The organism is Rhizobium sp. R339, assembly GCF_002211395.1.
Classification (GTDB): domain Bacteria; phylum Pseudomonadota; class Alphaproteobacteria; order Rhizobiales; family Rhizobiaceae; genus Rhizobium.
In genome coordinates this window covers 1-81386 of record NZ_LOKV01000011.1, presented here as the reverse complement: position 1 = coordinate 81386, position 81386 = coordinate 1, and the positions used below count along the sequence as shown (strand labels likewise).

The 81386-nt window shown below is 61.5% G+C and carries 76 protein-coding genes; 34 read left to right on the top strand and 42 right to left on the bottom strand.

Features of this window, described 5'->3' with window-relative positions:
- The coding region (locus tag ATY76_RS14295) for an acetyl-coenzyme A synthetase N-terminal domain-containing protein (RefSeq protein ID WP_141105017.1) at positions 1-388 on the bottom strand (388 nt) is incomplete at its 3' end.
- Between the two features lie 229 nt (positions 389-617).
- On the opposite strand from ATY76_RS14295, the gene ATY76_RS14290 reads away from it, so the two are divergent.
- The gene (locus tag ATY76_RS14290; protein WP_088675408.1) at positions 618-1319 is read left to right on the top strand and encodes a DUF1013 domain-containing protein; all 702 of its coding nucleotides are present in this window, start codon (positions 618-620) and stop codon (positions 1317-1319) included.
- An 82-nt stretch (positions 1320-1401) separates the two neighbouring features.
- On the opposite strand, the gene ATY76_RS14285 is transcribed toward ATY76_RS14290, so the two are convergent.
- The 3 genes from ATY76_RS14285 to ATY76_RS14275 form a co-directional block, all read right to left on the bottom strand.
- A complete protein-coding gene (locus ATY76_RS14285; RefSeq protein WP_088675407.1) occupies positions 1402-2337 on the bottom strand; it encodes a flagellin in 936 nt (311 codons plus the stop codon).
- Between the two features lie 154 nt (positions 2338-2491).
- Positions 2492-4402: a propionyl-CoA synthetase gene (locus tag ATY76_RS14280; RefSeq protein WP_088675406.1), complete on the bottom strand. Its 1911-nt coding sequence runs from the start codon at positions 4400-4402 to the stop codon at positions 2492-2494.
- Between the two features lie 196 nt (positions 4403-4598).
- Positions 4599-5258 carry a YggS family pyridoxal phosphate-dependent enzyme gene (locus ATY76_RS14275; protein WP_088675405.1) on the bottom strand — a complete coding sequence of 220 codons (660 nt, stop codon included), beginning with the start codon at positions 5256-5258 and terminating at the stop codon, positions 4599-4601.
- A gap of 201 nt (positions 5259-5459) precedes the next feature.
- On the opposite strand from ATY76_RS14275, the gene leuS reads away from it, so the two are divergent.
- Genes leuS through holA form a run of 3 tightly spaced genes read left to right on the top strand, consistent with a single transcriptional unit; the run spans position 5460 to position 9652 of the window.
- On the top strand, positions 5460-8090 hold the full coding sequence (gene leuS / locus ATY76_RS14270; protein ID WP_088675404.1) for a leucine--tRNA ligase: 2631 nt from the start codon (positions 5460-5462) through the stop codon (positions 8088-8090).
- Positions 8080-8601, top strand: coding sequence for an LPS assembly lipoprotein LptE (gene lptE, locus ATY76_RS14265; protein ID WP_088675403.1), 522 nt, complete (start codon positions 8080-8082; stop codon positions 8599-8601). Before leuS ends, lptE begins: the two co-directional genes overlap by 11 nt.
- Before the next feature lie 10 nt (positions 8602-8611).
- Positions 8612-9652: a DNA polymerase III subunit delta gene (gene holA, locus ATY76_RS14260; protein ID WP_088675402.1), complete on the top strand. Its 1041-nt coding sequence runs from the start codon at positions 8612-8614 to the stop codon at positions 9650-9652.
- Here holA and ATY76_RS14255 read toward each other — a convergent pair whose 3' ends face one another.
- The 8 genes from ATY76_RS14255 to hemE form a co-directional block, all read right to left on the bottom strand.
- Positions 9653-10534, bottom strand: coding sequence for a ParB/RepB/Spo0J family partition protein (locus ATY76_RS14255; RefSeq protein WP_088675401.1), 882 nt, complete (start codon positions 10532-10534; stop codon positions 9653-9655).
- A gap of 24 nt (positions 10535-10558) precedes the next feature.
- Positions 10559-11353, bottom strand: coding sequence for a ParA family protein (locus ATY76_RS14250; protein ID WP_088675400.1), 795 nt, complete (start codon positions 11351-11353; stop codon positions 10559-10561).
- A gap of 19 nt (positions 11354-11372) precedes the next feature.
- Positions 11373-11990, bottom strand: a complete 618-nt coding sequence (gene rsmG / locus ATY76_RS14245) for a 16S rRNA (guanine(527)-N(7))-methyltransferase RsmG (RefSeq protein ID WP_088675399.1) — start codon at positions 11988-11990, stop codon at positions 11373-11375.
- Positions 11991-12014: 24 nt separating this feature from the next.
- Positions 12015-13892 carry a tRNA uridine-5-carboxymethylaminomethyl(34) synthesis enzyme MnmG gene (mnmG, locus tag ATY76_RS14240; protein ID WP_088675398.1) on the bottom strand — a complete coding sequence of 626 codons (1878 nt, stop codon included), beginning with the start codon at positions 13890-13892 and terminating at the stop codon, positions 12015-12017.
- 72 nt (positions 13893-13964) lie between these two features.
- Entirely contained in the window at positions 13965-15284 is a 1320-nt protein-coding gene (mnmE, locus tag ATY76_RS14235; RefSeq protein WP_088675397.1) for a tRNA uridine-5-carboxymethylaminomethyl(34) synthesis GTPase MnmE, read from the bottom strand.
- Between the two features lie 103 nt (positions 15285-15387).
- A complete protein-coding gene (gene rho, locus ATY76_RS14230) occupies positions 15388-16653 on the bottom strand; it encodes a transcription termination factor Rho (protein ID WP_003571435.1) in 1266 nt (421 codons plus the stop codon).
- 199 nt (positions 16654-16852) lie between these two features.
- Positions 16853-17389: a protoporphyrinogen oxidase HemJ gene (gene hemJ / locus ATY76_RS14225; RefSeq protein ID WP_088675396.1), complete on the bottom strand. Its 537-nt coding sequence runs from the start codon at positions 17387-17389 to the stop codon at positions 16853-16855.
- A 2-nt stretch (positions 17390-17391) separates the two neighbouring features.
- Entirely contained in the window at positions 17392-18423 is a 1032-nt protein-coding gene (hemE, locus tag ATY76_RS14220; protein WP_088675395.1) for a uroporphyrinogen decarboxylase, read from the bottom strand.
- Positions 18424-18823: 400 nt separating this feature from the next.
- Here hemE and ATY76_RS14210 point away from each other — a divergent pair, with 400 nt between their 5' ends.
- From ATY76_RS14210 to dnaQ, 5 genes are read left to right on the top strand one after another with little or no spacing between them, the layout of a single operon-like run.
- Positions 18824-19645 (top strand): pyruvate, water dikinase regulatory protein, encoded by an 822-nt coding sequence (locus ATY76_RS14210; RefSeq protein WP_088675393.1) that lies wholly within the window; start codon positions 18824-18826, stop codon positions 19643-19645.
- A gap of 33 nt (positions 19646-19678) precedes the next feature.
- On the top strand, positions 19679-20278 hold the full coding sequence (locus ATY76_RS14205; protein WP_088675392.1) for a Maf-like protein: 600 nt from the start codon (positions 19679-19681) through the stop codon (positions 20276-20278).
- A complete protein-coding gene (locus ATY76_RS14200) occupies positions 20271-21128 on the top strand; it encodes a shikimate dehydrogenase (RefSeq protein ID WP_088675391.1) in 858 nt (285 codons plus the stop codon). Before ATY76_RS14205 ends, ATY76_RS14200 begins: the two co-directional genes overlap by 8 nt.
- On the top strand, positions 21128-21739 hold the full coding sequence (gene coaE / locus ATY76_RS14195) for a dephospho-CoA kinase (RefSeq protein WP_088675390.1): 612 nt from the start codon (positions 21128-21130) through the stop codon (positions 21737-21739). The genes ATY76_RS14200 and coaE overlap by 1 nt, the downstream gene beginning before the upstream one ends.
- Positions 21732-22457 (top strand): DNA polymerase III subunit epsilon, encoded by a 726-nt coding sequence (gene dnaQ, locus ATY76_RS14190; RefSeq protein WP_088675389.1) that lies wholly within the window; start codon positions 21732-21734, stop codon positions 22455-22457. The genes coaE and dnaQ overlap by 8 nt, the downstream gene beginning before the upstream one ends.
- 193 nt (positions 22458-22650) lie before the next feature.
- On the opposite strand, the gene secB is transcribed toward dnaQ, so the two are convergent.
- On the bottom strand, positions 22651-23130 hold the full coding sequence (gene secB, locus ATY76_RS14185) for a protein-export chaperone SecB (protein ID WP_008528719.1): 480 nt from the start codon (positions 23128-23130) through the stop codon (positions 22651-22653).
- Between the two features lie 99 nt (positions 23131-23229).
- On the bottom strand, positions 23230-23736 hold the full coding sequence (locus ATY76_RS14180) for an FxsA family protein (protein WP_088675411.1): 507 nt from the start codon (positions 23734-23736) through the stop codon (positions 23230-23232).
- Positions 23737-23868: 132 nt separating this feature from the next.
- Between ATY76_RS14180 and ATY76_RS14175 the strand changes: the two genes are divergently transcribed.
- From ATY76_RS14175 to gyrB, 5 genes are all read left to right on the top strand, one after another.
- Entirely contained in the window at positions 23869-24573 is a 705-nt protein-coding gene (locus tag ATY76_RS14175; protein WP_088675388.1) for a Tim44/TimA family putative adaptor protein, read from the top strand.
- Positions 24566-25684 (top strand): murein transglycosylase A, encoded by a 1119-nt coding sequence (locus ATY76_RS14170; protein WP_088675387.1) that lies wholly within the window; start codon positions 24566-24568, stop codon positions 25682-25684. Before ATY76_RS14175 ends, ATY76_RS14170 begins: the two co-directional genes overlap by 8 nt.
- Positions 25684-26253, top strand: coding sequence for a Smr/MutS family protein (locus tag ATY76_RS14165; protein ID WP_088675386.1), 570 nt, complete (start codon positions 25684-25686; stop codon positions 26251-26253). The genes ATY76_RS14170 and ATY76_RS14165 overlap by 1 nt, the downstream gene beginning before the upstream one ends.
- Positions 26250-26627 carry a helix-turn-helix transcriptional regulator gene (locus ATY76_RS14160; protein WP_088675385.1) on the top strand — a complete coding sequence of 126 codons (378 nt, stop codon included), beginning with the start codon at positions 26250-26252 and terminating at the stop codon, positions 26625-26627. The genes ATY76_RS14165 and ATY76_RS14160 overlap by 4 nt, the downstream gene beginning before the upstream one ends.
- Positions 26628-26763: 136 nt before the next feature.
- Positions 26764-29199 (top strand): DNA topoisomerase (ATP-hydrolyzing) subunit B, encoded by a 2436-nt coding sequence (gyrB, locus tag ATY76_RS14155; RefSeq protein WP_088675384.1) that lies wholly within the window; start codon positions 26764-26766, stop codon positions 29197-29199.
- A gap of 69 nt (positions 29200-29268) precedes the next feature.
- Here the strand turns inward: gyrB and ATY76_RS14150 are convergent, their stop codons facing one another.
- Positions 29269-29868: a nitroreductase family protein gene (locus ATY76_RS14150; protein WP_088675383.1), complete on the bottom strand. Its 600-nt coding sequence runs from the start codon at positions 29866-29868 to the stop codon at positions 29269-29271.
- A 148-nt stretch (positions 29869-30016) separates the two neighbouring features.
- Positions 30017-30301 carry a DUF2218 domain-containing protein gene (locus ATY76_RS14145; RefSeq protein WP_088675410.1) on the bottom strand — a complete coding sequence of 95 codons (285 nt, stop codon included), beginning with the start codon at positions 30299-30301 and terminating at the stop codon, positions 30017-30019.
- Between the two features lie 171 nt (positions 30302-30472).
- Between ATY76_RS14145 and ATY76_RS14140 the strand changes: the two genes are divergently transcribed.
- The 10 genes from ATY76_RS14140 to ATY76_RS14095 all read left to right on the top strand — a co-directional run bounded on the left by ATY76_RS14140 (position 30473) and on the right by ATY76_RS14095 (position 40428).
- Entirely contained in the window at positions 30473-31426 is a 954-nt protein-coding gene (locus tag ATY76_RS14140; RefSeq protein WP_088675382.1) for a glutathione S-transferase family protein, read from the top strand.
- A 95-nt stretch (positions 31427-31521) separates the two neighbouring features.
- Entirely contained in the window at positions 31522-32364 is an 843-nt protein-coding gene (locus tag ATY76_RS14135) for a fumarylacetoacetate hydrolase family protein (protein WP_088675381.1), read from the top strand.
- A 204-nt stretch (positions 32365-32568) separates the two neighbouring features.
- Positions 32569-33846, top strand: coding sequence for a polyhydroxyalkanoate depolymerase (phaZ, locus tag ATY76_RS14130; RefSeq protein ID WP_088675380.1), 1278 nt, complete (start codon positions 32569-32571; stop codon positions 33844-33846).
- A 143-nt stretch (positions 33847-33989) separates the two neighbouring features.
- Positions 33990-34427 carry a DUF2852 domain-containing protein gene (locus tag ATY76_RS14125; RefSeq protein WP_088675409.1) on the top strand — a complete coding sequence of 146 codons (438 nt, stop codon included), beginning with the start codon at positions 33990-33992 and terminating at the stop codon, positions 34425-34427.
- Between the two features lie 107 nt (positions 34428-34534).
- Positions 34535-35293: a SprT family zinc-dependent metalloprotease gene (locus ATY76_RS14120; RefSeq protein WP_088675379.1), complete on the top strand. Its 759-nt coding sequence runs from the start codon at positions 34535-34537 to the stop codon at positions 35291-35293.
- 75 nt (positions 35294-35368) lie between these two features.
- Positions 35369-36037: a phosphoribosylanthranilate isomerase gene (locus ATY76_RS14115; protein ID WP_088675378.1), complete on the top strand. Its 669-nt coding sequence runs from the start codon at positions 35369-35371 to the stop codon at positions 36035-36037.
- Positions 36038-36039: 2 nt separating this feature from the next.
- Positions 36040-37260 carry a tryptophan synthase subunit beta gene (gene trpB, locus ATY76_RS14110; RefSeq protein ID WP_088675377.1) on the top strand — a complete coding sequence of 407 codons (1221 nt, stop codon included), beginning with the start codon at positions 36040-36042 and terminating at the stop codon, positions 37258-37260.
- A gap of 3 nt (positions 37261-37263) precedes the next feature.
- Positions 37264-38103: a tryptophan synthase subunit alpha gene (trpA, locus tag ATY76_RS14105; protein ID WP_088675376.1), complete on the top strand. Its 840-nt coding sequence runs from the start codon at positions 37264-37266 to the stop codon at positions 38101-38103.
- 39 nt (positions 38104-38142) lie between these two features.
- Positions 38143-39048 (top strand): acetyl-CoA carboxylase, carboxyltransferase subunit beta, encoded by a 906-nt coding sequence (accD, locus tag ATY76_RS14100; RefSeq protein ID WP_088675375.1) that lies wholly within the window; start codon positions 38143-38145, stop codon positions 39046-39048.
- Positions 39049-39075: 27 nt separating this feature from the next.
- Entirely contained in the window at positions 39076-40428 is a 1353-nt protein-coding gene (locus tag ATY76_RS14095; protein ID WP_190233654.1) for a folylpolyglutamate synthase/dihydrofolate synthase family protein, read from the top strand.
- 75 nt (positions 40429-40503) lie between these two features.
- On the opposite strand, the gene trxA is transcribed toward ATY76_RS14095, so the two are convergent.
- The 12 genes from trxA to ATY76_RS14035 all read right to left on the bottom strand — a co-directional run bounded on the left by trxA (position 40504) and on the right by ATY76_RS14035 (position 58226).
- The gene (trxA, locus tag ATY76_RS14090) at positions 40504-40824 is read right to left on the bottom strand and encodes a thioredoxin (protein ID WP_004672616.1); all 321 of its coding nucleotides are present in this window, start codon (positions 40822-40824) and stop codon (positions 40504-40506) included.
- A 75-nt stretch (positions 40825-40899) separates the two neighbouring features.
- Positions 40900-44454 (bottom strand): double-strand break repair helicase AddA, encoded by a 3555-nt coding sequence (addA, locus tag ATY76_RS14085; protein WP_088675373.1) that lies wholly within the window; start codon positions 44452-44454, stop codon positions 40900-40902.
- Positions 44447-47641 (bottom strand): double-strand break repair protein AddB, encoded by a 3195-nt coding sequence (gene addB / locus ATY76_RS14080; RefSeq protein WP_088675372.1) that lies wholly within the window; start codon positions 47639-47641, stop codon positions 44447-44449. The genes addA and addB overlap by 8 nt, the downstream gene beginning before the upstream one ends.
- Positions 47642-47645: 4 nt before the next feature.
- A complete protein-coding gene (locus tag ATY76_RS14075; protein ID WP_088675371.1) occupies positions 47646-48377 on the bottom strand; it encodes a nucleotidyltransferase family protein in 732 nt (243 codons plus the stop codon).
- 13 nt (positions 48378-48390) lie between these two features.
- A complete protein-coding gene (gene tsaE / locus ATY76_RS14070; RefSeq protein WP_088675370.1) occupies positions 48391-49902 on the bottom strand; it encodes a tRNA (adenosine(37)-N6)-threonylcarbamoyltransferase complex ATPase subunit type 1 TsaE in 1512 nt (503 codons plus the stop codon).
- Complete coding sequence (locus ATY76_RS14065) at positions 49899-52484, bottom strand: PAS domain-containing sensor histidine kinase (RefSeq protein ID WP_088675369.1); 2586 nt, start codon at positions 52482-52484, stop codon at positions 49899-49901. The genes tsaE and ATY76_RS14065 overlap by 4 nt, the downstream gene beginning before the upstream one ends.
- A 203-nt stretch (positions 52485-52687) precedes the next feature.
- Entirely contained in the window at positions 52688-54088 is a 1401-nt protein-coding gene (gene ahcY, locus ATY76_RS14060; protein WP_088675368.1) for an adenosylhomocysteinase, read from the bottom strand.
- A gap of 247 nt (positions 54089-54335) precedes the next feature.
- On the bottom strand, positions 54336-54611 hold the full coding sequence (locus ATY76_RS14055) for an HPr family phosphocarrier protein (protein WP_088675367.1): 276 nt from the start codon (positions 54609-54611) through the stop codon (positions 54336-54338).
- A 9-nt stretch (positions 54612-54620) separates the two neighbouring features.
- A complete protein-coding gene (locus ATY76_RS14050; protein ID WP_088675366.1) occupies positions 54621-55022 on the bottom strand; it encodes a PTS sugar transporter subunit IIA in 402 nt (133 codons plus the stop codon).
- 150 nt (positions 55023-55172) lie between these two features.
- On the bottom strand, positions 55173-55622 hold the full coding sequence (locus ATY76_RS14045; RefSeq protein ID WP_088675365.1) for a serine/threonine protein kinase: 450 nt from the start codon (positions 55620-55622) through the stop codon (positions 55173-55175).
- On the bottom strand, positions 55619-57409 hold the full coding sequence (locus ATY76_RS14040) for a sensor histidine kinase (RefSeq protein WP_088675364.1): 1791 nt from the start codon (positions 57407-57409) through the stop codon (positions 55619-55621). The genes ATY76_RS14045 and ATY76_RS14040 overlap by 4 nt, the downstream gene beginning before the upstream one ends.
- A 79-nt stretch (positions 57410-57488) precedes the next feature.
- Entirely contained in the window at positions 57489-58226 is a 738-nt protein-coding gene (locus ATY76_RS14035) for a response regulator transcription factor (RefSeq protein ID WP_190233656.1), read from the bottom strand.
- Between the two features lie 339 nt (positions 58227-58565).
- On the opposite strand from ATY76_RS14035, the gene ATY76_RS14030 reads away from it, so the two are divergent.
- The 3 genes from ATY76_RS14030 to ATY76_RS14020 all read left to right on the top strand — a co-directional run bounded on the left by ATY76_RS14030 (position 58566) and on the right by ATY76_RS14020 (position 61333).
- On the top strand, positions 58566-60176 hold the full coding sequence (locus ATY76_RS14030; RefSeq protein WP_088675362.1) for a phosphoenolpyruvate carboxykinase: 1611 nt from the start codon (positions 58566-58568) through the stop codon (positions 60174-60176).
- A gap of 106 nt (positions 60177-60282) precedes the next feature.
- A complete protein-coding gene (gene arfB, locus ATY76_RS14025) occupies positions 60283-60720 on the top strand; it encodes an alternative ribosome rescue aminoacyl-tRNA hydrolase ArfB (RefSeq protein ID WP_088675361.1) in 438 nt (145 codons plus the stop codon).
- A 1-nt stretch (position 60721) separates the two neighbouring features.
- Positions 60722-61333 (top strand): alpha-ketoglutarate-dependent dioxygenase AlkB, encoded by a 612-nt coding sequence (locus ATY76_RS14020; RefSeq protein ID WP_088675360.1) that lies wholly within the window; start codon positions 60722-60724, stop codon positions 61331-61333.
- A 14-nt stretch (positions 61334-61347) separates the two neighbouring features.
- Here the strand turns inward: ATY76_RS14020 and coaA are convergent, their stop codons facing one another.
- Genes coaA through hisB form a run of 9 tightly spaced genes read right to left on the bottom strand, consistent with a single transcriptional unit; the run spans position 61348 to position 66780 of the window.
- Positions 61348-62343: a type I pantothenate kinase gene (gene coaA, locus ATY76_RS14015; protein ID WP_088675359.1), complete on the bottom strand. Its 996-nt coding sequence runs from the start codon at positions 62341-62343 to the stop codon at positions 61348-61350.
- Entirely contained in the window at positions 62340-62663 is a 324-nt protein-coding gene (locus ATY76_RS14010) for a phosphoribosyl-ATP diphosphatase (protein WP_088675358.1), read from the bottom strand. Before ATY76_RS14010 ends, coaA begins: the two co-directional genes overlap by 4 nt.
- A 17-nt stretch (positions 62664-62680) precedes the next feature.
- Entirely contained in the window at positions 62681-63469 is a 789-nt protein-coding gene (gene hisF, locus ATY76_RS14005) for an imidazole glycerol phosphate synthase subunit HisF (RefSeq protein ID WP_088675357.1), read from the bottom strand.
- Positions 63469-64215 (bottom strand): 1-(5-phosphoribosyl)-5-[(5-phosphoribosylamino)methylideneamino]imidazole-4-carboxamide isomerase, encoded by a 747-nt coding sequence (hisA, locus tag ATY76_RS14000; protein ID WP_088675356.1) that lies wholly within the window; start codon positions 64213-64215, stop codon positions 63469-63471. Before hisA ends, hisF begins: the two co-directional genes overlap by 1 nt.
- Before the next feature lie 6 nt (positions 64216-64221).
- Positions 64222-64779, bottom strand: a complete 558-nt coding sequence (locus tag ATY76_RS13995) for a hypothetical protein (RefSeq protein ID WP_088675355.1) — start codon at positions 64777-64779, stop codon at positions 64222-64224.
- Positions 64776-64958: a hypothetical protein gene (locus ATY76_RS13990; RefSeq protein ID WP_088675354.1), complete on the bottom strand. Its 183-nt coding sequence runs from the start codon at positions 64956-64958 to the stop codon at positions 64776-64778. Before ATY76_RS13990 ends, ATY76_RS13995 begins: the two co-directional genes overlap by 4 nt.
- A gap of 52 nt (positions 64959-65010) precedes the next feature.
- On the bottom strand, positions 65011-65661 hold the full coding sequence (hisH, locus tag ATY76_RS13985; RefSeq protein ID WP_088675353.1) for an imidazole glycerol phosphate synthase subunit HisH: 651 nt from the start codon (positions 65659-65661) through the stop codon (positions 65011-65013).
- Between the two features lie 2 nt (positions 65662-65663).
- The gene (locus tag ATY76_RS13980; protein ID WP_088675352.1) at positions 65664-66149 is read right to left on the bottom strand and encodes a DUF2628 domain-containing protein; all 486 of its coding nucleotides are present in this window, start codon (positions 66147-66149) and stop codon (positions 65664-65666) included.
- Between the two features lie 22 nt (positions 66150-66171).
- Complete coding sequence (hisB, locus tag ATY76_RS13975) at positions 66172-66780, bottom strand: imidazoleglycerol-phosphate dehydratase HisB (RefSeq protein ID WP_088675351.1); 609 nt, start codon at positions 66778-66780, stop codon at positions 66172-66174.
- A 176-nt stretch (positions 66781-66956) separates the two neighbouring features.
- Here hisB and hslV point away from each other — a divergent pair, with 176 nt between their 5' ends.
- From hslV to ATY76_RS13945, 6 genes are all read left to right on the top strand, one after another.
- Positions 66957-67484 carry an ATP-dependent protease subunit HslV gene (gene hslV, locus ATY76_RS13970; RefSeq protein ID WP_088675350.1) on the top strand — a complete coding sequence of 176 codons (528 nt, stop codon included), beginning with the start codon at positions 66957-66959 and terminating at the stop codon, positions 67482-67484.
- Positions 67471-67995: a GNAT family N-acetyltransferase gene (locus tag ATY76_RS13965; RefSeq protein WP_088675349.1), complete on the top strand. Its 525-nt coding sequence runs from the start codon at positions 67471-67473 to the stop codon at positions 67993-67995. The genes hslV and ATY76_RS13965 overlap by 14 nt, the downstream gene beginning before the upstream one ends.
- The gene (gene hslU, locus ATY76_RS13960; RefSeq protein WP_088675348.1) at positions 67992-69299 is read left to right on the top strand and encodes an ATP-dependent protease ATPase subunit HslU; all 1308 of its coding nucleotides are present in this window, start codon (positions 67992-67994) and stop codon (positions 69297-69299) included. Before ATY76_RS13965 ends, hslU begins: the two co-directional genes overlap by 4 nt.
- Positions 69300-69486: 187 nt before the next feature.
- The gene (locus ATY76_RS13955; protein WP_088675347.1) at positions 69487-70434 is read left to right on the top strand and encodes a DUF1402 family protein; all 948 of its coding nucleotides are present in this window, start codon (positions 69487-69489) and stop codon (positions 70432-70434) included.
- A 48-nt stretch (positions 70435-70482) separates the two neighbouring features.
- Positions 70483-71889: a cytochrome P450 gene (locus ATY76_RS13950; RefSeq protein WP_088675346.1), complete on the top strand. Its 1407-nt coding sequence runs from the start codon at positions 70483-70485 to the stop codon at positions 71887-71889.
- 91 nt (positions 71890-71980) lie between these two features.
- Positions 71981-74152 carry a malate synthase G gene (locus tag ATY76_RS13945; RefSeq protein WP_088675345.1) on the top strand — a complete coding sequence of 724 codons (2172 nt, stop codon included), beginning with the start codon at positions 71981-71983 and terminating at the stop codon, positions 74150-74152.
- Positions 74153-74229: 77 nt separating this feature from the next.
- On the opposite strand, the gene ATY76_RS13940 is transcribed toward ATY76_RS13945, so the two are convergent.
- Positions 74230-74913, bottom strand: coding sequence for a L,D-transpeptidase (locus tag ATY76_RS13940; protein WP_088675344.1), 684 nt, complete (start codon positions 74911-74913; stop codon positions 74230-74232).
- 179 nt (positions 74914-75092) lie between these two features.
- Here ATY76_RS13940 and ATY76_RS13935 point away from each other — a divergent pair, with 179 nt between their 5' ends.
- Entirely contained in the window at positions 75093-75587 is a 495-nt protein-coding gene (locus ATY76_RS13935) for an MmcB family DNA repair protein (RefSeq protein ID WP_088675343.1), read from the top strand.
- A gap of 12 nt (positions 75588-75599) precedes the next feature.
- On the opposite strand, the gene ATY76_RS13930 is transcribed toward ATY76_RS13935, so the two are convergent.
- The 4 genes from ATY76_RS13930 to ATY76_RS13915 form a co-directional block, all read right to left on the bottom strand.
- Positions 75600-76178 (bottom strand): ActR/PrrA/RegA family redox response regulator transcription factor, encoded by a 579-nt coding sequence (locus ATY76_RS13930; protein ID WP_088675342.1) that lies wholly within the window; start codon positions 76176-76178, stop codon positions 75600-75602.
- Between the two features lie 67 nt (positions 76179-76245).
- Positions 76246-77574 (bottom strand): ActS/PrrB/RegB family redox-sensitive histidine kinase, encoded by a 1329-nt coding sequence (locus ATY76_RS13925; RefSeq protein ID WP_088675341.1) that lies wholly within the window; start codon positions 77572-77574, stop codon positions 76246-76248.
- A gap of 21 nt (positions 77575-77595) precedes the next feature.
- Positions 77596-80061: an ATP-dependent helicase HrpB gene (gene hrpB / locus ATY76_RS13920; protein WP_088675340.1), complete on the bottom strand. Its 2466-nt coding sequence runs from the start codon at positions 80059-80061 to the stop codon at positions 77596-77598.
- The gene (locus tag ATY76_RS13915) at positions 80058-81005 is read right to left on the bottom strand and encodes an ornithine cyclodeaminase family protein (protein ID WP_088675339.1); all 948 of its coding nucleotides are present in this window, start codon (positions 81003-81005) and stop codon (positions 80058-80060) included. Before ATY76_RS13915 ends, hrpB begins: the two co-directional genes overlap by 4 nt.
- Positions 81006-81386: the final 381 nt, after the last annotated feature.

The window sequence follows — 81386 nt, the reverse complement described above, 5'->3', positions numbered from 1 at the left end:
CCTTCTTCACGCCGTGCTTCTTCAACACGTTCGCCATCCGGCAGACATGCTCGTAGAGCTCGTTATAGGTGATCTTCTTGTCGATGTAGGGATTGTCGCCTTCCCAGATGATCGCCACCTGGTCGCCATTCGTCTTCAGATGGCGGTCGATACAATTGTAGGAAACGTTGGTCTGGCCGTCCTCGAACCACTTGATCGAGACCCTGCCGGTAAAGGACGTGTTCTTGACTTTGGTATAGGGCTTGAACCAGTCGATCCGCTTGCCGTGTTTGCCCCAGAACTTGTCCGGATCCTCGACGCTCTCCTCGTACCATTTCAGGTACTTTTCCTTATCGATTAAGGCACGCGCCTTTACCGGCTTCGGCACCGGATGGATCTTCTCCGACATGGAACTCCTCCTCATGGGACATGCGACGGGCCAAGCGATTTATGAGCCCGGACTTCAAATCACGGCAATTCATAGCAGGTCGCATCGCCACGGCAATTAGACAAAGGTCATTTGATTTCGGAAGAATTGCAATTCTGCGACAGTACGGTTATATAGCGGCATATTTCCCGGACATTGTGGTGACAATCCACGGACCGCGACCGGCGCGGACGATAGAAGGACTATATCCATGGCTCAAACATTGCTCATGCCGAAGGCGACCGCCATCTGGCTTGTCGACAACACGGCGCTGTCTTTCGATCAGATCGCGCAGTTCTGCAAACTGCATCCGCTGGAAGTCAAGGCGATCGCCGACGGCGAAGCGGCGCAGGGCATCAAGGGCCTCGATCCGATCTCGACAGGACAGCTTTCCCGTGACGAAATCGCCCGCGCCGAAGCCAATCCGAACCACAAGCTGAAGCTTTCCGAACCGAAGGTGCGGGTGCCGGAATCCAAGCGCCGCGGCCCGCGTTATACGCCGGTTTCCAAGCGCCAGGATCGCCCGAACGCCATTCTCTGGCTCGTTCGTAACCATCCCGAGCTGAAGGACGCGCAGATTTCCCGCCTCGTCGGCACGACGAAATCGACCATCGAGCAGATCCGCGAGCGCACCCACTGGAATTCCGCAAACCTGGCGCCGATGGATCCCGTCACGCTCGGCCTCTGCAGCCAGATTGATCTCGACATGGAAGTGGAAAAGGCTTCCAAGGGCCGTCCGCTGCCGACCGCCGCCGAGCTTGGCGCAACGCTGCAATCGGCCCAGGAAACCGAGCGCCTGACCCCGAGCTATGAGCGCGAAGAGGAAAAGGAAATCGACGCCGATGCCGTCTTCCGCAAGCTGAGCTCGCTGCGCTCGGCCCCGAAGGACGAAGACGACGAAGATCAGTACTGAGATATCAGCTGCCCCATCAAAAACCCCGCCGGATGGAATGAACCGCCCGGCGGGTTTTTTATTGGGGATCGCCTGTCCCGGATCAGCTGCGGAACAGGGTGAGGATGTTCTGTGCCGAGCTATTGGCGATCGAAAGCGACTGGATGCCAAGCTGCTGCTGCGTCTGCAATGCAGAGAGCTTGCTCGATTCCTCTTCCATATCGGCATCGACCAGGCGGCCGATGCCCGAGTCGATGGAATCGTGAAGACCGCTGACGAAATTCTCCTGCAGCTGGATACGGGTCGAGATCGAACCCAGAGCCGAGCCGGCCGCGGTCATGGCGCCGAGCACCAGTTCGATGCCCGTCAGAGCCGAATCGAGCTGGCCCTGGGTGAAATTGGTGATGTCGAGCGCATAGATCGACGGCATGACGATGACCGTGCCGCCATAGGTCCCGTTGAAGGCGGTTCCGATGATGCCGCTGGTGGTCTCGATCGCACCGGTGGAGGTCATGCCGAAGAGCACGTTTCCGAGCGTGCCCGAGTTCAGCACGTAATCCGTCATTTTCACCGAAACCGCATTGCTGCCGTCGCGGACGAAGGAGGAGACGACGCTCTTCGTGCCGGAAGCACCGGCGACCCAGTTTTCGCCGGAGAAGGAAGCCGACTGAGCGATGCTCAGGAGCTGCTCCTGCAACTGGTCGAGCTCCTGCTGGATCTTGGTCTTGTCGACGCCTTTTTCCGTGGCGGCGACGATCTTCGCCTTGATTTCGCTGACGACATCGAGCGCACTGTCCATGGCGGCATAGGCGGTATCGACCTTGGCCGCGCCGAGACCGAGGGCATCGGAGACGGCCGAAAGCGCCTTGTTGTCCGAACGCATGGTTGTTGCGATCGACCAGTAGGCGGCATTATCGGCCGCCTTCTCCACACGATACCCCGAGGAAACGCGACCCTGGGTGTCCTTGAGGCTATCGTTTACACCACGCAAAGTCTGCAGCGCTGCCATGGCAGCGTTGTTCGTGAGGATGCTTGTCATGATCCGTTCCACAATCGTTGAGAAAGGGCATTCCGGACTGAGCCGGTAACGGCGACCGCGTCATGCAAAGCCTGCTGTGCAAGCCATTGCCGTTAACAAATCCTTGCGCAACATGGTTAATAATTTCTCAATTAGACTTTCGGAATGCTTAATTTCACATTGGCAGAGAGCCGAAACCGCGTTTGCGCAGCGCCTCGGCGATCTCCTCCAAAATCGCTGGATCATCAATTGTTGCAGGCATTTTCCAGGGTATGCCGTCGGCAATTTTCTGCATCGTGCCGCGCAGGATTTTGCCGGAGCGCGTCTTCGGCAATCGGTTAACGATAATGGCCGTCTTGAAGGCCGCGACAGGCCCGATTGATTCGCGAATCAGCGCCACCACTTCTGATTCGATTGCCGCGGTTTCACGGGAAACATCCCGTTTCAGCACCAGGAAACCGCAGGGCGCCTGGCCTTTCAGCACGTCGTTCACACCGATCACAGCGCATTCGGCGACATCGGGATGGCGAGCGCAGACCTCCTCCATCGCGCCGGTCGAAAGCCGATGACCGGCGCAATTGATGATGTCGTCGGTGCGCGACATGATGAAGAGATAGCCGTCCTCGTCGACGTAGCCGGCATCGGCCGTCTTGTAGGAACCCGGAAACTCGTCGAGATAGGCCGACCGGAAACGGTCGTCGGCCTTCCAGAGTGTCGGCAGGCAGCCCGGCGGCAAGGGAAGCTTTATGACGATATTGCCGAGCGTTCCCGCCTCGACCGGATAGCCGGCATCGTCGAGCACCGCGATGTCATAGCCGGGCATCGGCAGCGTCGGTGAGCCGTGTTTGACGGGGAGGGCACCGAGACCGAGCGGATTTGCGGCGATCGGCCAGCCGGTCTCCGTCTGCCACCAGTGATCGATCACGGGCACGCCGAGCATGCGCTCCGCCCATTTCAGCGTCTCCGGGTCCGCTCTTTCGCCAGCGAGAAACAGCGCCCGGAAATCCGGCATGAAATATTTCCGCAGCAGTTCGCCCGCGCCATCCTCCCGCCGGATGGCACGGAATGCGGTCGGCGCCGTAAAGAGAACGCGCACCTGATATTCCGAAACGATCCGCCAGAATGCGCCGGCATCCGGAGTCCCCACAGGCTTTCCCTCGAAGATCAGCGTCGTCACGCCCGCGATCAGTGGGGCATAGACGATGTAAGAGTGCCCGACGACCCAGCCGATATCGGAAGCCGTCCAGAAGACTTCGCCGGGCCTCAAGCCGTAGATATTCCGCATCGACCAGCTGAGTGCGACCATATGGCCGCCATTGTCGCGCACGACGCCCTTCGGCTGTCCCGTCGTGCCTGACGTGTAGAGAATGTAGAGCGGGTCGGTCGCCTTGACGGAAACGCAGGCAATCTCGGCGCCGCGGTGGCGCGCCACCGCCGCCTCGAAATCCTGATCGCGGCCGCTGACGAGATCTGCCCGAAGCTCGGGTCGCTGCAGCACCAGGCAGTGCCCGGGCTTCGCTTGCGCGATCTCGATCGCCTGATCGACCAGGGGCTTGTAGGCAACGATGCGGCCGGGCTCGAGCCCACAGCTCGCGGTGATCACCAGCTTGGCTCCGCTGTCGTCGATGCGCGCCGCAAGCTCGCTGGCGGCGAAGCCGCCGAAAACGACCGAATGAACAGCGCCGATGCGGGCGCAGGCGAGCATGGAAAACACCGCCTGCGGCACCATCGGCATATAGAGGATCACACGGTCGCCTTGGCCGATGCCGAGCTCGAGCAGCGTGGCTGCGATCGCCTTCACCTCGCCAAGCGCCTCGTCATAGGTGAAACGGCGTTTCTCGCCGGTCATCGCGCTGTCGAAGAGGATCGCCGTCTCGCCGCCGCGTCCGGCCGCCACATGCCGGTCCAGACAATTATTGCAGGTATTGGTTTCGGCCCCTGAAAACCAGCGGCCATAGACGCCGTCATCCGGCGAAAATATCCGCTCCGGCGGCTTGAACCAGTCGATATCGGCGGCGGCTTCCCGCCAGAAGGCTTCGGGATCGCGTTTCCAGGCCGCATAGACCTGATGATAGCCGTTCTGCATCTGCTCCTCCCCAGGACATGCAAAGCCTCGATATCAATCTAGAGCATGATGCCGAAAAGTGTGAGCGGTTTTCGGACGACATCATGCTCTAACTCTTTAATTTAGAACGGGATTCAGATTTTAGGCCGACTCGGCCTAAAATCATCCCGTTCTAGGCAGCGGCGAGGGGAACGGGAAGCCCGACCAAAGCAGAGTATCAGCGCGCGCCGAAAATCGCCGATCCGACGCGCACGCTGGTGGCGCCGAAGGCGATCGCCGTCTCGTAATCGCCGGACATGCCCATGGAAAGTTTTTCAACGCCGCATTTCAGGGCGAGCTTCGCCAGAAGCGCGAAATGCGGCCCCGGATTTTCCTCGGCCGGCGGAATGCACATCAACCCCTCGATGGACAGGCCGAGTTCATCGCGGCAGAGCGTGACGAAGGCCGGCGTCTCCTCCGGAGCGATGCCCGCCTTCTGCGGCTCGAGGCCGGTATTGACCTGGATGTAGAGCCGGCGCGTCTTGCCTTGCCGCTTCATTTCGTCCGCCAGCGCGCGGGCGATCTTTTCCCGGTCGACGGTCTCGATGACATCGAAGAGCGCCACGGCATCCGCCGCCTTGTTCGATTGCAGCGGCCCGATCAGATGCAGTTCGATATCGGGATGCTCGGCCTTCAGCGCCGGCCACTTGCCCTGGCTTTCCTGCACCCGGTTTTCGCCGAAGACCCGCTGCCCGGCATCGATCGCCGGGCGGATCGCCTCCGCCTCGAATGTCTTCGACACGGCCACGAGCTGAACGGAGCCAGCCGGACGGCCTGCCTGGCGTTCCCCGGCCGCGATCCGCGACCGCACCTCGTCCAAGCGCTCTTGAAGTTCCATCGTTCTGCCTCGACATTTCAGCGTGAAAAGAATGGCAATGAACTAGCCAGCCATTCTGTGCTTGCCAAGACCCGCTTTCGCGAAATCGCTTGCGCCTCATGAAGATCGGACGCTTGCAGCGCCTGCAAAACTTGACGCTACCGTGGTTTCATGGTGAAGGTCTCGACCAACCTCCCCTGATTTTCCGGAATTTCGAATACAATGGCCACCGAACGTTATAATCCGCGCGATGCCGAGCCCCGCTGGCAGCAGAAATGGAACGAAGACAAGGTCTTCGAAACCGACAATTCAGATCCGCGCGAAAAATATTACGTACTCGAAATGTTCCCCTATCCCTCGGGGCGCATTCACATGGGCCACGTCCGCAATTACGCCATGGGCGATGTCGTCGCCCGCTACAAGCGCGCCCGCGGCTATAACGTCCTGCATCCGATGGGCTGGGACGCCTTCGGCATGCCGGCCGAAAACGCCGCCATGGAACGCGGCGTCCATCCGGCCTCCTGGACCTACCAGAACATCGCCTCGATGAAGGCGCAGCTGAAGGCCATGGGACTTTCGCTGGACTGGAGCCGCGAATTCGCCACCTGCGACGTCGAATATTACCAGCACCAGCAGCATCTCTTCGGGGATTTCCTGGAGAAGGGTCTGGTCTACCGCAAGCAGTCGAAAGTGAACTGGGATCCGGTCGACAATACCGTGCTCGCCAACGAACAGGTGATCGACGGCCGCGGCTGGCGTTCCGGCGCGCTGGTCGAACAGCGCGAACTGACGCAGTGGTTCTTCAAGATCACCGATTTCAGCCAGGACCTGCTGGACGCGCTGGATACGCTCGACCAGTGGCCGGAAAAAGTCCGCCTGATGCAGAAGAACTGGATCGGCCGTTCGGAAGGCCTGACGATCCGCTGGGAGATCGTGCCGGAAACGGCGCCGGCCGGCGAGACGGAGATTACCGTCTATACGACCCGTCCGGACACGCTCTTCGGCGCTTCCTTCCTGGCGATCGCCGCCGATCACCCGCTGGCCAAGGACGCCGCCGCCAAGAACGCCGAAATCGAGGCTTTCTGCGAGGAATGCCGCCGCGCCGGCACCTCGCTCGCTGCGCTCGAGACCGCCGAAAAGAAGGGCCTCGACACCGGCATCCGCGTCCGCCATCCGCTCGATCCCTCTTGGGAGCTGCCCGTCTATATCGCCAATTTCGTGCTGATGGATTACGGCACGGGCGCGATCTTCGGCTGCCCGTCCGGCGATCAGCGCGACCTCGATTTCGCCCGGAAATACGGCCTGCCGGTCGTGCCCGTCGTCATGCCGAGCGATGGCGACGCCGCGAGCTTTTCCGTCGGCGATACCGCCTATGACGGCGACGGCGTGATGATCAATTCGCGCTTCCTCGACGGCAAGACGACGGAAGAAGCCTTCAATATCGTTGCCGACCGGCTGTCGGCCGCTTCCCTCGGCAACGCGCCGCAGGGCGAACGGAAGATCAATTTCCGCCTGCGCGACTGGGGCATTTCGCGTCAGCGCTATTGGGGCTGCCCGATCCCGGTCATCCATTGCGATGCCTGCGGCGTCGTGCCGGTGCCGAAGAAGGACCTGCCGGTGAAACTGCCGGAAGACGTCACCTTCGACCAGCCCGGCAATCCGCTCGACCGCCATCCGACGTGGCGCCACGTCGCCTGCCCGCATTGCGGCAAGGACGCGCGCCGCGAGACGGATACGATGGATACCTTCGTCGATTCGAGCTGGTATTTCACCCGCTTTACCGCGCCGTGGGAAGGCAAGCCCACAGATCCTGAGGCCGCTAATCGTTGGCTGCCGGTCGATCAGTATATCGGCGGCATCGAGCACGCGATCCTGCATCTGCTCTATTCCCGTTTCTTCACCCGCGCCATGCGCGAGACCGGCCATGTCGCGGCGAGCGAGCCTTTCAAAGGGCTCTTCACCCAGGGCATGGTCGTCCACGAGACCTACAGCCGTGGCGCCGGCGCCGGCCGCGAGTGGGTGGCCCCCGCCGATATCCGCATCGAGGAGCTCGACGGCAAACGCCGCGCCTTCCTGCTGACCTCAGGCGAGGAGATCGCCATCGGCTCGATCGAGAAAATGTCGAAGTCGAAGAAGAACGTTGTCGATCCAGACGATATCATCGCCTCTTACGGCGCTGACACCGCCCGTTTCTTCGTTTTGTCCGACTCTCCCCCGGAGCGCGACGTCATCTGGTCGGAAGCCGGCGTCGAAGGCGCTCATCGCTTCACCCAGCGCCTCTGGCGGCTGATTTCCGAAGCCGCGGAAGTTTTGTCGGCCGTGACACCCGCGCCGGCCACCGAAGGCGAGGCGCTGGCGATCTCGCAGGCGGCGCACAAGACGCTGAAGGCCGTTCAGAACGACTACGACAAGCTCTGGTTCAACAAGGCCGTCGCTCGCATCTATGAGCTCGTCAATGCGCTCGCCGCGCCGCTGACGAAGGTTGCGGCAGGCGAGGGCGATGCCGCCTATCGCGCGGCCGTGCGTGACGCCGCCGAAATTCTGATCCAGCTCGTCGCGCCGATGACGCCGCATCTGGCCGAAGAATGCTGGGCCGCGCTCGGCAATGATGGGCTTCTCGCCCGTACGGACTGGCCGCGTTACGACGAAACGCTGGTGATGGAAAACGACGTCGTTCTGCCCGTGCAGATCAACGGCAAGAAGCGCGCTGAATTGACAATTTCTCGCGACGCAGATCAGAATGCCGTCACCGACGCCGTGCTCGATCTGGACGCGGTGAAGAACGCGCTGAACGGGCAGGCACCGAAGAAGATCATCGTGGTTCCCCAAAGGATTGTGAACATTGTCGTCTGATATCGCTTGCAAGCTGGCCCGCAATGCCGGGATCGCCATGATCCTTGCCGCCTCGGCTTTTCTTTCGGCCTGCCAGGTCCGGCCGCTTTATTCCGAGCAATCCGGCGTGGTCGAAAAGCTGTCTTCGGTCGGCTTTTCCGAGGCGGGCAGTCGGGTCGAGCAGCAGGTGCGCAACCGCCTGATCTTCCTGGCGTCACGTGGCGCCGGCGAAGCGGTCAACCCGCAATATGAGGTCGAGGTGCACGCCACCTCGGCCGTTGCCGATACGCTGCTCGTCGAATCCTCCGACACGTCGCGAGCCGGCCGCGTGACCGTCAACGTCACCTACACGCTGCGTGCGACCTCCGATAATCATGTCATCAAGGCCGGCAGCCGCCAGGCGACCGCGCTGGTGGACTTCTCCGAGCAGGAATTCGCCAAGCAACGGGCGATTCGTGACGCCGAAAACCGCGCGGCGGATCAGGCGGCAGAATTCGTAGGAGCCGATATCGCCGCCGCCCTCAGCCGTTGAGGGCGGAGATGTGGCTGAGATAAAGTCCCACGAATTCGAAAACTTTCTGCAGAAATCGGCGCGGAACTACCGGATCTTCGTCATTTACGGGCCGGACCGAGGTCTCGTATCCGAACGCGCGAGCCAGCTCGCCGGCAAGACCGGTGTCGCCCTCGACGACCCTTTCTCGCTGACGAAGCTTGATATCGGCGACCTGCAGAAGGATCCCGGCAGGCTGGTTGACGAAGCCCAGTCCATCGGCCTGTTCGGCGGCGAGAAACTGATCTGGATTCGCGGCGCCGCCAACGAAAAATACCTGGTCGATTCATTGGCGCTACTGGCCGAAAAGCCGCTCGAAGCCGCCCATCTGATCGTCGAAGCCGGCGATCTCAAGAAGGGATCACTGCTTCGCAAGGCGGCGGAAGCCGCCCGAGCGATCATGACGATCCCCTCCTATGCCGACGACAGCCGCGCTCTCAACGGATTGATCGATGCAGAACTCGGCGCGGAAAAGCTCGGCATTACGCCAGCCGCGCGCCAGGCGCTGGTTGCGTTGATCGGCGGCGATCGCATCGCTTCCCGCAACGAAGTGCGTAAGTTGGCGCTCTACTGCCGTGGCCTGGATACCATCGAAGAACATCACGTTACCGAAATAATCGGTGACGCCAGCGCCATCTCGGTTGACGACGCGGTCGACGCAATCCTCAGCGGCGATCTGAACGCCTTTTTGCACGCGATGCAGAAGATCAGCAGCTCGAAGACGGCGATTTTCCTCGTGCTCCAGGCATGCCTGAAGCAATTCCAGCTTCTCGATATAATACGCGCCGAAATGGAAGAGAAACGAATTCAAGCGCCGCAAATCATGCAGACGATGGGCCGGCATCTGCATTTCCGCCGCAAGCCGATCATCGAGCAGGCGCTGCGTCACTGGAGTGCGGAAAGCATTGCCCGTGAATCGAACCGCTTGCAGGCCGCTATCCTGCAGAGCCGGCGGCGCCAAGTGCTGGAAGACAGCGTCGCGATGCAGACGCTTCTCTCCACCACCCTGCAATCGGGCCGTAAGCCAGCTTGATTAGCGCCGCTCGAGCAGACGGCAGATCTCTTCAAGCTGCTCCAGCGATTTGTAGGAAATCTTGATCTGGCCACCGCTGGTCTTGTGATTGATCGAAACCTCAAGACCAAGCGCATCAGACAATGTTCTTTCCAGGGCCAACGTGTCGGAATCCTTCTGATCCCGCCGCAAGGCCGGCTGCTGCGGCTCCGACTGCGCCTTGATGTTATTCTGCGCCAGTTTTTCCGCATCGCGCACCGACATGCCCTTGGCGACGATGGTTCGGGCAAGGCTCGCGGGATCCGGCGTCGAAACAAGCGCACGCGCATGCCCGGCCGACAGGCTCCCGGCGGCAAGCAGATCACGCACCGGATCCGGCAGTTTCAAAAGCCGTAATGAATTGGCGACGTGACTGCGGCTCTTGCCGATAATCTCGCCGAGATCATTCTGGGTATAGCCATATTCGGCGATGAGCTGCTCGTAGCCCAAAGCCTCTTCGAGCGGATTGAGATCCGCTCGTTGGACGTTTTCGACGATCGCGATTTCCAGCGCGGTCTTGTCGTCGACATCACGGATAATGACCGGAATCTCGATCAACCCAGCAAGCTGGGCAGCGCGCCAGCGCCGTTCACCGGCGATGATTTCATACTGATCCCGACCCACCGTCCGTACGACGATGGGCTGCACGATGCCATGCTGGCGAATCGAACTGGCGAGATCGTGCAGCTCGGTATCGTCGAAAAAACGGCGAGGATTGCGCGGATTGCGGCTGACGAACTCGATCGGGATCATCCTATCGGCACTGACAGTCCGGTCAGCTTCGACAGGAACAGGCTGATCCATTTCGCCGATCAGCGCCGCAAGGCCGCGGCCCAAACGTCTTTTCGATACATCGTCATTCATGACTTAGACCCTCATGCAATAGTATCAGGCAGCCAGTCTCTGGCGCTCGCGCTGGATAACCTCGGAGGCCAGCTGCAGATAGGCCTGGCTGCCCGCACATTTCAGATCATAGAGAATGGCAGGCTTGCCGTAGGACGGCGCCTCCGAAACCCGCACGTTGCGCGGGATGAGCGTATGATAAACCTTCTCGCCGAGATGCGTCCGCACGTCATTGACGACCTGTTGGGCGAGGTTGTTGCGCGCATCGAACATCGTCAGCACGATACCCTGGATATCCAGTCGCGGATTGACGGTTCGGCGAACCTGGCTGACGGTCTCAAGCAACTGGCTCAATCCTTCCAGGGCGAAAAACTCGCATTGCAACGGCACCAGCACCGAGTGCGCGGCCGCCATAGCATTCATGGTCAGCAGATTGAACGACGGCGGGCAGTCCAGAAGAATATAGGAGAAAGCCATTGCTTCCGGCGAGGACAGCGCCTTCCGCAATTTGAAGACTCGATCGCTTTCCTGCGCGATCTCCATTTCGACGCCGAGCAGATCCATCGTCGAGGGAACGATGAACAGGTTAGGCACTGCCGTTTCCAGCGTTACTTCGCTGATGCCGTGACCGCCGATCATCAGGTCATAGGAGGAAAGTTTGCGGTTGCGGCGATCGATGCCGAGGCCGGTGCTGGCATTGCCCTGCGGGTCGAGATCGACGATCAAGACACGTTCGCCAATGGCGGCAAGCGCAGTTGCCAGGTTGATTGCAGTGGTCGTCTTGCCGACACCACCCTTCTGATTTGCGATGGTGATTATCCGATGTCGTTCGCCAGCCATTGCCGCAATATCCGATTTGTTAAACCAAGCGCCGGAGATTCGATACTTCCAAAATAACAGATTCCTGCTCAACGGCGCTCTTATGTTCTAGCAGATCGAATTCCCAGCGACCACGCGCTTTCTCGATTTCCCTCAGGTAATCCCGGCCTTTGTGAAAAAAGCCGCGACAATTTTCTTGCGAAAGCATCCAGGGCGCGGAATAGCCAATAAGCCCGTCGAGATCGGCCAGCGCCCGCGCGGAGATCGCTCCGCATTCGCCGATTTCCGCAGGGGCATCTTCGATTCGAATGGCGTGAACGCTTCCCCGCGCCTCCGTTTCCCGCAGCGCCGTCCGCAGAAAGGCTGCCTTCTTGTGGTTGCTTTCCACCAGATGGACCCATCCGTCCTGCAGTTCCGCCAGAAAGATCGCGGTAATGACGCCGGGGAAACCGCCGCCGCTTCCCAGATCAACCCAGGTGATCGGCTTCGGATGGATCTGAAAGATCTGGCTGCTGTCGGCGATATGCCGGTTCCACAGATCGTCCAGGGTCGACGGAGCCACCAGATTGATGGTTTTTGCCCACTTCTGGAACAGCGTGGCGAAGTGTCGAAGCCGCTCCTGTGTTTCACGTGAAACACGCAAACCGTTTAATTCCATTCTGAGGGACTCTCAACTTTTGTGTCAGGCGCTTTGCCGCGCCGGGGAATTGAGTCGACGGAGATGCACCAACAGCAGCGCGATGGCCGCCGGCGTCATTCCTTCAACAACAGACGCCTGAGCAATATTCACGGGACGGGCCGCATTCAGCTTGGCCTTCAGTTCGTTTGAAAGTCCAGAAAGACCGCTGTAGTCGAAATCCTGCGGTATCTGCCGCTGCTCATCTCGTTGTTGATCGGCAATCGCCGTGGCTTGCCGATCCAGGTAAACCGAATAACCCGCTTCGATTTCCAGCGCCTCTGCGACCTTGGGTGCGATTGCCCCGAGGGTCTCGGGCCATACGCGCTGAAGTTCGGCGAAATCGTAGTTCGGATAGGACAAGAGATCATAGGCAGTGCGGCGCTGTCCATCGAGGTTGATGTTCAAGCCCGCCCGCCGCGCTTCGTTCGGCGTCACGGCCAGCGATTTGAGCAAAGCTCGGCCGCCCTCGATTTCCGCCTGGTAGGCAGTGAATCGCTCCCCACGCTCCCCGCTCGCACAGCCAAGCTGCATCGCCAGGGACGTCAATCGTATATCGGCATTATCCGCGCGCAATGTCAGCCTATATTCGGCGCGCGACGTAAACATTCGATACGGTTCCGTAACGCCGCGCGAGGTGAGGTCATCGATCATCACACCGATATAGGAGTTCGTTCGGCTGAATTGGAACGGATCCGAATCGCTGCTGTGCAATGCAGCATTCAAACCGGCCGCCAGGCCCTGAGCGGCCGCCTCCTCATAACCGGTGGTGCCGTTGATCTGGCCGGCAAGGAACAATCCTTTCAGCCGCTTGACCTCCAGCGACGGCGTCAGCTCCCGCGGATCGACATGGTCATATTCGATGGCATAACCCGGTTGCAGGATTTTCACCGCTTCGAGACCAGGAATGGTCTTGATGAAATCTGCCTGAACCTCTGCCGGCAGGGAGGTCGAAATCCCGTTCGGATAAACGGTGTCGTCATCCAGACCCTCCGGCTCGAGAAAGACCTGATGTCCATCCCGCTCGCCGAATTTCACCAGCTTGTCTTCGATCGAGGGGCAATAGCGCGGGCCAACACCCTCGATCTGGCCGGAATACATTGCCGACCGCATGATGTTGTCGACGATAATCCTGTGTGTCGCTTCGGTGGTCCTCGTCACCCCGCAGTCAATCTGAGGCGTCGTAATCCGATCGGTCATGAACGAGAAGGGGACGAGCTCCTCGTCGGCCCCCTGCCGGCCCACGGACTGCCAATCGATCGTCTTTCCGTCCAGCCGCGCCGGCGTTCCTGTCTTCAAGCGCCCCAACCCCAAGCCGAGCCGCGCCAGCGTGGCGGACAGTCCGATCGAAGGCGCTTCGCCGACCCGACCGGCCGGGGTCTTTTCCGAACCGATATGGATAAGGCCGCGAAGAAAGGTGCCCGTCGTCAAAACCACCGCAGGCGTTTTAAAGGTTCGGCCATCCTTCATGATGACGCCCGTCACGCCGCCATCAACGACATCCAGATCGAACACATCCCCTTCGATAATGTCGAGACCCGGCGTCGCTTCGATGGCGGCCAGCATCGCCAGCCGGTAGAGCTTTCGATCCGCCTGCGTCCGCGGTCCGCGAACGGCCGCGCCCTTCTTTTTGTTCAGCATTCTGAACTGAATGCCGGCCGCATCGGCGATCCGGCCCATCAGGCCATCCATCGCGTCGATCTCGCGCACGAGATGACCCTTTCCAAGTCCGCCAATGGCCGGATTGCACGACATGACGCCGATCGTGTCGCGCCTATGCGTTACGAGCGCGGTCTTCGCGCCCAGCCGCGCAGCCGCGCTCGCCGCTTCCGACCCCGCATGGCCGCCGCCGATCACGATCACATCATAGACATCTACGGTCATTCCAAGACTCCAATCCGGCGGTAGCTTCATCTGAGACCGGTCAGCCGTCCAGGCTGAAAGGTTTCACGTGAATCATTTGCCGATACAAAACTCCGAGAAGATCACCCCAAGCAGCTGCTCGACATCCACTCGACCGGTAATCCTACCCAGATAGTCGGCGGCAACTCGAAGCTGCTCGGTGCGCAGTTCCAGATCCACATCGACCTGCGAAATCGCCTCGTCGAGAGCCGACAAACATTTCGCCAGCGAATCCTTATGCCTTTGCCGGCTGGGAATCGCCATGGACAGGCCACCGAAACGATCTGCGACGACCCTACCGATCAGCTGCCGCAGCTCCGGCAAACCATCGCCTGTCGTCGTGGAGATCTGCAGGTCGTACCGACTAGGGGCGATATCGATAAGGTCCTTCTTCGTGCCGACAGTAACATGCGGAAAAGTCGGCTCCAAGTCGCCAGGTATCTCGGGACTGGTCATGTCGACCAGCAGCAGCACGAGATCGGCGTCAAGAAGGGCAACACGCGCCCGCCGCACGCCTTCCATCTCCACCCGGTCCTCCGTCTCCCGGAGGCCGGCCGTATCGTAGAGTTTCACCAGATAGCCATCGATATCGAGATCGAGATGCAGCACATCGCGCGTCGTTCCGGCGATGTCGGTGACGATCGCGACGTCACGGCGCGCTAGGGCGTTCAACAGGCTCGACTTGCCGGCATTCGGCGCGCCGGCAATCACCACCTTGAAGCCGTCCCTGATGATTTCCCCGGCCGAAGCAGCGTCCAGATGCTGAGCGATATCGGTGCGAAGCTTCTCCATATCGGACCAGACCATATCCGAGACCGAGCCCGGCACGTCGTCTTCGTCGGGAAAATCCAGTTCCGCTTCGATCAGGGCGCGCGCGCGGGTTAATCGTTCCGCCCACGAATCGTAAATCGCCGAAAGGCCGCCGGCACTATGTTCGACGGCGAGGCGGCGCTGCATTTCCGTTTCAGCGCCGATCAGATCGGCCAATCCCTCAACTTCGACAAGATCCAGCTTGCCGTTTTCGAAGGCGCGTCGCGAGAACTCTCCTTCGACGGCCATCCGCACGTTGGGAAATCCACCGAGCGTCTGAAACAACGCAGCCAGGACCGCTTTACTGCCGTGGATCTGCAATTCCGCAACGTCCTCGCCCGTAAACGAGTTGGGCGCGGGAAAAAACAGCGCCAGTCCGCGATCGATCGGCTCATTGTTACGAGTCCGAATCGTTCGATAGGCTGCCGCCCGATCGGCGGGAACCGAGCCGATGAGGCTCACAAGCACGTCCCTGGTCGCCGGCCCGCTGATGCGAACCACCGAGACACCCGAAGGCGGCGCCCCGCTCGAGACGGCATATATGGTGTCATGCGGTATGGCCATGCGTCTGTCTATCGGTTCGAATCCGAGTCGGTTTCTCTAAATAGAAAAGCTGGCGGCATCACGGCAATGCCCACCAGCTCTCGTAGATGAATCCGGCTAAAGATTACGTATTCATCGAATCGAAGAAGTCGGAATTGTTCTTCGTCTGCTTGAGCTTATCGATGAGGAATTCGATCGCGTCGGTCGTGCCCATCGGCGCGAGGATTCGGCGCAGCACGAAGATCTTCTGCAAATCCTGTCGCGGAACCAGCAGGTCTTCCTTACGCGTGCCGGACTTGAGGATGTCCATTGCCGGGAAGATGCGCTTGTCGGCGACCTTGCGGTCGAGCACGATTTCGGAGTTACCGGTGCCCTTGAACTCTTCGAAAATGACTTCGTCCATGCGGCTGCCTGTATCGATCAGCGCCGTCGCGATGATCGTCAGCGAACCGCCTTCCTCGATATTGCGCGCTGCGCCGAAGAAGCGCTTCGGGCGCTGAAGCGCGTTGGCGTCGACGCCGCCGGTCAGAACCTTGCCGGAAGAAGGAACGACGGTGTTGTAAGCGCGCCCGAGGCGGGTGATCGAATCGAGCAGGATGACGACGTCGCGTCCATGCTCGACCAGACGCTTCGCCTTTTCGATGACCATTTCGGCGACCTGGACGTGACGCACCGCCGGCTCGTCGAAGGTCGAAGAGATGACCTCGCCGCGAACGGAACGCTGCATGTCGGTCACTTCCTCAGGGCGTTCGTCGATCAGGAGAACGATGAGATAGCATTCCGGATGGTTTGCCGTGATCGAATGCGCGATGTTCTGCAGCAGCACGGTCTTACCGGTGCGCGGCGGCGCGACGATCAGGCCGCGCTGGCCCTTGCCAAGCGGCGCTACCAGATCGATCACGCGCGGCGACAGGTCCTTGGATGTCGGAATATCCAGTTCCATCTTGAAGCGCTCGTTCGGATAGAGCGGCGTCAGATTGTCGAAATGGACCTTGTGACGGATCTTTTCCGGATCGTCGAAATTGATGGTGTTGACCTTCAGCAGCGCAAAATAGCGTTCGCCTTCCTTCGGTCCGCGGATGGGCCCTTCGACCGTATCGCCTGTCTTCAGCGAGAACCGGCGGATCTGCGACGGAGAAATATAAATGTCGTCGGGACCCGGCAGGTAATTGGCATTGGCGGAACGCAGGAAGCCGAAACCGTCCTGCAGCACTTCGACGACCCCTTCGCCGATGATTTCCACATCCTGGCTGGCAAGCATCTTGAGAATCGCAAACATCAGTTCCTGCTTGCGCATCGTGCTTGCATTCTCGACCTCGAGCGACTCGGCGAAAGCCAGAAGATCCGTCGGGGATTTACTCTTAAGTTCCTGAAGCTTCATTTCAGCCATGAAGTGACCAATGCTCTTTTCAATTTTGAAGGGGAAAGGCGATGTTGGGTCGTATTCGGTACTGCGAAAGGGGCTCGCAGACGACTGAACTCTACACACATGCCACGTAGATGAGATGCGCGGAAAATAGCGACTCGTTATCGCCGCCGCAAGGGGGCTGCTTAAAATGAAGCAAATTTAACCTGAGGGATGATTTGCCTCAAAATGGCTTCACCACGACGAGGATCACGATCAGGATCATCAGCAGTGTCGGCGCCTCGTTCATGAACCGCCAATAGCGGGCGGAACGGCGATTTTCATCCCGCTCGAAAGCCCTCACAGCCCGGCTGAAAAACACATGAACACCGGTCAGCAATACGACGAGACCGATCTTCGCGTGCAGCCAGCCGCCCTGGAAACCATAGACCGACCAGGCCAGGTAGAGACCGAAAATCCAGGTCAGCATCATTGCCGGCGTCATGATGATCCGAAGCAACCGGCGCTCCATTACCTTGAAGGTTTCCGACTGCACCGAACTAGGCTCGGCATCGGTGTGGTAGATGAACAGCCGCGGCATATAAAACAATCCGGCCATCCACGAGATCACCGCGATGATGTGGAGCGCCTTGATCCAGAGATAGAGATTGTCCGGGCTCCAGGCGAAGAGCCCGACCGCTAGCAGGGCGAAGAAGGCCAACGCAAAATGCGCGCGGCGCCGGGCATAGGCGCCCGTCCTCCGATCCGTCTGCTTCTCCATCGTCACGTCAGACCCCGCACGCGGTCGACCAGCATGCGCACATGTTCGGGGTCGGCCTGCGGCGTGATGCCGTGACCGAGATTGAAGATCAGCGGCCCATTGCCGAGATGCTGCAGAATATCGTCGATGCCTTCCTCCAGCGCCTTGCCGCCGGCGACGACGCGCATCGGATCGAGGTTGCCCTGGACCGGTCCGTCCTTCTGAAGTTCGGAAGCAAAAGCCAATGGCACCGACCAATCGAGGCCGATTGCGTCCGCGCCGGTCTTCTGACGATAGGTCTTCAGCTGGTAGCCTGCGCCTTTGGCGAAGGCGATAATGCGGGCATGCGGCCGCCGCGAACTGATCGAAGCGATCATCCGGGCGACAGGCCTGATCGCAAAAGCCTCGAATTCCTTTTCGCCGAGAACGCCCGCCCAGGAATCGAAGATCTGCACGGCATCGGCGCCGGCATCGATCTGCGCGACGAGATAATCGGCCGACACATCCGCCAGCAGCATCAGCAGATGCTCGAAAGCGCGCGGATGCTTGTAGGCGAAGAGACGGGCAGGGGCCTGATCCGGCGTTCCATGACCGGCGATCATATAGGTCGCAACCGTCCAGGGGGCGCCGCAGAAGCCAAGCAGGGTCGTCTCGTCGGGCAGCTCGCTGCGCAGCCGCCGAACCGTCTCCAGAACCGGATGGAGATAATCGACAACCTCTTCGCCGTTCAGCCTGCCGATGCCGGCGTCATCGATCGGATCCATTTCAGGTCCATGCCCCTCGGTGAAGCGGACGTTTCGTTTCATCGCATCGGGAATGACGAGAATGTCGGAAAACAGGATGGCCGCATCGAAGCCATAGCGGCGGATTGGCTGCAATGTCACTTCAACGGCATAATCGGGCGTGTAGCAGAGATCGAGAAAGCTCCCGGCTTTTGCCCGCGTCTCTCTATATTCCGGTAGGTAACGTCCCGCCTGCCGCATCAGCCAGAGAGGAGGAGGGGAGAGGCTTTCGCCATCGAGAACCTTCATGATCTTTCGGCGCGTTTCGCTCAAGCGCTTCTTCCCTATAAAAAATCAAAGATATTTTAAAAGGTTTCTATTTCTTAGAGTCGGTGTCTATCAAGGATTAAAATCTATCCACTGCCGATGCCATTTGTCGCGCATCGCCAGAGAACGTGGCAAGGATTCTCTTGCTGTGCTCGAATTTCGGGGAGACGCCGAATCCGAAAGTAATTCCAGTCGCTTCCGAATCAACGATTTTCAGCTGGCTTGTGGATAAGCTGTGGACCTGCTCTAAGGAAATTGAACTGCTCCCCATCTTCCACAGGGCCCGATGAAACCGGTTTGCAAAATTCGTAATGTGGATAAGCAGGCATGTTTTCCCGAGCCCGGGGCCACCCTGGCGCCTTAACTCTTCATCATCCAGTCTTTTCAACAGGCAGCGGAAAATAGCGTGGAGAACAGAACGAACTTCTTTCATCTGCATCTGATTTCTGACTCAACGGGAGAGACTCTCATCTCCGCCGGCCGCGCCGCATCAGCCCAGTTCAGGTCCGCCCAGCCGATCGAACACGTCTATCCCCTGATCCGCAATCGCAAGCAGCTGCTGCCGGTTCTGCAGGCGATCGACGAAGCACCGGGCATCGTGCTCTATACGATCGTCGACCGGGAGCTCGCGAGCCTCATCGATGAGCGTTGCGCCGAAATGGGCGTTGCCTCGGTCAATGTGCTGGAGCCTGTCATGAACGCGTTTCAGGTCTATCTCGGCGCCCCGTCGCGCCGCCGGGTCGGAGCGCAGCACGTCATGAATGCCGGATATTTCGCGCGTATCGAAGCGCTGAATTTCACCATGGACCATGACGATGGCCAGATGCCGGATGACTATAATGACGCCGACGTGGTCATCATCGGGATCAGCCGCACCTCGAAAACGCCGACCAGCATCTATCTCGCCAACCGAGGCATTAAGACGGCGAACATTCCGATCGTCTATGGCGTACCCTTGCCGGAGAGCCTCTTTGCCGCAACGAAACCGGTGATCGTCTGCCTCATCGCCACCACCGACCGTATTTCCCAGGTGCGGGAAAATCGCATCCTCGGGACGACGCAGGGTTTCGACCGAGATCATTATACCGATCGCGCCGCGATCTCCGAGGAATTGAAATATGCCCGCTCGCTCTGCGCTCGCCACGGCTGGCCGCTGATCGATGTGACGCGCCGTTCGATCGAGGAAACGGCGGCGGCCATTGTTGCCCTGCGCCCGAAGCTGCGCTAAGCGCTGACGAAACGCCGGCACGTCGAGGACCGCATGACAATAAAACTCATCCTTGCATCGTCGAGCCCCTTTCGACGGGCGCTGATGGAAAATGCCGGCCTGTCCTTCGAAGCGCAGGCCGCAAGGATCGATGAAAGGGCCGTCGAAGCCCCGTTGGAAAAAGCCGGCGCGGCACCCGATGCCGTGGCGCTCGTCCTGGCCAAGGCCAAGGCCGAAGAGGTCAGCCGCCGTTTTCCCGATAGCCTGGTCATCGGTTCGGATCAGACGATGTCGCTCGGTGAGCGCGTTTTTCATAAACCGAGAGACATGGCCGACGCCGCAAAACACCTCCAGACACTGTCTGGAGCGACCCATCGCTTGAACAGTGCCGTGGCGATCATCGGCGGCGGTGTGGTCTTGTGGGAACATCTTTCTCATGCCGATCTGACGATGCGGCCGTTGACGGCGGATTTCATCACCCGGCACCTGGCGCGGGTCGGCGAACGCGCGCTTTCCAGCGTCGGCGCCTATCAATTGGAAGGAGAGGGCATTCAGCTTTTCGAAAAGATCAAGGGTGATTATTTCACTATTCTTGGTCTGCCGATGCTGCCGCTTCTCGAAAAACTGCGGGAACTCGGAGCGATCGATGGATGATTCACGTGAAACATTGGGGCCGAAAGCGTTTGTCACGGGCTTTCCGGTCAAGCACTCGCGCTCGCCGCTCATCCATGGATATTGGCTGAAAACGCTCGGCCTGCCCGGCAGCTACCGCACCCATGAAATAACGCCCGATGCCTTTGCGGATTTCATCGCCTCCCTGAAAGACGGCAGCTCCGGCTTTACCGGCGGCAATGTCACCATCCCTCATAAGGAAATGGCCTTCCGCCTCGCCGACAGACCGGATGAGCTGTCGCAGGAGCTCGGCGCCTCGAACACGCTCTGGCTGGAAAATGGCGTCCTGCATGCGACGAACACCGACGGCCGCGGCTTCACCGCCAATCTCGACGAACGCCATCCGCGCTGGGACCGGCACGATACGGCCATCGTCTTCGGCGCCGGCGGGGCCAGCCGGGCAATCATCCAGGCGGTCCGCGATCGCGGTTTCAAGGAGATCCATGTCGTCAACCGAACCGTCGAACGCGCGCGTGAGCTGGCTGATCGCTTTGGTCCGAAAGTCCACGCCCACCCGGCCGGTGCGCTTGCCGAAGTGATGAAAGGGGCCGGTCTGTTCATCAACACCACCTCGCTCGGCATGGACGGCGAAGCAGCACCTCAGCTTGATTTCACCGTGCTTGCGGCCGATGCCGTCGTCACCGATATCGTCTACATTCCCTTGAAGACGCCGATCCTGGCACAGGCGGAAGAACAGGGATATTCCATCGTCGATGGCCTCGGCATGCTGCTGCATCAGGCTGCGCCCGGCTTCGAGAAATGGTTCGGCAAACGCCCCATGGTCGACGCAGCATTGCGCGCGCTGATCATCGCGGACATGGAAGCGCATTGATGCTGAAGATCGGCCTCACCGGCTCTATCGGAATGGGAAAATCGACGGTCGGCAAGCTGTTCGCCGACGCCGGGATACCGCTCAACGATTCCGATTCCGTGGTCCATGATCTCTATGCCGGTGAAGCTGCACCCCTGGTGGACGCCGCCTTTCCCGGTTCGATGAAGGACGGCGCGGTCGACCGGCATGAGCTCGGCCGCCAGCTCGCTCTCGATCCGGCCGGTTTCAAACGGCTGGAAGCGATCGTTCATCCTCTGGTCCGCAAGCGCGAGAACGAATTTCTGGCGCGCCAGCAGGCGGTCGGCGCCGAGATGGTCCTGCTCGACATTCCCCTGCTTTTCGAAACTAGCGCCTGGGAGAGGGTGGATGTCATCGTCGTCGTCAGCACCGATCCACAGATTCAGCGTCAGAGGGTGCTTGCGCGGGACGACATGACCGAGGAAAAATTCGACATGATTCTCTCCCGCCAGACGCCGGATGCGGAAAAACGCCGCCGCGCCGATTATCTGGTCGATACCAGCGGCAGCATAGCGGAGACGGGGGAACGGGTGCGTGAGATCGTCGCCGATCTGAAAATGCGAATTGCCAAAGGAGATTTCCGGAATGCGTGAGATCATTTTCGATACGGAAACCACCGGCCTCGACAACCGGACGGACCGCATTATCGAAATCGGCGGCATCGAGCTCTTCAATCATTTCCCGACCGGCAACACGATCCATATCTTCATCAATCCCGGTGATCAGAAGGTTCATCCGGATGCGCTCGCCGTCCACGGCATCACCGACGAATTCCTGAAGGACAAGCAGCCCTTCGGCGAAGTGGCCGAAGAAATCCTTGCCTTTTTCGGCGATGCCAAGTGGATAGCCCACAACGCCACATTCGACATGGGTTTCATCAACGCCGAATTGGCGCGGCTCGGTCTGCCGCCGATCCTGCCGGAACGGGTAGTCGATACGCTGTCCATGGCGCGTCGCAAGCACCCGATGGGACCGAATTCGCTCGACGCGCTCTGCCGGCGCTACGGCATCGACAATTCGCACCGCACCAAACACGGCGCGCTGCTCGACTCCGAGCTGCTCGCCGAAGTCTATATCGAGATGATCGGCGGCCGGCAGGCGGCCCTCGGCCTCGGCATGTCGGGTCAATCCGGCCAGGCGGCGCGCGGCGACATGGCGATGGAAGACGATGCGGTGATATCGGCGGCGCTTGAGCGGCCCCGTCCCCTTGCACCCCGCCTCAGCCAGGCCGAGGCGCAAGCGCATGAGGCGCTGGTCGCCAAACTCGGCGAAAAAGGCATCTGGGCGAAATACGGCAGCCCTCCCGCATAATTCCCCAAAGCGCGTCGCGATCTTTCAGATTCGCTCCTCGCGCTTTAGCTCTTTGTTTTGCGGATGTCGTTGCCGCAAAACCGCTGCACACTTTTGCGGGACATGCTTTAAAATCGGAATCGATTTGGCGCTGCAATGAAAAATGCCCGGGACTTGCCCGGGCATCTTGATTTCCACAGCGGAAATGTTCCGATCAATTCGGAACGGCCTGAACCTTGGCGCGGGCCTGTTCTTCGGCAACGCGCTGGGCGAACATCTGCGTGAAGTCGATCGGGTCGATCATCAGCGGCGGGAAGCCGCCATTGCGGGTGACGTCGGCGATGATCTGGCGGGCGAAGGGGAAGAGCATACGCGGGCACTCGATGAAGAGAACCGGCAGCATGTGCTCCTGCGGGAAGCCGGCAACGCGGAAGACGCCGCCATAGACGAGCTCGGTATGGAAGACCGTCTTGTCGCCGTCCTTGGCTTCGGCATTCAGCGACAGCACGACGTCGAAATCCGTGTCGGAAAGCGGGTTGGCGTTGACGTTCACATTGATGTTGATCGTCGGCGCCTTGTCGCGGGCCTGCAGCGAACGCGGCGCGCCCGGATTTTCGAAGGAGAGGTCCTTGGTGTATTGCGCAAGGATCGAAAGGGTGGGGCTGGTCGCACCGTTGTTGTTATCGTCTGCCATTGGCTTTTCCTCGAAGGGCATGAATGGTGCCGCCATCTAACATTTCAGACAAGGGCTTACAACCCTGGGCGCTCGGCGCGGCTGATCGGCCGGCGGACCTCAATCGCCAAGATGTCTGCCGGACCACGGCGAGTTCGGCTTCGGCTCCCTATGATAGTCCTCCTCGTCGAGATCGACCACCTTCGAATTCGGGTTGCGATCCCGGACATCGGGCTGCGGGCCGGGAGAATAGCCGCCCTTGGCATTGACGACGACGAAACGTCTGGCGATCGCCCGCCAGACGAAATCGCGCACCGGCGGAATGAGAATGAGGATAGCGATGAGATCGGAGAGGAATCCGGGAATGATCAGCAGCAGCGCGGCGATGACGTTCATCGCCGGCCGCAGCAACTCGCGCCCCGGCATCAATCCGTTTCGCCCTTCGCTCGACATGCGCCGGAGAATGCCGATGCCCTGGCGGCGCAGCAGCATCATGCCGGCGACGAAGCTGAGCATCACCAGCGCCAGCGTCAGCGCCAATCCGAGCGCCCGGCCGACGACGACGAAACCGGCAATTTCGGCGAGCGGCAGCAGCAGAATGAAAGCTGGCAGGATCGAAAAACGCATGGTCGTCATTTCCCCGGCCTCGCCGGTCTCCTCTGGACGCCGGCGAAGATGCCAGCCATCATTTGAATCATCTGTATAGGCGGACTATATGGGAGTACAAATCAGAGATGTTAACGGCGGTTGCGATACGATATGAGTTCGAACGACTTCATCACATTATTCTTCCTGGTCGCGGCGGTGCTGATTTTCTTTCAGCTGCGCTCCGTGCTCGGCCGCCGCACGGGAAATGAGAAGCCGCCGCGCGATCTCTATACGCCGCGGGATGCGGCGCCGGCCGACACCGCCGATGGCGGTAAGGTCGTGACGCTGCCCCGCCGCGATGCCGCGAGCGAGGATGAGGATCGCTTTTCCGCCATCGATGCCGTCGCTGCCCCGGGCACGCCGCTCAACGAATCGCTGCGCGCCTTGAACAAGGCCGATCCTTCCTTCACCCCGAAGGAGTTTCTGAATGGCGCCCGCATGGCCTACGAAATGATCGTCATGGCCTATGCCGACGGCGACCGGAAAACCCTGAAGAACCTTTTGTCCCGCGAAGTCTACGACGGCTTCGACGCCGCGATCGGTGAACGGGAAAGCCGGGGCGAGAAGGTGAAATCCACCTTCGTCGGCATCGACAAGGCCGAAATCACCCATGCCGAGACGAAGGGCAGCGAAGCGCAGATCACTGTGCGCATCATCAGCCAGCTGATATCGGCGACCTATGACAAGGCGGATGCGCTGATCGAGGGCGACGCCGAAAACGTCGCCGAGGTCAACGATCTCTGGACCTTCGCCCGCGATACCCGCTCGCGCGATCCGAACTGGAAACTTGTGGCGACCGAATCGGAACATGAGTGACCAGGCATCGGACTTCGTCCTGCAGGCTGTGAGTTTCGATCATTTGGAAGGCTGGAAGGATGATGATCCCTCCGGCCTTTTTGAAGTCATGCGGAGCTGCCGGCGGCAGATCACCGAGGTCAAACCCTACCGCACCGGTACGCTCGGCCTGAGTTCGGACGATCTGCTTCCGCTTCTGATCGCCGCCGAAGATTTCACGCCTTCCTCCCCGGCGTCGGCGCGCGCCTTCTTCGAGAGGCACTGTCGGCCTTTTCTGATCCGCCGCAAAGACGCCAATCCGGGCTTCGTCACCGCTTTTTACGAGCCCGAGATCGAGGTGTCGGACCATCAGGACGCGATTTTCCGCTTTCCCTTCTATCGCCGCCCGGACGATCTGATCGATCTCGATGAGACCAATCGCCCCGCCGAATTGGATGCGGCTTATGTTTTCGGCCGTCTGCAGGACGGCCGCGTCGGCGTCTATCCGGACCGCCGTCAAATCGACCAAGGCTTCCTCGAAGGCCGCGGCCTTGAAATCGCCTGGGCGAAATCGAAGGTCGATGTCTTCTTCGTGCATGTGCAGGGCGCCGCCCGGCTGCGCTACAGGGATGGCCGCATCGGCCGCATCACCTACGCGGCGAAGGCCGGTCATCCTTTCTCGGCGATCGGCAAGCTGCTGATCGAGCGGGGCGAGATCGACCGTGCGGAGATTTCGATGCAGTCGATCCGCGCCTGGCTGGTGCGCAATCCCGAGCGGGTGGACGAGGTGCTATGGCACAATCGCTCCTATATTTTCTTCCGGGAGGCGGCGGGCGCCGATCGTGAGGCCGGTCCGATCGCGGCCGCCAAGGTGCCGCTTCTTGCCGGTCGCTCGCTGGCGGTCGATCGGATCATCCACACTTTCGGCTTCCCCTTTTTCATTCGTGCCGAAAGCCTCAGCCATCTCGACCAGGGCCGGCCCTTCTGCCGACTGATGCTGGCGCTCGATACCGGCTCGGCGATCGTTGGGCCGGCGCGGGGCGACATCTTCACCGGCTCGGGGGATCTGGCGGGAGAAAGTGCGGGCACCGTTCGCAACGATGCCGATTTCGCCATCCTCATCCCCAATGCCGCCGCCGGGCGCTTCGACTGATGGCCAGGGATCGTAAGCTCAGCGCGGATGAGAGGATCCTCTGGGGAAAGGTGGCGCGCAGCACCCGGCCGATGCCCGGCAAGACGGGTGAACTGAGCGAACTCGATGCCTTTCTCGCCGAGACGGAAGCAGCGGCCGAACGGGAGAAGACCGAAAAGCAGATGCCCGCCTCATCCGCGCCGGAACAGCCGGCGGCACCCTCGGCATCGAAACGGCCGGCCGGCGTGCATCATCCGCTGGAAAGGCCGGTCAAACGCAAGATCGCCAAGGGCCGGCTGGCGCTCGAGGCGCGCATCGATCTGCATGGGCTGGTGCAGAGCGAAGCCCATGCCATTCTTCTCGATTTCCTGATCCGCGCCCATGAGCGCGGCATGCGCCATGTCCTCGTCATAACAGGCAAGGGGAGTTCGCTCGGCAGCGACGGCGCGCTGAAACGCGCCGTGCCCCTCTGGTTTTCCAAGCCCGAATTCCGCTACCTGATCTCCTCCTATGAATCCGCCGCCCAGCATCACGGCGGAGAAGGCGCGCTTTATATCCGCCTGTCGCGGCGGCATGGGGAAAGGCCATGACGCCCTTCGGCGAGGCGGTTCGCAGGCTGAGAGCGCGCAAGGGCGTCTCGCAAAAGGAAATGGCGGAAGCGCTGAACGTCTCCCCCGCCTATCTCTCAGCCCTCGAACACGGAAAGCGCGGCCTGCCGACCTTCGATCTGCTCCAGCGCATCGCCGGCTATTTCAACATCATCTGGGACGAGGCCGAGGAATTGTTCCTGCTCGCCCGCTCTTCCGACCCGCGTGTCGTGATCGACACGTCGGGCCTGCCGCCGGAATATACCGAATTCGCCAATCGGCTGGCGCGGCGGATCCGCGACCTTGACAGCGCCGAGATCGCCCGGTTATCGGCTCTTCTCGAAAATGGCGCCAAAAACGACGGAAAAGCGTCATAATCCCCTGTTTTATGCCTTGTTCCGGGGGGCTTACCATTGGGAACTGACCTCAAAAAACCTATATACGAGAGTAAAGAAAGCCGGTGATTCGCAAGGCCCGCCGCCGCTTTACGACAACAGGGAAAATCTCGACAGAATGAGCGATACATCCGCGACGGAAAACGGCGTAAGCAGCGAATATGGCGCAGATTCGATCAAGGTCCTGAAGGGCCTCGATGCCGTACGCAAACGCCCCGGCATGTATATCGGCGACACCGACGATGGTTCCGGCCTTCACCATATGGTCTATGAAGTCGTCGACAACGCAATCGACGAAGCGCTCGCCGGTCACGCCGATATCGTCACCGTCACCCTCAATCCGGATGGTTCGGTCACCGTCACCGACAACGGCCGCGGCATTCCGACGGATATCCATACCGGCGAAGGCGTCTCTGCGGCCGAAGTCATCATGACCCAGCTCCATGCCGGCGGTAAGTTCGACCAGAATTCCTACAAGGTCTCCGGCGGTCTGCACGGCGTCGGCGTTTCCGTCGTCAATGCGCTTTCCGTCTGGCTGAAGCTGAAGATCCGCCGCCACGGCAAGATCCATGAAATGAGCTTCACCCATGGTGTGGCCGATGCTCCGCTGAAAGTCACGGGCGATGCCCCGGATGCAACCGGCACCGAAGTGAGCTTCATGCCGAGCACCGAAACCTTCACCATGACGGAGTTCGACTACAGCACGCTGGAGCACCGCCTGCGCGAACTCGCCTTCCTGAATTCCGGCGTCCGCATTCTGCTGGCCGACAAGCGCCATTCCGATATCAAGCAGGAAGAGATGCGCTATGACGGCGGCCTCGAGGCCTTCGTCGCCTATCTCGACCGGGCGAAGAAGCCGCTTGTCGACAAGCCGGTCGCCATCCGCGGCGAAAAGGACGGCATCACCGTCGAAGTGGCGATGTGGTGGAACGACAGCTATCACGAGAACGTGCTCTGCTTCACCAACAACATTCCCCAGCGTGACGGCGGCACCCATATGGCAGGTTTCCGCGCGGCGCTGACGCGCCAGGTGGTGTCCTATGCCGATAATTCCGGCATCACCAAGAAGGAAAAGGTGACGCTGCAGGGCGAGGATTGTCGTGAAGGCCTGACGGCGGTCCTCTCCGTCAAGGTGCCGGATCCGAAGTTCTCCTCGCAGACCAAGGATAAGCTCGTTTCCTCGGAAGTTCGTCCTGTCGTCGAAAGCCTCGTCAACGAGGCGCTGAACACCTGGTTCGAAGAGCATCCGAGCGAAGCCAAGATCCTCGTCGGCAAGGTCGTCGAAGCCGCCGCGGCGCGCGAAGCGGCCCGCAAGGCACGTGAATTGACCCGCCGCAAGGGCGCGCTCGACATCGCCTCGCTGCCCGGCAAGCTTGCCGACTGCTCCGAGCGCGATCCGGCAAAGTCCGAAGTTTTCCTGGTCGAGGGCGATTCCGCCGGCGGCTCGGCCAAGCAGGGCCGCTCGCGCGAGAACCAGGCGATCCTGCCGCTGCGCGGCAAGATCCTCAACGTCGAACGCGCCCGTTTCGACAAGATGCTGTCGAGCCAGGAAATCGGGACGCTGATCACCGCGCTCGGCACCGGCATCGGCAAGGACGAGTTCAATGCCGAAAAGCTGCGTTATCACAAGATTATCATCATGACGGACGCCGATGTCGACGGCGCCCATATCCGCACGCTACTGCTCACCTTCTTCTTCCGCCAGATGCCGGAGCTGATCGAGCGCGGCCATCTCTACATCGCCCAGCCGCCGCTCTATAAGGTCGCGCGCGGCAAATCGGTGCAGTATCTGAAGGACGAAAAGGCGCTCGAGGAATATCTCATCGCCCAGGGTCTCGAAGATGCGGCTTTGAGGCTCGGCAGCGGCGAGGTCCGCACCGGCCAGGATCTGCGCGAGGTCATTCTCGATGCGTTGCGCATGCGCGCTTTGCTCGACAATCTCCATTCGCGCTACAATCGGGCCGTCGTCGAACAGGCGGCGATCGCCGGCGCGCTCAATGCCGAGCTCGTCAGCGATACCGAAAGAGCCCGGGCGCTGGCAACCGAGGTCGCAAGCCGTCTCGACATCATCGCCGAAGAGACCGAGCGCGGCTGGCAGGGCGATCTGACCAGCGATGGCGGCCTGCGCCTCGAACGCATGGTTCGCGGCGTCAAGGAAGCAGTCGTGCTCGACATGGCGCTGATCGGTTCCTCGGATGCCCGCCACATCGATCAGCTGACATCGCGCCTCAAGGAAATCTACCAGGCGCCGCCTTCGCTGCATCGACGCGACGGCGACATCGAGATTTCAGGGCCGCGCGCCCTGCTCGACGCGATTTTCGCCAGTGGCCGCAAGGGCCTCAGCATGCAGCGTTACAAGGGCCTCGGCGAGATGAATGCCGAGCAGCTCTGGGAAACGACGCTCGATCCGAATGTGCGCTCGCTGCTGCAGGTCAAGGTCGCGGACGCCACCGATGCCGACGGCCTCTTCGCCCGCTTGATGGGTGACGAAGTCGAGCCGCGGCGCGAATTCATCCAGGACAACGCGCTCAGCGTCGCCAATCTCGATATCTGATTGATATTTTTCCGCTAAAAAGCCCCGCCGTTCCCTGGACGGCGGGGCTTTTGTTCATTCAGGCATGGCTCAGTTCGCGACGAAACGGCCGTTGAAGGCGACCTCGGAGAGCGGCTTGCGCTGGCTGGGGAATTCCCGCGCCTGGTTGCGTTCGGAAAGGACGCTCTTGTCGGCCAGACGGCCGACGGCAACGCCGGCCTCGACGCGGAAACCCTGAGGGATGCCGAAGGTCTTCATGATGTCCTCATGTTTGATGCCGCCCATGCCATGGGCGTAGAAACCGGAGAGGCGCGCCTGCAGCGCCAGATGGCCCCAGGCGGCACCGGCGTCGAAGGAATGGGTGTAGCTCGGCTTCTCCTCGCCGGAACCGGCCACCCCGGTGAAGGCGCGCGACACCACGAAGATCAGCGCCGACGCGTTCCTTGCCCATTCCTGATTGGCATCGACGAGTAAAGCGACGAATTTCTCCCAATGCTCCGAGCCTTTGAGGGCATAGATGAAGCGCCAGGGCTGCTGGTTGGAAGAGGACGGCGCCCAATGGGCGGCGTCGAGCAGGCTGAGCAGCTGTGCTTCCTCGATGATTTCGCCGGTAAAGGCGCGGGGTGACCAGCGGTCGAGAAACATCGGATCGATCAGATATTGGGATTCGCGGTTATTGCTTTTCGTCATGCTTGTTCCCTGGGGACATGAAATCGGGGTGAGGCTAGCGCATGATGCCGAAAAGTGTGAGCGGTTTTCTCATGACATCATCCTCTAACTCTTTAATTTAGAACAGGATTCAGATTCTAGGGCCAACCGGGCCTAAAATCATCCTGTTCTAGTCGGTCCAGACGATGTCGAGTTCCTCGCGGAAGGCGAAACGCTTCAGATGATCGTCGATGACGCCCTGCATCCTTGCCTGCTGCGCGGGATCGGCGACGGATAGTGTCATGGTCAGGCCCGCATCGTCGGCGGCAAAGGTCACCTCCGCCGTGTCGCTGAACGGCACCCGGCCCTTGTGCGGATCGAAATCGACGCTGAACTTGTGGCTCCAGTGCTTGCAGAGCTGCTGGAGGTAGCGGCTCGCATTTTCGGTGCGCACGACGGCCTTGGAGAGGTGCATGTCGAACTCCATCTCATCTTGGACTGCAGCCAAGTCATATTTCCTGGCTTGCCGGCTTGGCAAGCGCGTCGTCGTCGCAGCCGGGTGGACGGACTGTCTTCAGAAAACCGGCCTTACGCCGGCGCCGAAGCAGGATAAGGAACCGCTTCGAAGATGGATCGGAGAGTTGGCATGCTTGTGAACGGAAAATGGACGGAAGACTGGCAGCCTGTTCAGGCGAAGGATGAAAAGGGCGGCTTCGTCAGGCAGATTTCGAGTTTCCGCAGCTGGGTGACGCCGGACGGCAGTGCCGGGCCGACGGGCGAGGGCGGTTTTAAAGCCGTCGCCGGCCGCTACCATCTCTATGTCGCTTATATCTGCCCCTGGGCTTCCCGCACCCTGATCGGCCGCAAGCTCAAGGGCCTGGAGGACGCCATTTCCGTTTCCGTGGTCGAGCCGGTGCTGACGAAACAGGGCTGGCGCTTCGGCGATTATCCCGGTGCGACGCGGGATCATGTCAACGGCACGACTTACATCCATGAAATCTACACGAGGGCGGCGCCTGGCTTTACCGGCCGGGCCACCGTGCCGGTCCTCTGGGACAAGCAGAGGCAGACCATCGTCAACAATGAATCCGCCGATATCCTGCGCATGCTGAACAGCGGCTTCGGCGATCTGGCAAAACATCCGATCGATCTCTACCCGGTGGAGAGGCGCGCCGAGATCGATGCTTTCAACGACCGGATCTATCCCGCGCTTAACAACGGCGTCTACCGCGCCGGTTTCGCCACCACCCAGATCGCCTATGAGGAGGCCTTCGCCGATGTCTTCTCCTGCCTCGATTGGGTCGAGCCGCAATTCGAAGGCAAGCCTTTCCTCTTCGCCAATCATCCGACGGAAAGCGATATCCGCCTGTTCGTGACGCTGGTGCGCTTCGATGCAGCCTATCACGGCATCTTCAAATGCAATCTGCGCCGGCTTTCCGATTACGCCAACCTGCGCGCCTTCTGCCGGCGCATGCTGGATTGGCCGGGCATCGCCGAAACCGTCAATCTCGACCACATCAAGCGAGGCTACTATTCGGTCGAAAGCCTCAACCCGACGAAAATCGTCCCCGCCGGCCCGGATCTCTCTGAAATTTTCTAGGAGGCCGTACCGCTTCACGTCAAAGCCGTAATGACACCGATGAATAATTCGTTCATAGGTGGTTGCATATCCCGTTTTCGATGAGGAGGCATTCCATGAAGCTGATGCGTGTTGGCGAAGCAGGCCGTGAAAAACCGGCGCTTCTCGATTCCGATGGCAAGATCCGCGATCTCTCCGGCCACGTCGCCGATATCGGCGGTGAGGCAATCTCGCCAGGGGGCCTTGCAAAGATCGCGGCGATCGATCCGAAGAGCCTCCCCGAACTTGCCCCGGGCCGCATCGGCGCCTGCGTGGCCGGCACCGGCAAATTCATCTGCATCGGCCTCAATTTCTCCGACCATGCCGCCGAAACCGGCGCCACCGTGCCGCCGGAGCCTGTCATCTTCATGAAGGCGACGTCGGCGATCGTTGGTCCGAACGATAACGTTCTCATCCCGCGCGGTTCGGAAAAGACCGATTGGGAAGTCGAGCTCGGCGTCGTCATCGGCAATACTGCGAAATATGTCAGCGAAGCCGACGCGCTCGACTACGTCGCCGGTTATTGCGTCTCGCACGACGTTTCCGAACGCGCCTTCCAGACCGAGCGCGCCGGCCAGTGGACCAAGGGCAAGTCCTGCGACACTTTCGGGCCGATCGGCCCGTGGCTGGTCACCAAGGATGAGATCGCCGACCCGCAGAACCTTGCCATGTGGCTGAAGGTCAACGGCCAGACGATGCAGAACGGCTCTTCCAAGACCATGGTCTACGGCGTCGCCCACATCGTTTCCTATCTCAGCCAGTTCATGTCGCTGCGTCCCGGCGACGTCATCTCGACGGGAACGCCCCCCGGCGTCGGCATGGGCATGAAGCCGCCGCGTTTCCTCCGGGACGGCGATGTCGTCGAACTCGGCATCGAAGGCCTCGGCAGCCAGAAGCAGAGCTTCGTCGCGGATCGTTAACGACGCTACCTCAGCTGAACCTTAAGCTTTCGGCTCTATGGTGATGCCAGAGATCAACACTTCTGGCATTTCTTGTGCAGCTACGGCACGTCTATGTTGCTGTGCAACAAAAACCTGATAGTCTGCGTTACGTGCCAGCGTGCGGAAAGATTCGATGTCTATCAATCGACGTCATCTTTTCGATAGAGAAAGGTGGCGCCTTCTATGTTCTATCAGCTTTATGAATTGAATCATGCCGCCATGGCGCCGTTTCGCGCCGCGGCAGACATCATGCGTTTTGCCTATGCCAATCCGCTGAATCCATTTTCCAACACACCGTTGGGCCGGACGATGGCGGCAAGTCTCGAAATGTTCGAGCGTACGACGCGGCGCTACGGAAAGCCGGAATTCGGACTGAAGCAGACGACGGTCGGCGATCAGACGGTTTCCGTACGCGAAGAGGTCGTCTGGTCGCGATCCTTCTGCAATCTCCTGCATTTTTCACGAAATTTACCGCCCGGCCGCGCCAGCGATCCCCGCATCCTGATCGTCGCGCCGATGTCCGGCCACTATGCCACGCTGCTGCGCGGCACCGTCGAGGCGCTGCTGCCGAGCGCCGATGTCTACATCACCGACTGGATCGATGCCCGCATGGTGCCGATGACGGAAGGCACCTTCGATTTCGACGATTATGTCGATTACGTCATCGAGATGCTGCATTTCCTCGGCCACGACACGCATGTCATCGCCGTCTGCCAGCCCTCCGTTCCGGTGCTTGCCGCAGCCGCGGTGATGGAGGAAGCCAACGATCCGCTTTCGCCATCCTCTATGACGCTGATGGGCGGTCCGATCGACACGCGCATCAACCCGACGGCGGTCAACAAGCTTGCTCACGAACGCTCGCTGCAGTGGTTTTCCGATAATGTCATCATGAACGTGCCCTGGCCGCAGCCGGGTTTCATGCGTCCTGTCTATCCCGGCTTCCTGCAGCTTTCCGGCTTCATGTCGATGAACCTGGACCGCCATCTCGTCGCCCACAAGGAATTCTTCATGCATCTCGTGAAGAACGACGGCGAGCCGGAAAAACATCGCGATTTCTACGACGAATATCTCGCCGTCATGGATCTCACCGCCGAGTTCTATCTGCAGACGGTGGAGGAGGTTTTCATAAAGCACTCCCTGCCGAAGGGCGAATTGATGCATCGCGGCAAACGCGTTGATCCTGCAGCGATCCGCAAGGTGGCGCTTCTGACCGTCGAAGGCGAGAACGACGATATTTCGGGCGTCGGCCAGACGAAGGCGGCGCAGACCATCTGCGCGAACATTCCTGAAGATATGCGTATGCACTATCTCCAGCCGGATGTCGGCCATTATGGCGTTTTCAACGGTTCGCGGTTCCGCCGCGAGATTGCGCCGCGCATCGTCAATTTCGTCCGCCAGCATTCCCGTTCGGGGATTAAGCGTCCGGTTCAGCGCGTCATCAAGGGCGGCCGAACCGGCTGATTCAGCGGTAGCTGAATTAGGAGAACCGATTCAAGACCTTGTCCGATTTCGCGGGCAATCGTCTTGAAGGCACCTATTGCGGTAACCACATCGATTTCAGCGTTCGGTATCTTGCCGGGCGCGGAAAGCAAGGATACCGCACGATGAACCAGTCAGCATTGCTTCGACCGGATTGGACTCCGGCTACCATTGCCCTGATGATTCTCGGCTTCATGGTTTTCTGGCCTCTGGGTCTGGCCATGCTTGCCTATATCATCTTCGGCGAGCGTCTGCGCGGCTTCAAGCGCGACGTCAATCAGGCGACCGATGGCATCTTCGCCTCCTGCCGCCGTTCGCATGGCCGTTACCGCCCGCATTTCTCGACCGGCAACGTCGCCTTCGACGATTGGCGCAAGGCTGAGCTCGACCGGATCGAGGAAGAGCGCCGCAAGCTCGACGAAATGCGCGAGGAATTCGACGATTATCTCAGGGAACTCCGCCGCGCCAAGGACCAGGAAGAATTCGACCGTTTCATGCGCGAGCGCAAGAACGCCAAGCGCGATGACAATGGCGGCCCGGTCGCCGAATTTCAGACGCCGTGAATGGTCTAGCAATGAACAGATGCCGGCATCTCGCGATGCCGGTTTTTCCATGTCCGCCCGGGCCGCAAATCGTTTAGATTCGCCGGCGAATCGTATAGAAAACACCCATGTTTCCGCTTCTGAAGACACGGCCAAAGGCGCGAAAGCCGGCTCCGCCCGAAACACGGACGCTCGATGTCGCCGGCCGGCTTATGCCTCTGACCATCAAGCAGCACGATCAGGCAACGCGCATCACGCTGCGCATCGAGCCGGGCGGCCGGGCCTTGAAGATGACGGTGCCGAGAGGCCTTGCGGCGCGCGAGGTCAATGCTTTCCTCGATCGGCACCAGGGATGGCTGCTTACCAAGCTTGCGAAGTTTTCGACCGACACCGGGCTGCGCGACGGCGGCAAGATCCTCCTGCGCGGAGTTTCCCACCACATCGTGCATACCGGCAGCCTGCGTGGCTTGACGGAGGTGGTCTCGTTGGATGGCAGCCCGGTGCTGAGCGTCAGCGGTATGCCGGAACATGTGGGACGGCGCATTGCGGCCTTCCTCAAGAAGGAGGCGCGCGCCGATCTCGAGAGGCTGTCGGCGGCGCATGCCGCAACGATCCGGGCGCCGATCCGCTCGATCTCGATGAAGGATACCCGCAGCCGCTGGGGCTCCTGCTCGTCGGAGGGAAATCTGAGCTTTTCCTGGCGCATCATCATGGCGCCGCCATCGGTGATCGATTATCTCGCCGCCCATGAAGTTGCCCATCTCAAGGAGATGAACCACGGGCCGCGCTTCTGGGCGCTGTGCAAGAAGCTCTGCCCCGGCATGGAGGAAGCGAAATCCTGGCTGAAGCGGCACGGCAGCCAGCTGCACGCCATCGATTTTGACTGACGGAAGACCGCGCTAAATGCAGCGTTCCCTGCAAATTGGCTCGACTCTTGCTGCATTTCGTGTCACTTCGCTGCCATGAAACCGGATATCAAGATCTGTGGCTTGAAGACGCCCGAAGCGATCGATCGTGCGCTGAAACGCGGCGCGACCCATATCGGTTTTATCTTCTTCGAAAAGAGCCCGCGTTACATCGAGCCGGACCTGGCGGCAAAACTTGCCGAACCGGCCCGCGGCAAGGCGAAGATCGTCGCCGTCGTTGTCGATGCCACAAATGACGAGCTGGATGAGATCGTCTCGCTGTTGAAGCCGGATATTCTGCAGCTCCACGGCAATGAGAGCCCCGAACACGTGCTGACCATCAAGGCGCTTTATGGCCTGCCTGTCATGAAGGTATTTTCGGTGCGCACGGCCGACGATCTGAAGCGGGTCGAGGCCTATATCGGCATTGCCGACCGCTTCCTGTTCGATGCGAAAGCGCCGAAAGGCTCGGAACTGCCGGGCGGTAACGGTATTTCCTTCGACTGGAGCCTCTTGAGCTGGCTCGACGGCAGCATCGACTACATGCTGTCCGGCGGGCTGAACAAGAACAATGTCGCGGATGCGCTTGTGAGGACCAAGGCGCGTGGTATCGACGTCTCCTCGGGCGTCGAAACGGAGCCTGGCGTCAAAAGCGTCGCGATGATCGATGAATTTTTCGATGCGGTCGAAACGGCGGATGCGCCGGTCATGACCTCAGGGAGTTGAGAGTGAACGAAACGCCTAAACCGAATTCCTTCCGTTCCGGACCTGACGAAGATGGCCGTTTCGGCATCTACGGCGGTCGTTTCGTTGCCGAAACGCTGATGCCGCTGATCCTCGATCTGCAGGATGAGTGGAACAAGGCGAAAACCGATCCGGTGTTCCAGGCGGAATTGAAGCATCTCGGCGCCCATTACATCGGGCGCCCGAGCCCGCTTTATTTCGCCGAGCGGCTGACGGCAGAACTCGGCGGCGCAAAGATCTATTTCAAGCGTGAGGAGCTGAATCACACCGGCTCGCACAAGATCAACAACTGCATCGGCCAGATCCTGCTCGCCAAGCGCATGGGCAAGACCCGCATCATCGCCGAAACCGGCGCCGGCCAGCACGGTGTCGCTTCCGCCACCGTTGCCGCGCGCTTCGGACTTCCCTGCGTCGTCTATATGGGCGCGACCGACGTCGAACGTCAGGCGCCGAACGTTTTCCGCATGAAGCTGCTCGGCGCCGAAGTGAAGCCGGTGACGGCAGGCAGCGGCACGCTGAAAGACGCGATGAACGAGGCGCTCCGCGACTGGGTGACCAATGTCGAGGATACTTACTACCTGATCGGGACGGCAGCCGGCCCGCATCCTTATCCGGAGATGGTCCGCGATTTCCAAGCGGTGATCGGCGCCGAGGCAAAAGAGCAGATGCTGGCGGCCGAAGGCCGTCTGCCGGATCTCGTCGTCGCTGCCGTCGGCGGCGGCTCGAATGCGATCGGCATTTTCCATCCCTTCCTCGATGATCCCTCGGTGAAGATCGTCGGCGTCGAAGCCGGCGGCAAGGGCCTGCAGGGCGAAGAACATTGCGCCTCGATCACCGCCGGGTCGCCGGGCGTGCTGCATGGCAACCGCACCTATCTGCTGCAGGACGGCGACGGCCAGATCAAGGAAGGCCATTCCATTTCGGCCGGCCTCGATTATCCAGGCATCGGCCCCGAACATTCCTGGCTGAGTGATATCGGTCGCGTCGATTACGTGCCGATCATGGACCACGAAGCGCTCGAAGCCTTCCAGACGCTGACCCGCCTCGAAGGCATCATCCCGGCGCTCGAAGCCGCGCATGCGATTGCCGAGGTCATCAAGCGCGCGCCGAAGATGGGCAAGGACGAGATCATCCTGATGAACCTCTCCGGCCGCGGCGACAAGGATATCTTCACCGTCGGCAAGATTCTGGGAATGGGACTGTAAGACATGACCGCACGCATGGACAAACGCTTTGCCGAGCTGAAGGCCGAGGGCCGTCCGGCGCTTGTGACCTATTTCATGGGCGGCGATCCTGACTACGACACCTCTCTCGGGATCATGAAGGCGCTGCCGGAGGCGGGTTCCGACATCATCGAGCTCGGCATGCCCTTTTCCGATCCGATGGCCGACGGTCCGGCGATCCAGCTGGCCGGCCAGCGCGCGCTGAAAGGCGGCCAGACGCTCAAGAAGACGCTGCAGCTGGCGGCCGATTTCCGCAAGACCGACGATGCGACGCCGATCGTGATGATGGGCTACTACAATCCGATCTACATCTACGGCGTCGAGAAATTTCTCGACGATGCTCTGGCCGCCGGCATCGACGGCCTGATCGTCGTCGACCTGCCGCCCGAGATGGATGACGAACTCTGCATTCCGGCGATCCGCAAGGGCATCAACTTCATCCGACTGGCAACGCCGACCACCGACGAAAAGCGCCTGCCCGCCGTGCTGAAAAACACCTCCGGCTTCGTCTATTACGTGTCGATGAACGGCATCACCGGCTCGGCGCTGCCCGATCCGTCGCTGGTTTCGGGCGCCGTCCAGCGCATCAAGCAGCATACGGAGCTGCCCGTCTGCGTTGGCTTCGGCGTCAAGACGGCGGAACATGCCAAGGTCATCGGCGGCTCGGCCGATGGCGTCGTCGTCGGCACCGCCATCGTCAATCAGGTCGCCACCAGCTTGACCAAGGATGGAAAAGCCACGGCGGACACGGTTCTGGCGGTCGCAACGCTGGTGCGCGGCCTTTCCTCGGGAACCCGTTCGGCGCGCCTTGTTGCTGCCGAATAGTTTTCCCACATTGGCGCTATTCAGTTAGGAGAAATCGAGTTGAACTGGATCACCAACTACGTTCGCCCGCGGATCAATTCCATGCTGGGCCGTCGCGAAGTGCCGGAGAACCTCTGGATCAAGTGCCCGGAAACCGGGGAGATGGTCTTCCACAAGGATCTGGAATCCAACAAATGGGTCATTCCGGCCTCCGGCTATCACATGAAGATGCCGGCCAAGGCGCGTTTGGCCGATCTCTTCGACAATGGCGAATATGAATCGCTGCCGCAGCCGAAGGTCGCCCAGGACCCGCTGAAGTTCCGCGACTCCAAGAAATATAGCGATCGTCTCCGCGACAGCCGTCTGAAGACCGAACAGGAGGACACGATCCTCGCCGGTCTCGGAAAGGTGCAGGGCTTGAAGCTCGTGGCCGTCGTGCACGAGTTCAACTTCATCGGCGGTTCGCTCGGCATTGCCGCCGGCGAGGCGATCGTCAAGGCGTTCGAACGCGCGACCTCCGAAAAGTGCCCACTGGTGATGTTCCCCGCTTCCGGCGGCGCGCGCATGCAGGAAGGCATTCTCTCGCTGATGCAGCTGCCGCGCACGACGGTCGCCGTCGACCTGCTCAAGGAATCCGGCCAGCCCTATGTCGTCGTGCTGACCAACCCGACGACCGGCGGCGTTACGGCCTCCTACGCCATGCTCGGTGATATTCATCTGGCCGAGCCCGGCGCCGAAATCGGCTTTGCCGGCAAGCGCGTGATCGAGCAGACGCTGCGTGAGAAGCTGCCGGAAGGCTTCCAGACCTCCGAATACCTGCTGGAACATGGTATGGTCGATATGGTCGTCAAACGTCACGACATTCCGGAAACGCTGGCGCGTCTCCTGAAGATCCTGACGAAGAAGCCCGTCTCGGCGGCCAACGACATGAATAGCGGCGCGATCGCCCTGGCGGCGAGCGCCTGATAACCGACAAGCAGGCGGGGTGCCGAATTGATACCCAGAGGCCAAACCGCGGTGAGTGAGGCAGCGCAAGAGATCGAAAAACTCATGGGATTGCATCCCAAGGGGTTCGATCTGTCGCTCGATCGCATCACCCGTCTTCTCGATGTGCTCGGCAATCCGCACAGGAAACTGCCGCCGGTGATCCATGTCGCCGGCACCAACGGCAAGGGCTCGGTCACCGCTTTCTGCCGCGCCTTGCTCGAGGCCGGCGGTTATAGCGCCCATGTCCACACCTCGCCGCATCTCGTCAATTGGCACGAACGCTATCGCATCGGTGTGGCGGGCGGGCGTGGGCAGCTCGTCGATGACGCCGTTTTCGCCGATGCTCTCCGCCGCGTGGCCGATGCCAATGCCGGACAGCATATTACCGTCTTTGAAATCCTGACGGCGGTCACCTTCATCCTGTTTTCCGAACATCCGGCCGATGCCGCGATCATCGAAGTCGGTCTCGGCGGCCGCTTCGACGCCACCAATGTCATTTCCGATCCGGCCGTTTCGGTCATCATGCCGATCTCGCTCGATCACCAGCCCTATCTCGGCGACAGGGTCGAACTGATCGCGGCTGAAAAGGCCGGCATCATGAAGCCGAGATTGCCCGTCGTCATCGGCCACCAGGAATATGATGCCGCACTCGACGTCCTGATGTCGACGGCCGAGCGGCTGCATTGCCCGAGCGCCGTCTTCGGGCAGGATTTCATGGCGCATGAGGAATATGGCCGCCTCGTCTATCAGGACGAATATGGGCTTGCCGACCTGCCGCTGCCGCGCCTTCCCGGCCGCCATCAATATGCCAATGCCGCCGCCGCCATCCGCGCCGTCAAGGCCGCGGGCTTCACCGTCACCGAGACGATGATGGAAAAGGCGATGAATCTCGTGGAGTGGCCGGGCCGGCTGCAGCGCCTGAGCGAAGGCCGGCTGCTGGAAAACGCGCCAGCCGGCGCCGAGATCTGGGTCGATGGCGGGCATAATCCCGGCGCCGGTGAAGTCATCGCCGAAGCCATGGCCAATTTTGAGGAGCGCCAGCCGCGCCCGCTTTTCTTGATCATCGGCATGATCAACACCAAGGACCCGGTCGGTTACTTCAAGGCCTTCGCAGGCCTGGTCGAAAAGGTGTTCTGCGTGCCGATCCGCGGCAGCGATGCAATGATCGATCCGGTGATCCTGTCGAATGCCGCCTATGATGCCGGCCTCGTCGCCGAACCGATGTCGACGGTCGCCGATGCGCTGGAAGCGATAAAGGCCGCGCTCGATCCGGAGGCATTGCCGCCGCGCATTCTCGTCGGCGGCTCACTTTACTTGGTGGGCGACGTGCTTGCCGATAACGGCACGCCTCCCAAGTGAGCGGCGACATGAAGAGCCTAAAATGAAAAAAGCCCGGTCGAAACCGGGCTTTTTCGTCAATGTGACATCAATCGATCAGGCGGCGTTCGAAATCCAGTTCGACAGAGCCGTCTTCGGCTTGGCGCCGACCGAAATATCGGCGACTTCCCCGCCCTTGAAGATCGCAAGGGTCGGAATGGAGCGCACGCCGAACTGTGCGGCGAGTTCCGGGTTCTCGTCGATATTGAGCTTGGCAACCTTGACCTTGCCTTCCATTTCGACCGAGATTTCTTCGAGGCTCGGAGCAATCATCTTGCACGGGCCGCACCATTCAGCCCAGAAATCAACGACGACGGGTTCTGCGGATTCCAGAACTTCCGACTGGAAGTTATTGATATCGACTTTCACGGTAGCCATAGGCTGCTCCTTTAACGGAATTATGTGTTGAACCACATGTGATGCTGCGGTGCCGAATTTTCAATGTCCGGTATTTCACTTTGTCTTGAGTCCTGCAAGCGCCAAACCGAGCGCCGTTTCGCTGAGTATATAGAGCGAGGCATTCTCTGTGTAGACGAGCATGCACTCGATGCGCTTGCCGGGATAGAGCGGTGCCAGGATCTCGCGATAGATCGCAAGCTGCGCCTTATGCGCAAAGGGGATCGCTTCTTCGCTTGCCGGCGGCACCCGGTTGGTCTTGTAGTCGAGAATGACGACGCGGTCGGCAAGCACGGCAAGCCGGTCGATGCGGCCGGAAACGGCATAGCGCTTGCCGTCCAGCGTCAGCGTTCCCATGATCGACACTTCGGGCCGCGCCTGCTCGCCGAGCACGGGCCGCAGACCTTCCCCGTCCAATAGTTTCAGAACTGGATCTACCAGTTTGCGCCGTTCGGCCTCCGGCCAGAATCGGGCCGCCCGCTCGGCATAACGCTCCGCGGCATCGGGCCGTTCCGCAGGCAGAATGTCGGGAAGCGCTTGCAGCATCCGGTGGATCAGCCTGCCTTTCTCCAGCGACCGGTCGCTACGTGCCTTCTCGCTGAACAGCGGCGAAGTGACGAGCAGGCCGCCCTCATCTTCGTCGACGATCGTGCCGGCCCCGGAAGGGCTGAGCGGCCGCGGCAGCTCGGCCTGCGGCGGCAGAGGCCTCAACAGGCCTTCCGGCAAGGCTTCCTCGCTTTCGCGGTGGTGGCTGCGGTCGAGACGTTCGAAGCTCAGTTCGACCCGCGGCACGCGCCATCTGGTGCCCTGCCACTCGCCGTCCGGGCCGGAAAATGCGGCGTTTTCCACATAGGGATGATCTTCGTGCAGCGCAGCCGAAATCATCATATGCCAGGTGTCGTTATTGGCACGCACGCCGCGATAGCCGCAGACGACGAGGCGATCAGCGGCGCGCGTCATGGCGACATAGAGCAGCCGGCGATATTCTTCTTCCGCGAGCTTCTGAATACGCGCCGAATCGCTCTGCGTCAGCGAGTTGGCAAGGTCGGAAGCAGGCACCCAGACCGGCATCGGCGGCTCGCCGGACCTCGATTCGATCAGCCGAAGCTTCGGCAGATGGGTATGCGTGAAGGCCTTCGAACCGCCGTCGACGAGAAAGACGATCGGCGCTTCCAGACCCTTGGACGCATGCACCGTCATGATCCTGACCTCGTTGCGCCCCTTGTCCTGCTCACGCTTCACCTCCGGTGCCTCGAGTTCCAGGGTCGAGATGAAGGATTGCAGCCCGGGAAGGCCGGATGTTTCATGGTCGAGCGTAAACGTCAGGAACTCGTCGAGAATATCGCTGACCTCGGTGCCGAGACGCGCCAGGAATTGCCGCCGCCCGCCATGGCTGCCCAGCACGCGCGCATAGAAATCATGCACCGACAGGCTTTTCGACTGGCGCAGGAAGAGTCCCAGCTTCTCGAACGCGGTACGGAAACGTTCCGTGCCATCAGTGGCGAATTTCCTGAGATTGCTCCAGACGCTCTCATTGTCGCTCCGCAGGGCGGCGAGCGCGAAGATATCATCCTCCGAGAGATCGAAAAGCGGGCTTTTGAGCACGGCGGCAAGCGAAAGATCGTCCTCGGGCAGAAGCAGGAAGCGGCCGAGCGCCAGCAGATCCTGCACGGCGATGTGGCTGGTCAGCACCAGCCTGTCGGCGCCGGCGACGGGGATGTCGCCGCGGCGCTTCAGCGCGCGCGTCAGCGCATTGACGAAGGCGTCGCGCTTACGCACCAGCACGAGGATATCACCGGCCTCGATCAGCCGTTCCTTGCCTTTCTCGACGATCGTCTCGCGGCCGACGAGCGCACCGATCGAATGGGCGATCCGCCGCGCCAGGATCGCGGCCGGCGCGCTCTCCGGCGTCGCGTCGAAGGGCGCCGTCCAGTCTTCTTCCTTCACAACGACTTCTGGCGCGACCATTTCCCAGAGATCGACGGCGCCCGGATGGCCGATGCGGCTGGAGCGATGCACGACCGGTTCGCCGACCGCGCTGAGGCCGCGGGCATTGTCGGGTGATGTGAAGATCTGGTCGACGGCTTCGAGCACGTCGGCGGTCGAGCGGAAGGAAAGCGGCAGCCGGATCGAGGAAAAGCTCTGGCCGCTGTCGGAAACGCGCCGCCGCGTCCGGTCGCTTTCCTCGGAGAACCGTTCGGGCCGCGCGCCCTGGAAGGAATAGATCGACTGCTTCTCATCGCCGACGGCAAAGAGCGTGCGCACGACCGGCCGGGCGCTTTCGCCGGAGAAGAAATCCTCCGCAAGCGACTGGATGACGCTCCATTGGATCGGGCTGGTATCCTGCGCCTCGTCGACCAGGATATGGTCGATACCCCGGTCGAGCTTGTAATGGATCCAGGGACCGACGCCGCTTTTCGTCAACAAATCGGCGGTTCTGGTGATCAGGTCCTCGAAATCGAGCTGGCTGCGCTGCTTCTTCAGCTCCTCATAGTCGTGGTTCAGCCGGTCGGCGAGCACGAGTGCCGCATGGGTGGCGCCGTACATCCGCATCATTTTCAGCCGGTCGCGGCTTGCCGCGACATGCGCGCGGGCAGCAGCGATGGCATCGGCCAGCTGCGGCGCTTCGGCAAGCATGGCCTTGACGAAGAATTGCGAATCCGCCTTCGGCTCGCCCTTCGCCGCCGTCAGGAAGATCTTTTCGAGCATTTCCGCGCGTTTCGTGTCGTCGCGCTCGCGTCCGGCGAGCCTCAGCCCGTAGGCAACCTCCTGCGCCTTCGCACCGCCCTTCTGGTCGGCAAGGGAGAGATAAAGCTCCAGCGTGGCGCCCGAAAGCTCCGGCAACGGCCAATATTGCGCCGCGATCCCTCTTTCCGTGTCATCGGCGGCAAGGCCAAGCCTCTCGCGCAGCACCATCTCCACACCGCCCTGCTGTTCGGCCGACGCGGTGAAACGGCGGATGGCATTGCGGTTGGCGACGATGTCGCCGAGTAGATTCTCAAGGCCGGATTCGTCGCCGAGATTGAGCACATAGGCAAAGGCCTCGGCAAGCGCGCTGTCTCCCGCCGGCGCGGTCGCCGTCAGCAAGGCGCGGCGTGCGTCGGAAAGCAGCGCCGCCGCGGCGCGATCGTCGAGAACCGAGAAATGCCCGGCGACATTGGCCTCCAGCGGGAACTGATGCAGCAGCGCCTCGCAAAAGGCGTGGATCGTCTGGATCTTCAGGCCGCCCGGCGTCTCCAGCGCCTTGGCAAACAGCCGCCGGGCCTCGGCGAGCTTGATCCTGTCGGGTGCTGCGCCCTCGATCTGGCTGATCCGCCGGCTGAGATCTTCATCGTCGAGCACCACCCATTCCGCCAGCCGCTCGAAGACGCGGTTCGACATTTCCGACGCCGCCGCCTTCGTATAGGTGAGGCAGAGAATGGCCGAAGGCCGCGCCCCGGCAAGCAGAAGCCGGATGACGCGCTGGGTCAGAACGTGGGTCTTGCCGGACCCGGCATTGGCCGACACCCAGGCTGAACGCGCCGGGTCGGAGGCGATCGCCTGCTGGATCGTCGTCCAGCCGATCCAGGCGCCCGGTTCGTCGCTGTCGGGAAGGTCGGTCGTTTCATTCATCGCCGCCGCCTTCCTCGTTTTCGGCCGTCGACCATTCGGAGACGCGGGCAAGATGATCGTAGTCACCGCCGAAATCGAACTGCTGCGCCGGAATGAGTCGCGAGGTGAAGCCTTTTTCGCCGGATTGTAGCAGCCCCACGAATTTGACCAGCTGGTCGATCGATTCCTCGGCCAGATCCATTGCCGATTTTGCCTTGTCGCTGCGCGCCGAGCTCTCGTTGTTGACGGTGTCGACCAGAAAACGCCGTCCCGGCCGCAGGCGGACATAGAGCAGATCCTGCGGCACGAGGCTGCCGGCATCGCGGAAGGCGCCGGCGCTGAGCGCTGCCGCCTCGAGAGCAAGCTGTGGATCGAGAAGCGCGCGCGCCTGCGCCGGCGAAGGATTGTAGCCGGTCTTGTAGTCGATGATATCGGCGCCGTTCGGTCCCACTACGTCGATACGGTCGGCGACGCCGTTGAGCCGGATATTGATCGGCTCCAGCTCGACACCGCCCCGCACTTCGGTCAGCGTCTTGCGAATGCCCGGCCGCCGGTCGGCTTCCCATGCGAGGAAGGCGCGGGCCACCTCACGGAAGCGTGGCCGCCACACGGCGTCGATATGCGGCGGCAGCCTCTCCATGTCGAAAAGCTCGGAAAGGATGCGCTCCATGGCCGCAACCGCCTCCGGCGTGCCGGCGACATGCGCCTCGCGGATGAACCGGTCGATGATCTTATGATAGAGCGTGCCGCGTTCGGCCGCTCCCGGCTCGCGGTTGAACGCATCGACGGGGTCGAGCCGCAGGACGCGGCGGGCATAGATCGCATAGGGATCACGGCGCAGCCGGCCGACTTCGCTGAAGGAATAGGATTTCGGCTGCAGCTCCAGCGGCGGTTTCGGCGAGGGCCGCTGCGCCGGTGCTTGCACCTCGCCTCGGTCGATGAGGCCCGCCCATTGCAGGAACCGGTTGCCGCGTCCTTTCAATTCCGCTTCGAACGCCTCGCCGCCGAGCGCCAATAACCGCTGCAGCCAACGCGAGGCGACGGTCGGCGTCGAACCCTGGCGCAGCGCTCTCGAATAGATCAGATGCCGCGTGCCGTTCGCCATCTCGAAATCATGCGCCAGCTGACCGATGCGCCGTTCCGGCGGCTCCAGGCCGATTTCCGTCTTCATCATGCGTGGGATGAAGGGATTATTGGCGGTCTGCCCGGGCCAGGAGCCTTCGTTGAGGCCGCCCAGGATCATCGTGTCGACGCTCTGCAGGCGGGCTTCCAGCGTGCCGAAGACGAAGAGCCGGGGATGGCTGAGCGCCCGCGGTTTCACCGCATGGCCGGCGGCAAGGGCCGCCATGATGTCGATCCATTGCGGTCCGTCGGCCTCCATCTGGCCGTCGGTGTCGATGACCTCACCGAGCAGCGCGGCGAGCGCATCGCCCGCTTCGTTGGACCAGAGATCGGCAAGATTGCCTTTCGGATCCACCGCGACGGATTCGAGGCAACGGCCGGTACGCTCCGCCCAGTCGGACAAGGTGAAGCTTGCCGTCCGGCCGCGATCTTCAGGCCGGTGCCGCATCAGGGCCGAAGCCAGAGGTTCGGTTGCCCTTTGGACCCGGCGCGCGAGCTCGTATGCGGCGTCGGCTGCTTCGGGCGGAAGCGTCTTTCGCCATTGCGGCGCGTGCCTGTCCAGGGCTTGTTCGGCAAGCTGATGGGTAAGCAGCGGTTCGAGCGCACCGATATCCATCTCGGCCACGCCGCCGCGCAGCGCCAGCAGCTCGAGCGCCTCGGTGGCGGAAATCAGCGCGTCGCGTTCCAGTCCGAAACGGGCGAGCGGATGTTTGAGCAGTGAGACGATCGCCACCGGATCGCCCGGCCGCAGCGCCGCCTCCAGGAGCAATTGCAGCAGCGTGCCCTGCGGCGTGGCTGCAAGCGGCGTGCCGGCCGAATCGTCGGCGAGGATGCCGAAGCGGGAGAGCTCGGCCATCACCCGCCGGGCGAGATTGCGGTCCGGCGTAATCAGCGCCGCCCGGCTCTCGCCATCCTGGCCCGGCCTTTCCAGCGCGAGCCGCAGCGCAATGGCGATCGCCGTCGCTTCTTCGCGCTCGTTGGCGGCTTCGATCAGCGAAACCTCGGCGAAGGCCGAGGATAGGGCGCCCCCGGGCAGGTCGTTCCTCCAGGTGCCCCAGTCGCTGGTTGCCTCGGACGGAGTGAGCGCGCGTGACAGGATTTCGGCGCGCCGGTCGAGATCGGCCTCGGGGCTATCGAGGGGCGCGACGTCGGCACGCGTGAGTTTCAGCCGCTTCAGCAGCGATGACAGGCCATATTGCGGATGGCTGCGGCTTGCGGGGTTGGCATGTTGTCCGGGCGCCGGCTCCGGCGCGACCAGCGGCCAGTGACGATCCGGCATGGAGAGATCGAGCCCGGGCAGCACGATCACGCCCTCGGGCAGATTGGCGACGGCGGCGATGAGATCGGCGGTGGCGGGAACGGAGCCCGTCGAACCGGCAATGATGATCGGCCCGGTCGGCGTCATTGTCGAAAGCCTGTTTGCCTCAGCCCGGAGAATGGCGTTCCGGTGCCGCGCCGGCGAGGATTTGCCGAGTTCGGAAAGCCGCGCCGGCCAGAACGCGCTGGCAATCTGCAGGAATTCCGCCGTCAGCTGCCACCAGGCGGCATAGTCGCCGGTGTCGAGCTTCGACAGCTCCGACCAGTCGAGATCCTCGGTCTCGATGGAATCGATCAGCTCCGCGAGATTGCGGGCGAGCCAGATCGCATCCGCCGGGCTTGCCGGCGCGATAAGCGGCGAGTCCAAATGAATGTGGCGGACGATCTCCGGCAGCTTGTTTCGCCAGGCAAGGATGAGGCGGGCAAGCTCCAGCAGGCGGGCGGTGTTCGACAGCGGCTGGGCGAGGTCGATGGTCGCCGGCAGCGCTTCGTCGAAATAGCCGCTGTCGTCATCGGTTTCGCCGAGCGGACGGATGACGGGCAGAATCGCCGAGCGGCCGCCGAGCAGATCGACGAATTCCGAGCGCAACACGCGCACGGCGCGCCGGGTCGGCAGGTAGATCGTCACCCTCGCGAGCGACAGCGGATCGTCGGCCTCATGCCGGAAGAGAGGCGTCAGCCGGCCGTCGCACAGTGTCGCCGCCAGGGTTTTCAGGAAGGGAAGGCCCGCCGGGATCGTCAGGATGCGTGGCTGGTGCCGCTCCGCCATAAGCTCACGCGAACGCCCGCAACCTGCGGATCGTTTCCTCCGCTTCGCCGATCGCCTCCGGTGTGCCCACAGTCAGCCAATGGCCTTCGAGCACTAGGCCGAACAGCCGGCCGCGCGCGATCGCCTGGTCGAAATAGATATTGAGGTTGAAGGCATCCTGTGGCGCATCGTCGAACAGCGCCGGGTTCATGACGATCGCCCCGGCATAGACGACGGGATTGGACGGATCGTCGCGATACCGGGTCAGCTGGCCGTCCGCGGCAAGGCTGAAATCATTCTTGCCGTTATGGCCCGTCGTATCCTCGATCCTGACGCAGAGCAGCGCCATGTCCATGCGCGCGGCATCGAAGAATCCGGCTAAGCGTTGGAGATTCGTCGGCCGCCCCGGCTTTTCACCGATCCAGAAGAGATCGGCGTTCATGACGAAGAGGTTATCGCGGCCGAGCAGCGTCAGGCCCTTGGCCAGCCCGCCGCCGGAATTCAACAGCGCTTCCCGCTCGTCTGATATGACGATGTCGAGGCTGCGATAGTTCCCGAGATGGTCGAGCATCTGGCCGGCATGGTGGTGAACGTTGACGACGGCCCGTTCGACGCCGGCAGCGACGAGCGAGTCCAGCGCATAGTCGATCATCGGCTTGCCGTCGATCTTCACCAGCGGCTTCGGGATCGTGTCGGTGATCGGGCGCATGCGGGTCCCGAGACCCGCGGCCAGTACCATGGCTTGTCTGATCGTCATGCTGATCCGGAACTTATGATTCGCTTTGGCCTATTCCAGCCCTTGCGCACCAATCGCGCAAGGGGGCAAGCGTTTCGTGCTCGAGTGCGACCCGGAGATAGGCAAGCGTTCGCGGCATGTGCTTGAGATAGCCGGACTTGCCGTCACGCTGCAACAGCCGCACCCAGAGACCGGCAAGCTTGCAATTGCGCTGTGCCGACATGATGGCCCAGGCCTTCATGAATTCGCCTTCGTCGAAGCCTGCCTGTGCGCGGCGGATCTTGAGATAATCGTCCATCAGCTGCCTGAAAAGATCCGGTTCGATGGTGACGCGCGCATCCTGGACGATGGAGGCAAGGTCATAGGCGGTCGGTCCGATCATCGAATCCTGGAAGTCGATGATGCCGATCCTGCGGATGCCGCTTTCATGCCCGCGCCAGATGATGTTCGGCGAATGGAAGTCGCGAAGCAGCAGATTGGTTTCAGCCGATTTCAGCTCGTCGATCAGATCGTCCCAGATCGCAAGATATTCCTCGCGCTCGGCATCCGTCGGCGCCGTGCCGCGCTTCCAGGCAATATGCCAGTCGAGCACCAGCCGCACTTCCATCTTCATCGCCGTGCGGTCGAAGTCGGGAATATGGTGCGTATGCGTGGCTGAGACCGGGATATCCCTCGGAATCTGCATGGAATGAAGATGCGCAAGGCAGGCGACGCTTTGCCGGTAACGCTCGGCGATCGGCCGCCCGGCATCATCGAGCACGCCTTCGCTGCCGAGGTCCTCGATCAGCAGGATGCCCTTGTTATAATCGACCTTGTAGATCTCCGGCGCCGCAAAGCCCCGTTCGCGCAAAGCATTGGCGACCGCCACGAAAGGATAAGCGTTTTCCGCGATATGGGCGACCTTGGGGTAAGGCTTGCCGTCCAGCACCGGCGGCCCGTCCGGCAGCGGCGGCCAGTCCATCAGGATCTTGCGTTCGCCCTTCTTGGGAAAGACGGATTCATAGGCGCGCAGCGACGCATCCCCGATCAGAAACCGCCGCCTGGCTTCCCCATAGCCGGCATCGGCAAGGAAGCTGCGGATATCAAGCACGCGGCGGATACGGGCCGCGGTTTTTTCAGCCGCCGCAATCGTCGCGCGGCGGCCGGCGCCTTCATGTTCAAGTCGCAGCGAGATGCGTGTTTCAGGCAATTCGCCCTCGGCCATCTCGGGCCATTCGACCAGGCAGATGCCGTTCTGCAGTGCCTCGTCGAAGCCGAGTTCCGTCAGTTCGGCCGGGTCGCCCAGCCGGTAGAGGTCGAAGTGCGAAACGGGGATTCTGAGATCGTAGGATTGCACCAGCGTGAAGGTCGGGCTTGGAACTTCCAGACCCTCGTCATCGGCCATGGCGCGCAGGATGGCGCGTGCGAGCGAGGATTTTCCGGCGCCGAGATCGCCCGAGAGCGCCAGGCAATCGCCGGCCTTCAGGGCGAGCGCCAGATCTTCGCCGAAACGAATGGTGGCCGCCTCGTCCTTCAGGAAAAGCGAGATCGCGTCGCCGGTCGTCATTCGGCGGCGGCGGAATGCGGGATATCGACCGAGGGAATGCGGCAGATGACGGTCGTGCCCTTGCCCGGCTCGCTGTCGATCGTCACGTCACCATGATGCAGGCTGACGAAACTGTCGACGATCGAGAGACCGAGGCCGGCGCCGCCGCGTTTGCCGCTTTTTGCTCCCGTCGCGAAGCGGTCGAAGACGGTCGCGATCATGTCGGGCGAGATGCCGGGGCCGTGATCCTTCACGGCGAAGACGAAATCGGTGCCTTCGCGGCGGCATTCGAGCGAGATCGAAGTGCCCTCGGGCGAGAAATTCGCGGCATTGGAAAGCAGTTTCAGCAGGATTTGCTTCAGCCGCTGCGGATCGGCGACGATCGAGCCGAGATAGGCCGGCGCGGTGATTTCGAGCGCTACGCCGCTCTCATGAAGGCGATCGGCGATCTGCATCGAGACGTCGTCGAGCAGGTCGTTGAGATCGATCTCCGCATAGTTCAGCCGCATGATGCCGGCATCGACGGTCGCCAGGTCGAGAATATCGTTGACGAGCGTCAGCAGAACCGAGGACGAGGTCGAGATGTGGTCGATATATTCGGCCTGCCGTTCGTTCAGCGGCCCGACGCCCTGCGTACGCAGCAGGTCGGTGAAGCCGATGATATTCGTCAGCGGCGAGCGCAGCTCGTAGGACACGTGCTGCACGAAGTCGTTCTTAAGCTCGTCGGCCTTGCGCAGCGCTTCGTTCTTCTCGGTCAGCGCCCGCTCGGCGCGCACGCTGTCCGTCATGTTGACGAAGGTCAGCATGGTCTGCGCGTTCGGCAGCGGGATGACGGCGTAATCGAGCACGAGGCCGGAGAAGAGTTCCAGCGTGCCCTGGCCCGAGCGGCGTTCGTCGTCGAAACTGGTGATCAGTTCGGCGAAGGTCTTCCAGCCGTCCGGCCGGTCATAGGAGGGCGCGCAGGCCTCGCCGAGCGCGCGGATATGGGTGCCGGGCTTGGCTTCGGCCTCGGTGATCCCCCAGAGCGCGCGGAAGGCCGGGTTCGACAGGCGAATACGCCCATCGGGGCCGAACACCGCCACACCTTCGGAGAGATGGTCGATGGTTTCGCCCTGCACCTTGACCAGCGTGTTGTAGCGGGTTTCGAGATCGACCTGTTCGGTCAGGTTTTCGAACACCCAGGTGGCGCCGCCCTGCGGGTGGGCGGTCGCGAAGACGCGCAGCGTCTGCCCGTTCGGCAGGTGCCAGAGATCGGATTGCGTGTCGAGCGCGCGGTAGACGGAAAGGGCTGCTTCCTTCCAGCTTTTCCAATTGAGCTGGTCCGGCAGTTTCTTGGCTGCGCGCAGCCGCTCGAGCAGCTCGCTATTGTCGGGCCGGCCTTCCAAGAAGGCGATATCCAGCTCCCAGAGGGCGACGAAGGCCTGGTTGTAGAATTGCAGCCTGCGGTCGCCGTCGAAAATGGCGACCGGGGTGGCGAGATGGTCGAGCGTTTCGGCGTGGCTCTTCAGCGTCCGTTCCAGCTCGGCGCGCACCGCTTCAATATCGGAAACGTCGACCGCAATGCCGGCCGAGCCGCCGGGAACCTTGACGTCGACGACGTCGAAGAATGTGCGGTTGCCGCGCACCACCGTCGAGATCGTGTCGTGGAAGGGCGATTCCGGCGTCGTCGTCGCGCGGATGCGTTCGCGCGCCACGGTCGTCAGCATCTCGCGGCCTTCATTGATCGCCTGCTGCGGCGTGCGCGCCTCGACCGCCTCGCCGTAAGCCTGGTTGACCCAGGTCAGCCGGCCCGCCGGGTCGCGCTGCCAGGCCGGCATGTCGATCGCGTCGAGCATGGTCTGGAAGGCCGAGATCGAGGTCATCAGCCGGTCGCGCTCGATCCTGAGCTCGGCGAGTTCGGCACGCAGATTGTTGAGCGCCACGAAGCGAACGAAGGCGCGCCCGCCGGAAACCCGGCCCTGCGCCTCGAGGACTTCGTCGCGAATGGTTTCGACCACCATGTCGAAGCTTTGTGCGCCGTCACGCAGCCGGTCGATCGCCTTTTCCAGGTCGGAGGCCGAGCGTGATTTCAGCCACAGGCCGAAGGCCAGGAACTCGCCGTCCTGCGGTGCGCCGGTTTCCGGCGGAAGCTGGCCGAGAAGCTCGGGGCGCGTATTGCCGTCCCAGATGACGATCCGCCGGTTCTTATCGGCGATCAGCGCCTGGTATTGCGAAATGCGCTGCTGTGCATCGGAAAGCGCCGAGCGGATTTCCCGGCTCTCGCTTTCCAGATTGCCGCGCTGGCGCACGAGCCACAGCGTCGAAAGCAGAGCTGCCGATATGACGCCGATGACGACGGAAACGCCGACCACCTGCGAGGATGTGAAGAGGTGAGCCGAGGCCGCCGCCTGCTGCTCGGTCTGTGCCAGAACCGGCCGCGCCAGCGCGGCAAGCGCTGTGCCGGCCGCGCAGGTTTTCAGGAAGCGCGCCAATGATCCATGCTCTTGCTTTGCGGCCTCGTGTGCCGTTGCAGATTTATATCCTTGGCCTGCCGTAAACGGGCGGCGACCGGCGCGAGCGCCGTCATCCGCCTGACGGGGCAGGCTGTTTTTCATTTTCGACATCCGCGGTATGTCTCCGTCCTTCAATGTGCCGCATTACGACAAGACATCCCATTTTCGGGGCGAACGGATCGGGTCCGACGCCACGAATCAAGTCTTAAAACAATACTTCGGAAGGGAATCGGCGGGAAGGGAGCGTCCAAAAAATAAGCCGCGGCATTTGTCAATGCCGCGGCTTCTACATCTTGTGGATATTGATGATGAGATCAATATCTGTAGTGGTCGGACTTGAACGGGCCCTTCGGCGAGACGCCGATATAGGCAGCCTGCTCTTCGCTAAGCTGGGTAAGCTTCACACCGAGCTTGTCGAGATGCAGGCGCGCGACCTTCTCGTCGAGGTGCTTCGGCAGGATGTAGACCTTGTTCTCGTACTGGCCGGGCTTGGTGAAAAGCTCGATCTGCGCCAGCGTCTGGTTGGTGAAGGAAGCCGACATGACGAAGGACGGATGGCCCGTCGCGTTGCCGAGATTGAGCAGGCGGCCTTCGGAGAGAAGGATGATGCGGTTGCCCTTGGGGAATTCGATCAGGTCGACCTGCGGCTTGACGTTCGTCCACTTGAGGTTCCGCAGCGCAGCGACTTCGATTTCATTGTCGAAGTGGCCGATATTGCCGACGATCGCCATATCCTTCATCTCCCGCATGTGGTCGATGCGGATGACGTCCTTGTTGCCCGTCGTGGTGATGAAGATATCGGCCGAGGAAACGACGTCCTCGAGCAGAACCACTTCGTAACCGTCCATGGCGGCCTGCAGGGCGCAGATCGGATCGGCTTCGGTCACCTTGACGCGGGCGCCGGCGCCGGAGAGCGAAGCGGCAGAACCCTTGCCGACGTCGCCGTAACCGCAGACGACGGCAACCTTGCCGGCCATCATGACGTCGGTGCCGCGGCGGATGCCGTCGACCAGCGATTCCTTGCAGCCGTACTTGTTATCGAACTTCGACTTGGTGACGGAATCGTTGACGTTGATCGCCGGGAAGGGCAGCAGGCCCTTCTGGCTGAGCTGGTAGAGGCGGTTGACGCCGGTCGTGGTTTCCTCGGTAACGCCCTTGATGGCGTCGCGCTGCTTGGTGAACCAGCCGGGGGAAGCGGCAAGGCGCTTCTTGATCTGGGCGAAGAGGATTTCCTCTTCTTCGGAATGCGGGTTGGAAAGCACGTCCTCGCCGGCTTCGGCGCGGGCCCCGAGCAGGATGTACATGGTGGCGTCGCCGCCGTCATCGAGGATCATGTTGGAAAGGCCGCCATCGGCCCACTGGAAGATCTTGTCGGTATAGACCCAGTAATCCTCGAGCGACTCGCCCTTGATGGCGAAGACCGGAACGCCGGCAGCGGCGATCGCGGCAGCGGCATGATCCTGCGTCGAGAAGATGTTGCAGGAAGCCCAACGGACTTCCGCGCCGAGTGCCACCAGCGTCTCGATCAGCACGGCCGTCTGGATGGTCATGTGCAGCGAGCCGGTGATGCGCGCGCCCTTCAGCGGCTTTGCCTGGCCGAATTCGGCGCGGCAGGACATCAGCCCCGGCATTTCGGTTTCGGCGATCGTAATTTCCTTGCGGCCGAAATCCGCAAGCCCGATATCGGCGACGACATAATCTTTTTCAGTGCTCATAGAGGTCTCCAGGCTGAAAAACGTCTCAAAATTGGCGCAGGCGCAAGCAAGCGCACGGCATGCCCGCCGTTTAGCAGGCTTCGCAGGGGATGGCAATAAGGATATAAAGAAGTCTTTATATGTTTATATGATCTCTGCCCGCTGCATAATTCCTTCAATCGGAATTGATTTGAGGATGAATTATGCAGCAATCAAAACGTGCTACAGCGTCCCTTGCGCGTCTCAAAAGAAGCGCGGCGCTGTAAGCTCACATTTCTTCGCCGAACTTGTTCTGGATTAGCTGATCCAGCGCCTCCAGCGCCTCGGCAGCCTGGCTGCCGCTCGCCGAGACGAGAACGCTCGAACCAGGGCTTGCCGCAAGCATCATGAGGCCCATGATCGAGGTGCCGCCGACCGTCATTCCATCCTTGGAAACGGTGATGGCGGCATCGAAATTCTCGACCATCTGCACGAATTTGGCGGAGGCGCGCGCGTGAAGACCGCGCTTGTTGATGATGAGGAGTTCCCGGGAAAGCGACGTCATGAAGGCCCGTTATTTTCCGCTGAGCACACGGCTCGCGACATTGATGTATTTCCGCCCGGCTTCGGAAGCCTCCACCAGCGCTTTCTCCATGTTGTTCTCGCCGCGCACGCCGGCGAGCTTGATGAGCATCGGTAGGTTGACGCCGGCAATGACCTCGGTATGGCCGCTGCTCATGACCGATATTGCGAGATTGGACGGCGTACCGCCGAACATGTCGGTCAGGATGACGACGCCATGGCCGTCGTCTGCACCGGAAACGGCTGCCAGAATGTCCTGCCGTCTCTGGTCCATGTCGTCTTCGGGGCCAATACAGACCGTCTCGATGAATTTCTGAGGACCGACGACGTGCTCGACAGCATGACGAAACTCTTCAGCCAGCTTGCCATGAGTGACAAGCACAAGTCCGATCATGATATTACTGCTCCCATATCCGCAAACGGTGGCTGAGATATCGCAATGCAGCAATTACGTCCACCGGTGGCGGCACATCTTGGCGATGAAAAGCCGAAGTGCAAGATAAAAATGCAAATATATAAGGCGGATTGACCAATCCGGAAGCCTTCAGCACCCGATATCCGGCGCTTTCGCCATCAGGACAGCGAGCGGCGAGGGGATGTTTGTGAGCAACCGCAATGCGGGAAGCGAAAAACCGGGAGCGAGACTGACGATTTCGCCCTCGGGAGGGACGCGGTTTTCACCGGACGCGCTGCCGGGCAGGACGGCATAATGCATGATTGCCTGCGGGACGTGATCCTGCCGGACGATGCCGGTGCCGCGAAGCTCGATCAGCCCGGCGATCGTCGGCGGGCACGAGGCAATCACCGAGCCGCTCTCTTCCGAGAGAAGCACCTGGTCGTCTGCGACCAGCGCCGTGAAGAGGCCGAGCCGGCGGGCCTCGCTCATGCAGGTAAAGGCCAGCATCGATTTCCCCCAGCCGGAAGGCCCGCTGAACAGGAGCCCCGTCCTGCTCACGACGATCGCCGTCGCATGGATGTTGGGAGCCTCGCTCATGCGGCGGCGTTAAGGGGAAGTGCGAGGATGAAGCGCGCGCCGATTATGCGTCCGTTCTCGCCGTCGGTGATGTTTTCCGCCCTCAGCGAACCGCCATGGGCTTCAGCAATCTGCCGGCTGATCGACAGGCCAAGGCCGGAATTCTGGCCAAAACCTTCCGATTCCGGGCGGTCCGTATAGAAGCGCTCGAAGATCCGGTCGATATTCTCCGCCTGGATGCCGGGACCGTTGTCCTCGATGGTAGTGACGCAGCGCGAGCGTGTGCGCACCAGCCGCACGGTGATCTTGCCGCCCTTCTCAGGCACGAAGGAGCGGGCATTCTCGATCAGGTTGGTTATGATCTGGCCGATGCGCAGGTCGTGGCCGTTGACGACGAAGCGCGTCTTGATGTTCGGCTTGCGTTCGATCGCATATTCGATCTCCACCTGCTTCTTGCTGCCCCTGATCTGGCGGGACACGTCGATCAGGTCGCGCAGCAGCACTTCCATGTCGACGGAGCCGGCATCGACGCGCGCAAGTTCGGCATCGAGGCGCGAGGCGTCGGAAATATCGCTGATCAGCCGGTCGAGACGGCGCACATCGTGCTGGATGACGTCGAGCAGCCGTTTCTTGGAATCCTCGGATTTGGCGAGCGGCAGCGTTTCGACGGCGCTGCGCAGCGAGGTCAGCGGGTTCTTGAGCTCGTGGCTGACATCGGCCGCAAAGCTTTCGATCGCATCGATGCGGTCGTAAAGCGCCGTCGTCATTTCGCGGAGCGCGATGGAAAGATTGCCGATTTCATCCTGGCGGGCGGAGAAGTCGGGGATCTCCTCGCGCGTTTTGGCGCCGCGGCGCACCCGGATCGCCGCTGCCGAAAGACGGCGAAGCGGGTTGGCGATGGTCGACGACAGCACCAGTGAAAGCAGCACGTTGACGAGCGTCGCCACGCCGAACACCCGCATGATGGCGAGCCGTTCGGCATGGACGATATTGTCGATATCGCCAGCCTGCGTCGACAAGAGCAGCACGCCGAGCACGGCGCGGAAGCGCTGGATCGGCACCGCGACAGAAACGATGAGTTCGCCTTTTTCCGTTGTGCGCACGACCGCGCCGCGCACGCCGGTCAGCGCGTTCATGACTTCGGGATAGATCGAACCGTCGCCGCCTGGCGCTTCCTTATAGAGCGGCAGATTGCCCGGCTGCAGCGCCTTGTTGAACAGCGTCACGAACCAATCGCTCCAGGTCTGCTTCTCTTCCTCGACCGGCGGCAGGTCGAAGCGCAACACCTGGCCGCGCGAGTAGAGATGGCGCGAATCGAGCAGCAGATTGGCGTCGGCATCGAAGATGCGCGCGCGCGTGCGCGTCGGAGAGATCAGCCGGCGCAGGACCGGGGCGACCTTCTCGGGATCGATCGGGAATTCGAGATCCTCGTCGTTCGGCACCGGCGTGATGCTCTGGCCGGCCTGCAGCTCGAGCAGCTTTTGCGGATCGATGGTGATCGAATTCGTATCGACCGACGCGGAGGCTGAGACGGCGCCGGCGATGATCTCGCCCTGCGTCAACAGGCTTTCGGCGCGGGCGTCGATCAAGCCTTCGCGAAACTGATTGAGATAGAGGATGCCGCCGACGAGCACCACCAGAGCGACAAGATTGAAGAACAGGATGCGCCGCGTCAGGCTCGAAAACACGGCGTTGCCGAAGATGCGGCGGATCAGCGTGAAGGGATGCGACCAACGGCGGCCACGGACGCGACGGGTGCTCACGCCCTCCGCATCGTCCAGATCCCTTTCCTGCACCAACTGTGCCAATGACAGGCCCTTTCAAAGGGCGGGGCCGGATGAACCGGCCCGCAACCCTGAACTTTCTCTCGCGCCGCGCCGGCTGGGCTCAGGCTGCTTCGCGGAAGCGGTATCCCACTCCGTAGAGCGTTTCAATCATATCAAAATCGGTATCGACCATCTTGAATTTCTTGCGCAGCCTCTTGATGTGGCTGTCGATGGTCCGGTCGTCGACATAAACCTGTTCGTCATAGGCGGCATCCATCAGCGCATCGCGGCTCTTCACGACGCCCGGGCGCTGCGCCAGCGAATGCAAAATCAGGAACTCGGTCACCGTCAACGTCACGGCCTCGCCCTTCCAGGTGCAGGTATGGCGTTCCTGGTCCATGACCAGCTGTCCGCGTTCCAGCGAGCGGGCCTGCTGCACGGCACCGGCCTTCGGTGTGCCGCTCGGGCTCGTGCCGCCGGCGGCCGCGGCTTCGCGGCTCGAGGCGCGGCGCAGAACGGCGCGCACACGCTCCACCAGCAGGCGCTGCGAGAAAGGCTTGGTGATGAAATCGTCCGCACCCATCTTCAGGCCGAAGAGCTCGTCGATCTCCTCATCCTTGGAGGTAAGGAAGATCACCGGAATATCCGATTTCTGCCGCAGGCGGCGCAACAGTTCCATGCCGTCCATGCGCGGCATCTTGATGTCGAAGATCGCAAGCTGCGGCGGACGCGCCAGAAGGCCGTCGAGCGCCGAGGCACCGTCCGTATAGGTCTCGACCTTATATCCTTCGGCCTCCAGTGCGATCGACACCGAGGTGAGGATGTTGCGGTCGTCGTCAACGAGCGCGATTGTCGGCATGGTGTTGGTCTCCATCATCGGTGCGCAATCTCCCGGATTTTCGTCGTCCCCAGGCGGTCTCAGTGACCGGATGCGCTTATGGAGGATAAAGGTGGAACAAATTGTGGCAAAGATAAAGGGGAGGATTGTCTTAAAATTCGCCGGCAACTCAAAGTCGTGCATTCAAATGTTGCAACGCGCTGCATTCAAACGATTTAAAAATAACGGCGGAAATTTAAATCGATTAATTATTTGATATTACTGAATTTTCTCAATTTTAGTCTCTTGTCTTTTAAAATTTCTCCCCGTATTTTCGCCCTTAGTTTTAACGGCAACGAGCCTGAGCAAAGGGAACTAGCCATGGAAAAGTTCGGAGTTCATAACCCGGCAACGGAGCTTGCAACGGTTGGATTGGGCAGCGCAGCCAGCGTTCGCTATAATTTTTCCGCCGCCGCGCTCTATGAGGAATCGATCCGCCGGGGTGAAGCCGAACTGACCGCTCAGGGCGCTCTTCGGGCCCTCACCGGCCAGCACACGGGCCGCTCGCCGCGCGACAAGTTCGTCGTTCGCGACGCCAATACCGATGGCGAAATCTGGTGGGACAACAATAAGCCGCTCTCGCCGGAGCATTTCGCCCTGCTGCGCGCCGATATGCTGGCGCATGCCGCGGGCAAGGACCTTTTCGTTCAGGACCTCGTCGGCGGCGCCGAGGAAGGCCATGCCCTGCCGACCCGTGTCGTCACGGAGTTCGCCTGGCATTCGCTGTTCATCCGCAATCTGCTGATCCGCCCGGAGACGGCGGCGCTCGCCACCTTCGTGCCGAAGCTGACGATCATCGACCTGCCGAGCTTCAAGGCCGATCCGGCCCGCCACGGCTGCCGGTCGGAAACCGTGATCGCCTGCGATCTCACCAACGGCCTCGTACTCATCGGTGGCACATCCTATGCCGGCGAGATGAAGAAGTCGGTCTTCACCGTGCTCAACTACCTGCTGCCGGCCAAGGGCGTGATGCCGATGCACTGCTCGGCCAATGTCGGCCCGGATGGCGATGCGGCAGTCTTCTTCGGCCTTTCCGGGACCGGCAAGACGACGCTTTCGGCCGATCCGGCACGCACGCTGATCGGCGATGACGAGCACGGCTGGAGCGAAAACGGCATCTTCAATTTCGAAGGCGGCTGCTACGCCAAGACCATCCGTCTTTCGGCCGAAGCCGAGCCGGAAATCTACGCGACGACGCAGCGCTTCGGCACCGTGCTCGAAAACGTGGTGCTGAACGACCGCCGCGAGCCGAATTTCGACGACGGTTCGCTGACGGAAAACACCCGCTGCGCCTATCCGATGCATTTCATCCCGAACGCCTCGGAAACCGGCCGCGCCGGCCATCCGAAGACGATCATCATGCTGACGGCCGATGCCTTCGGCGTCATGCCGCCGATTGCGCGCCTGACGCCCGATCAGGCCATGTACCACTTCCTCTCCGGCTACACCGCCAAGGTGGCCGGCACCGAAAAGGGTGTCGTCGAGCCGGAAGCGACCTTCTCCACCTGCTTCGGCGCGCCCTTCATGCCGCGGCATCCGGCCGAATACGGCAACCTGCTGAAGGATCTGATCAGCCGCCACGGCGTCAACTGCTGGCTGGTCAATACCGGCTGGACCGGCGGCGCCTACGGCACCGGCAAGCGCATGCCGATCAAGGCGACGCGTGCGCTCCTTGCGGCCGCGCTGAGCGGCGAACTCGGCCAGGTCGAATTCCGCGCGGATCCGAATTTCGGCTTCGCCGTGCCGGTCTCCGTCAACGGCGTCGATGGCGGCATTCTCGATCCGCGCTCGACGTGGGCCGACAAGGCAGCCTATGACGCCCAGGCCGAAAAGCTGGTCTCGATGTTCATCGCCAACTTCGCCAAGTTCGAGAACCACGTCGACGGCGGCGTCCGCGATGCCGCCCCCGGCGTAAAGGTCGCAGCCGAATAAGAAAAAGGGTCTTTGACTCACGTGAAACCCGGCATCTAGGGATTGCCGGGTTTTGCTTGCGAAGCCGATGTTTTCAATTGGCGGCTGATATGAGATAGAACGCCGCATGGCCAGCGACGCGCTCTATATTGATGACAGGATCACCATATCAGGATGGGAGCTGACGGAACAGTTCGTTCTGGCCGGCGGCCCGGGCGGGCAAAACGTCAACAAGGTCTCGACCGCGGTCCAGCTGTTCTTCAACATCCCGAACTCGCCTTCCCTCAATGATCGCGTCAAGGCCAATGCGATCAAGCTCGCCGGCCGGCGTATGTCGAAGGAAGGCGTGCTGATGATCGAGGCTAGCCGCTTTCGCAGCCAGGACCGCAACCGCGAGGATGCGCGCGAGCGGCTGAAGGAATTGATTCTGGAGGCGGCCAAGCCGCCGCCGCCGCCGCGCAAGAAGACCAAGCCGACCAAGGGTTCGGTCGAGCGGCGCCTGAAAGAAAAATCCGGCCGCTCCGAAGTCAAGAAAATGCGCGGCCGCCCCGGCGGCGGCGAATGACATGCCCGGTCTGCTGAACGGCATCCGCCATCTCCCCGGGTATCTCGACCGGGCGCGTCAGGAAGAATTGGTCGAAGTGATCCGCGCCGTCGTCGCCGAGGCGCCGCTTTTCGTGCCCGTCATGCCCGGCACCGGCAAGCCGATGTCGGTCAGGATGACCAATTGCGGGCCGCTCGGCTGGGTAACGGACAAGGAACGCGGCTATCGCTATCAGCCGACACATCCGGCAACCGGCAGGCCCTGGCCCGATCTGCCGCAGCCCCTGCTCGACATCTGGAACGATGTCTCCGGCTACGGGAAGCCGCCGGAAGCCTGCCTCGTCAATTTCTATTCCGACGATGCCCGCATGGGCCTGCATCAGGATAAGGACGAGAGGGATTTGCAGGCGCCGGTCGTCTCGATCTCGCTCGGCAACAGCTGCCTCTTTCGGGTCGGCGGCCTCAACCGCAATGATCGCACGCTATCCTTCAAGCTTGCGAGCGGCGATCTGGTCGTGCTGGGCGGCGAGGGGAGGCTCTGTTTCCATGGCGTCGACCGCATTCATCCCGGGACGTCGACGCTGCTGAAGAACGGCGGCCGCATCAATTTGACGCTGCGACGCGTCCATTCGTGAAAATTGATCGCCTGCTATAGTTTCCTGAGCGCAACCTGCTCGATCAGGTGGTCCTTGCCTTTTTTCAGGATGAGATCGGCGCGCGGCCGCGTCGGCAGGATGTTCTGGCGCAGGTTCTTCAGGTTGATGTTCGTCCAGAGATCTTCGGCGATTTCGAGCGCCTCCGCATCGGTGATCGACGCGTAGCGGTGGAAATAGGAATTGGGATCGCGGAAGGCGGTTTCGCGCAGGCGCATGAAGCGGGTCACGTACCAGTTATGGATCTGGCTTTCCGCCGCATCGATATAGATCGAGAAATCGAAGAAGTCGGAAACCATCGGCACGATCTTGCCATCGGCCGGCAGGTCGCGCGACTGCAGCACGTTGATGCCTTCGAAGATCAGGATGTCGGGCCGGTCGACGATCTTGTATTCGTCCGGCAGCACGTCATAGACGAGGTGCGAATAACAGGGCGCCCTCACATCCGGCTGCCCCGCCTTGATCGCGGAGAGGAAGCGCAGGATCGCGCCGGTGTCGTAGCTCTCCGGGAAGCCTTTGCGCTGCATCAGCTTTTCCCGCTGCAGCACGGCGTTCGGGTGCAGGAAGCCGTCGGTGGTTATCAGATCGACCTTCGGGCTGGAGGGCCAGCGCCCGAGGAGCTCCTTCAGGATACGGGCGGTGGTCGATTTTCCCACGGCGACCGAGCCGGCGATGCCGATGACGAAGGGCGTCTTCGTCACATCCGACATGCTGAGGAAGCGGTTGCGCTGGTTGAAAAGCATCTGCGAGGATTCGACATGCGACGACAGCAGGCGCGACAGCGAGAGATAGATTCGCCGGACCTCGTCGAGGTCGATCGGGTCGCCCATCGAGCGCAGCCGCTTGACCTCGTCGCTGGTCAGCGTCAGCGGCGTGTCGGCTCGAAATTTCGCCCATTGTTCGGATGAGAAGAAATGGTAGGGCGAATAGGATTCCGACTGGAAGTGATCCAACGTTTCCGGCACCCCGATAATCTCAGTCGCGATACTCATGAACTCTGCCGGCTGGCCTTTTCCTTGAGGCCGGACTGCGCGGTTCTGCGCTCGAGTTCGGCCATGACATTCTCTAACGGTATTTCAGCAATCCGCAATACGACCAAGAGATGATAGAGCACGTCGGCGGCTTCATAGGTCAGATTGTCGCGGTCATCGGTCACCGCCGCCATCACCGCTTCGATCGCCTCTTCGCCGAGCTTCTTTGCCGCCTTCGGCTGGCCGGCGGCCACGAGCTTGGCCGTCCAGGATTGATCCGGCGAGGCCTTCGACCGCTCCGCGACGATCCTTTCGAGGTCGGAAAGGGAAAATCCGCTCATATCTGCGCTTTCAAGGTTCAGTCGAGACGCATGTCGATGCCGCACTTCGCCATATAATGCTTGGCTTCGCCGACGGAATAGGTGCCGAAGTGGAAGATCGAGGCGGCGAGCACGGCATTGGCATGGCCTTCCTTCACACCGGCGACGAGATCGTCGAGATCGCCGACGCCGCCGGACGCGATGACCGGCACGCGCACCGAATCGGCGATCGCCCGCGTCAGTTCCAGATCGTAGCCGACCTTGGTGCCGTCGCGATCCATCGAGGTGACCAGCAGTTCGCCGGCGCCGCGCGCCACCATTTTCTGTGCAAATTCGATGGCGTCGATGCCGGTCGCGTTGCGGCCGCCATGCGTATAGATTTCCCAGGCGCTGAGATTGTCGCCGCCGACCGCCTGCGTGCGCCGGCGCTTGGCATCGATCGAGACGACGATACACTGGTCGCCGAACTTGTCGGCCGCCTCGGCGATGAAATCGGGATTGCTGACGGCCGCCGAATTGATCGAGACCTTGTCGGCGCCGCAAAGAAGCAGCTTGCGGATATCGGCGATAGTGCGCACGCCGCCGCCGACCGTCAGCGGCATGAAGCACTGGTCGGCCGTGCGCGACACGACGTCGAAGATCGTCTCGCGATTGTCTGAAGACGCGGTGATGTCGAGGAAGCAGAGTTCGTCGGCGCCGGCCGCGTCATAGGCCTTCGCGGCTTCGACGGGGTCGCCGGCATCGACGAGATTGAGGAAGTTGACGCCCTTGACGACACGGCCGTCCTTGACGTCGAGGCAGGGGATGACACGGGCCTTGAGGGTCATTACGCGGTCTCCTTGGCCCTGCTGGCCTTGATCAGCGCCAGCGCTTCCGTTGGGTCGATACGGCCGTCATAAAGCGCCCGGCCTGATATCGCGCCTTCGAGCTTCCGCGCATCGGGCTCCAGCATGCGCCTGACGTCGTCGAGCGAGGCAAGGCCGCCGGACGCGATGACAGGAATGGAGACGGCCTCGGCAAGCTCCAGGGTCGAAGCCCAGTTGATGCCGGCAAGAATGCCGTCGCGGTCGATATCGGTATAGATGATCGCGGCGACGCCGGCGCCTTCGAACTTCCTGGCGAGCTCGATGACACCGAGTTCGGAAGCCTCCGCCCAGCCTTCGACCGCCACCTTGCCGCCCTTGGCGTCGATGCCGACGGCGACATGGCCTGGGAATTTCCGGCAGGCCTCGATGACGAGATCAGGATTTCTGACCGCCACCGTGCCGAGAATGACGCGCTGCAGGCCGCGCGCGAGCCACGCCTCGATATGATCGAGCGTGCGAATGCCGCCGCCGAGCTGCACCGGATTCTTCGTCGCCTTCAGGATCGCTTCGACGGCATCGCGATTGGCCGAATGTCCCGCGAAGGCGCCGTCGAGATCGACCACGTGCAGCCATTCGAAACCCTGCTCCTCGAAGGATTTCGCCTGGGCGGCCGGATCGGTGTTGTAGACCGTCGCCTGCTGCATGTCGCCGAGCTTCAGGCGGACGCATTGGCCGCCCTTCAGGTCGATCGCGGGAAAAAGGATCATGTCGTCTTACGTCCGTAAAGTGGTCGGTACCATCAGCGCATTCCACGCATCTACGATATCCGAGCGAAAAAAGACAGCGGCAATGGTGGCCGCGCCGAAAAGCAGAAGAAGGAGCAGGATGACCGTGAAACCGGAACGCACCTGGCGCCAGAAGCCCAGCCGCTTCTTCATCGATTTTTGGATGTCGCTCATTTCGCGTAGCGCCGCGCTGTTGACCGCGGCGAGCCGGATTTCCGGCTCCATCGCCTCGACATAGGTCTCGGCATAGCTCGAAAGGATCTGCGAGGCGCGGTCGCGCAGCGTATTGCGCAGGTCGGTCGAGAGATAATTGCTGCTGACGGCGGCAAGTTCCGCTTCATTGGGCGAGCGGCCGGCATTGCGCTTGCGGTAGCTGAGCACGAAATCGCGCTTCTGCCGCTCGTAAAGTGCGTAAGCGAGCAGTCCGATCAGGTCGTCCTCGCCTTCGATATAGAATTCCAGCACGGCCTCGGTGATGTCACCGGCATTGATCCCATTGGCGCGCAGCTGCGAATTCTCATTGCCGGCAAGGAATTCGTGGATCATCGGTCCAGCCTTTCTTTCAACGCCTTGGCCGCATTGGAAAGCGCTCTTTTGTGGACGGCCACATCGACGCGGCGAATGATCGTCCCATCGGGAAGCCGGATATCCGAGAAGGGCGGCAGCCCCTCGCGAACGGGCTTCAGCATATAGAACACCTTGCCTGATTTCCGCGAAGCCGGCATCGAGCGAACTCCTGTTCCGCCGTTTCCATAAAGGGAAAATAAGGCGGCCGTATTACGGGTTCCAGCGCAGGAAATTGGCAATCAGCGCCAGGCCAAGCTTCTGGCTCTTTTCCGGGTGGAACTGTGCCCCGACCATATTGTTGCGTCCGACGAGAGCGGTCATCGGGCCGCCATAGTCGACGGTTGCGATGACGTCGTCGGCATTTTCGGCGGCAAGATGGTAGGAATGGACGAAATAGGCGTGCAGTCCCTGCGGCCCGGTTGGAATGCCGTCGAGCAGGGGATGTTCGCGCTTCAGGTCGAGCGTGTTCCAGCCGATCTGCGGGATCTTGAGCGCGGGATCACCGGGCGTCATCTCGACGACGTCGCCGGGAACCCAACCGAAACCCTGCGTCACGGTCTTCTCGAGGCCGCGCGACGACATGAGCTGCATGCCGACGCAGATGCCGAGGAACGGCCGTGCTTTCTTCTCGACGGTCTCGATCAGCACCTCGGTCATGTCAGGCACGGCATCGAGGCCGCGCCGGCAATCGGCATAGGCGCCGACGCCGGGAAGCACGATGCGGTCGGCCGCGGCAACATTCTCGGCCTTGTCGGTGAGATCGATATGCGCATCGATACCCGCCTCGCGGGCGGCCCGTTCGAAAGCTTTGGTCGCCGAGCGCAGGTTGCCCGAACCGTAGTCGATAATCGCGACGCGCATCGTCAGCGTCCTCCATCAAAACCAAAGAGACCAAGCGATGTGGCCTGGCCATGCGGGCGGTTCGGCCGGGTCTTGTTCTCCCAGTCCGGCGCCGCGGCGGCATCGCTCTCCACAATATCTGCCTTGCCGGAGAAATAGACATCCTCGGCAATGCCGATCGTATCGGCTGCAACGAGTCCGTCTTCGTTCCAGCCTTTGGCGGAGAGGTTGCGGACACGCAAATTCTGGCCCTCCAGGCCGACCAGCAGATTGACGCCCAGCGTGATTGCCATGCCCGCCGGCCAGAGACCGGATTGATCCATCAGCCCACCGCCGATCGCCTGCAGGAGAAAGGCTGCAATCGCAGCCAGCCACAACCGATGGACCAACAGCCAGGCCCATGGAAACAGGAAGCCGAGCCAGGTGAAGCCGTCGCGGATCGTCCGCGTCTCGTCAGGGCGAGTGTCCGCGCTGCCGGGCGGCGTCAGGAAAATATAGCTTGATGTCATTCTCGCCGCTCCCTTGAGAGGCTCAGACGAGCGTGCCCTTCGTCGAGGGAACGCGGCCCGCCTGTCTTGGATCGATCTCTGTCGCCGTGCGCAGCGCGCGGGCAACGGCCTTGAAGCATGTCTCGGCAATATGGTGGTTGTTGGCGCCATAATGGTTGAGAATATGCAAGGTGATGCCGGCATTCTGGGCGAGCGCCTGGAAGAATTCGCGGACGAGTTCGGTGTCGAAGGTGCCGATTTTCGGCGCGCTGAAGGCGACGTTCCAGACGAGGAACGGCCGGCCGGAAAGATCGACGGCAGCCTTGGTCATCGTCTCGTCCATGGCGAGATCGATCGAAGCGTAACGCGTGATGCCGCGCCGGTCGCCGAGCGCCTTGGAGATCGCCTGGCCGATGGCGATGCCGGTATCCTCGACCGTATGGTGGTCGTCGATATGCAGGTCGCCCTTGGATTCGATCTCCATGTCGATCAGGGAATGCCGCGAAAGCTGGTCGAGCATATGGTCGAAGAAGCCGACGCCCGTCGAAATTTTCGACTTGCCGGTGCCGTCGAGATTGACGGAAACGGAGATCGAAGTCTCGTTGGTCTTGCGGGAAACGCTGCCGGTGCGGCTTGCTGCGGTCTCGGCCATATGGCCCTCCATCGGGAATAAGGCCGTTCCTTATCAGGCGCATCGGCAAATATCCAGAAGCCGGGGAAGAGAAAAGCCCGCCCATTTGCAATCGGCTCCTGCCCACTTACATAGGGCTCAACAGGCCGGTGTGCGGCCTAACGCGATTGCCCGCGTCATGGGCAGACAGGTGTTTTATGACAACGATCATTACAGTTCGAAAAGGCGGCAAAGTGGTGATGGCGGGAGACGGCCAGGTGAGCCTCGGCCAGACCGTCATGAAGGGCAATGCCCGCAAGGTGCGCCGCATCGGCAAGGGCGAAGTGATCGCCGGTTTTGCCGGGGCCACCGCCGATGCCTTCACCCTGCTCGAAAGACTTGAAAAGAAGCTGGAGCAATATCCCGGCCAGCTGATGCGGGCCGCCGTCGAGCTTGCCAAGGACTGGCGGACCGACAAATACCTGCGTAATCTCGAAGCCATGATGCTCGTCGCCGACAAGTCGATCACGCTGGCGATCACCGGCAACGGCGATGTCCTGGAGCCGGAACACGGCACGACGGCGATCGGTTCGGGCGGCAACTTTGCTTTCGCGGCTGCGCGCGCGCTCATGGATACCGACAAATCGGCAGAGGAGATCGCGCGGCGCTCGCTCGAAATTGCTGCGGATATTTGTGTCTACACGAACCACAACATCGTGGTGGAAACCTTGGATGCCGAAAGCTGACGCCACCACACACTACGCATTCCGCGATGTGGTCGATGAGGATTTCACTCTGCTCGCCCGCTGGCTGGCCGAACCGCATATCGCAGAATGGTGGGATGCGGTCGATGAGGAGCTTGCTTCGATCAAGGCGTCGATGACGAGTGTGGAAACCCGGCCGATGATCGTGGAACTGGATGGAGCGCCGCTTGCCTATATCCAAACCTATGATCCGCATCTTGAAGAGGATCATCCCTATCAGGATCAGCCGAAAGGCACGATCGGACTAGATATTTCAATCGGCAACAGCGATTTGCTGGGCAAGGGCCATGGCAGCGCGATCATTCGGCAGATGGCTGCCGAACTTTTCGCCGCTGGCGCGAAACGGATTGTGATCGATCCCCATCCGGCCAATACACGAGCGATCCGCGCTTACGAGAAGGCAGGCTTTCGGCACGTCGATACGAGAACTTCAATATACGGTCCGGCCCATTTCATGGTCTTGGACCCACCGCAAGAAACGGATGTGATATGACGACTTTTTCCCCTCGCGAGATCGTTTCCGAACTCGATCGCTTCATCATCGGCCAGCACGACGCCAAGCGCGCCGTTGCGATTGCGCTGCGCAACCGCTGGCGCCGCCAGCAGCTGGATCCCAGCCTGCGCGACGAAGTCATGCCGAAGAACATTCTGATGATCGGCCCGACCGGTGTCGGCAAGACCGAGATCTCCCGCCGCCTGGCGAAGCTCGCCGGCGCACCCTTCATCAAGGTCGAAGCGACCAAATTCACCGAAGTCGGCTATGTCGGCCGCGATGTCGAGCAGATCATCCGCGATCTGGTCGAAGTCGGCATCGGCCTGGTGCGCGAGAAGAAGCGGGCCGAAGTGCAGGCCAAGGCGCATGTGAGTGCCGAGGAGCGCGTGCTGGATGCCCTGGTTGGCACCACAGCTTCGCCGGCGACCCGCGAAAGCTTCCGCAAGAAGTTGAGGGATGGCGAACTCGACGACAAGGAAATCGATATCGAAGTGGCCGATGCCGGTTCCGGCATGGGAGGTTTCGAAATCCCCGGCATGCCGGGCGCCAATATCGGCGTGCTCAACCTGTCGGAAATGTTCGGCAAGGCGATGGGCGGGCGCACCAAGAAGGTCCGCACGACCGTCAAGGCCTCCTACACCGATCTGATCCGCGACGAATCCGACAAGCTGATCGACAATGAGGTGATCCAGCGTGAGGCCGTTCGTTCCACCGAGAATGACGGTATCGTCTTCCTGGACGAAATCGACAAGATCGCAGCCCGCGACGGCGGCATGGGCGCCGGCGTTTCGCGCGAAGGCGTGCAGCGCGACCTGCTGCCGCTCGTCGAAGGCACGACCGTCTCGACCAAATACGGGCCGGTGAAGACCGACCATATCCTGTTCATCGCGTCGGGCGCCTTCCACGTCTCCAAGCCTTCGGATCTTCTCCCTGAGCTGCAGGGCCGATTGCCGATCCGCGTCGAACTGCGGGCGCTGAACAAGGAGGATTTCCGCCGGATCCTGACCGAGACGGAAGCGAGCCTCATCCGCCAGTACCGCGCGCTGATGGAGACGGAAAGCCTGAGCCTCGATTTCACCGACGATGCGATCGATGCGCTTGCCGATGTCGCCGTGCATTTGAACTCTTCCGTCGAGAATATCGGCGCACGCCGCCTGCAGACGGTGATGGAACGGGTTCTGGACGACATCTCCTACAATGCTCCGGATCGCTCCGGCACGGCGATCACGATCGACGCTGCCTATGTCCGCGAACACGTTGGCGATCTCGCGCAGAATACCGACCTCTCGCGATTCATTCTGTGATATCGGCGCACCGGTTCTTCTCTTTGCCGGCTTGAATGCCGCATTGTGATGAACTCTCTCTCGACAGCGGGCCTTTTACTTTCTAGTGAAGGCCCGTTTTGTTTTCCGCTCCGGCTTTATTCGGCCAAGATTCTGGTCCAGTCAGCCGCATCGCGAACAGGACGATGAACGGACGGGATAGCGGATCGTGCGACGCCTTTTGACAAGCCTTATGATTGCCGCCGCGCTGCTGAATTCGGCGCCGGCCTTCGCAATGCAGACGGTTCCGGCGGGCAACCGCCATGCCGAGCAGCCCGACATTCCGGGCGCTTCTATCAGGCGCACCAAGGGCACCAAAAGCAGCTTCGATGTGAAATATGAGAAGGTCCACGACCTGCTGGCGACCGATCGCGAGCTGATGGCCAAGATCCGCAAGGTCTCCAGCGCTTACGGCATCAATCCCATCCATGTGGTCGGCGCCATCGTCGGCGAGCATACCTATAATGTCGATGCCTACGACAGGCTGCAGGCCTATTACGTCAAGGCTGCCTCCTATGCCGGAGAAAGCTTCCGCTTCGCCTATGAGGGCGAAAGCGTCGACGATTTCGTGGCGCGCCCGCAATTTGCCGAATGCAAGGGCAAGAGCGATTCCTATACGCTCTGGTCGTGCCGGGAAGACGTCTGGGAGAGCGATTTCCGCGGCAAGACCGTCGGCGGCGAAAGCTTCCCCAATAACCGCTTCAGCGCGGTCTTCTTCCAGCCTTTCTATGCCGGCCAGACCTTCGGCCTCGGCCAGGTCAATCCGTTGACGGCGCTGATGCTCTCCGATCTCGTGGCCCGCGTCTCCGGTTATCCGAAGCTGAACGAGAAGAATGCCGGCGCCGTCTACAAGGCGATCATGGATCCCGATATCTCGCTCGCCTTCGTCGCCGCTTCGATCCGCAGGTCGATCGACGATTACAAGGAGATTGCCGGAATGGATATATCGGGCAATCCCGGCCTGACGGCGACCCTTTATAATGTCGGCAATTCGCGCCAGCGCGCCGCGGCACTTGCTGCGAAAAACCGTTCTTCCGGCGCCACGGTCTGGCCGGAGGAGAATTATTACGGTTGGCTGATCAACGACAAGCTGGACGAACTCAAGGGCCTGCTCTAGCTTCAAGCTTGCCGGGAAGACGCCGATCTTCCCCGAAAGGCTTTGACGATGGACATGCGTCCTGATCCCTTCGTTCCGCCGGCGCCGCTACCGCGCACAGAGCCGCCGAGCCGGCTTGATATCATCCGCATCATCCTGCGCAACCCGCTCGAACTCTGGGGCGAGCCGTCCTACACGCTGCCCTGGATCCGCACCAGTTTCTTCGGCCAAAGGACGCTGATCGTCAACGATCCAGGCCTCATCAAGCATGTGCTGGTCGACAACGCCAATAATTATCGTATGTCGGATGTTCGCCAGCTCGTCCTGCGCCCGATCCTCCGCGACGGCCTTCTGACCGCCGAGGGTCCCGTCTGGAAGAGATCGCGCAAGGCGGTGGCGCCTGTTTTCACGCCTCGTCATGCCCAGGGCTTTGCCGGGCAGATGCTGCGCCAGTCCGAGGACTATGTTCGCAAATATGAGAGCGCCGGCGAGGCAGGCGCAAATTTCGATATCAGCACCGATATGACGGAGCTGACCTTCGCCATTCTCGCGGACACGTTATTTTCCGGCGAAATCGTCACCTCGAGCGGCCATTTCGCCGACGATGTAAACGAACTCCTGCATCGCATGGGCCGCGTCGATCCGATGGATCTGATGCGTGCTCCGTCCTGGGTTCCACGTGTGACACGCATCGGCGGTCAGAAGGTGCTGGAGAAATTCCGCTCTATCGTCCGCAACACGATGGATATGCGAACCGCAAAGATGAAGGCGAATCGCGCCACAGCACCCGAAGATTTCCTGACCCTGCTGCTGGACCAGGCCGGCCCCGACGGGCTGACGAAGGAAGAAATCGAAGACAATATTCTGACCTTTATCGGCGCCGGGCATGAGACCACGGCACGGGCATTGGCCTGGACGCTCTATTGCGTCTCGAACAGCCCGCATATCCGCGAGGCGATGGAGATGGAAATCGACGCGGTGCTCGCCACCGGGGCCGAACCTGTGGAATGGCTGGATATGATGCCGCAAACGCGCGCTGCTTTCGAGGAGACGTTACGCCTCTATCCGCCGGCGCCATCCATCAATCGCGCCGCCATATCGGATGATTCCTGGATAAGCCCCAAGGGCGAGCGGGTCGAACTCGAGGCCGGGATCACGGTGCTGATCATGCCCTGGACACTGCATCGCCACGAACTCTATTGGGACAGGCCGCGCGCCTACATGCCCGAGCGTTTCCTGCCGGAAAATCGCGGCTCTATCGGCCGCTTCCAGTTCCTGCCTTTCGGCGCTGGTCCGCGTGTCTGCATCGGCGCAACCTTTGCGCTTCAGGAGGCGGTGATTGCCCTTGCCGTGCTGATGCATCGCTATCGTTTCGATTCCACCGATGAGACCAATCCCTGGCCGGTACAGAAGCTGACGACGCAGCCGCAGAACGGCCTGCCGATGCGGGTAACGCCACGCATAGTTTCCCGATAAGTATAAATCTTTCGAATTATTGCGGAATTGACTGTGAATGAAAGCCGGGCAAAGTGGCAGCATTCACAGTCGTTGCCAGGGAGAATGTCGCATGAGCCGCATTGATAAGAACGGTCTTGCCATCGAAGCCGTCCTTCATGATTTCCTCGTCCAGGAGGTTCTGCCGGGTCTGGGGATCGATGCGGACAAGTTCTTTGCCGATTTTTCGGCGATCGTCCACGATCTCGCCCCGAGGAATCGTGCCCTGTTGGCAAGACGCGACGAGCTGCAGATCAAGATCGACGACTGGTATCGCCAGCACGGCGCGCCTGCGGATATGGACGACTACCAATCCTTCCTCCGCGCGATCGGCTATCTCCTGCCGGAAGGATCGGACTTCCAGGTTTCGACCCAAAATGTCGACCCCGAGATCGCCTCGATCGCCGGCCCGCAGCTCGTCGTTCCCGTCATGAATGCCCGTTATGCGCTGAACGCTGCCAATGCGCGCTGGGGCTCGCTCTACGATGCGCTCTATGGCACGGACGCCATTCCGGAGAGTGACGGCGGCGAAAGGGGCAAAGGGTACAACCCGAAGCGCGGCGAGAAGGTCATCGCCTGGGTGCGCGATTTCCTCGACACAGCGGTACCGCTGCAGGACAGCAGCTGGAAGGACGTCGGCGGTTTCGCCATCAAGGATGGGGTGCTCGTTCTCCGATCGACCGATGGCGAACAGGCAATGCTTGTCGATGGCGGGCATTTTGCCGGCTATCGCGGCGATGCTGCGGCCCCGACACATATTCTCCTGAAGAACAACGGCATCCATATCGAGATCGTCATCGATGCGACGACGGCAATCGGCAAGTCCGATCCGGCTCATATTTCCGATGTCTGGCTGGAATCGGCGATCACGGCGATTATGGACTGCGAGGATTCGATCGCCGCCGTCGACGCCGAGGACAAGACCGTCGTCTATCGCAACTGGCTCGGCCTGATGAAGGGCGATCTGCAGGAGGAAGTGGTAAAGGGCGGGGCGAGCTTCATCCGCAAGCTCAACCCGGATCTGGACTATACCGGTCCGGATGGCGCTGCCTTCGAGCTGCATCGCCGCTCGTTGATGCTGGTGCGCAATGTCGGCCACCTGATGACCAATCCGGCCATTCTCGACCGCGACGGTGCCGAAGTGCCGGAGGGTATCATGGATGCTGTCATCACCGGCCTGATCGCGCTTTACGATATCGGCCCGGCCGGCCGGAGGAAGAATTCCCGCACCGGCTCCATGTATGTGGTCAAGCCGAAGATGCATGGGCCCGAAGAGGTCACCTTCGCGGTCGAGATCTTTTCGCGGGTCGAAGATGCGCTTGGCATGGCGCGCAACACCATCAAGATGGGCATCATGGATGAGGAACGCCGCACAACGGTTAATCTCAAGGAGTGCATCCGTGCTGCCCGTGAGCGGGTCGTCTTCATCAACACCGGCTTCCTCGATCGCACCGGCGACGAGATCCACACCTCGATGGAAGCCGGCCCGATGATTCGCAAGGGCGACATGCGTCAGGCCGCCTGGATTTCGGCCTATGAGAACTGGAACGTCGATATCGGCCTCGAATGCGGCCTCTCCGGCCATGCCCAGATCGGCAAGGGCATGTGGGCCATGCCGGATCTGATGGCGGCGATGCTGGAACAGAAAATCGCCCATCCGAAGGCCGGCGCCAACACCGCCTGGGTGCCGTCGCCGACGGCGGCGACCCTGCATGCCACCCATTATCACCGCATCAACGTCGCCAAAGTCCAGCAGGGGCTGAAGGATCGCGCCCGCGCCAAACTGTCGGACATTCTCTCCGTGCCGGTGGCAGTGCGGCCGAACTGGTCTCCGGAGGAGATCCAGCGCGAACTCGACAACAATGCCCAGGGCATCCTCGGCTATGTCGTGCGCTGGATCGATCAGGGTGTAGGCTGCTCGAAGGTGCCCGACATCAACAATGTCGGCCTGATGGAAGACCGCGCGACCTTGCGCATCTCGGCCCAGCACATGGCGAACTGGCTGCATCACAAGGTCGTCACCGAAGCCCAGATCGTCGAAACGATGCAGCGCATGGCCGCCGTCGTCGACCGGCAGAATGCATCGGACCCTGCCTACCAGCCGATGGCGGGCAATTTTGACGGCTCGATCGCCTTCCAGGCGGCCCTCGATCTCGTCCTGAAGGGCAGGGAGCAGCCGAATGGTTATACCGAGCCGGTGCTTCATCGCCGCCGTCTGGAACTCAAGGCGCAGCAGACCGCGTGAGGCTGTGACCCTCAATAGGAAAAGGCCGCCGGGACGATGTTCCGGCGGCCTTTTTTATACCGAATTCGGCATCTAGCTTACTGGATGACCACGACCTTGGAGGTGCCCTTGCCGGGGCGCACGCGGCTATAGAGGTCGATCACGTCCTGGTTCATCAGGCGAATGCAGCCCGAGGAAGCGGCGGTGCCGATCGAAGCCCATTCCGGCGTGCCGTGCAGGCGGAAGAGCGTGTCCTTGCCGTCCTCGTTGAAGAGATACATGGCGCGCGCGCCGAGCGGATTGCTGAGACCCGGGCCCATGCCGTCTTCGACATACTTGGCGACGTCGGGGCGGCGAACGGCCATTTCCTTCGGCGGGTGCCAGGTCGGCCATTCCTGCTTCCAGGCGACGTAGGCGGTGCCGGCCCATGCGAAGCCCTGCTTGCCGACGCCGATGCCGTAGCGCATCGCCTTGCCGTTGGCGAGGATGTAATAGAGGAAGCGCTCGCGCGTGTTGACGATGATCGTTCCCGGGCGCTCGGTGGTCTGGTAGCTGACGACCTGGCGGCGGAACTGCGGCTTGACCCGGCTGATCGGGATCGCCGGCAGGGAATATCCGGCATCCTTGGTCACGCCGTAGGCGTCATCGAAGATCTGTGCCGTCTGTACCGTCGGGCCTGCGCCCTGGCTGTCAACGGACGCGCTGTCTGATGTCGTGGAGCAGCCGGCCAGAGCGAGCGTCGTCAGCAGGCCAAATACAGGGAATGCATTGCGGATGCGCATGAATGACTCTTGAAAGTTTTGGGGCAAGGAGAAGGTCTTTCGACCATCGTTGATTATGGTTTATTTTCGATTAACTTGCGCTTTGCAAGACTGCTGCAGCGCGAGGAATTGGTCTGCCGCGCAAATTAAAAGCGCATGGTTTTTTTGCAACAACCCGCCAGCCCCTGGGATGGTTATTCATGACGATTTTGAGCGTTTACAATAACAATCCGTTAATCGATGGCCGGCAGTCGGACAGGGCGATGATGGTGCGGCGGGGCACGCAGATATTGCTGCATGAAATGCGCCACGCCGTGCTGCCGGAACTGCCGCTGGCGAGTGGCCGCCGCGCCGATCTGATCACGCTTTCGGAGAAGGGCGAGGTCTGGATCATCGAAATCAAGACGTCCATCGAGGATTTCAGGGTTGATCGCAAATGGCCGGAATACAGGCTGCATTGCGACCGGCTGTTCTTTGCGACTCACCAGGATGTGCCGCTCGATATCTTCCCCGAGGAATGCGGGCTGTTCCTTTCGGACGGCTACGGCGCCCATATGATTCGCGAGGCGCCGGAGCACCGCATGGCGCCCGCCACGCGCAAATCCGTAACGCTCAACTTCTCGCGCGCCGCCGCGCAAAGGCTGATGATGGCCGAATGGGCGAGCGGAAAACCGTTCACCGTGGACGATGTGTGACGGAGGCTTCGCCTATTTCGGCGCCCGCTTGGCGAGGATGCGCTGCAGCGTGCGGCGGTGCATATTGAGCCGGCGCGCCGTTTCCGACACGTTGCGCTCGCACATTTCATAGACCCGCTGGATATGTTCCCAGCGCACCCGGTCGGCCGACATCGGATTTTCGGGAAGCTCCGCCTTTTCCCCCGGGCGCTGCGTCAGCGCCGAGAAGACGTCGTCGGCATCGGCAGGCTTTGCCAGATAATCGACGGCGCCGAGCTTTACGGCGGTCACCGCCGTGGCGATATTGCCATAGCCGGTCAGCACGATGATCCTGGTGTCGTCGCGCCGCTGGCGGATCGCTTCAATGACGTCGAGCCCGTTGCCGTCGCCGAGCCGGAGGTCGACCACAGCATATTTCGGCGGCCTGCCTTTCGATTTCGCAACGCCTTCCGCCACGGATTCAGCCGTTTCCACCTGGAAGCCCCGCGTCTCCATCGCCCGTGCCAGCCGGCGCAGGAAAGGGCCGTCATCGTCGACGATCAGCAGGCTGGGGTCGGGACCGATATGGTCTTCATCGGAAGCGGCGAAATTGTCGTGATGTTGTTCTGTCATCGTCCTGGGTCCCGGCGGTTCCGCGCCCGAGCGCGGTCAACCGCAAATCCTGTTTATGCCCATAATCTCATTTTGTCGAATTTGCATCGATCAGCATCCGCGGCCATTCGATGCGGATGCGCGCACCGGCGCTTTCGGGGTCGCGGTTCTCGAAAATCAGCGATGCGCCCGAGCGTTCCAGCAGCGTCTTGGCGATGAAAAGCCCCAGCCCGAGGCCGCCGGCCGTATCCTCCTTTTGCCGCTTGGTCACATAGGGCTCGCCGATCCGCGTCAGAATGTCCGGCGAATAACCGTCGCCGTCGTCCTCGATGACGATCCGCACCTTGTCGTGATCGTGCTCGACCGTCACCGTCACCTTCTCCCGGGCATAATCGACGGCATTTTCGATGAGGTTGCCGAGCCCGTACATGATGCCGGCATTGCGGTCGGTGACCGGTTCGCCCTTGCGCGGGCTCTTTTCGATGAGTTCGAGCGCGATGCCGAACTCCCGGTGCGGCGCGACGATCTCCTCGATCATCGAGGACAGCGGCAGCCGGCGCATATGCGCCTCGCCTTCCGAGGAAAGCGTCGTCAGCCGCCGCAGAATGTCACGGCAGCGTTCGCTCTGGCTGCGCAGCAGCATGACGTCTTCGCGGAAACGATCGTCGTCCTTGAGTTCCCGCTCCATTTCCTTGGCCACCACGCTGATCGTCGCAAGCGGCGTGCCGAGTTCGTGTGCGGCGGCCGCCGCCAAGCCGTCGAGCTGTGAAAGATGCTTTTCCCGCTGCAGCACCAATTCGGTCGCCGCCAGCGCATCGGCGAGCTGGCTTGCTTCCATGGAGACGCGATAGGCATAGAAGGCGGCAAAGGCCATCGTCGAGGCGATCGAGCACCAGACGCCGAACTGCATGACGTTGTGCACGTTGATCTCGACCCCGTCGAACCAGGGCAGCGGGAAGGGTGAGAAGGCAAGCACCGTGACGCAGACCATCGCAAAGCCGATGAGCGCGGTGCTGTAGCGGATCGGCTGCGAGGCAAAGGAGATGATGACGGGCACGCAGACGAGCGCGGCAAAGGGATTGGCGAGGCCGCCGGTGATGAAAAGCAGCGCGCAGAGCTGCAGAAGATCGAAGCCGAGCAGCGCGAAAGCGGCGGGCGGCCCCAGCCGGTGCGTCGGCGGATAGCGGATCGTCAGGTAGAAATTTACCCAGGCAAGAGCGGCGATCAGCGAACAGCTGGCGATCAGCGGCAGCGGAAATTTCAGCCAGAAGGCAACGATGAACACCGTCGCCGCCTGTCCGCCGACGGCAAGCCAGCGCAGCCGCACCAGCGTCTGCAGGCGCAGCCTCCGGCTGCTGTGCCGGTCTTCCAGCGTGTGGCTTTCCGTCTTGTCGATTATGCCGGGCTTGTCGATCATGCCGGGGCTCCTTGGATCGCCTCATGTACCACGCGGTTTTGCCCGTGTCGTCGGCGGTGCTTCTTCCGGCCGCTCCGGCCAGGGATGGCGGGGATAGCGCCCGCGCATGTCGGCGCGCACGTCCTTCCATGAGCCGGCCCAGAAGCCCGGCAGGTCGCGTGTCGTCTGGATCGGCCGATGCGCCGGCGACGTGAGTTCCAGCAGCAGCGGCAGGCGGCCTCCGGCGATTGCCGGATGCTGCTTCAGCCCGAAAAGCTCCTGCACGCGGATCGTCAGCACCGGCTCCTCGCCTTCATACTGGATCGGATGCCTCTGGCCGGTTGGGGCCTCGAAATGCGTCGGCGCAAGCCGACTAAGATCGCGCTGCAGCTCATGCGGCACCAGCGACATCAGCCCGTTCGAAAGCCCGCCTGCGGAAATATCGGAGAGACCTCGGGCCTCGCTCTGGAACGGCGCGAACCATTCGTCCAACCGGGAAAGCAGGGCGTCGTCGCCGACATCGGGCCAGGGATCGCCGATCGTCCGGTAAAGAAAGCCGATCCGTTCGCGAAGCTGCAGGGCCTCCTTCGAGAAGGCAAGCTGATCGAGCCCCAGCTCGCGCACCCCATCCATCAGCGCCCGGGTGACCGCTGCCCCGGAAGGACGCGGCAAGGGGGTCTCCTCGAAGACGATCGCGCCGAGCCGGGTTGCCCGCCGCGCCCTGACTTGCCGGCTCTGCCGGTCGAAGAATGTCTGGTCGTCGGTCCTGATCTCGCCGGGCAGTTCGGCTTCGATATCGCCGCGCGTCACCTCGGCTGCCGCAAGGATCCGCCCCTGCGCCGCCCTTCCGGTGAGATCGGCGATGACCAGCATCGGGCTGCCGGCCAGCCGCTCGGTTTCCGGCAGTTCCGCTCCCCGGCCATTGGCCATCACATACCGCCCGCGCCCGCCGCGCTGCAGTGCGATCCGGTCGGGGAACGCGTGCAGCAGCAGCTGACCGGCCAGCGCCGGCGCCGTTGCGGCAATCTTGTCGAGGCCGGCGGCGAGCCGCCCCGCCAGCCGCCGCGAAGCTTCGGCCCTTTCGCCCCGCTCGGCCTTGAAGCGCCGCAGCCTTTCCTCGATGTCGATGCTCGTTCCGCCAAGCCCCTGTTCGGTCAGCAGCACGGCGACCAATGCCGCGTCTCGGGCATGCCCCGATTCGCCCGCCGACACGACCATTGCGGCAAGCCGCGGCGGCAGGGCGAGATCGCGCATCACCTTGCCGCGAGCCGTCAGCGCGGCGTCCCTGTCGAGCGCGCCGAGCTGGCCGAGCAGCGCCCGCGCTTCTTTCAGCGTCGTTTCCGGCGGCTGATCGACGAAGGCGAGCGATGCCGGATCCTGCACGCCCCAATGCGCGAGATCGAGCACCAGCCCGGAAAGATCGCTGGAAAGAATTTGCGGCGGCGTGAAAGCCGGCAGCGCCGCCGTCTGTCCCTGGTGCCACAGCCGGATGGCGATACCGGGCTCCGTTCGCCCGGCGCGGCCGGCCCGCTGATCGGCGGAAGCCCGCGACACCCGCACCGTCTCGAGGCGCGTGATCCCGGTCGAGGCCTCGAAAACCGGCAGGCGCTGCAGACCGCTGTCGATGACGATCCTCACGCCGTCGATGGTGATCGACGTCTCGGCAATCGACGTTGCCAGCACGATCTTGCGCGTCCCCTTGGGCGCCGGCTGGATCGCCGCATCCTGCTCCTTCTGGCTGAGATTGCCGTAGAGGGGCGCAATTAGCGTTTCGGCCGCCAATCGCCCCTGCAGGCGCTCGACGGTGCGCGTAATTTCCGCTTGGCCGGGCAGGAAAGCCAGGATCGAGCCGTCTTCATCGCCATGCGCGTCGATAATCGCCCTTGTGACGGCATCCTCTATGCGCTCGCCGCCTGGCCGGTCCCGATAACGGATATCGATGGGAAAGCTGCGCCCGAGGCTCTCGATGACAGGCGGATGGTTGAGCAGAGCGGCCACGCGCTCCACGTCGAGCGTCGCCGACATGACGAGGATGCGCAGATCTTCGCGCAGCGCCGACTGGACATCGAGCGCCAGCGCCAGTCCGAAATCGGCATCCAACGAACGCTCATGGAACTCGTCGAACAGCACGGCCGAGACGCCTGAGAGTTCCGGATCGTCGAGAATCATCCGGGCAAAGACCCCTTCGGTCACCACCTCGACCCGGGTCGCAGCCGATATCCTGTTGTCGAGGCGCATGCGGTAGCCGATCGTCTGGCCGACCTGCTCGCCGATCAAGGATGCCATCCGGTTTGCCGCGGCCCGCGCCGCCAGCCGCCGCGGCTCCAGCAGGATGATCTTGCCGTCGCCGCGCCAGGCCTGGTCGAGCAGATAAAGTGGCACCAACGTCGTCTTGCCGGCTCCTGGCGGGGCGGAAAGAACGGCGCGTTTCCGAGCGGCCAGCGCGGAGGCGACGGCCGGCAGGACATGCGAAACCGGAAGCTCCGGCAAGGAGGCACTGATGGTCACTTGCGGCCCGCCACCGTCTCATAGGCGAGGATGGCGCCGGCGAGATCCTCGAGCGCCGCGCCGACCGACTTGAACAGGGTGATTTCCGTGTCCTGGCTTCGCCCGCTTTGGGCGCCGCTGACGAGCTCCGCAAGCTCCGACCTGATGCCGTTCGGTGGCAGGACACCGCTTTTCAGCGGCTGCACGATATCGCCAGCCTCGCTCATCGCACCCGCGCGGGTATCGACATGGACCGAAGCGCGGCGAATGGCCTCGTCGTCGCTTTCGCGCATGCTCGGCTTGAAGGCCCCGACGAGATCGAGATGGGCGCCGGGTTTCAGCCATGCGCCTGATATCAGCGGTTCGCTGGAAAGCGTGGCGCAGGAAATGATATCGGCCGTTCGCGCTGCGGCTTGTCTGTCCGCCACCGTCTCGGCATCGAGGCCGAGCGCTCGCGCTTCGGCGGCGATCTTCTCTGCCGCCTGCTCGTTGCGGCCCCAGATCCTGTATCTCTTGATTGGCCGTGCCGTGCCGTGGGCGAGCATCAGGTTGAGGGACAGCCGCCCGGTTCCGCAAACGAGCAGTTCCTCCGCATCCGGGCGGGCGAGATAGCGGGCCGCCAGCGCCGATGTCGCCGCCGTCCGCCGCGCCGTCAATTCACCGCCATCGATGACGGCCAGCATTTCACCGGTGGCGCCGGAGGAAAGCAGATAGGTCCCTGAGATTGCCGGAAGGCCGCGCCGCATATTGCCTGGAAAGACCGAGACTGCCTTCACCCCGGCATAACGCCCTGGAACCCAGGCCGGCATCAGAAGCAGCGTCGCGCTTTCCTCGCCGGGCACATCCATATCGTGATGATGGCGCACCGGCATCACGCATTCGCTCGTGAACATCGCGGCAATCGCCTCGATCAATTCCGGCCAGGGCAGCGCCGCACGCGTCTGTTCTTCGTCGAGGACTAGCATTCTTTCACTCCGCCGGATCATTCGTCTCGCCAAACTAGCGAGTGAGGCGCGTGACAGGCAAGCACCCTGGAAATCCTTCTAAAGCTTCCCATATAGGGCTTGTCTCCACCTGCCGAAGCCACTCTTCGAGATTCGGCGGAAAACGAATCCCAAAAACCGCCCCACCATGCGGGGGTTTTGCCTGTTTTTGGAGACACGAGATAAAATCCCTTGATTTTCAACCTGTTACAAAATTGTCAAAAAACTTTTGGTATGGCTGTTGACTTAGAAAAGGGGTTGGTTCTATAAGCCCACTCACTGAACGAGGGCGGCGGCGCTGCTGGCGACGAAGTCTTTCGTTCTAAAGAAACTCAAGCGGATTGGCGATTGCTGGTTTGTGTT

Excerpts from the sequence above, each read along its gene's own strand:
- ATY76_RS14285 (WP_088675407.1), bottom strand. The coding sequence starts at position 2,337 with ATGACAAGCATCCTCACGAACAACGCTGCCATGGCAGCGCTGCAGACT.
- trxA (WP_004672616.1), bottom strand. The coding sequence starts at position 40,824 with ATGGCTACCGTGAAAGTCGATATCAATAACTTCCAGTCGGAAGTTCTG.
- ATY76_RS14145 (WP_088675410.1), bottom strand. The coding sequence starts at position 30,301 with ATGCACCTCTCCAAGGCCGTCGTGCGCACCGAAAATGCGAGCCGCTAC.
- ATY76_RS14115 (WP_088675378.1), top strand. The coding sequence starts at position 35,369 with ATGAAACCGGATATCAAGATCTGTGGCTTGAAGACGCCCGAAGCGATC.
- rho (WP_003571435.1), bottom strand. The coding sequence starts at position 16,653 with ATGGCTGAAATGAAGCTTCAGGAACTTAAGAGTAAATCCCCGACGGAT.
- ahcY (WP_088675368.1), bottom strand. The coding sequence starts at position 54,088 with ATGAGCACTGAAAAAGATTATGTCGTCGCCGATATCGGGCTTGCGGAT.
- coaA (WP_088675359.1), bottom strand. The coding sequence starts at position 62,343 with ATGAGTATCGCGACTGAGATTATCGGGGTGCCGGAAACGTTGGATCAC.
- ATY76_RS13995 (WP_088675355.1), bottom strand. The coding sequence starts at position 64,779 with ATGATCCACGAATTCCTTGCCGGCAATGAGAATTCGCAGCTGCGCGCC.
- phaZ (WP_088675380.1), top strand. The coding sequence starts at position 32,569 with ATGTTCTATCAGCTTTATGAATTGAATCATGCCGCCATGGCGCCGTTT.
- hemJ (WP_088675396.1), bottom strand. The coding sequence starts at position 17,389 with ATGGAGAAGCAGACGGATCGGAGGACGGGCGCCTATGCCCGGCGCCGC.
- ATY76_RS14255 (WP_088675401.1), bottom strand. The coding sequence starts at position 10,534 with ATGAATGACGATGTATCGAAAAGACGTTTGGGCCGCGGCCTTGCGGCG.
- ATY76_RS14290 (WP_088675408.1), top strand. The coding sequence starts at position 618 with ATGGCTCAAACATTGCTCATGCCGAAGGCGACCGCCATCTGGCTTGTC.
- hslV (WP_088675350.1), top strand. The coding sequence starts at position 66,957 with ATGACAACGATCATTACAGTTCGAAAAGGCGGCAAAGTGGTGATGGCG.
- ATY76_RS14180 (WP_088675411.1), bottom strand. The coding sequence starts at position 23,736 with ATGCGTTTTTCGATCCTGCCAGCTTTCATTCTGCTGCTGCCGCTCGCC.
- ATY76_RS14055 (WP_088675367.1), bottom strand. The coding sequence starts at position 54,611 with ATGACGTCGCTTTCCCGGGAACTCCTCATCATCAACAAGCGCGGTCTT.
- ATY76_RS14050 (WP_088675366.1), bottom strand. The coding sequence starts at position 55,022 with ATGATCGGACTTGTGCTTGTCACTCATGGCAAGCTGGCTGAAGAGTTT.
- ATY76_RS14150 (WP_088675383.1), bottom strand. The coding sequence starts at position 29,868 with ATGACGAAAAGCAATAACCGCGAATCCCAATATCTGATCGATCCGATG.
- ATY76_RS14065 (WP_088675369.1), bottom strand. The coding sequence starts at position 52,484 with ATGTCGAAAATGAAAAACAGCCTGCCCCGTCAGGCGGATGACGGCGCT.
- mnmG (WP_088675398.1), bottom strand. The coding sequence starts at position 13,892 with ATGACCGTAGATGTCTATGATGTGATCGTGATCGGCGGCGGCCATGCG.
- secB (WP_008528719.1), bottom strand. The coding sequence starts at position 23,130 with ATGGCAGACGATAACAACAACGGTGCGACCAGCCCCACCCTTTCGATC.
- hisB (WP_088675351.1), bottom strand. The coding sequence starts at position 66,780 with ATGGCCGAGACCGCAGCAAGCCGCACCGGCAGCGTTTCCCGCAAGACC.
- ATY76_RS14160 (WP_088675385.1), top strand. The coding sequence starts at position 26,250 with ATGACGCCCTTCGGCGAGGCGGTTCGCAGGCTGAGAGCGCGCAAGGGC.
- ATY76_RS14250 (WP_088675400.1), bottom strand. The coding sequence starts at position 11,353 with ATGGCTGGCGAACGACATCGGATAATCACCATCGCAAATCAGAAGGGT.
- dnaQ (WP_088675389.1), top strand. The coding sequence starts at position 21,732 with ATGCGTGAGATCATTTTCGATACGGAAACCACCGGCCTCGACAACCGG.
- ATY76_RS13980 (WP_088675352.1), bottom strand. The coding sequence starts at position 66,149 with ATGACATCAAGCTATATTTTCCTGACGCCGCCCGGCAGCGCGGACACT.
- ATY76_RS14205 (WP_088675392.1), top strand. The coding sequence starts at position 19,679 with ATGACAATAAAACTCATCCTTGCATCGTCGAGCCCCTTTCGACGGGCG.
- tsaE (WP_088675370.1), bottom strand. The coding sequence starts at position 49,902 with ATGACGACCGGCGACGCGATCTCGCTTTTCCTGAAGGACGAGGCGGCC.
- ATY76_RS14125 (WP_088675409.1), top strand. The coding sequence starts at position 33,990 with ATGAACCAGTCAGCATTGCTTCGACCGGATTGGACTCCGGCTACCATT.
- ATY76_RS13990 (WP_088675354.1), bottom strand. The coding sequence starts at position 64,958 with ATGCCGGCTTCGCGGAAATCAGGCAAGGTGTTCTATATGCTGAAGCCC.
- ATY76_RS14280 (WP_088675406.1), bottom strand. The coding sequence starts at position 4,402 with ATGCAGAACGGCTATCATCAGGTCTATGCGGCCTGGAAACGCGATCCC.
- ATY76_RS14165 (WP_088675386.1), top strand. The coding sequence starts at position 25,684 with ATGGCCAGGGATCGTAAGCTCAGCGCGGATGAGAGGATCCTCTGGGGA.
- ATY76_RS13950 (WP_088675346.1), top strand. The coding sequence starts at position 70,483 with ATGGACATGCGTCCTGATCCCTTCGTTCCGCCGGCGCCGCTACCGCGC.
- ATY76_RS13940 (WP_088675344.1), bottom strand. The coding sequence starts at position 74,913 with ATGCGCATCCGCAATGCATTCCCTGTATTTGGCCTGCTGACGACGCTC.
- ATY76_RS13935 (WP_088675343.1), top strand. The coding sequence starts at position 75,093 with ATGACGATTTTGAGCGTTTACAATAACAATCCGTTAATCGATGGCCGG.
- ATY76_RS14120 (WP_088675379.1), top strand. The coding sequence starts at position 34,535 with ATGTTTCCGCTTCTGAAGACACGGCCAAAGGCGCGAAAGCCGGCTCCG.
- ATY76_RS13965 (WP_088675349.1), top strand. The coding sequence starts at position 67,471 with ATGCCGAAAGCTGACGCCACCACACACTACGCATTCCGCGATGTGGTC.
- ATY76_RS14030 (WP_088675362.1), top strand. The coding sequence starts at position 58,566 with ATGGAAAAGTTCGGAGTTCATAACCCGGCAACGGAGCTTGCAACGGTT.
- rsmG (WP_088675399.1), bottom strand. The coding sequence starts at position 11,990 with ATGGAATTAAACGGTTTGCGTGTTTCACGTGAAACACAGGAGCGGCTT.
- coaE (WP_088675390.1), top strand. The coding sequence starts at position 21,128 with ATGCTGAAGATCGGCCTCACCGGCTCTATCGGAATGGGAAAATCGACG.
- ATY76_RS13915 (WP_088675339.1), bottom strand. The coding sequence starts at position 81,005 with ATGCTAGTCCTCGACGAAGAACAGACGCGTGCGGCGCTGCCCTGGCCG.
- ATY76_RS14175 (WP_088675388.1), top strand. The coding sequence starts at position 23,869 with ATGAGTTCGAACGACTTCATCACATTATTCTTCCTGGTCGCGGCGGTG.
- ATY76_RS14020 (WP_088675360.1), top strand. The coding sequence starts at position 60,722 with ATGCCCGGTCTGCTGAACGGCATCCGCCATCTCCCCGGGTATCTCGAC.
- ATY76_RS14200 (WP_088675391.1), top strand. The coding sequence starts at position 20,271 with ATGGATGATTCACGTGAAACATTGGGGCCGAAAGCGTTTGTCACGGGC.
- ATY76_RS14275 (WP_088675405.1), bottom strand. The coding sequence starts at position 5,258 with ATGGAACTTCAAGAGCGCTTGGACGAGGTGCGGTCGCGGATCGCGGCC.
- hslU (WP_088675348.1), top strand. The coding sequence starts at position 67,992 with ATGACGACTTTTTCCCCTCGCGAGATCGTTTCCGAACTCGATCGCTTC.
- ATY76_RS14170 (WP_088675387.1), top strand. The coding sequence starts at position 24,566 with ATGAGTGACCAGGCATCGGACTTCGTCCTGCAGGCTGTGAGTTTCGAT.
- mnmE (WP_088675397.1), bottom strand. The coding sequence starts at position 15,284 with ATGGCCATACCGCATGACACCATATATGCCGTCTCGAGCGGGGCGCCG.
- trpA (WP_088675376.1), top strand. The coding sequence starts at position 37,264 with ATGACCGCACGCATGGACAAACGCTTTGCCGAGCTGAAGGCCGAGGGC.
- leuS (WP_088675404.1), top strand. The coding sequence starts at position 5,460 with ATGGCCACCGAACGTTATAATCCGCGCGATGCCGAGCCCCGCTGGCAG.
- arfB (WP_088675361.1), top strand. The coding sequence starts at position 60,283 with ATGGCCAGCGACGCGCTCTATATTGATGACAGGATCACCATATCAGGA.
- hisA (WP_088675356.1), bottom strand. The coding sequence starts at position 64,215 with ATGATCCTTTTTCCCGCGATCGACCTGAAGGGCGGCCAATGCGTCCGC.
- hisH (WP_088675353.1), bottom strand. The coding sequence starts at position 65,661 with ATGCGCGTCGCGATTATCGACTACGGTTCGGGCAACCTGCGCTCGGCG.
- ATY76_RS13930 (WP_088675342.1), bottom strand. The coding sequence starts at position 76,178 with ATGACAGAACAACATCACGACAATTTCGCCGCTTCCGATGAAGACCAT.
- ATY76_RS14045 (WP_088675365.1), bottom strand. The coding sequence starts at position 55,622 with ATGAGCGAGGCTCCCAACATCCATGCGACGGCGATCGTCGTGAGCAGG.
- addA (WP_088675373.1), bottom strand. The coding sequence starts at position 44,454 with ATGAATGAAACGACCGACCTTCCCGACAGCGACGAACCGGGCGCCTGG.
- gyrB (WP_088675384.1), top strand. The coding sequence starts at position 26,764 with ATGAGCGATACATCCGCGACGGAAAACGGCGTAAGCAGCGAATATGGC.
- addB (WP_088675372.1), bottom strand. The coding sequence starts at position 47,641 with ATGGCGGAGCGGCACCAGCCACGCATCCTGACGATCCCGGCGGGCCTT.
- ATY76_RS14140 (WP_088675382.1), top strand. The coding sequence starts at position 30,473 with ATGCTTGTGAACGGAAAATGGACGGAAGACTGGCAGCCTGTTCAGGCG.
- ATY76_RS14010 (WP_088675358.1), bottom strand. The coding sequence starts at position 62,663 with ATGAGCGGATTTTCCCTTTCCGACCTCGAAAGGATCGTCGCGGAGCGG.
- ATY76_RS13925 (WP_088675341.1), bottom strand. The coding sequence starts at position 77,574 with ATGATCGACAAGCCCGGCATAATCGACAAGACGGAAAGCCACACGCTG.
- ATY76_RS14135 (WP_088675381.1), top strand. The coding sequence starts at position 31,522 with ATGAAGCTGATGCGTGTTGGCGAAGCAGGCCGTGAAAAACCGGCGCTT.
- ATY76_RS14075 (WP_088675371.1), bottom strand. The coding sequence starts at position 48,377 with ATGACGATCAGACAAGCCATGGTACTGGCCGCGGGTCTCGGGACCCGC.
- hisF (WP_088675357.1), bottom strand. The coding sequence starts at position 63,469 with ATGACCCTCAAGGCCCGTGTCATCCCCTGCCTCGACGTCAAGGACGGC.
- ATY76_RS14035 (WP_190233656.1), bottom strand. The coding sequence starts at position 58,226 with ATGCCGACAATCGCGCTCGTTGACGACGACCGCAACATCCTCACCTCG.
- ATY76_RS13945 (WP_088675345.1), top strand. The coding sequence starts at position 71,981 with ATGAGCCGCATTGATAAGAACGGTCTTGCCATCGAAGCCGTCCTTCAT.